General features: G+C 44.8%; 100 protein-coding genes, 1 other RNA gene and 7 pseudogenes (2 of these 108 running past the window's edge). 66 read left to right on the top strand and 42 right to left on the bottom strand.

Annotated elements, in window-relative coordinates:
• From FM037_RS23515 to FM037_RS23510, 3 genes are all read left to right on the top strand, one after another.
• Nucleotides 1–564: the final stretch of a winged helix-turn-helix domain-containing protein gene (locus FM037_RS23515; RefSeq protein ID WP_229380996.1), read on the top strand. 1,173 nt of this gene lie to the left of the window's left edge; 564 of the gene's 1,737 nt are visible here — the last part of the coding sequence; its start codon lies beyond the left edge, outside the window; the stop codon is at nucleotides 562–564.
• Nucleotides 565–787: 223 nt separating this feature from the next.
• Nucleotides 788–1,021 carry an SBBP repeat-containing protein gene (locus FM037_RS29780; protein ID WP_229380995.1) on the top strand — a complete coding sequence of 78 codons (234 nt, stop codon included), beginning with the start codon at nucleotides 788–790 and terminating at the stop codon, nucleotides 1,019–1,021.
• Nucleotides 1,022–1,334: 313 nt separating this feature from the next.
• Complete coding sequence (locus FM037_RS23510) at nucleotides 1,335–1,610, top strand: hypothetical protein (RefSeq protein WP_144048004.1); 276 nt, start codon at nucleotides 1,335–1,337, stop codon at nucleotides 1,608–1,610.
• A gap of 290 nt (nucleotides 1,611–1,900) precedes the next feature.
• On the opposite strand, the gene FM037_RS23505 is transcribed toward FM037_RS23510, so the two are convergent.
• The 3 genes from FM037_RS23505 to FM037_RS23495 form a co-directional block, all read right to left on the bottom strand.
• A complete protein-coding gene (locus FM037_RS23505; protein WP_144048003.1) occupies nucleotides 1,901–2,206 on the bottom strand; it encodes a hypothetical protein in 306 nt (101 codons plus the stop codon).
• A 145-nt stretch (nucleotides 2,207–2,351) separates the two neighbouring features.
• A complete protein-coding gene (locus tag FM037_RS23500; RefSeq protein ID WP_144048002.1) occupies nucleotides 2,352–2,909 on the bottom strand; it encodes a class I SAM-dependent methyltransferase in 558 nt (185 codons plus the stop codon).
• Nucleotides 2,884–3,294, bottom strand: a complete 411-nt coding sequence (locus tag FM037_RS23495; RefSeq protein ID WP_144048001.1) for a hypothetical protein — start codon at nucleotides 3,292–3,294, stop codon at nucleotides 2,884–2,886. The genes FM037_RS23500 and FM037_RS23495 overlap by 26 nt, the downstream gene beginning before the upstream one ends.
• 207 nt (nucleotides 3,295–3,501) lie before the next feature.
• Here FM037_RS23495 and FM037_RS23490 point away from each other — a divergent pair, with 207 nt between their 5' ends.
• The 9 genes from FM037_RS23490 (at nucleotide 3,502) to FM037_RS23450 (ending at nucleotide 13,440) form a co-directional block, all read left to right on the top strand.
• Nucleotides 3,502–4,491, top strand: a complete 990-nt coding sequence (locus FM037_RS23490; protein WP_144048000.1) for a 2-hydroxyacid dehydrogenase — start codon at nucleotides 3,502–3,504, stop codon at nucleotides 4,489–4,491.
• A 100-nt stretch (nucleotides 4,492–4,591) separates the two neighbouring features.
• Nucleotides 4,592–5,329: a dienelactone hydrolase family protein gene (locus tag FM037_RS23485; RefSeq protein ID WP_144047999.1), complete on the top strand. Its 738-nt coding sequence runs from the start codon at nucleotides 4,592–4,594 to the stop codon at nucleotides 5,327–5,329.
• A gap of 160 nt (nucleotides 5,330–5,489) precedes the next feature.
• Entirely contained in the window at nucleotides 5,490–6,233 is a 744-nt protein-coding gene (locus FM037_RS23480; protein ID WP_144047998.1) for a spermidine synthase, read from the top strand.
• Nucleotides 6,234–6,425: 192 nt separating this feature from the next.
• Nucleotides 6,426–6,995 (top strand): alkyl hydroperoxide reductase subunit C, encoded by a 570-nt coding sequence (ahpC, locus tag FM037_RS23475; protein WP_144047997.1) that lies wholly within the window; start codon nucleotides 6,426–6,428, stop codon nucleotides 6,993–6,995.
• 183 nt (nucleotides 6,996–7,178) lie between these two features.
• Complete coding sequence (ahpF, locus tag FM037_RS23470; protein WP_144047996.1) at nucleotides 7,179–8,756, top strand: alkyl hydroperoxide reductase subunit F; 1,578 nt, start codon at nucleotides 7,179–7,181, stop codon at nucleotides 8,754–8,756.
• 153 nt (nucleotides 8,757–8,909) lie between these two features.
• The gene (locus FM037_RS23465; protein ID WP_227992760.1) at nucleotides 8,910–10,037 is read left to right on the top strand and encodes a GGDEF domain-containing protein; all 1,128 of its coding nucleotides are present in this window, start codon (nucleotides 8,910–8,912) and stop codon (nucleotides 10,035–10,037) included.
• A gap of 220 nt (nucleotides 10,038–10,257) precedes the next feature.
• Nucleotides 10,258–11,334, top strand: coding sequence for a porin (locus tag FM037_RS23460; protein WP_144047995.1), 1,077 nt, complete (start codon nucleotides 10,258–10,260; stop codon nucleotides 11,332–11,334).
• A 10-nt stretch (nucleotides 11,335–11,344) separates the two neighbouring features.
• Nucleotides 11,345–11,755, top strand: coding sequence for a type 2 periplasmic-binding domain-containing protein (locus tag FM037_RS23455; RefSeq protein WP_144047994.1), 411 nt, complete (start codon nucleotides 11,345–11,347; stop codon nucleotides 11,753–11,755).
• 65 nt (nucleotides 11,756–11,820) lie between these two features.
• The gene (locus FM037_RS23450) at nucleotides 11,821–13,440 is read left to right on the top strand and encodes a methyl-accepting chemotaxis protein (protein WP_144047993.1); all 1,620 of its coding nucleotides are present in this window, start codon (nucleotides 11,821–11,823) and stop codon (nucleotides 13,438–13,440) included.
• A 129-nt stretch (nucleotides 13,441–13,569) separates the two neighbouring features.
• On the opposite strand, the gene FM037_RS23445 is transcribed toward FM037_RS23450, so the two are convergent.
• The 3 genes from FM037_RS23445 to FM037_RS23435 all read right to left on the bottom strand — a co-directional run bounded on the left by FM037_RS23445 (nucleotide 13,570) and on the right by FM037_RS23435 (nucleotide 16,477).
• Nucleotides 13,570–13,755, bottom strand: a complete 186-nt coding sequence (locus tag FM037_RS23445; protein ID WP_144047992.1) for a cytoplasmic protein — start codon at nucleotides 13,753–13,755, stop codon at nucleotides 13,570–13,572.
• A 131-nt stretch (nucleotides 13,756–13,886) separates the two neighbouring features.
• The gene (locus FM037_RS23440) at nucleotides 13,887–15,293 is read right to left on the bottom strand and encodes a cytochrome C biosynthesis protein (RefSeq protein ID WP_144047991.1); all 1,407 of its coding nucleotides are present in this window, start codon (nucleotides 15,291–15,293) and stop codon (nucleotides 13,887–13,889) included.
• A 677-nt stretch (nucleotides 15,294–15,970) separates the two neighbouring features.
• Nucleotides 15,971–16,477: an OmpA family protein gene (locus tag FM037_RS23435; RefSeq protein ID WP_144047990.1), complete on the bottom strand. Its 507-nt coding sequence runs from the start codon at nucleotides 16,475–16,477 to the stop codon at nucleotides 15,971–15,973.
• 391 nt (nucleotides 16,478–16,868) lie between these two features.
• On the opposite strand from FM037_RS23435, the pseudogene FM037_RS23430 reads away from it, so the two are divergent.
• The 3 genes and pseudogenes from FM037_RS23430 (at nucleotide 16,869) to chrA (ending at nucleotide 19,875) form a co-directional block, all read left to right on the top strand.
• Nucleotides 16,869–17,317 (top strand): annotated as a pseudogene (locus FM037_RS23430) (MarR family winged helix-turn-helix transcriptional regulator).
• 100 nt (nucleotides 17,318–17,417) lie between these two features.
• Nucleotides 17,418–18,593 (top strand): glycerol-3-phosphate dehydrogenase/oxidase, encoded by a 1,176-nt coding sequence (locus FM037_RS23425; RefSeq protein ID WP_144047989.1) that lies wholly within the window; start codon nucleotides 17,418–17,420, stop codon nucleotides 18,591–18,593.
• A gap of 112 nt (nucleotides 18,594–18,705) precedes the next feature.
• Entirely contained in the window at nucleotides 18,706–19,875 is a 1,170-nt protein-coding gene (gene chrA / locus FM037_RS23420; RefSeq protein ID WP_144047988.1) for a chromate efflux transporter, read from the top strand.
• Nucleotides 19,876–20,064: 189 nt separating this feature from the next.
• On the opposite strand, the gene FM037_RS23415 is transcribed toward chrA, so the two are convergent.
• Nucleotides 20,065–21,048, bottom strand: a complete 984-nt coding sequence (locus FM037_RS23415) for an ion channel (protein WP_144047987.1) — start codon at nucleotides 21,046–21,048, stop codon at nucleotides 20,065–20,067.
• A 276-nt stretch (nucleotides 21,049–21,324) separates the two neighbouring features.
• On the opposite strand from FM037_RS23415, the gene prfB reads away from it, so the two are divergent.
• The 5 genes from prfB to amt all read left to right on the top strand — a co-directional run bounded on the left by prfB (nucleotide 21,325) and on the right by amt (nucleotide 30,121).
• A protein-coding gene (gene prfB, locus FM037_RS23410) for a peptide chain release factor 2 (RefSeq protein WP_185976889.1) occupies nucleotides 21,325–22,423 on the top strand; the annotation gives its coding sequence in 2 pieces (ribosomal slippage) (nucleotides 21,325–21,399 and nucleotides 21,401–22,423; 1,098 coding nt in all).
• Nucleotides 22,424–22,528: 105 nt separating this feature from the next.
• Nucleotides 22,529–24,037, top strand: coding sequence for a lysine--tRNA ligase (gene lysS, locus FM037_RS23405; RefSeq protein WP_144047985.1), 1,509 nt, complete (start codon nucleotides 22,529–22,531; stop codon nucleotides 24,035–24,037).
• A gap of 887 nt (nucleotides 24,038–24,924) precedes the next feature.
• Nucleotides 24,925–27,126 (top strand): sensor domain-containing protein, encoded by a 2,202-nt coding sequence (locus FM037_RS23400; RefSeq protein WP_407695614.1) that lies wholly within the window; start codon nucleotides 24,925–24,927, stop codon nucleotides 27,124–27,126.
• Nucleotides 27,127–27,756 (top strand): SGNH/GDSL hydrolase family protein, encoded by a 630-nt coding sequence (locus FM037_RS23395; RefSeq protein ID WP_144047983.1) that lies wholly within the window; start codon nucleotides 27,127–27,129, stop codon nucleotides 27,754–27,756.
• 187 nt (nucleotides 27,757–27,943) lie between these two features.
• Nucleotides 27,944–30,121 carry an ammonium transporter gene (gene amt, locus FM037_RS23390; RefSeq protein ID WP_144047982.1) on the top strand — a complete coding sequence of 726 codons (2,178 nt, stop codon included), beginning with the start codon at nucleotides 27,944–27,946 and terminating at the stop codon, nucleotides 30,119–30,121.
• 39 nt (nucleotides 30,122–30,160) lie between these two features.
• Here the strand turns inward: amt and FM037_RS29775 are convergent.
• The 3 genes and pseudogenes from FM037_RS29775 to FM037_RS23375 form a co-directional block, all read right to left on the bottom strand.
• Nucleotides 30,161–30,379 (bottom strand): annotated as a pseudogene (locus tag FM037_RS29775) (pseudouridine synthase); the annotation flags it as partial.
• Nucleotides 30,380–30,407: 28 nt separating this feature from the next.
• A pseudogene (locus FM037_RS29770) lies at nucleotides 30,408–30,626 on the bottom strand (pseudouridine synthase); the annotation flags it as partial.
• Nucleotides 30,627–30,654: 28 nt separating this feature from the next.
• The gene (locus FM037_RS23375; RefSeq protein WP_144047981.1) at nucleotides 30,655–31,287 is read right to left on the bottom strand and encodes a pseudouridine synthase; all 633 of its coding nucleotides are present in this window, start codon (nucleotides 31,285–31,287) and stop codon (nucleotides 30,655–30,657) included.
• Nucleotides 31,288–31,587: 300 nt separating this feature from the next.
• Here FM037_RS23375 and nagB point away from each other — a divergent pair, with 300 nt between their 5' ends.
• From nagB to FM037_RS23355, 4 genes are all read left to right on the top strand, one after another.
• Complete coding sequence (gene nagB / locus FM037_RS23370; protein WP_144047980.1) at nucleotides 31,588–32,379, top strand: glucosamine-6-phosphate deaminase; 792 nt, start codon at nucleotides 31,588–31,590, stop codon at nucleotides 32,377–32,379.
• A 192-nt stretch (nucleotides 32,380–32,571) separates the two neighbouring features.
• A complete protein-coding gene (locus tag FM037_RS23365) occupies nucleotides 32,572–33,159 on the top strand; it encodes an SRPBCC family protein (protein ID WP_144047979.1) in 588 nt (195 codons plus the stop codon).
• A gap of 115 nt (nucleotides 33,160–33,274) precedes the next feature.
• Nucleotides 33,275–33,955, top strand: a complete 681-nt coding sequence (locus tag FM037_RS23360) for a nitroreductase family protein (protein WP_144047978.1) — start codon at nucleotides 33,275–33,277, stop codon at nucleotides 33,953–33,955.
• 310 nt (nucleotides 33,956–34,265) lie between these two features.
• Nucleotides 34,266–35,159, top strand: coding sequence for an ion transporter (locus tag FM037_RS23355; RefSeq protein WP_144047977.1), 894 nt, complete (start codon nucleotides 34,266–34,268; stop codon nucleotides 35,157–35,159).
• A gap of 50 nt (nucleotides 35,160–35,209) precedes the next feature.
• Here the strand turns inward: FM037_RS23355 and FM037_RS23350 are convergent, their stop codons facing one another.
• From FM037_RS23350 to FM037_RS23315, 8 genes and pseudogenes are all read right to left on the bottom strand, one after another.
• Entirely contained in the window at nucleotides 35,210–35,542 is a 333-nt protein-coding gene (locus FM037_RS23350; protein WP_144047976.1) for a DUF2956 domain-containing protein, read from the bottom strand.
• A gap of 46 nt (nucleotides 35,543–35,588) precedes the next feature.
• Nucleotides 35,589–36,830 carry a heme anaerobic degradation radical SAM methyltransferase ChuW/HutW gene (hutW, locus tag FM037_RS23345; RefSeq protein ID WP_229381248.1) on the bottom strand — a complete coding sequence of 414 codons (1,242 nt, stop codon included), beginning with the start codon at nucleotides 36,828–36,830 and terminating at the stop codon, nucleotides 35,589–35,591.
• Nucleotides 36,831–37,135: 305 nt separating this feature from the next.
• Nucleotides 37,136–37,898: pseudogene (locus FM037_RS23340) on the bottom strand (heme ABC transporter ATP-binding protein).
• A gap of 11 nt (nucleotides 37,899–37,909) precedes the next feature.
• A complete protein-coding gene (locus FM037_RS23335) occupies nucleotides 37,910–38,926 on the bottom strand; it encodes a FecCD family ABC transporter permease (protein ID WP_144047975.1) in 1,017 nt (338 codons plus the stop codon).
• Between the two features lie 27 nt (nucleotides 38,927–38,953).
• Complete coding sequence (locus tag FM037_RS23330; protein ID WP_144047974.1) at nucleotides 38,954–39,907, bottom strand: heme/hemin ABC transporter substrate-binding protein; 954 nt, start codon at nucleotides 39,905–39,907, stop codon at nucleotides 38,954–38,956.
• A 52-nt stretch (nucleotides 39,908–39,959) separates the two neighbouring features.
• Nucleotides 39,960–40,376 carry an ExbD/TolR family protein gene (locus FM037_RS23325; RefSeq protein WP_144047973.1) on the bottom strand — a complete coding sequence of 139 codons (417 nt, stop codon included), beginning with the start codon at nucleotides 40,374–40,376 and terminating at the stop codon, nucleotides 39,960–39,962.
• Nucleotides 40,373–41,155 (bottom strand): MotA/TolQ/ExbB proton channel family protein, encoded by a 783-nt coding sequence (locus FM037_RS23320; protein WP_144047972.1) that lies wholly within the window; start codon nucleotides 41,153–41,155, stop codon nucleotides 40,373–40,375. The genes FM037_RS23325 and FM037_RS23320 overlap by 4 nt, the downstream gene beginning before the upstream one ends.
• Before the next feature lie 104 nt (nucleotides 41,156–41,259).
• Entirely contained in the window at nucleotides 41,260–42,030 is a 771-nt protein-coding gene (locus FM037_RS23315; RefSeq protein WP_144047971.1) for an energy transducer TonB, read from the bottom strand.
• Nucleotides 42,031–42,353: 323 nt separating this feature from the next.
• Between FM037_RS23315 and FM037_RS23310 the strand changes: the two genes are divergently transcribed.
• From FM037_RS23310 to FM037_RS23295, 4 genes are all read left to right on the top strand, one after another.
• A complete protein-coding gene (locus FM037_RS23310) occupies nucleotides 42,354–44,384 on the top strand; it encodes a TonB-dependent hemoglobin/transferrin/lactoferrin family receptor (protein WP_144047970.1) in 2,031 nt (676 codons plus the stop codon).
• A gap of 318 nt (nucleotides 44,385–44,702) precedes the next feature.
• A complete protein-coding gene (gene hutX / locus FM037_RS23305) occupies nucleotides 44,703–45,176 on the top strand; it encodes a heme utilization cystosolic carrier protein HutX (RefSeq protein ID WP_227992776.1) in 474 nt (157 codons plus the stop codon).
• A 91-nt stretch (nucleotides 45,177–45,267) separates the two neighbouring features.
• Nucleotides 45,268–45,867, top strand: coding sequence for a heme utilization protein HutZ (hutZ, locus tag FM037_RS23300; protein ID WP_144047968.1), 600 nt, complete (start codon nucleotides 45,268–45,270; stop codon nucleotides 45,865–45,867).
• Nucleotides 45,868–46,050: 183 nt separating this feature from the next.
• Complete coding sequence (locus FM037_RS23295) at nucleotides 46,051–47,949, top strand: ABC transporter transmembrane domain-containing protein (protein WP_152829630.1); 1,899 nt, start codon at nucleotides 46,051–46,053, stop codon at nucleotides 47,947–47,949.
• Nucleotides 47,950–48,383: 434 nt separating this feature from the next.
• Here the strand turns inward: FM037_RS23295 and FM037_RS23290 are convergent, their stop codons facing one another.
• Complete coding sequence (locus FM037_RS23290; protein WP_144047967.1) at nucleotides 48,384–48,827, bottom strand: Lrp/AsnC family transcriptional regulator; 444 nt, start codon at nucleotides 48,825–48,827, stop codon at nucleotides 48,384–48,386.
• A gap of 124 nt (nucleotides 48,828–48,951) precedes the next feature.
• On the opposite strand from FM037_RS23290, the gene FM037_RS23285 reads away from it, so the two are divergent.
• Both FM037_RS23285 and FM037_RS23280 read left to right on the top strand, forming a co-directional pair.
• Nucleotides 48,952–49,383: a DUF2000 domain-containing protein gene (locus FM037_RS23285; RefSeq protein ID WP_144047966.1), complete on the top strand. Its 432-nt coding sequence runs from the start codon at nucleotides 48,952–48,954 to the stop codon at nucleotides 49,381–49,383.
• 201 nt (nucleotides 49,384–49,584) lie between these two features.
• Nucleotides 49,585–50,601 carry an IS110 family RNA-guided transposase gene (locus FM037_RS23280; RefSeq protein ID WP_144049100.1) on the top strand — a complete coding sequence of 339 codons (1,017 nt, stop codon included), beginning with the start codon at nucleotides 49,585–49,587 and terminating at the stop codon, nucleotides 50,599–50,601.
• A 469-nt stretch (nucleotides 50,602–51,070) separates the two neighbouring features.
• Here FM037_RS23280 and FM037_RS23275 read toward each other — a convergent pair whose 3' ends face one another.
• The gene (locus FM037_RS23275; RefSeq protein ID WP_227992757.1) at nucleotides 51,071–51,316 is read right to left on the bottom strand and encodes a hypothetical protein; all 246 of its coding nucleotides are present in this window, start codon (nucleotides 51,314–51,316) and stop codon (nucleotides 51,071–51,073) included.
• Nucleotides 51,317–51,612: 296 nt separating this feature from the next.
• Here FM037_RS23275 and FM037_RS23270 point away from each other — a divergent pair, with 296 nt between their 5' ends.
• Nucleotides 51,613–52,680, top strand: coding sequence for an alpha/beta hydrolase (locus FM037_RS23270; protein WP_227992755.1), 1,068 nt, complete (start codon nucleotides 51,613–51,615; stop codon nucleotides 52,678–52,680).
• 48 nt (nucleotides 52,681–52,728) lie between these two features.
• Here the strand turns inward: FM037_RS23270 and FM037_RS23265 are convergent, their stop codons facing one another.
• The 3 genes and pseudogenes from FM037_RS23265 to FM037_RS23255 form a co-directional block, all read right to left on the bottom strand.
• Complete coding sequence (locus tag FM037_RS23265; protein WP_144047964.1) at nucleotides 52,729–54,327, bottom strand: AMP-binding protein; 1,599 nt, start codon at nucleotides 54,325–54,327, stop codon at nucleotides 52,729–52,731.
• Between the two features lie 280 nt (nucleotides 54,328–54,607).
• Complete coding sequence (gene ccoG, locus FM037_RS23260; protein WP_407695675.1) at nucleotides 54,608–56,092, bottom strand: cytochrome c oxidase accessory protein CcoG; 1,485 nt, start codon at nucleotides 56,090–56,092, stop codon at nucleotides 54,608–54,610.
• A 270-nt stretch (nucleotides 56,093–56,362) separates the two neighbouring features.
• Nucleotides 56,363–57,830: pseudogene (locus tag FM037_RS23255) on the bottom strand (sigma-54 interaction domain-containing protein).
• 467 nt (nucleotides 57,831–58,297) lie between these two features.
• On the opposite strand from FM037_RS23255, the gene FM037_RS23250 reads away from it, so the two are divergent.
• Both FM037_RS23250 and FM037_RS23245 read left to right on the top strand, forming a co-directional pair.
• Nucleotides 58,298–60,799 carry a TonB-dependent receptor plug domain-containing protein gene (locus tag FM037_RS23250; protein WP_407695613.1) on the top strand — a complete coding sequence of 834 codons (2,502 nt, stop codon included), beginning with the start codon at nucleotides 58,298–58,300 and terminating at the stop codon, nucleotides 60,797–60,799.
• Nucleotides 60,800–61,046: 247 nt separating this feature from the next.
• Complete coding sequence (locus FM037_RS23245; RefSeq protein ID WP_144047961.1) at nucleotides 61,047–61,661, top strand: LysE family translocator; 615 nt, start codon at nucleotides 61,047–61,049, stop codon at nucleotides 61,659–61,661.
• Between the two features lie 52 nt (nucleotides 61,662–61,713).
• Here the strand turns inward: FM037_RS23245 and FM037_RS23240 are convergent, their stop codons facing one another.
• The 3 genes from FM037_RS23240 to FM037_RS23230 form a co-directional block, all read right to left on the bottom strand.
• Complete coding sequence (locus tag FM037_RS23240; RefSeq protein WP_144047960.1) at nucleotides 61,714–62,049, bottom strand: DUF3144 domain-containing protein; 336 nt, start codon at nucleotides 62,047–62,049, stop codon at nucleotides 61,714–61,716.
• Between the two features lie 242 nt (nucleotides 62,050–62,291).
• Nucleotides 62,292–62,816 (bottom strand): prepilin-type N-terminal cleavage/methylation domain-containing protein, encoded by a 525-nt coding sequence (locus FM037_RS23235; protein ID WP_144047959.1) that lies wholly within the window; start codon nucleotides 62,814–62,816, stop codon nucleotides 62,292–62,294.
• A gap of 105 nt (nucleotides 62,817–62,921) precedes the next feature.
• On the bottom strand, nucleotides 62,922–63,500 hold the full coding sequence (locus tag FM037_RS23230; protein WP_144047958.1) for a pilus assembly FimT family protein: 579 nt from the start codon (nucleotides 63,498–63,500) through the stop codon (nucleotides 62,922–62,924).
• 135 nt (nucleotides 63,501–63,635) lie between these two features.
• Here FM037_RS23230 and ung point away from each other — a divergent pair, with 135 nt between their 5' ends.
• Both ung and FM037_RS23220 read left to right on the top strand, forming a co-directional pair.
• Nucleotides 63,636–64,304, top strand: a complete 669-nt coding sequence (gene ung / locus FM037_RS23225; protein WP_144047957.1) for a uracil-DNA glycosylase — start codon at nucleotides 63,636–63,638, stop codon at nucleotides 64,302–64,304.
• 367 nt (nucleotides 64,305–64,671) lie between these two features.
• Nucleotides 64,672–67,476 carry a M9 family metallopeptidase gene (locus FM037_RS23220; protein WP_144047956.1) on the top strand — a complete coding sequence of 935 codons (2,805 nt, stop codon included), beginning with the start codon at nucleotides 64,672–64,674 and terminating at the stop codon, nucleotides 67,474–67,476.
• A gap of 111 nt (nucleotides 67,477–67,587) precedes the next feature.
• On the opposite strand, the gene FM037_RS23215 is transcribed toward FM037_RS23220, so the two are convergent.
• A complete protein-coding gene (locus FM037_RS23215) occupies nucleotides 67,588–68,079 on the bottom strand; it encodes a copper resistance protein NlpE (RefSeq protein WP_144047955.1) in 492 nt (163 codons plus the stop codon).
• A 286-nt stretch (nucleotides 68,080–68,365) separates the two neighbouring features.
• Here FM037_RS23215 and FM037_RS23210 point away from each other — a divergent pair, with 286 nt between their 5' ends.
• Entirely contained in the window at nucleotides 68,366–69,187 is an 822-nt protein-coding gene (locus tag FM037_RS23210) for a substrate-binding periplasmic protein (RefSeq protein ID WP_144047954.1), read from the top strand.
• 16 nt (nucleotides 69,188–69,203) lie between these two features.
• On the opposite strand, the gene FM037_RS23205 is transcribed toward FM037_RS23210, so the two are convergent.
• Nucleotides 69,204–69,845, bottom strand: a complete 642-nt coding sequence (locus FM037_RS23205) for a 5-formyltetrahydrofolate cyclo-ligase (protein WP_407695612.1) — start codon at nucleotides 69,843–69,845, stop codon at nucleotides 69,204–69,206.
• Between the two features lie 178 nt (nucleotides 69,846–70,023).
• Here FM037_RS23205 and FM037_RS23200 point away from each other — a divergent pair, with 178 nt between their 5' ends.
• The 3 genes from FM037_RS23200 (at nucleotide 70,024) to FM037_RS23190 (ending at nucleotide 71,942) form a co-directional block, all read left to right on the top strand.
• Nucleotides 70,024–70,620: a YceI family protein gene (locus FM037_RS23200; RefSeq protein ID WP_144047952.1), complete on the top strand. Its 597-nt coding sequence runs from the start codon at nucleotides 70,024–70,026 to the stop codon at nucleotides 70,618–70,620.
• 72 nt (nucleotides 70,621–70,692) lie between these two features.
• Nucleotides 70,693–71,226 carry an RNA polymerase sigma factor gene (locus FM037_RS23195; protein WP_144047951.1) on the top strand — a complete coding sequence of 178 codons (534 nt, stop codon included), beginning with the start codon at nucleotides 70,693–70,695 and terminating at the stop codon, nucleotides 71,224–71,226.
• Nucleotides 71,211–71,942: a hypothetical protein gene (locus tag FM037_RS23190; protein ID WP_144047950.1), complete on the top strand. Its 732-nt coding sequence runs from the start codon at nucleotides 71,211–71,213 to the stop codon at nucleotides 71,940–71,942. The genes FM037_RS23195 and FM037_RS23190 overlap by 16 nt, the downstream gene beginning before the upstream one ends.
• Nucleotides 71,943–72,720: 778 nt before the next feature.
• On the opposite strand, the gene ssrS is transcribed toward FM037_RS23190, so the two are convergent.
• Together ssrS and FM037_RS23180 are read right to left on the bottom strand one after the other, a co-directional pair.
• A non-coding RNA gene (gene ssrS, locus FM037_RS23185) (6S RNA) lies at nucleotides 72,721–72,901 on the bottom strand.
• 158 nt (nucleotides 72,902–73,059) lie between these two features.
• Entirely contained in the window at nucleotides 73,060–73,368 is a 309-nt protein-coding gene (locus FM037_RS23180) for a cell division protein ZapA (protein WP_144047949.1), read from the bottom strand.
• 271 nt (nucleotides 73,369–73,639) lie between these two features.
• Between FM037_RS23180 and FM037_RS23175 the strand changes: the two genes are divergently transcribed.
• The 6 genes and pseudogenes from FM037_RS23175 to gcvP all read left to right on the top strand — a co-directional run bounded on the left by FM037_RS23175 (nucleotide 73,640) and on the right by gcvP (nucleotide 82,020).
• Nucleotides 73,640–74,215, top strand: coding sequence for a UPF0149 family protein (locus tag FM037_RS23175; RefSeq protein WP_144047948.1), 576 nt, complete (start codon nucleotides 73,640–73,642; stop codon nucleotides 74,213–74,215).
• Nucleotides 74,216–74,387: 172 nt separating this feature from the next.
• Nucleotides 74,388–75,574, top strand: a pseudogene (gene ubiH, locus FM037_RS23170) (2-octaprenyl-6-methoxyphenyl hydroxylase).
• Nucleotides 75,575–75,697: 123 nt separating this feature from the next.
• Nucleotides 75,698–76,903, top strand: a complete 1,206-nt coding sequence (locus FM037_RS23165; protein ID WP_185977089.1) for an FAD-dependent oxidoreductase — start codon at nucleotides 75,698–75,700, stop codon at nucleotides 76,901–76,903.
• 446 nt (nucleotides 76,904–77,349) lie between these two features.
• Nucleotides 77,350–78,444, top strand: a complete 1,095-nt coding sequence (gcvT, locus tag FM037_RS23160; protein ID WP_144047946.1) for a glycine cleavage system aminomethyltransferase GcvT — start codon at nucleotides 77,350–77,352, stop codon at nucleotides 78,442–78,444.
• A 37-nt stretch (nucleotides 78,445–78,481) separates the two neighbouring features.
• On the top strand, nucleotides 78,482–78,871 hold the full coding sequence (gene gcvH / locus FM037_RS23155; RefSeq protein ID WP_144047945.1) for a glycine cleavage system protein GcvH: 390 nt from the start codon (nucleotides 78,482–78,484) through the stop codon (nucleotides 78,869–78,871).
• A gap of 260 nt (nucleotides 78,872–79,131) precedes the next feature.
• Entirely contained in the window at nucleotides 79,132–82,020 is a 2,889-nt protein-coding gene (gcvP, locus tag FM037_RS23150; protein ID WP_144047944.1) for an aminomethyl-transferring glycine dehydrogenase, read from the top strand.
• Between the two features lie 730 nt (nucleotides 82,021–82,750).
• Here gcvP and FM037_RS23145 read toward each other — a convergent pair.
• The gene (locus FM037_RS23145; RefSeq protein ID WP_144047943.1) at nucleotides 82,751–83,209 is read right to left on the bottom strand and encodes a PACE efflux transporter; all 459 of its coding nucleotides are present in this window, start codon (nucleotides 83,207–83,209) and stop codon (nucleotides 82,751–82,753) included.
• 94 nt (nucleotides 83,210–83,303) lie between these two features.
• Here FM037_RS23145 and FM037_RS23140 point away from each other — a divergent pair, with 94 nt between their 5' ends.
• Together FM037_RS23140 and FM037_RS23135 are read left to right on the top strand one after the other, a co-directional pair.
• Nucleotides 83,304–84,182, top strand: a complete 879-nt coding sequence (locus FM037_RS23140) for a LysR family transcriptional regulator (RefSeq protein WP_144047942.1) — start codon at nucleotides 83,304–83,306, stop codon at nucleotides 84,180–84,182.
• Nucleotides 84,183–84,388: 206 nt separating this feature from the next.
• Nucleotides 84,389–84,814, top strand: coding sequence for a hypothetical protein (locus FM037_RS23135; RefSeq protein WP_144047941.1), 426 nt, complete (start codon nucleotides 84,389–84,391; stop codon nucleotides 84,812–84,814).
• Between the two features lie 87 nt (nucleotides 84,815–84,901).
• On the opposite strand, the pseudogene FM037_RS23130 reads toward FM037_RS23135, so the two are convergent.
• Nucleotides 84,902–85,183, bottom strand: a pseudogene (locus FM037_RS23130) (alpha-amylase family glycosyl hydrolase); the annotation flags it as partial.
• A gap of 482 nt (nucleotides 85,184–85,665) precedes the next feature.
• Here FM037_RS23130 and FM037_RS23125 point away from each other — a divergent pair.
• Complete coding sequence (locus FM037_RS23125; RefSeq protein WP_144047940.1) at nucleotides 85,666–86,949, top strand: anthrax toxin-like adenylyl cyclase domain-containing protein; 1,284 nt, start codon at nucleotides 85,666–85,668, stop codon at nucleotides 86,947–86,949.
• Between the two features lie 235 nt (nucleotides 86,950–87,184).
• On the opposite strand, the gene FM037_RS23120 is transcribed toward FM037_RS23125, so the two are convergent.
• Nucleotides 87,185–87,622 (bottom strand): dCMP deaminase family protein, encoded by a 438-nt coding sequence (locus FM037_RS23120; protein ID WP_144047939.1) that lies wholly within the window; start codon nucleotides 87,620–87,622, stop codon nucleotides 87,185–87,187.
• A gap of 428 nt (nucleotides 87,623–88,050) precedes the next feature.
• On the opposite strand from FM037_RS23120, the gene FM037_RS23115 reads away from it, so the two are divergent.
• On the top strand, nucleotides 88,051–88,299 hold the full coding sequence (locus FM037_RS23115) for a DUF3297 family protein (RefSeq protein ID WP_144049098.1): 249 nt from the start codon (nucleotides 88,051–88,053) through the stop codon (nucleotides 88,297–88,299).
• A gap of 374 nt (nucleotides 88,300–88,673) precedes the next feature.
• Here FM037_RS23115 and FM037_RS23110 read toward each other — a convergent pair whose 3' ends face one another.
• The gene (locus tag FM037_RS23110) at nucleotides 88,674–89,912 is read right to left on the bottom strand and encodes a RidA family protein (protein ID WP_144047938.1); all 1,239 of its coding nucleotides are present in this window, start codon (nucleotides 89,910–89,912) and stop codon (nucleotides 88,674–88,676) included.
• Nucleotides 89,913–90,359: 447 nt separating this feature from the next.
• On the bottom strand, nucleotides 90,360–92,399 hold the full coding sequence (locus tag FM037_RS23105) for an alpha/beta fold hydrolase (protein ID WP_144047937.1): 2,040 nt from the start codon (nucleotides 92,397–92,399) through the stop codon (nucleotides 90,360–90,362).
• Between the two features lie 266 nt (nucleotides 92,400–92,665).
• On the opposite strand from FM037_RS23105, the gene FM037_RS23100 reads away from it, so the two are divergent.
• The 6 genes from FM037_RS23100 to FM037_RS23075 all read left to right on the top strand — a co-directional run bounded on the left by FM037_RS23100 (nucleotide 92,666) and on the right by FM037_RS23075 (nucleotide 98,162).
• Complete coding sequence (locus FM037_RS23100) at nucleotides 92,666–93,514, top strand: HDOD domain-containing protein (RefSeq protein WP_144047936.1); 849 nt, start codon at nucleotides 92,666–92,668, stop codon at nucleotides 93,512–93,514.
• Nucleotides 93,515–93,762: 248 nt separating this feature from the next.
• Nucleotides 93,763–94,848, top strand: a complete 1,086-nt coding sequence (locus FM037_RS23095) for a DUF3083 family protein (RefSeq protein WP_144047935.1) — start codon at nucleotides 93,763–93,765, stop codon at nucleotides 94,846–94,848.
• Nucleotides 94,849–95,251: 403 nt separating this feature from the next.
• A complete protein-coding gene (locus FM037_RS23090) occupies nucleotides 95,252–96,043 on the top strand; it encodes a TerC family protein (protein ID WP_144047934.1) in 792 nt (263 codons plus the stop codon).
• Nucleotides 96,044–96,287: 244 nt separating this feature from the next.
• Nucleotides 96,288–96,677: a ribosome recycling factor family protein gene (locus FM037_RS23085; protein WP_144047933.1), complete on the top strand. Its 390-nt coding sequence runs from the start codon at nucleotides 96,288–96,290 to the stop codon at nucleotides 96,675–96,677.
• Between the two features lie 160 nt (nucleotides 96,678–96,837).
• On the top strand, nucleotides 96,838–97,068 hold the full coding sequence (locus FM037_RS23080) for a hypothetical protein (RefSeq protein ID WP_144047932.1): 231 nt from the start codon (nucleotides 96,838–96,840) through the stop codon (nucleotides 97,066–97,068).
• A gap of 212 nt (nucleotides 97,069–97,280) precedes the next feature.
• Nucleotides 97,281–98,162, top strand: a complete 882-nt coding sequence (locus FM037_RS23075) for a DMT family transporter (RefSeq protein ID WP_227992751.1) — start codon at nucleotides 97,281–97,283, stop codon at nucleotides 98,160–98,162.
• 89 nt (nucleotides 98,163–98,251) lie between these two features.
• Here FM037_RS23075 and FM037_RS23070 read toward each other — a convergent pair whose 3' ends face one another.
• A complete protein-coding gene (locus FM037_RS23070) occupies nucleotides 98,252–98,515 on the bottom strand; it encodes a hypothetical protein (protein ID WP_144047931.1) in 264 nt (87 codons plus the stop codon).
• Nucleotides 98,516–98,797: 282 nt separating this feature from the next.
• On the opposite strand from FM037_RS23070, the gene FM037_RS23065 reads away from it, so the two are divergent.
• A complete protein-coding gene (locus tag FM037_RS23065) occupies nucleotides 98,798–99,721 on the top strand; it encodes a hypothetical protein (protein WP_221937442.1) in 924 nt (307 codons plus the stop codon).
• 1,033 nt (nucleotides 99,722–100,754) lie between these two features.
• Here FM037_RS23065 and cspE read toward each other — a convergent pair.
• Nucleotides 100,755–100,967: a transcription antiterminator/RNA stability regulator CspE gene (gene cspE, locus FM037_RS23055; RefSeq protein WP_005497134.1), complete on the bottom strand. Its 213-nt coding sequence runs from the start codon at nucleotides 100,965–100,967 to the stop codon at nucleotides 100,755–100,757.
• Nucleotides 100,968–101,576: 609 nt separating this feature from the next.
• Between cspE and FM037_RS23050 the strand changes: the two genes are divergently transcribed.
• The gene (locus FM037_RS23050) at nucleotides 101,577–102,416 is read left to right on the top strand and encodes a DUF4382 domain-containing protein (RefSeq protein WP_227992750.1); all 840 of its coding nucleotides are present in this window, start codon (nucleotides 101,577–101,579) and stop codon (nucleotides 102,414–102,416) included.
• A 58-nt stretch (nucleotides 102,417–102,474) separates the two neighbouring features.
• Nucleotides 102,475–102,675: a hypothetical protein gene (locus tag FM037_RS29765; protein WP_229380992.1), complete on the top strand. Its 201-nt coding sequence runs from the start codon at nucleotides 102,475–102,477 to the stop codon at nucleotides 102,673–102,675.
• An 18-nt stretch (nucleotides 102,676–102,693) separates the two neighbouring features.
• Here the strand turns inward: FM037_RS29765 and FM037_RS23045 are convergent, their stop codons facing one another.
• The 3 genes from FM037_RS23045 to argR form a co-directional block, all read right to left on the bottom strand.
• The gene (locus tag FM037_RS23045) at nucleotides 102,694–104,367 is read right to left on the bottom strand and encodes a methyl-accepting chemotaxis protein (protein ID WP_185976888.1); all 1,674 of its coding nucleotides are present in this window, start codon (nucleotides 104,365–104,367) and stop codon (nucleotides 102,694–102,696) included.
• A gap of 488 nt (nucleotides 104,368–104,855) precedes the next feature.
• The gene (locus FM037_RS23040; RefSeq protein ID WP_227992748.1) at nucleotides 104,856–105,323 is read right to left on the bottom strand and encodes a cupin domain-containing protein; all 468 of its coding nucleotides are present in this window, start codon (nucleotides 105,321–105,323) and stop codon (nucleotides 104,856–104,858) included.
• Between the two features lie 295 nt (nucleotides 105,324–105,618).
• Nucleotides 105,619–106,089: a transcriptional regulator ArgR gene (gene argR, locus FM037_RS23035; RefSeq protein ID WP_144047929.1), complete on the bottom strand. Its 471-nt coding sequence runs from the start codon at nucleotides 106,087–106,089 to the stop codon at nucleotides 105,619–105,621.
• A 359-nt stretch (nucleotides 106,090–106,448) separates the two neighbouring features.
• On the opposite strand from argR, the gene mdh reads away from it, so the two are divergent.
• Nucleotides 106,449–107,384, top strand: coding sequence for a malate dehydrogenase (mdh, locus tag FM037_RS23030; RefSeq protein ID WP_144047928.1), 936 nt, complete (start codon nucleotides 106,449–106,451; stop codon nucleotides 107,382–107,384).
• A 178-nt stretch (nucleotides 107,385–107,562) separates the two neighbouring features.
• Here the strand turns inward: mdh and ispB are convergent, their stop codons facing one another.
• Entirely contained in the window at nucleotides 107,563–108,534 is a 972-nt protein-coding gene (ispB, locus tag FM037_RS23025) for an octaprenyl diphosphate synthase (protein WP_144047927.1), read from the bottom strand.
• A gap of 276 nt (nucleotides 108,535–108,810) precedes the next feature.
• Here ispB and rplU point away from each other — a divergent pair, with 276 nt between their 5' ends.
• The 7 genes from rplU to FM037_RS22990 all read left to right on the top strand — a co-directional run bounded on the left by rplU (nucleotide 108,811) and on the right by FM037_RS22990 (nucleotide 113,003).
• Complete coding sequence (rplU, locus tag FM037_RS23020; RefSeq protein ID WP_005497144.1) at nucleotides 108,811–109,122, top strand: 50S ribosomal protein L21; 312 nt, start codon at nucleotides 108,811–108,813, stop codon at nucleotides 109,120–109,122.
• Between the two features lie 15 nt (nucleotides 109,123–109,137).
• Nucleotides 109,138–109,392, top strand: coding sequence for a 50S ribosomal protein L27 (rpmA, locus tag FM037_RS23015; protein WP_077752966.1), 255 nt, complete (start codon nucleotides 109,138–109,140; stop codon nucleotides 109,390–109,392).
• 138 nt (nucleotides 109,393–109,530) lie between these two features.
• The gene (gene cgtA, locus FM037_RS23010; protein ID WP_144047926.1) at nucleotides 109,531–110,694 is read left to right on the top strand and encodes an Obg family GTPase CgtA; all 1,164 of its coding nucleotides are present in this window, start codon (nucleotides 109,531–109,533) and stop codon (nucleotides 110,692–110,694) included.
• A 62-nt stretch (nucleotides 110,695–110,756) separates the two neighbouring features.
• Entirely contained in the window at nucleotides 110,757–111,518 is a 762-nt protein-coding gene (locus tag FM037_RS23005; RefSeq protein WP_144047925.1) for a threonine/serine exporter family protein, read from the top strand.
• Nucleotides 111,518–111,997, top strand: coding sequence for a threonine/serine exporter family protein (locus tag FM037_RS23000; protein WP_152829616.1), 480 nt, complete (start codon nucleotides 111,518–111,520; stop codon nucleotides 111,995–111,997). The genes FM037_RS23005 and FM037_RS23000 overlap by 1 nt, the downstream gene beginning before the upstream one ends.
• A gap of 32 nt (nucleotides 111,998–112,029) precedes the next feature.
• The gene (gene folA / locus FM037_RS22995; RefSeq protein WP_144047924.1) at nucleotides 112,030–112,512 is read left to right on the top strand and encodes a type 3 dihydrofolate reductase; all 483 of its coding nucleotides are present in this window, start codon (nucleotides 112,030–112,032) and stop codon (nucleotides 112,510–112,512) included.
• 101 nt (nucleotides 112,513–112,613) lie between these two features.
• Nucleotides 112,614–113,003 carry a DUF3718 domain-containing protein gene (locus tag FM037_RS22990; protein ID WP_144047923.1) on the top strand — a complete coding sequence of 130 codons (390 nt, stop codon included), beginning with the start codon at nucleotides 112,614–112,616 and terminating at the stop codon, nucleotides 113,001–113,003.
• Nucleotides 113,004–113,338: 335 nt separating this feature from the next.
• Here FM037_RS22990 and FM037_RS22985 read toward each other — a convergent pair whose 3' ends face one another.
• Nucleotides 113,339–115,343, bottom strand: the 3' portion of a protein-coding gene (locus FM037_RS22985) for a methyl-accepting chemotaxis protein (RefSeq protein ID WP_144047922.1). It continues 23 nt past the right edge of the window; only the last 2,005 of its 2,028 coding nucleotides appear in the window; the start codon falls outside the window, past its right edge — the gene reads right to left on this strand; it ends in the stop codon at nucleotides 113,339–113,341.

The following is a 115,343-nucleotide window of genomic DNA, read 5'->3' as shown; positions in this document are numbered from 1 at the left end:
GTAGGCTGGTCCGGTGATAGTGGTTCTATTATTTATAAAACAAATGATGGGAACCTTGCGAGTTATAACATAGACAAAAGCAGCCATGAGCAATTTACAAATATAATGCAACCTATCATGTCACCTGTTTCAAACTCTTCTGGTGATGTTGTTGCTGTACTAGGAACATTTGTTAAAACAGAAATTTTGCGTTTTAAAACCCCCTTTGATGCAGACGAATCTACCAATGGTGTCTTCGCAGTAACTAAAGATAAAAGTGTCTTTATTTCATCCAATAGTTCAAATATTAGGGGGGTAATAAGTCCTGATGGCAAAAAAATGGTGTTTGAATCTGATAGAACTGGAATGGCTAAACTTTGGTTTAAATCTGAAAGTGGCAGTGAAGTTCAATTAGATGCATTCGAAGATATTCAATTTATTAGAGATATTAGTTTTTCATTTGATAGTGAGTTTTTATTAGGGCGTCAGGGGAATAAACCATTTACTTATAATATACAAACTCAAGTTCTAGAATACATAGATGTGGATGAGAATGTTGAGGTTTACAATGTATCTTGGGGGTAGATAAAGCGCATTTTGTTGCATCAGTCGACATGCTTGGTAAATCATCCATAGATTTAATAGATGTACTAACGGGAAAGTCAATACGAACATTAGCCGATGGAGGAGAATTTGGACGCTATTCTTCTACGGGAAGGTTTTATTTTACTCGGCACAGCCAAGGTTTGTGGGTATTAGAAGGGGGGAAGAAAAGTTACTGATTGATGACTTTACCGTAAGGACAAACATGTCTTGGATGATAGTTAAAAATTACCTGTACAATTTAGTTTATGTTGAAGGTGTTAACTATATCGAACGAATAAACCTAGTTGATTATAGTAAACAAACTGTAAAGTTGGATAATAATAATATTATTGGTAATTCTATCTCTGTAGATGAGCATGGGAATGTTTTCTTAGTCGCTTCAGAGCAATCTAATGTCGATATTGTTAAGATTGTCTTTAGTAAGGCCGACCTGTAACTCATTGTTTTTTAGGTTAATCATGTTTTCATCACTTTATTATTATGACTTGATTATTGTGAGGCTGTAATTTTGTTAGTGCAGGTTAACCCAGTAAATTGTTAAAAGACTGTTTTACAAAAACTTTACCCTGGGTTTTACCACAGTTAATATTTTTAATATGTTTTTTGATATCTGGTCCATATCAAATGCCTATCATTATTAGTAATTGTACTATGGTTATTATTAGTCTTTTATTGTTCTGGGTTAATCTGCAAATTATAAGTAAAATTATAAGTAATTGTTATTAAATATTCTTAATTAAGGGTTGAAAATGAAAAATTTAAAAGAAGATAAATTGTTATCTAACCTGTCTAATGCGGCTAAGGCATGCTCCTTGTTTTTAGTTTGCTTTTCTGTTTTTGCTACACCGGGTTCGGATAGCGACAATTTAAAAGATAAACAAATTGAAATAAAAAAAGAACAAGAGAGAATGCAAGAATACCAACGTAGTTTACTTAATGAAAAGTCAGGTCTTGATTCCGGTTCAATTGTTATTTCTCCTATGTCAGGTTGTGAACCATTTCCTTGCAGTGGTATCCAGTTGTAAAAAAAATATATACTATTTTGTTTGATTAGATTTGAAGTGAAATTTGTCGAATTAGATGTAATATAAATATATTTTTATTAGCGTATATCCATTTGCATGCTACTGAGCCTAACTACGTATGTTTGCAAGCCTGGACAATAAGTAGATAAAAATATAGTCATCTCCCCTTTTAGACATAGGTGTTTTCATTTTGATTACACCTTTTTTTTGTCATTTTTATAAAGGGGCTATTTACAAAGAGCACAACAGAGTCAAATCAAGCTAAATAGTTTAACTTTAAGACAATTCCCTTATGAGAAGCTGTTGCCGTTGACGTGCATTAACGAAAAAGTCCAAACCACGAATGAGAGTAGTGAGTGAATCAAGGCGTAGACGGCTTGATCTAGTCGCTCCATTCCGCGAGCCTGCCATATCAAGTGTCCGTGAAGTATCACAACCACTGGAAATAATAGTAAGACGGGGTAGAAGCTGACGGCGTGACTGAGTGAAAAATGGGTGTCGCTGAAAAGGAGTCGGCTTAAGAGAGCCCATAAGACCATGAGTCCGGTAAGCATGGGTGGGGCGATATGCCGAGACTGTTCTGAATTTAGTACCATAGTCTGCCTTCCTTGTAATATTGAGCCTGCTTTACTGGCTGTTTATTCTTCTTGCTGTTCTTTTCTAGCCATATTTAATGGTTTAATTTCAATTCTAGCTTTTAACTAATGTCTTACTTTAATTTTAGCTTAACTTTATTCTAGATTAGCAACTAGGCTTGCGGGCGATCAATTGTGCCTTGTAACTGAGGTTCAAATCACTCATGACTTCTCCCTCAAAATAATGCAGAAGAGTCCATTTTTCAAATTCATTTTTGAGTTCATTGGATTTCAACAGGAACTTTGGGTTTCTCGGTCGTCCTATTTCAGCCTGTTTATCGATGAAGGTTTCATAAACGATCAAGCCGCCAGGTTTTACTGTGGCTGCAATCTGTGGAAAAAGAGGCCTATGTAAATAGTTGAAAACTAAGACTAGGTCATATTTGTTTTGCGCTAGCTCTGGCGCCGAACCATCTTCCAAGTCCCATGCCAGATAGGTGTGCTCTGTTGGCATCGAATCTGCCTGAGGCTCTGAAGGCATACAGAGATTAGCCAATGACTTGTCAATAAAGGTGACTCTATGGCCTTTATCGGCAAACCAGAGCCCATTACGGCCACTACCACAGGCGAGATCTAAGACCTCACTCTTATCTAGCAGGTTTAACTCTTGGTTTTCGGTGATTAGCCTAGAGGAAAATTCAACCTTTAACTTCTTTTCTTGCATCGATTCTTCGCCCATGAATTATTGAAAAGTGCCTTAAGCTTGCCGGGCCATGTGAGACGACAACAGAGAGTAGTAACACTGTGATTAACAGCTCAGGCTTGTAGCTGGCGAAAGGAATGAAAAGGGTCAATAACCCTAATTTTACTAAGGTTAGTACGCCTTTCAACTGGATTAGCCAGCGCCAATCTCTGACTATTTCCCATAACATGAGCAGTGAGCCAGTTGTCATGGCCATGCACCAATAGACGAGCCACTCTTCTTGGGCCACGCCCAACAAAATACCACCACCGGCTCCTGTTATCCCCAAAATGTGTATCGCTCTAAGTGAGGTTTTTCCAAGTCTTTGCAACCAAAATTGCCTTTCAGATAACTTAGTATTTTTCATATGAGAGCGGATACTGGCTAGGTGTTGAAGAGCTACTAGTTTATCAGGAAATGACAGGCTGTGAAGCAATATGGGGCTAATTTTAAAATTCCTTGCCTGCATGTGGGGGCATAGTTAAATAACTTACACAGCTTAATTAAACCAGATGTACCTTAATGTGAAAACAAGAGGTAAACTTTCATGACTGAATATTTGTAGGCGAATGGAATGAAGATAGGATTTTTTAGTGCCAAGCACTATGACATGGAACACTTCGATCGTACTAACCAGGCATTTGGTGCATCCATCGAGTATTTTGATTATCGGCTATGTATGAAGTCAGTTAAGTTGGCCCATGGTTTCGAAGCTATCTGCGCTTTTGTAAATGATTCTCTCTGTGAGGAGGTGCTAGTCGAGCTGGCTAAAAATGGCACTAAGATAATCGCCATGCGTTGTGCTGGCTTTAATAATGTGGATTTGGTCGCGGCAGAAAGATTGGGGCTCAAAGTCGTTAATGTACCAGCTTATTCTCCCGAGTCAGTGGCCGAACACACCATAGCCTTGATGCTGACGTTGAACCGTAAGGTGCATAAGGCTTATCAACGCACCCGAGATGCCAATTTCTCCTTAGAGGGCTTGGTTGGCTTCAACATGAATGGCTGCACTGTCGGTGTGATAGGCACAGGTAAGATAGGTTTAGCGACAATTAAAATCTTGCTGGGGTTTGGCTGTACGGTTATCGCTTATGACCCTTACCCAAATCAGTCTGTGCAGGATCTCGGTGTCGACTATGTGTCCCTCGATGAGATGTACCCTGTCTGTGACATCATCACACTGCATTGTCCTCTCACGAATGATAACCATCATCTATTATCTAAATCTAGCTTCAATAAGATGAAAACGGGGGTCATGGTGATCAATACTAGTCGAGGTGGTTTACTCGATGCCTTAGATGCTATGGAGGCATTAAAAACGGGACAGCTTGGTGCGTTAGGCTTAGATGTATATGAAAATGAGAAAGAGCTATTTTTTGAAGATAAGTCGAATGAGATCATTCAGGACGATATTTTCAGGAGACTATCGGCTTGTCACAATGTCATCTTTACCGGGCATCAGGCTTTCTTAACCGCTGAAGCCCTCGGCGCTATCGCATTGACCAGTCTCACCAATGTTCGCCAGTTACTCGATGGCAAGCATTGCCCCAACGAGCTATTTTAAGCCCGGATAATAATTTTAAGCTTCAATAGCATTAATGTCATATGAAACATGTTTATTGGCCGATAAGTTTTGCCAATGATAGTAAAAGGAAACTAACACCATGATGGTAAAACAAGAAGTTCATGATATTCCAACCAGTACAGGTTTGATGCGGACTTACCTTTATCGCCCGAAAGCGGAAGGGGTGTTTGCTACTATTATTTTTTATTCAGAAATTTTTCAGCAAACGGCTCCCATAGCAAGGGCCGCGGCTATCTTGGCTGGTCATGGCTTCGTGGTATTGGTGCCTGAGGTCTTTCATGAGTTGAATCCTATCGGTACTGTGCTGGCTTATGATGATGCCGGTAAAGATAAAGGTAATGAAGACAAGTTTGCTAAGCCGCTTGAGGCTCATGATTCAGATGTCGATGCTCTGGTTACCTTTGCCAGAAGCCAGGAATTCTGTACCAGTCAGGTTGGAAGTATGGGGGTTTGTATCGGTGGACATTTGGCCTACCGCGCCGCACTTAACCCTGATGTCTCGGCCGCATTCTGCCTCTATGCTACAGATATTCACTCCAACACGCTTCCTTGTAAGCCTGGAAATGACTCTCTGAGCCGCACTCAAGACATTCAAGGTGAGATGGTTATGGTGTGGGGCAAACAAGACCCCCATGTATCCGGCGAAGGACGCAAGTTGATCTACGCTAAACTGGAAGAGACAGAGCGAAATTTCACCTGGTTAGAAGTCAATGCCGAACACGCCTTCATGCGCGATGGTGCAGATAGACACGACCCGGCGCTTGCGATGCAGATGTATGGTCAAGCAGTCGACTTCTTTCATTGTTTATTAAGGTAATCTACTTCACGTCTCCCTTATTATCTCAAAAAAGCGTTAACGGGCACTTCATCTCCTGTATATGGGCGAAGTGCCGGCTTGACTTGGAGCTTTTAAGATTTCCTTTCATGACCCGCTATTCGTATAATGCTCGGCCAATTCCCCTCCAAATCATAAATAGATGCAAGACGAACATGTTCTCCACGAAAGCCAAGACGAGATCGGTCCACTCATTGTCTTAGATGATAAATATATGCGAGTACTTTCATTCGGCGATAATGATGAGCAGAGTAAGTTACTCAAGTCTGAGCCACATATTCCTCAGCATACCTATATCCAAGCCATGCTGTTAGTTCTGCTCTTTATAAAGCCCAAACGAGTCATCATCTTAGGTCTGGGCGGTGGTGGACTGATCCATGCACTGCGTAGGTACGATACCGGCATTAAAGTCACTGCGGTTGAGCTAAGAGCTCAAGTCATTGAGTTAGCTAGACGTTACTTTCAACTGCCGATTGGTAAAAAACTGTCGATTATCCATCAAGATGCCAACTTGTTTCTCGAGCAAGGCGATCATAAAAAGGCTGATGTTATTTTTGCCGATATCTATGGTGCAGACGGTGTCGATGAGAATCAGTTATCTGAGACCTTTATTGCCAATGCCGCGGCCTTGATTAAAGCCGATGGCTATCTGGTATTGAACTGCTGGAAGGAGCATAGCCAAAATCGAGTGCTATTGAGTCATCTGCAACAACATTTTAGCGAGGTTAGGGCTTGCTTGACCGGAGGCGGTAACTGGGTGGTGTTCGCCGGAAAAATAAAGCGAGAAATTACAAGCGCCGGTTTAAAGTCCAAGGCTCACTCCTTGTCGCAACAGCTCGACTTTACCCTAGGGCGTTCCCTGACACGATTTGCCTTGTGGGAATAGACCTAATGGAGTCGTAGGGTTTGCTCTTGTTATCTGCTCATAAGTCCATAGTTCTTAAAAAGCGATTAGGATGATAGTTTTTATCCGTTATATTTAATTTGTCTGCTTGGTTAATATCTTCACATCGAAAACGAACTGATGATTCATTTGAACGTCAGGACAAAGATTTTATTACCATTTACGGAGCATTCAATGAACCAATCTATCATCAACACTGAAATCAAGCCTTTCTCTGCAACCGCTTTCCATAAGGGTGAGTTTGTACCCGTTACTGAGAAAGACCTATTGGGCAAGTGGTCAGTAGTATTCTTTTACCCAGCCGATTTCACTTTCGTCTGTCCAACTGAGCTTGGCGACATGGCAGACCATTACGCTAAGCTGCAAGAGATGGGCGTTGAAATCTACTCAGTATCTACCGATACTCACTTCACTCACAAAGCATGGCACGATACTTCAGATACTATCAACAAGATCCAGTACCCGATGATCGGTGACCCAACTGGCGCCATCACACGTAACTTTGGTGTGATGATTGAAGAAGATGGCCTGGCACTACGTGGCACATTCGTTATCAACCCTGAAGGTCAAATCAAGGTTAGCGAAGTTCATGACCTGGGAATAGGCCGTAGCGCTGCTGAGCTGGTTCGTAAGATTCAAGCCGCTCAATATGTAGCGACTCACGACGGTGAAGTATGTCCAGCTGCATGGCAGCCTGGTGCCGATACGCTTGCACCATCTCTAGACTTAGTCGGTAAAATCTAAACTGACTTAAATCCGCTGGTCTAGATTTTTCTCTAGGCTAGCTGGACTTAAGTGAAAGCTCGCTTAAGCCGAATTTTATTTTTTGCTGGTTCGAGCCGCCCCCTTTCAGGTTCGGGTTAGCAAACTCTCAATTTTTATAAACCAATTATTTATAAAACTTATTCTATTTTTCTAGGAGTCATCATGCTGGATACGAATCTTAAAAATCAACTGAAAACCTATCTGCAAAACCTCAAGCGTCCAGTTGAACTTGTCGTGTCTGCAGATGATAGCCCTAAGGCACTCGAACTTAAGTCATTGGCGCAAGATATCGATAGTTTATCTGAATTAGTCTCAGTGTTAGAAGTTCAAGGTGAGCGTATGCCATCGATGAAAGTGACAAGTGCAGAAACTGATACAAGCATTACGTTCGCTGGTTTGCCCATGGGTCATGAATTTACCTCGTTAGTATTGGCATTGTTGCATACTGGCGGGCACCCACTGAAGCTAGATGATGCTGTTATCGCGCAGATCAAAGCGCTACCAGGCGAATATCATTTCGAGACTTATGTTTCTCTAAGCTGTCAAAATTGTCCCGATGTGGTTCAGGCATTGAATATGATGGCTGCAGTCAATCCCAAAATCACCAACGTGATGATAGACGGTGCGCTGTTCCAGACAGAAGTGTTTGATCGAGACATTCTGGCGGTTCCTTCCGTGTACCTTAATGGAGAACTCTTCTCCCAGGGACGCATCAGTTTAGCTGAGATCTTAAATAAGTTAGACACAGGTGCGGCGAGTCGTCAGGCCGAGCAATTAGCTCAGAAAGACGTGTTCGACATGTTGGTGGTTGGCGGCGGCCCTGCTGGTGCATCTGCCGCTATTTACTCGGCGAGAAAAGGCCTCAATACCGGCGTCGTTGCCGATAAGTTTGGTGGCCAAGTGGCTGAAACCCTGGCTATTGAGAATTTTATCTCAGTCAAGGCGACCGAAGGGCCCAAGCTGGTTACTAACCTTGAGTCCCATGTACGTGAGTACGACGTTGATGTGATGGACAATCAACTTGGCGTTAAGTTGACACCAAGCCAAGGGCCAAACCCTTATCACGAATTAACCCTTGAAAATGGTGCAACACTAAAAAGCCAAACCTTGCTGCTCGCCACTGGCGCGAGATGGCGTGAAATGAATGTTCCCGGCGAGCAAGCGTATCGTGGTAAAGGTGTGGCTTACTGTCCACACTGTGATGGTCCCTTGTTTAAAGGAAAGCGAGTTGCTGTCATAGGTGGTGGTAATTCGGGTATCGAAGCGGCAATTGATTTAGCTAATATTGTTGAGCATGTGACTGTGCTGGAATTTGATATTAAGCTTAGAGCTGACGATGTGCTGCAGAGAAAGGCTGCATCTATGGACAATATCACCATAATTACTCAAGCCATGACGACTGAGGTTCTTGGTGATGGGTCACGAGTTAACGGACTTAACTACACAGATAGAGCCACGGATGAGCAGCACAGTATAGAGCTGGCTGGTATCTTTGTTCAGATAGGTTTAATTCCTAACACCGAATGGCTTAAAGGTGTGGTAGATCTAACACCGAGAGGCGAAATAATTGTAGATGAGCGTGGTCAAACATCTATACCTGGCATATTTGCAGCGGGGGATGTGACTAATACTCCTTATAAGCAGATCATCATCGCCATGGGCAGTGGCGCTACAGCATCATTAGGGGCCTTCGATTACTTGATTCGACATAGTGCACCCGAGCAAGCGAATGCCGCCTAATTCTTTAATTTACACTTAGTTTAAATGAAAACAGTCAACGTTAATCGTTGGCTGTTTTTTTATGTCCATTTATAATCTTATTTTTAAAGCTTGTAAGTGGAAAAGTTGTAAGCTTATAACTGAGCCCAATTTTAAACAAGGCAAGGTTTCTACATGGATTTAAAGATGCCCTCATCGGAAACGCAACTAAAAAAAGAGTGTCACCTTTATCTCATTAATGGGGGGAGGTGGGCGGCGTCGATGTCTATTTTTATTTTGATTGCTATGCTAGCAAACATTGCCTTGCAAACTTCTAAAGTATTGCTCGCATCGAATATCGTCTTATACATGATGCCTGTTTTTCTCACTATTTTGCTGGCAGCAGTAGTGATACGAATTTATTCAACCGATGAAATATCCAACAATGCATTATTAACCTATCTCTGTTCTTTAGAGTTCAGTTGGTTATTTTTGATTTGGATGATTTTTGATAGTTCAGAAGAGATCTTTGCAGGCAATGCGGCTCTGGCTGGCGTCGAATCAATCGTAGATGTACTGGTATTTACTTTTGCTATTGCATTATTTGTCGATAGAAAAATAATGTTAATGGGGGTGCTGCCTTTAATGTTATTGAGTTTTTTTCTGCGGGTAACAGAGATCCCAGATAATTACTTTTTTCCATTAACTAAGTTTATTTGTTTTTTTGCCATCGTAATTACGGGTCAGAAGATACTTTACACTTGGTTTAAGACTGCGGTAGTCAGAGATATCGAGAAGCAATATTTGTTAAAGCATTTCAGGCGAATGGCGTTAATCGATGGGTTGACAAATATCAGTAATCGCCGTCATTTTGATGAGATTTTATCTCAAGAGATTAGGGCGTCAGAACGAAATAATCACCCACTTTGTATGCTCTTAATTGATGTCGATTATTTTAAAAAACTAAATGATAGTTTAGGTCATCAAGTTGGTGATGATTGCTTAGTTGCCTTAGCTAAAGTGCTCACTGATGTTGCTAACCGCCCAAGAGATCTAGCGGCTCGTTATGGCGGCGAAGAGTTTGTTATGTTACTTCCGGATACCGATAAAAGTGGTGCCTGTCGTATTGCGGAAAAACTGAGAACCGCCTTATCTGCGGTAAAGATTCCTCATCCAGATTCAGATATAAGTGAATACATAACCGTTTCTCAGGGAGTGTGCCAGTGGCAAGAGGGGATGCAGCCAGATGAGTTAGTCGCTGAGGCCGATAAGCAACTTTACCTGGCAAAGAAAAGTGGCAGAGATTGTTTCAAAGCAGTATGAATTCAATATGAAAAGTTAATTCAGCTTAAAATTTAATCACTTCAGGTGTTTTTTTTATATCGTCTATAATTCAATAGATTAACTGTCTTTAGCTCAATCCATATGGGCATTCTTAGACAATACCTTTCTAGTTTGGTTCCCTAAAATGTTGCAAATAAGTTGCAGGCTAAGGCATCTGTTCTAGTCTTAAAGCGGATATGCCTAACTTAAAGGTTTTTTTATGAAACATAAACTAGCAGTCAGTCTTGGTGTTCTGCTACTTGCTTCTCCAGCGCTAGCAGAAGTTCGTATCTCTGGTTTTGCTTCAATTGTAGGGGGGAAAGTGATTGATGGTACTGGGGTTGATGAATTTGATCTCCCTCCCACATTTCTAGCCGATTACCCTCTTGTTGGAGCCTATGAAGAGGAAATTAGTTTTGAACCTGATAGTCTTTTCGGTTTGCAATTTTCAGCAGACTTACTGGATGGTTTATCTGCAACGGCTCAGTTAGTTTCTCGTGGAGCTAATGATTTCGATGTTGATTTTGAATGGGCTTACATCTCCTATGAACTCAATGATAATTGGACTGTTCAAGGTGGTAAAAAGAGGCTTCCATTATATTATTATAGTGATTTCTTCGATGTCGGTTATGCCTATCCATGGGTTCGTCCACCAGCTGATAACTACACGTGGCAAATTTTTAATTATACCGGTTTGAGTGCTTTGTATAACTACTTAATAGGTGATTGGACTATGTCTGGTCAACTCTATTACGGTAGTGAAGATGATGAGCCAAATAAGCTGTTGTCAGAGTTTTTCTTTGGTGAGGCGACTCGTGAAATTTGGAAAGATATCGGCGGGTTAGTGGTTCAGCTTAATTACGACTGGTTAGATATACGTCTGACTCATATGCAGTATACCAATGAGCGATATATTGGTGGAGAGCAACAAATGTGGGATGGAAGTACTGAGCGTAAAGGGAAGTTCTATGGTCTTTCAGTAAATGTTGAATATGAAAATTGGATGTTATTGACTGAAATTAATCGCTTAGATCTTTCTGGTACTGATCTTGACACTTATATGGTGACCTTCGGTTATAGGTTTGGTGATTTCTTGCCTTATGCGAGTTATTCGGACTTTGATGACGGAGAAGGAGGGGAAGTACACAATACGACTTCTGTCGGTGTCCGCTGGGATTTCCACCCTTCAGCAGCATTTAAAGTTCAATATGATGAAGTGAAAGATAATGGTGGTCCTGGCCTGAAAGTTGCTGGTGATTCAGAATCATTCAGTTTTGGTGTAGACCTCGTATTCTAGGAGAGAGAAGATGAAAAAATTATTTTGCTCAATCCTATTGAGTTTGTTCTCGTTACAAGCTTTAGCGGGTATCGCTGTGATAGTCCATCCGAACAATAGTGATTCCTTAGATAAGAAAAGTATTTCAAATCTATATCTGGGTAAGACTAAGAGGTTTCCGGGAGGAGCTCAAGCAGTTCCTATTAACTTGGAAGAAGGACAAGCGAGCCGAGGTGATTTTGACTCCAATGTGTTAGGTAAATCATCGAGTCAATTGAAGTCTTATTGGTCTAAAAAAGTGTTTACCGGTAAAGGTACTCCACCGAAAGAGTTTGCAACCGATGATGAAGTGATAAAATTGGTTTCATCTAACCCTAATATTATTGGCTATATTGATAGTAGTAAGGTTAATGATTCAGTGAAGGTGGTTGCTGAATTTTAATCTGTTTACTTTGATTGATAGCAACCTAGGATCGAGGGCTTCCTCGATCCGATATGGGGTAGCGAATGAAATGGTTTAATAATGTGTCAATTTTTAAGAAGATCGGTGCGATCTTTGTCTTATCTGTAATTATTTTTGCTGTGACATTAGGGATAAGTATCGTCTCTATCAATAAGAATCGCGCCACGCTCTCGTTTATGGAAGACAAAGTTTACCAGCGTGTTCAGCTTGCGAATGAAAATGTCATTTTCATTCAACGTCTCGATGAACTCTACACTCAATCAGTTTCATTTGCCGATGAAGATTTACTTGCCAGTGCCAGTGAGATGTACGTTTCCCTCGAAGAAAATATTACTCGTCTAATCGCTCTGGATAAGCCGCATGAGAAGAGGCTTAGATCTCTCAATAAGGTAATTGAGATATTTAATCGGATCACCTTAGATCTGGCTAAAGGCATGCTCGAAGGCACGATTGATATGGGTAAGATTGGTCAGATTATTCAAGAAAAAACCAAGGCGTATGATGACTCATTGGCTCTGGTTCAGGGGTATCAGCAAGATAAGGTTATCGAGTTTAAAGACACAATCAAGGAGGCTAGGGATCGCTCTGAGCAAAGTTTGTGGTTAACCCTCTCCATAGGCATAGCCTTGTTGATTATCATGGCCATCGTGACTATAGCCATCGCTCGGGCTATCAGCCTCTCAGCTAAGAGTGTCGCGGCATCTTTGGCCGAACTCGCCGATGGTAAGGGAGACCTTTCCCATCAACTCGACGTCATGGGTGATGATGAATTAGGTCAGGTATCGGCTAATTTCAACCGTTTCTTGAGGCTGCTGGCTGAATCAATTCAGCGGGTGGTGAATGTGACAGACCCCTTGCTCAATAGTGCACACTCCCTGGAGAGTCAGATGGAAATAGCCTCGAGTGCGACTCAGAAACAGAGTCGTGATGCCGAGACTGTGCAGCAATCTATGGAGGAGATGAAGCATTCTGTTACCGATATTTCCCATAGCGCTAATCAAGCCGCCGAAGCCGCACAAATTGCCGAGCGAGAGGCCACAGAGGGGATGGCTGTAGTGCAAAGAACCATAGATATCTCACAGGAGTTGAACAGTGAGATAGAGCTGGCATCTACGGCAATTAATGAACTGGCCAAAGATACCGAAAGTGTTAACTCCATTCTCAATGTGATCACTTCTATCGCAGAGCAGACGAATCTATTAGCACTCAATGCCGCCATCGAGGCCGCAAGGGCTGGAGAGCAGGGGCGTGGTTTTGCTGTTGTTGCCGATGAAGTTCGGGCGTTAGCGTCGAAAACAGCCGATGCAACCAAAGAGATCCGCGAAGTCTTGTCTCGCTTAAAATCGGCTGCCGAATCATCGGTTAGTACCATGGGGACCGCATTGAGTAAGTCCAGTGAAAATGAGAAAAATGCGCAAAATACCGGTCAGGCGTTGAACTCTATTCAGCAACAGATAGTGAGTATCAATGGCATGAATACACAGATAGCCGCAGCGACAGACCAACAGTCAGCGGTGGCCTCTCAAGTGGTTGATAATGTGGTGGATATGAATGCATCTTTTGAGCAGACTTTGAGTATTCTATCTGAGGCAAGAGATGTGTCCGTAGGTATGTCTGGGTTTGCCGATGACCTTAAGAATGCCACTTCTCAATTCAAGTTATAAGCGGGCTAGTTAGCTTGTTTTTAATACCAATTGGTATAAATAAAGAAAACCCTCGATATCGATTGCCGATATGAGGGCGTTCCGTTTCAATATTCCAGTCTAAAAGCCGAAGCCTTGGCTCAAATGGTATTAAGCCTTAACATTGATATTTTGGCCACTATTGCCTACAGGAGCAGGATTAGTTGCCTCAATCAATTGAAGTGCAATTTCTCCTTCAGCTTCTTGCTGTTCCTTCGCGAGTTGAGCCACTTTAACTATCATGCCGCCGCTACTTAATTGCGGTTCGAGATTCGTCGTACCTAAAGAAATTGCCATCGATATGCCTCGTCTTTGTTTTAGTTACTAATAAAGAACTATCGGCTCGACTAACCAAATATTGAGCATTATTTTTGACTAATTTCAGATAAAACCTTGAGTGTTGGCCGCTTACATAACGGCCAATTCATTTACTTTAAAGACTTGCGCGCCATGGTTATGGCAAAGCTCAATAGAATAGAGCTTGCAATCAGCATGATAGCGACAAGGGGACTCTGCAGTGAAACGGGATCTATAGCTAGCATAGTGCCCATACCTATCATCATAATTCCGGACATCAACTTAAGTGTCTGACCCTCTTTCTCTGTGAGTTTACGTTTCCCCATTGTGGCACTAAAGACGATGACAATAATGGCCAAAGGAATAACATAGACCAGGTTATAGAACACGAGATACAGATAGCGCTCTAAGTCAGATAGATCATGCATAGAAAGTACACTGGTATAGATCATCGGGAAGCCTGCGGTACAGAGCAACTCATAGGCGTTAGCTACAATCGCTAGGATAACGGTACCGCCAATCATCGCAGCCATAGAGCTGGCATTAGTCAATTTCCCCATACGTTTTATTAAGCCTGTGCGGTTTTTAGCCGACATGGACAGTGTCACTTCCCCCTTGGTGAAGAAGTAATCCTTGATATTAATGACTCCTGCAATGAGCGCTAGAATACCCGCGCCTAAGATGATCAAACTACCATCACTGCCTGCGCCAAGAAGCGTAAAGATATTGAGCCAAGCTATCATAAACAGGAAGTAGATAAAGCCAGAGAAGAAGACAAATATACCGCCAACGATCAGCATGCGTGTTTTACTCTTAGCATTTACCATGATTGATAGCAGGAAGAGTAAAACAAAGAATGCACAGGGATTAAAGGCGTCGACACCCGCAAGTACTATGGTTAGTAGAGGTAGGGAGAGCTTTTCAGGTGCTACGACTCCTATTAAAGGGAGCTCTATGGGTTGAACCTGGCTTTGTTTCGCAACTTCACCAGTAGAAGCTAAATCGCAAGTTCCTTCATTTCCCGGATTTTCGCTGGTATCGCTGCATGTACCAAAGAGAGACGAATGCCCCTGCTCATCTGTAGCTTGGAGCGGATCGTTATCGATAACTGTGCCACCTAAGCTGCGGTAGCAAGCTTTCAAGTTATCGAGTAGATACTTACCTGTGACAGCTTCACTGCTATAGCCAACGGTTGCCAGATCGCAAGCCGCGATATAGGGAACTGAGCGAGCTGCAACTTGAGTCTTATTAGCAATACCTTGCCAAATATCCATGGTGTCAGGATCTGACACTAGGTGGGTTTCAAGATCGATCCAAGGATAACGTTTAGGCAGTGAATCTATGAAAGGGTGGGCTTCTGCGCAGTGAGGGCATGTCTTGGACCAGAAGAAATAGAGTTTAATCTTTAGCTCGCCATCTTGATTAACGTAATGCCAGCTCGAATCTTGACTGCTCTCTTGTGGTGTTATTGATGTGTTCGCTAACGTTGAAAATGAGCCGAGGCAGAAAATCATAAGTACGAATAATGCTTTAGCCATGTACCCTCCTGTGGGATGTGCTAGATGTTATCGCTGATACTGGTATCACAATAAATATCTTACTTATCTTTTTTTGGGGGGATACATTCGCATGCAAGACTTGCAACAGAAATCTCGAATCATAAGAAAATGGGAACTGAGGCCGATTCGCTATATAAGGTTTAAACCTATGGTCACAGGGAGACCATAGAGTGGGAATTTATACCATTCCGAGTAAGTATCTGATCATTCAGCGGGAGTTCAAAGCACTGTAGGCAAGGCGAATGTTTGAAGCTAATAGTTATTCTCGGCAACAAGCTCCTGCGTTGCTCTACCTCCTGCATCCATGCAGTCGTATATCGAGAACATCCAACGTAGCATAAAGGGCTTTGAAACCCGCACTGCGTGAAGCTCTCAGTGTTTCCACTTCTGTGTTACATTGACTTAAAAGGGAATAACCATTTCCTCATCAATGTGCCTTGAATTGAAAAAACTGAGAGCCTCTGAACTGACCAGATACTTATATGGAATGGTATTACATCGCTTAGTGCTTTATTGGTATTTGCTAGATGATATAAGCCTTAACGGTGCTAAGGCTTATTCGTTGATTTGATCTTGAAATTAGCTCATTAATTTCATTTACTCAGTTTGTTCGAGAAGTCAGTTCATCAAGGTAACTGGATAGTAACCCTTAAATTCTAGCGAGAACCAGAGATAGTCCCTTCATGAGGATCACTAGTGTTTGAAGCATCATCTTCTGAGTTTATGGACAGCAAGCTGGTATCTTTTTGAGCCGCTATAGCAAGGGCTGCGGCAGAATTCGATTGAGCATCATGACACCAAGTTATACTGACATCTCTGAGATCTTCGTTACTGGCGGTTAAGATACGGCTGATGACAGGTGCCGGGTAATGTGAATTGGTCAGGTATTGTTTTATTCTATCTATACGTCGATTTGCCAGCCACATATTGTACTTGCGGTTATCATCGCTGGCTTGATGTTTTAATATCTGAAACTCGAGTAGTAAATAGCCCGGTTTACTTGATGTACTTTCAATTAATTCATCCAACTGCTTGGCATACTTACTGGGGAAGTAAGAGCTGTTTTTAGCATAGGGGATTTCAGTGAGGTGTATATATTGTTTACACTCTGCTATAGCGCTTCCTGCAAACAGTAAACAGATGATAGATATGATTGCTTTCATTTATAACTCCTTCGAAGCAATGCCCTGTTGGCCTTCTGTGACAACAAGATTTACGGTCTAGATAGATAATTTTAGGTGCAAATCTATGCCAATGCAGGATAAAAATCAATCCATTGAATCTTGAGGTTTTTTTAAAAGAGCTGTTTTTCAAACACAGATCTAAAGTGCCATTATACAGACAGGCGCCGAAAGCCTTGCCGCTCCTAGCATACTGGTTTAAAGACATATTTTTGACATGAATAGTCAAGAATACTCAGCATGAAAAAAAAATTAAAATTTACAGTCTTGGTCGTATATTTTTGCCCTGTTTCGGTTCTTTTTATGAAAAAAGTCGATTTATTTTTCATATGTAAGTATATTGTGCACAATATAACACTGTGGTTTTGCTAACATGCCTAACGTAAAAGATATCAATCCTCTCTCGCTCGATAATCAAGTTTGTTTTTCCCTATATAGTGCCACCAACGCCATGGTGAGAGCATATCGCCCGTTATTGAATGAACTGGACCTGACTTATCCCCAGTATTTAGCCATGTTGGTATTGTGGCAGCACCAAGGCATCAGTGTGAAAACCTTAGGGGAGAAACTGCATCTGGATTCGGGCACCTTGACACCTCTGCTTAAGCGTTTGGAGGTGAAAGGATTGGTCAGCCGTGGTCGCAGTGAGCAAGATGAGAGAGTTAGAGTGCTACATATTACTCAATCAGGGAAGAAATTAGAGGCGCAGGCTGCAAAAATCCCCGATCAGATGCGCTGTAAACTTGGGGGGATCCGCAAGTATTTACTGAATTAAAACGCCTATGTGATCAAGCTTACCAATTACTCAGTTCTGCCAAGTGAAGCGAGTCTCATTTATAGGAAAATTTATAGGGAAGTCAGGTCTAAACTTTGGTTAAATAATTGTGCTATCTTGGTTTTATTCGAGTGAATAGAGAAAACCATGGATACAATAGATGTGGTCATCATAGGAGGTGGGATCAATGGGGCTGGCATTGCGCAATGTGCATCGGCAGCAGGTTACAGCGTCTTACTACTCGAGAAAGGTGCTATCGGTGGGCAAACCTCCGCAAACTCAAGCAAACTCATTCATGGTGGTCTACGTTACTTAGAGACCGGACAGATATCTCTGGTTAGAAACTCCTTATCTGAGCGCCGAGCCTTGCTTCGTTTAGCGCCCCATCTAGTGAAAGCCGTGCCTTTCTACATCCCTGTCTATGACACGAGCCAGCGCAGCCAATGGGCGATACGTGCCGGGTTAACGGCATACTCAGTACTGAGCGAATTCGATCCTCTAGGGCGTTTCACCAGCTTGCCTGCGGTGGAGTGGTCGAAAATTACCGGGTTAAAGCTGCAGGGACTAAAAGCTGTGTTCAGGTATTGGGACGCCCAGACCGATGATAAAGCGCTGACCCAAGCTGTGATGAGAAGTGCCCAAGACCTTGGGGCGCAAGTCCTCAGCCATGCTGAGTGTGGCGCGATGGTCCATAAGCCAGACTACTGTGAAGTGAGTTACCTTTATCAGGATGCTCTCGTGGTACAAAGAACATCTTGTGTCATCAATGCTGCTGGTCCTTGGGTCAACGATGTGATAGATAGCTTGGTCCCTCCCATGGCTAAAGAGAGTGTCGACTTGGTACAAGGCTCTCATCTCCTATTGGACATTCCTGCGCCCGATGGGATCTTGTATCTGGAATCTTGCTTCGATAATAGGGTGGTGTTTGTGATGCCCTGGAAAGGCAAAACCTTACTCGGGACCACAGAAAAAATTCTGGAAGAGCTAGATGGCAAACCTGAGTCTACGCGAGAAGAGATCTATTACCTGCTTGGGATATATAAACATTACTTCCCGGCTCAGGGGAGCGTTGAACAGCTGGAAGGCTTAATCACAGACACTTTTTGCGGGGTAAGAGTACTGCCTAAGCTCAATGGCAGTTCATTCGATCGCCCCAGAGAGATATTACTCAAAACCAGTGTTACTCACCCCAGGCTGATGACGCTCTATGGTGGTAAATTAACGACCTTCAGAACAACTTCTAAAGAAGTGGTTCGCTGGATGGAGTCTAGGTTGGGAAAACGAGTCGCCCTCGCAGATTTAGATACTATGCCTATCTTATGAGCCATGACACCGATAGTTGAAAAACATTTTCAACTATCGGTGTCATGTTAGTGTCATATTGGTGTCATATAATTGCCGATAATTATTATTCCATTACCTAGTCAATTACTCTATGTGGCATATTTTTGTTCGTTTTCTCTCCTTGGGACTCGTCAGTTTCGGTGGTCCCGCCGCGCATATTGGCTATTTCAGGCAGACTTTTGTTAGCGATCTGAAATGGCTCGATGATAAACATTACGCGAGTCTGGTTGCATTGAGCCAGTTTATGCCTGGGCCGGGTTCGAGTCAGGTAGGTTTTGCCATAGGCTATCACAGAGGCGGTTTACTCGGTGGCATAGCCGCCTTTGTCGGCTTCACTCTGCCCTCATTTTGTTTACTCTTTCTACTGGCGGTGACCAGTGCTCAATGGTTGGATAATGGCCTGTTTCAGGGGGCCATATATGGTCTGAAATTACTCGCCGTGGTCGTGGTTGCCGATGCTGTGTGGATCATGTTCAACCAGTTTTGTCGCAAACATGTGGCTAAAGTTCTGATGTTAATCTCTAGTGTCCTATTGATTTTATATGGATCTCTGCTGACTCAGGTGCTGATCTTGTTGGTGGCAGCTCTGGTGGGGGTTAAATATCTTGCTCCCAATGACGCTAGTGATGAGCTTACCCAGGCAGAAACTAAACCTATTACTCTGGGTTATGCCTGGTTAGCCGTCTTTGCCATTTTGTTCATCGCTTCCCTGGCGTTAATAAAGATGGATGCTCAGTTGGGTCAAATCTTTGGTCAGTTTTTCCAGACCGGTAGCCTGGTATTTGGGGGCGGTCATGTGGTGTTGCCGTTATTGGAGACCATAGTCGGTGATGCCATGACCAGCGATAGATTCATTACCGGTTATGCTTTAGCGCAAGCGGTCCCTGGCCCCATGTTCGCTTTGGCTGCTTTCTTAGGTGCCGAGCTTTGGAGTCAATCGCCTTTAGTTGGGGCCTTAGTGGCAACCCTTGCGATCTTTCTTCCTGGCTTCCTATTGATGTTAGTGGCATTGAAGACTTGGGCAGCCCTGAGTGCTCGTCCTAAGGTTGTCGGAGCCTTAGCTGGTATCAATGCATGTGTGGTTGGTTTTCTGGTTTCGGCGCTCTATATGCCGGTGTTTACCAGTGCGGTGAAAGTGCCTCTGGACATGGCATTGGTACTCTTAGGCTTTGGTTGTTTGAAGCTGTTTAAGCCGAATATTTTATTCTTGGTGGTGAGCTTCGCATCGGCAGGGGTATTGGTTAAACTGCTCGTTATCTAGCTAAAATAGGATTAGCTAAATAGTAGGGGGGGAAAGTCATTCCCTCTTTATATTTGACATCATTTGCTGATTATCTTTTCCTAGATTCCTAGATTCCTAGATTCCTAGATTCCTAGATTCCTAGATTCCTAGATTCCTAGATTCCTAGATTCCTAGATTCCTAGATTCCTAGATTCCTAGATTCCTTGCTTACCGAGTCATCTTTTTTACAAACACCACCACGAACAGGGCTATGGTGAAACTGCCGGTGAAGGCTTCTATTGCCGCAATGGCTTTTGAAAAACCTATGGGGGTAAAGTCGCCATAACCTAAGGTAGTAAAGGTCACCACCGAATAATAGATACAGTTAAAAAATAGAAATAGGTTGGTGATGAAGTCGTTGTCCGTGTTGAACACGTGCACATGACTGTCGTAACTCAGACCGGTGAAAAGGTACAAGATGGCGCAGACTAAGATCAGTCCCATAGAGAAGCCGATAACGCGCATTGGTGCCTCTCCGTAGCCGCAAAAGATATCGATTGTCTTAGAGACGAAGCGTTTGAAGCTATGTTTGGGCATCTGATGACGGCGCATGGTGAGCTCTTTACGGATATACTCACCCGACATAGCAAATAAACCCTCACGTTCGGCGGCTTTTCTCAGGTCTCGGTAGATCTCTTCGGCTTGTTCGAAGTAATCTCTGGCCATCTCCTTTTCGCCAACTTTGACCGCTTCTAATGCGAGCTTCTCTTGTTTTATTTTCTTGCCAATTGAGATGTTCTCAATCTTGGCACCATTCCACTTGATACCAAGCAGGTTAGTGCCGACTAAATTGGCGCAGTGTACGTTGGACTCCCTCAGATCCGCCTTCATCAGGCTGGCATTGTGCAGGTTTAGATTGAATAGATGAGCCTCTTGCAGATCGGCACGGTAGAGTTCGGCATTGGTCATATCGAAGCCAGTCTTTTGATGGTGACGAACCAGATCGATGCCATGGAGCTTGGCACGTTTGAGGCATATTCCTCTGAGCATGCCACCACTGCGAGCAAATTGCTCTAGATTGGCTATGTCTTCAGGTTTATCTTTGATGATTTTAGGATCATGCCAGTAACACAATCCTGAAGGCTGTGCTGGTTCTGAGCAGGAGTAACCTTCATCTTCGTGGTAGCAACATGTTGGGGTTTTATCGGTCATGATGCAAGTATAGACAGGAGACTTCTGCTTTGTGTGAAGCGGAGACATTAAATATTTGATACGTCATCAGTTTAGGTAAGTTTTCCATTTTTCTGCAATTCTGGTTTTAATTCCTGGGTGTTTAGCTGACGGTTGAAAGACTTAGTCTTCAAACCTAAGCGTATTAAGCTCGAAATAAGCGCAATTCATCTCTTCGAACCACTAGTGGTATTCTTTCGATTAAGTTAAAATAACGGGTTCGCAGTTACTGCCTAATCTATTTTGAGTTGAAGAGATATGTTTGAAGTAAATCCGGTAAAATTTAAAATCAAAGATCTTGCAGAACGTACCCTTAGCCTTCGGGGGTTTCTTTGACTACGATGTTAAGAAAGAGCGTCTGGAAGAAGTTAGCCGAGAGTTAGAGAGTAGCGATGTTTGGAATGACCCGGATAATGCCCAAGCCTTAGGTAAAGAGCGTGCAGCATTAGAATTAATCGTTAAGACCATCGACGATATGGATACGGGTCTCGAAGATGTCGAAGGCCTGCTTGAACTCGCTATCGAAGAGGGTGATGAAGAGACCTTTAATGATGCAAGTGCCGAGCTCGATGCGTTAGAGAAACGCCTTGAAGACCTTGAGTTTCGCCGCATGTTCTCGGGTCCCCATGATATCGCCAATAGTTATCTGGATATCCAGTCTGGATCTGGTGGAACCGAGGCTCAGGATTGGGCCAATATGGTGCTACGTATGTATCTGCGTTGGGGCGAGGCACACGATTATAAACCTGAACTTATCGAAGTGACTGCGGGTGATGTTGCCGGTATTAAAGGCGCAACTATTAAGTTTAACGGTGAGTATGCATTTGGTTCCCTGAGAACCGAAACTGGTGTTCATCGTCTGGTACGTAAATCACCTTTCGATTCATCGGGTAAGCGCCATACCTCTTTCTGTTCGGTATTTGTCTATCCTGAAATAGATGATTCCATCGAGATTGATATTAATCCATCGGATCTGCGTATCGATACTTATCGCGCTTCCGGTGCTGGTGGTCAGCACATCAACAAGACTGAATCTGCGATCCGTATTACTCATCTGCCGACCAATACTGTGGTGCAGTGTCAGAATGATAGATCTCAGCATAAGAACCGTGATGCAGCGATGAAACAGCTGAAGGCTAAGTTGTTTGAGCTTGAGATGCTCAAACAAAATCAAGAGAAGCAGGCGGCGGAAGATGCCAAGTCTGATATCGGTTGGGGCAGTCAGATCCGCTCATACGTGCTCGATGATGCGCGTATTAAAGATCTGCGCACCGGGGTTGAGAGTCGAAATACCCAGACCGTCTTAGATGGCGGACTCGACATGTTTATCGAAGCCAGCCTTAAATCTGGTTTGTAATACTTACAAATTTTTACCCACTTTATGTGTATCGGCTCAGTAGAACTGAACCGATTGAACTAATTTATTTTAACGTGTGATCTGTAACATTTACGAGAGAAGAAGATGACTGAACAAGTACAAGACGAAAACAAGTTAATTGCAGAGCGTCGTGCCAAGCTTGAGCACATACGCGCTAACTGCCCTGCAAATGGTCACCCAAACAACTTCGATCGTAAACATAAAGCGGCAGACATTCAGGCTGAATATGGTCAATACACCAAGGAAGACTTGGAAGGTATGGCCATTCAGCGCTCGATCGCAGGTCGTGTCATGGCCAAGCGTGGTCCATTCCTGGTTATCCAGGACGTCAGCGGTCGCATCCAGGCATACGCGGGTAAAGACGTTCAGAAAGATCTTAAAGCCACATTCCAGGGCTTAGATATCGGTGACATTATCGGTGTTACTGGTCAGTTGCACTTGTCTGGCAAGGGCGATCTCTATGTGAACATGGAAGAGTATCAGCTGCTGACTAAGGCGCTGCGTCCACTTCCTGAGAAGTTTCATGGCCTGACGGATCAAGAGACACGTTATCGCCAGCGTTATGTCGATCTTATCGTTAACGAAGAGTCTCGTAATGCCTTTATCATGCGCTCTAAGGTGGTTGCTGCTATTCGTAACTTCATGATCAAGAAAGAGTTCATGGAAGTTGAAACGCCTATGATGCACACCATCCCAGGTGGTGCTACGGCGCGTCCGTTTATCACTCATCACAACGCACTGGATATCGAGATGTATCTACGTGTGGCTCCTGAGCTTTATCTTAAGCGTCTGGTTGTCGGTGGCTTCGAGCGTGTGTTCGAGATCAACCGTAACTTCCGTAACGAAGGTCTATCTCCTCGCCATAACCCTGAATTCACTATGATGGAATTCTATATGGCCTATGCTGATTATAAAGATCTGATGGACTTGACCGAAGAGATGCTCAACTCTATCGCCACCGAGCTTTGCGGCTCTCCAAAGCTTCCATACGGGGAGCACACGGTTGACTTTGGCGGTCCATATGCGCGTCTTAGCATGTTAGATGCTATTAAGAAGTACAATCCTGACAATGAGACTATTCAGTCTATGACCTATGAAGAGGTTAAAGACGTCGAGTTTATGCGTAATTTGGCTAAGAGTATTGGCATGACAATCGAGAAGTTCTGGACCTGTGGTCAGCTACTCGAAGAGATCTTCGGTGAAACAGCTGAGCCTCAGTTGATGCAGCCTACCTTTATCACAGGTTATCCAGCGGATATCTCGCCATTGGCACGTCGTAACGATGAAAACCATTTCATCACCGACCGTTTCGAATTCTTCATCGGCGGCCGTGAAGTCGCTAACGGCTTCTCTGAGCTTAACGATGCTGAAGATCAAGATCAGCGTTTCAAGGCCCAGGTTGCCGCGAAAGATGCTGGTGATGACGAAGCCATGTTCTATGATGCAGATTATATCAGGGCTCTCGAGCACGGCTTACCGCCTACGGCCGGTCAAGGTATCGGCATCGATCGTTTGGTGATGTTGTTTACCAACACGCATACGATCCGTGACGTGATCTTGTTCCCTGCTATGCGTCCTCAAGCTCAAGGCTAAAATTTGAACTAGAAACGTTAAACTTGGCTTTGGATTGACTTGACTTGGGTGTTGCTTGCCAATACCCAGCCCATATCAATCCGTGACGTGATTTTGTTCTCGATTATACGTCCTCAAGATCAAGGCTAAACTTTCATCAAGAAAGTCAAAAAAGTGATAAAGGCAGCTGAGCTAAATACTCAGCTGCTTTTTTTATGATTAAAGCCGGATAAGCACCTACGCCCAGCTCATATCAATCTGTGACGCAATCTTGTTCCCTGCCAAAAATCACTCAGAGTAGACCACTTGTTCATACTGATTGGTATAATATAGGCTCGATGATATCAAGCTGCAGGGATGATTCCGTTTACGTTACTAGCATCATAATTTTAATATCCCTATGCGTGATTAATCCCTGGGTTAGTCGACTAGCAGAATATAATCAATGTTTAAGATGTTCCTGTGGCTGGTACATTTATATATCGACAGATACACTATTTTTAATATCATTTTAATTATTGATTGAAGTTTTTCTCTGATTTTTATAGCTTAAGCGGTAGGTTGTAAAATGATGATTAAAGGTAACCTTGTTAGATGTATAGGCGGAGTAAGCTAATGTTTGAGTTTATGGCACTATGATAGATATCCCTATTTCATTGAAGTATTGGCAAAATTGGCAAAATTCTGTCGATTTACTTTCGAGCTATGCTCAATGTGATGTCGTACTAAGGGTCATAAACGCTTCGGAGCAATACTGTCCCCAATTAAGTTCTGCTTCTCTCGGTAATCATCAGGTTTTAGATGAAAACTGCATTTCAGATTTAGCCAATTATTCTCATATTATAAAGTGGCCATCAAGGGCACTGTTTGGTTGCTTATCTTTATGTATTGAGTCTGAAAAAACAGAGATGAATCCACTCAAAAACTCTGAAAATAGAGATGTTGAACTGGTCAAGTTTGAGTCTTTAATCACATTATGTATTAAAAATATTGAGCTGGAATTAAGCGAAATTTATCGTGAGCATCAACAAAAAAATAAACTAGAACGTGGACCAATAACGTCATTAGAAAATGTAAATCTGCAACTTTTTATAGACAGTTTAAAAGAGCATATTTGGATAAAAGATACATCTGGTCGTTACATGGTGTGTAACCAAAGTGTTGAGAGGGCATGGGGGAAAACTCGCGAAGAAATTATCAGCAAAACTGATGAAGAACTTTTCATTGCCGATTTAGCCAGCGAATTTATTCAAGCTGATTTTGATGCCGTTGATAAAGGCATCCAGATAGTAACAGGGGAATGCAAGGGACAAGATGAAGATGTTGATAAATATTGGTTAGAAACGTCTAAAGTACCACTGGTGGCGGAAGGCGGTGAACTTTTAGGTGTCATTGGTGTTTCCAGAAATATCTCTCAGCATAAAGCGGTCCAGGAAGAATTAGAATTAACTGGAAGGGTATTTGAAAACTCTGTTGAAGGTGTGATGATCACCGATAGAAAAGGTGAAATTATTGAGACTTATGGGGCTTTTTCTGAAATCACGGGCTACTCAAAAGAGGAAGTTGTGGGAAAGAATCCTCGTATGTTTAGCTCGGGGCGCCATGATAACGCTTTCTTTGCCGAGTTATGGAGTGGATTAATCCATAAAGGCAAGTGGCATGGTGAGATATGGAACAGGCGTAAAAATGGCGCGGTATTTCCGCAAATGCTAACCGTCAGTTCGGTATTTGGTGAGGACGGTGAAGTGCGTTACTTTGTCGCCGTGTTTGCTGATATCACGCTTCAAAAGAGAAGTGAAGCTGAACTTGCACATCAGGCCTACCACGATCCTTTAACTAAGCTACCCAATAGGATGGCGTTGATCTCACTGATTGAACAGGACATTCGCCACGCAGAAGTTCAACAGGGACAATTGGCGACGGTATTTATCGATGTTGATCTATTCAAACATATCAATGATAGCTTTGGTCATCTGGCTGGCGATAAAATTTTAGTGGAGTTAGCAGGCCGTTTAACTCGCCAGAAAGGATCTGAAGACACCTTGGCTCGAATAGGTGGCGATGAGTTTGTTGTTTTACTACCACAGGTAGAGGGAAATGAAGAGCTGACATTAGCCTTGAGCAAACTCAGAAAGGCATTTGAGCAACCATTTTTTATTGATGACAAGGAGCCGATAAGACTGACTGCTAGCATGGGAGTGTCGGTGTACCCTCATGATGGCAAGGACAGTTATACCTTGCTGAGAAATGCAGACTCTGCAAAGCATAGAGCTAAACAGGATGGTCGTAATAGCTACGCTTTTTATACAGAATCTTTAACCAAAGAGTCTATCGAGCATTTGAAGTTACAGAGCGCTTTACATGATGCGTTAGACAAGCAAAATTTTCATCTGGTTTATCAACCTAAGCTTGATTTTGTGACCATGCAAACGACTGGCTTTGAAGCATTATTGCGTTGGTGCGACCCCGTACTTGGCAATGTCTCTCCTGATAAGTTTATTCCAATCGCAGAGAAAATTGGCTTAATTAATGAGATAGGTTCATGGGTATTGAAAGAGGCGTGTCAGCAAGGCGTTAAATGGATCTCTCAAGGAAAAACATTCGGTCGCATTGCGGTTAATGTAGCGGGCCAACAATTACAGCGAACGTCTTTTGTTGATGAGGTTAAGTTGGTGCTAGAAGAGACTGGTTTGCCAGCGAGTGCATTAGAGCTTGAAGTGACAGAGAGCTTTATGATGTCAGACCCTGAGGTTGTGATACGTGACTTGCAACGATTAGGTGAGATGGGGATTGAACTCTCAATAGATGACTTTGGCACCGGCTATTCATCGTTAAGTTACTTAAAAAAATTGCCTATACATAAACTGAAATTAGATCAGTCATTCGTTAAGGATCTTCCTCTAGATCTAAACAATAGCGCGATAGCGAAAGCTGTGATCGCTTTAGGGCAAGCTTTGAACCTTAAGGTGATAGCCGAGGGGGTCGAGAATGAAGCCCAAGCGGCATTTTTAAGAGATAATGGATGCCATGAAGCACAAGGATACCTTTATAGTAAACCCATGTTACCCGAAGCCCTAAATGACTTTTTAATAGATAGAGTACACTACTAGATGAAAAACATATTGTGTTTCGGTGATTCAAATACTTGGGGTTATGAACCTGTAGTATGTAAGCGTTATCCCTATGATGTTAGGTGGACAGGTGCGCTTCAAAAGAGGCTTGGCAGTCAATATCGCGTCATTGAGGAAGGGCTAAACGGGCGAACATCAGGGGTTGATGAACCAGGGCGCGACTTTAGAAATGCTGCTCGTTACTTCCCTATGCTGCTTGAGTGCCATAGACCATTGGACCTTATTGTGATCATGCTAGGTACCAATGATCTTAAGTCTCAATTTAAGCTTACGTCATCGGCTATTGCCCTAAGTGTGAAAGGACTCTGTGAGATGGTACTCAATTGCGAATATATTGAGAATGCTAATACTCAACTACTGCTCATTGCACCGCCTCATGTGGCTAATCTCCCCGAAGAAGATATCCAGGTTTTTGCTGGTGCCAGAGATAAGTCTCTGCAATTGGCTACAGAGTATAAGAAGGTCGCGGATGAGCTAGGTATCTTGTTTCTGGACGCGAGTGAGATTGTTGAAACAAGCGATGCCGATGGATTGCATTGGATTGCGCAGCAGCATCAGGATTTCGCTGCAGTATTAAGTGACAAGGTATGCAGCATTTTTGCCCATTGATGTCCTTTTCTTGGCTCTCTTAATTAGCTGAGGCTACAGTTTTGTGTCCAAGTGCTCCATCATTATCTCCATCATTATCTCCATATTTTCCCATATAATGTCTTCAAGTAAGCCTCGACTTTGAGCGCTATTGATTAAGCTATAATTACTGTCACTAGCATTGGGGTTTGAGTGTTAAGGCATAATATTGGACGTTGAACTGGCAAAAATAGTAGAACTGCAAAATATCATGTGGATATTGATTGCCACAGGTAGCGTGTTGTTTATGCAAGCTGGATTCTGTTTTTTGGAAGCGGGATCGGTTCGGTCTAAGAATAGTATCAATGTCGCGGTAAAAAACTTCTGTGATTTTTGTTTGACCTCTGGCGTTTTTTGGATCGCTGGTTTTGGCATCATGTATAGCAGTGCCGGACACATGTTCAATCTTGATTACTTCTTTATTGCGATTACCGATTCACCTAAATTACTCGCCTTCTTCGTATTCCAGCTGGTTTTTTGCGGCACAGCTTCGACAATCATGTCGGGAGCAGTCGCCGAGCGCACGACCTTTTCCGGCTATCTGATTATGGCCTTTTTCGTCTCAGGTGTGCTATATCCGATTTTTGGCCGATGGGCGTGGAATGGAAATTTTGAGGGACTCAACTTAGGTTGGCTCAATCAATTAGGCTTTGTCGATTTTGCCGGTTCGAGTGTGGTGCACTCTATCGGCGGTTGGGCCTCCCTAGCGGCTGTGATGGTGATAGGCCCGCGCATCGGCAGGTTTTGTGAAGCTAGTACTCCTATTCAGGGGCATAACATCCCCATGGCAACGGTGGGCACCATCATTCTCTGGTTCGGTTGGTTTGGCTTCAACGGCGGGAGTAGCCTCAAGTTTGATGACACAATTCCCATGATTATCCTAAACACTAATTTGGCCGCAAGCTTTGGCGCCATCTCTGTACTCTTGCTTACCTGGTATAAGCGCCAGAAACCCGATGTGCCTCATGTGCTCAATGGGGCATTAGCCGGCTTAGTGAGCATCACAGCCAGTTGTAATGCCGTGTCACCTCAACAGGCTGTGTTGATAGGTTTATCTGGTGGTGCTATTTATCTTGCTAGCACTAAGGTTTTGGAACATTTTAAGATAGATGACGTGGTGAAAGCGGCTCCGGTTCATGGTGTCTGCGGCGCATGGGGAACTTTATGTGTTGCGCTATTTGGTAGTGCCGAGGTACTCGACACTGGCTTGAGTTTCACTGGCCAAGTCGGTGTTCAACTCCTGGGCATACTCGTTTGTTTTATTTGGGCATTTGTCCCTACCTACCTTTTTTTAACCTTGATCCAAAGGTTCATCCCCTTAAGGGTCAAAGCCGAGGATGAGATAAGAGGGCTTAATACCTCAGAGCATAATGCCAACACCGAAGTATTGGATCTACTTCACGCGATGGAGAAGCAGAAAAACGAAAGTAACTTCGGCATGAGTGTCCATGAAGAGCCCCATACCGAAGTCGGCCAGATAGCCAGAGAATATAACCGGGTACTCGCGGTGGCCCACAGTGAAATGGAGAATACCAATAAAGCTAATGCCGAGTTGATGGCCTCGTTTAGAGAATTACAGCGGGCTCAGACCCAACTGGTTGAGTCTGAGAAAATGGCATCTCTAGGGGGACTCGTGGCAGGGATCGCTCATGAGATCAATACCCCACTGGGCGTCAGTGTGACCGCAACGTCTTATTTGGAAAGAGAGCTTAGGATCTTAGAGTCTCAGTATAAGGCGGGAGACCTGACGACCGAAGATGTAGAGAAATTTCTCCAGGGAGCGAACGAGGGCACAGGTATCATATTGATCAATTTAACTCGGGCTACCGAGTTAATTAAAAGCTTCAAGATGGTTGCGGTGGATCAATCATCAGATAAGTGCCGTGAGTTTGACTTGAGGGAATATATCGATGAAGTACTCTTTAGTCTTCAACCTAAGTTTCGAACTAATCAACACAGTATTGAGGTTTCTTGCCCCGAAGGGATAGTTATTTTCAGTCATCCCGGAGCTTTAGCACAGATCTTAACCTGTTTTTTAATGAATAGCCTGCATCATGGATTTGAGCAAGGAAACATAGGTGAAGTTCACATCGAGGCGAAATTAACAGCTGGAGATGTTGAGTTGGTTTATCGGGACAATGGCCAAGGGATTGATGCAGATAGCTTACAGCGAATTTTTGAACCATTTTACACCACTAAGCGAGGTAAAGGCGGCAGTGGACTCGGACTGCATATCGTCTTTAATCTGGTGACTCAGACCTTAGGTGGCACTATCACCTGTCGTAGTGAGCGGGGTGAGGGGGCTGAGTTCACTATCAAGTTCCCCGTCAAGCTTGAAGAAGCCTAGATCTAGCCCTAGAAAGAGTCAAGATGCAGAACTAGGTAGCTATAAAACTCTGGTGATTTCAGTCAGCTCAATGACTTCTCTTGGCTGCATGTCATCTAGTTTGATATTGCCAATACGTACTCGAACTAGCCTCATGGTAGGAAAGCCTGCGGCTGCGGTCATCTTACGAATTTGGCGGTTCTTGCCTTCGCTGATGGTGATAGATATCCAGGTTTCATTGAGGACTCCGTGCCTTGGGTCTCTGGCTCTAAATCCATTACCCAGGAAATTATCACTCTGATTTTAGCTATAAAATATTCGTTATTTCAGTCAGTTCAATGACTTCTCTTGGCTGCATGTCATCTAGTTTGATATTGCCAATACGTACTCGAACTAACCTCATGGTAGGAAAGCCTGCGGCTGCGGTCATCTTACGAATTTGGCGGTTCTTGCCTTCGCTGATGGTGATAGATATCCAGGTTTCATTGAGGACTCCGTACCTTGGGTCTCTGGCTCTAAATCCATTACCCAGGAAATTATCACTCTGATTTTAGCTATAAAATATTCGTTATTTCAGTCAGCTCAATGACTTCTCTTGGCTGCATGTCATCTAGTTTGATATTGCCAATACGTACTCGAACTAGCCTCATGGTAGGAAAGCCTGCGGCTGCGGTCATCTTACGGATTTGGCGGTTCTTGCCTTCGCTGATGGTGATAGATATCCAACTCATGGGACCATGCCTAGGGTCTCTTATTTTTCTGCCATTACTCGGAAGTTCAGGCTCTCCATCTAGCTTGAAAACCTTGCAAGGGAGCGTGAGGTACTTTTCCCCCTTGATGCCTATCTCGACTCCCTGCCGAAGACGGATTATCGTCTCATCATGAATATTACCGTCGATCTGGACATAGTATTCCTTCTCCACCTTCTTACTGCGGACTCGATGACTGACCATGCCATCGGTTGTCAGTAACAAGAGGCCTTCTGAGTCATGATCTAAACGCCCAATCGCCATGATCCCTGCAGGGAAGTGGGCCAGGTCACCGAGCAACTTCTTGCTCTTTCTGGTTTCGGGGACAAATTGACTCAGAAATCCATGTGGCTTAAATATCTTGTAGTGGCGATGGGGCTCACTTTGGTCTGAGTTAGAGGATGAGGTGGAGTCAGCTTGAGAAGAGGTATCAGGCATTGGTGAGTGTCATAAATGGGTCAAAGAGATGTGTCATTATATCCTTTAAGCCCTGATGATGAGTAGTCTAGTGGATGTTGCTGATAATATTCCTCTTACAATAATAAATGACAGCGTTGTCATTCGGCGTTATAGTAATGTTAAAATTGCCAGGTAAGAGTATAAATAAGACGAGTGAGCCACATTGAGTAAGTAAAGTGGTTTGGCGGCGGCATCTATACTTAATGTTAATTTAACTGGCTACAAACCAATTATTTCATAGTCTTGAGCTTAGCTCTAAGTCAAAGTGAGTCGAACATCATGCAAATAGTCATCTTAAAAAACAGTGCTGAAGTTGCCAAATATGGCGCTAATATCTTTATCAAGCAGCTGCAAAGTAAAGCGGACTCAGTGTTAGGCCTTGCTACTGGCTCTACACCTGTCTCTCTATATCAGAGCTTGATCAGAGCCAATAAAGAGCAACAGATCTCATTTAAAGATGTGACCACCTTTAATCTGGATGAATATCTTGGCTTAGAAGGCACTCACCCTCAGAGTTATCGACACTTTATGAACCAGCAGTTGTTCGATCATCTAGATATCGATAAGGCTCAGACTCATGTACCGCCGGGTGATGCCGAAAACCCTATAGAAGCTTGCGTCGGTTATGAGCAGCTGATTGAGGCCGCCGGAGGCATAGATATCCAACTTTTAGGCATAGGCCGAAACGGTCATATTGGTTTTAACGAGCCTTCATCTGGTTTGATGTCACGCACTAGAGTTAAGACCTTAACTAAGGCGACTATCGACGATAATGCCCGCTTCTTCGCAGAAGGTGAATATCAGCCTCATCTGTCGATCACCATGGGCATTGGCACTATCCTGGATGCAAGAAAAGTCGTGCTACTGGCTACTGGCGAGAGCAAGGCCGAGGCGATCCTCGCGACGGTGGAGGGCGCGTTGACTGCTGCATGCCCGGCATCGGCATTACAGTTACACAAGAATGCAGTGCTTGTGATTGATGAAGCGGCAGCCTCTAAGCTGTCAGATCGCGACTTTTATAAGCATATTGAAGCTGAAAATCAAAAGTTATTGGCGCGGCTAGCCAAGTAAGCAGCCAATCTTGTACTCATCCCGCACACGATTAAGGACAGCTAAGCTGTCTTTAATCGTTTCATATTACTCGCTACCAAGTTCTGAGCCATACTTTTAAGGGATTACAGCTGGCTTTGAACAAGTAGTAAGCAAGTTGTATGTTATAACGATTAGTATTAACTTTTAAGTCAGCTGGTTAAGGAGAACATCATGCTGCGGAAAATGACTATTCTAGTCGCTGTCATCATAGCGATTCCTTTCGTCTTGGCACTATTTGTTCAGAAAGATTATTCGGTGATCACCAGTGTCACCATAGACAGGCCAGTCGCCGAAGTCTTTGACTATGTGAAGCATCTTAAAAATCAGGATAATTTCAGTGTCTGGGCGCAAATGGATCCAACAATGGAGAAAACCTATAAAGGTGTCGATGGCACTGTGGGTTTTGTCTCGGCATGGAAGAGTAATAACGAAGAGGTGGGTGTAGGTGAGCAGGAGATCATTAAGATTGATGAAGGTAAGCGAGTCGATTTTGAACTGAGATTTATCTCCCCCTTCGAAGCCACCGAACCTGCATACATGACCACAGAAGCGCTTGGTAGTGATAAAACTAAGGTGAGCTGGGGATTTCGTGGACACATGAGCTACCCAATGAATCTGATGTTCCTATTTATCGATTTTGAAACACTGATTGAGAATGACCTCAGTCAGGGATTGGACAAGCTTAAACTATTACTTGAATCGGATAAGACTATACCTGAGAAGACGATAAATACAGACGTTATTGAGTCTCTTGATTAGGCTTCCGGCTAGCTTTGATCGAGTGTACTTCTATTTTAGCATTTGCTGTCACTGGTGTTTTCTGTCTGGTTTGCTAGGTTAGACAAAGAATAAAAACAAGGAGTTTATTGAAGCTATGAAACAGACTGAAGACCATCTGCCCCTGACTGACTTTATCGAGTACAGCGAAGAGGAGATGCTCGAACGAGCACAGAGTAATTACCAGGAGGTCAAGAGGCGTCATAGCATTCGCCAATTTTCAGACCGAGCCGTGCCCCAAGCTATTATCGAGCAGTGTATTCGAGCCGCTGCAACGGCGCCCAGTGGCGCAAATCATCAGCCTTGGCATTTTGTCGCCATCAGCGACCCTGAAGTGAAGGCGCAGATCCGCCATGAAGCAGAGGCACTGGAACGTTCTTTCTATGAAGGACGAGCGGGCGAGGAGTGGCTCGATGCACTGAAACCATTAGGTACCGATGCCAACAAGTCTTATCTTGAGCGTGCTCCCTGGCTTATTGCTGTATTTTCGCAGAAGCGTGGTGGCATAGATAATGATGGCAGTAAGATCAATTATTATGTTCACGAATCGGTCGGCATAGCCACAGGTTTCCTATTACATGCGTTACACCATGCAGGATTGGGCACATTGACACATACCCCTAAACCCATGTCTTTCTTGAGTAAGGTGTGTGGCCGGGATAACGATGTGGACCGTCCCTATATGCTTATCGTCGTGGGCTATCCAGACCAAGATGCGACGATTCCCGAGCATGCTACCAAGAAGAAGGCGTTAGCAGAGATAGCTACATTTAACTAATTTAGCTTCTAGCTCTAGTTAGGATCAGGCTTCGACAAAGGGCACCTCAAGTGTCCTTTTTTAATGCGATTAGCGATTTTTTCGTATTTCCAATGTTAGCGACTCATTAATAAATGCTTAAGCTTGTGCTGTTATACTCCGTCGGCTGCGACTGTGGCTAAACTCCCCCTTATTCCTTGTTCCCCAGAACACTCGAGTGTTAATCCACATTTTAGAACCGCACTGTTAGTTATTTTATCAAGTAACTATTACATCTGACTACTCAATATAGCGAGTAGCTAGAATCTGAGCATATTTATAGGAGAAAGCCGTGCTGGCGAATGTGTCTGTTTTACAGAGCAAACTTAAACTTATCGATAACAGTAAAGCGTTTCAGGGCTTTGTAATTTTCGTCATCATAGTCTCAGCGCTTTCTATAGGCGCGCACACTTATCATCTACCATCTTGGATGGAGAAGAGCTTGCTTGCGCTCGATGTGGGTATTACCGTCTTCTTCGCCGTCGAAATTGTCATACGTTTCCTTGCCAGCGATGGACCAAAGAAGTTTTTCAGTAATGGCTGGAATATTTTCGATACCTTGATCGTGATAGGCAGTCTGATCCCAGCTGGGGGAGCTGGAATTCTCATCGCCCGTTTGCTACGGATCTTCAGGGTGTTGCGACTGGTGTCCATGATCCCCGAGCTTCGCATGCTGGTGAATGCGTTATTCAAAGCGATTCCCCGTATGGGCTATATCGCACTGCTGATGTTTGTCATTTTCTATATCTATGGTGCCATCGGCAGCATGCTATTCGCTCATATCAATGACTTCCTCTGGGGCGATGTCTCGGTCGCTATGTTGACCTTATTTAGAGTATCGACCTTCGAATCCTGGACCTCTGTGATGTATGAAACCATGGCTGTCTATCCGCTCAGCTGGATCTATTATCTGAGTTTTATCTTCCTGACAGCTTTCGTGTTTCTCAACATGATGGTAGGCGCGGTTTTGGATGTTATGACTCAGGAAACTGCTGCTATGCGGGCCGAAGAAGAAGCCGAAGAGGTTAAGAAACTCGCGCCATTGGCTGAATCAACGGATGATGACAAACCTGCCAGTGCAGCCGATGTAGCGGAGCTGAAGGCTCAGATTTCCGAGCTTAAAGGCATGTTGATGAATAGTGTGCAAGGGGCACAAAGTACTCAAATGACGCAGAAGGTGGGTTAAAGCTTAAGGTTTCAGTTCCTAGAACCTAGGTTTTAGGAACTAATGACTTTCTACTTCATCAAGCTGAAACCAATAAATCCAATCCAGCTGATAACGAGCAAGCCCCAAGGTAGCAAGTGTACATTGGACTGAGCTGTTACTTCAGAAGTCTCACTCTCTGTTGTCGGAGCGGTTTTAGCCTTGGCCTTGATATCTTGCTTGCGGGCTCTATCTCGGTCGCGGGCCTTGTTTTTGTGTTGCTTCTTATATTCGGCGATACCTTTCTCAATACCTGCGGCAATCAGTTTAGTCCGCTCTTTGGTTTGTCCTGGCTTTTGAGTGGCTTTGGCCACCTTCATCGCTTCATTTTTTGTTTCGTCGGAGACATTTTTCGCCGCAGCCATCTATAGAATCTCAAGATTTTTTATTGGCTGCGACTATATCACATGACTAGAAGGGATTCTGTTTCAGGTAGGCAAACAGGCCTGTTTGCAGATTCACATTCCAGAAGCGTCCCGCCAGAGTTTGGGTCATGATTTTGCCGCTAAGCTTGACCAGGCCATTCGTTTGCCAGGCGGAAAAAAGGGGCATTAAGTGACTGACCAGTTCAGTATCAAAGTCAGATAAGGCCAGCACTCCACTGTCTAATCCAGCTTTAAACTGGCTATCCAGAGCGGCCGACGGGTTAGGTGACATCACCATGCCTGGTACTTGCGACGGCAGCGTGTCTGTAGCTTGCGACTGAGCTTGGTGCCACTGTGACAGGTCACGAGCATTCATCATGCCGTGACCATGAATATTTCCCCCTGCGCCAGCGCCAAAGGGAAGAATCTCTATGCCACTCTTAGCTAAGGAGTTATAGATGCTACGTTCCCGGTTATCTCGGCGCCAATGGCAACTGGACAGGCGTTGCCAGTTTGAGGATTCTAATAGGCTGGCTCCTGCGGCGTACATACTTGCACGAGTCTGGCTGTCGACGGCGGGGGCGAGTGTTTGCTGCTTTTGTTTGCTCGTTGCCTTCTTTTCGGCCTGATGACTCAACTTTGTGCCCTGTAGCCCGATAAGCTGATAGAGATCCACTCCGTGGACGCCGGATTGGATGACATCTTGCAGATCTTGTTGCCATATCTCCATGGTTTGACCCGGTAGGCCAAAAATAAGATCGGCAACGATCGAGGCACTCGGGTGCTCGCTTAATTCTTGTAAGCGCTCGATCAGGGTTTCTCTGTTATCGAAGCGGCCAGCGGCGAGTCGAACCTGAGTGTCGAAGCTCTGTACTCCGAAGGAGAAGCGGTTAAAGCCTGAGGATAGTGCCGCATCGAACTTAGCATGGGTGAAGCCATTGATGCGTCCCTCCAAGGTGATTTCAGCGTCTTTAGCCAAGGGAAAGGTTTGAATAGTCTTGCCTATGATGGCTATTTCGCTGGCTTGCATGTCCGTCGGCGTGCCACCTCCCACATAGACGGTATCGAATGTACCGCTTTGGACGAATGGGGTTTTAGAGGCGATATAAAGTTGTTTAGATAGTTCATCGACATAGTGGCTAATGCGGGCCGGGTTGGAGCCATTTTCGAAGAAATTACAGAAGCTGCAGCGTTTGCGGCAGAAGGGAAGGTGTATATATAAGGCTCGTTGTGTTGCCGATGTCGGGCTTGTCCACCAGGTTTGCCATTGCTGTGGAGTTAAATTCAGCGGATGACTCCCACCTCGCCCCGCATGGGGGCACTCTTGACTGTGAAGGCAAATTTAAGGGGGCGGGACTGGATATCCCAGTCATCGAGGGGGTTAAAACAGGGCTGTTTACGTCATTGTTTAGAGAGTTATGGATGTTATTCACTGGACATTCGCTGAGAGCGACTCGACAAGGATTACTTGTTGATAATGATAATCACTATCATGTTTAGGTTTGTTGCTTTCGATCAAAATATGATGAAGTGAATTGTAAAGATTGCCTGGCAGAGTCGATGACTGCCAGGCAGTAAATACCTAGATAAGCGTTAAAAAAGCAGGGGGATATCACTGTCCGGCGCCTTGACGACGAGAGGGTCGTATTTCCACACCTGACGGATAGTCTCGGGGACAGAGCCACTCTGGGAGGCCCTTGGCTGACAATCTGTCCTTGCTCCAAAACCACTAAGTTGTCGGCATAGCGTGACGCTTGGTTGAGATCGTGCAGCACCACAATGACGACATAGTTTTGCTCGTGAGCCAAGGCTTTGGCTAAGGCTAACACCCTGTGTTGCTGAGCGAGATCCAGTGCCGAAGTGGGCTCATCCAGGAGTAAGATAGGTGGACGACTCGCCTGCTGTAGCTGGGTCAATACTCTTGCAAGTTGCACTCGCTGTTTCTCTCCGCCGGACAGGGTTGGGTAACTGCGATGTTTAAGTGACAGCAGATCTAGCCTGTGTAACTGTTGATCTACAATTTCTGCTCCCTGGCTGCGGCTAACACTCAAGGGATATAACCCCATGGCGACGACCTCACTCACCTTGAAGGGAAGGTGAGGCTGGCGTGCTGGGGCAGAACGGCCAGCGTCTTGGCCAACTCTATTCTATCCCATTCATGTATCGGCCGATTATCGAGTAAAATCTTACCGGCATCGATTTCCGTTTCCTGACAGAGGCTCTTGAGCAGTGTCGACTTACCCGCACCATTGGGGCCAAGCAGGGCGGTTACCTTACCAGCTGTGATGGTGAGGTTAATGTCAGTCAATACCGGCTTATTATCTATGCGGACCGACAGATGTTTAATTTCAATCATATGCCAGTCACCTATAGAAATTTCGACCGCTGTTTTAACAGCAGGAAGATAAAGAATGGGGCACCAAGCAGCGCCGTCACTAAGCCAACGGGTAACTCAGATGGCGCGACCAGAGAGCGGGCGCCTATGTCGGCCAGAGCCAATATTACCGCACCTAGCAGGGCGCTCAGTGGCAATAGTTGTTTGTGGTCAGGGCCGATGAGAATACGAACCAGATGGGGAATAACCAGGCCGATAAAACCTATGATGCCGGTTGCTGCCACTGAGATCCCAACACCTAACGCACAGAGTATGATGAGTTTAAATTTAAGCTTATTTACGTCTATACCCAAGTGACGGGCTTCAGACTCCCCAAGCAGTAGCGCATTGAGTGCCCTGGCGCTGCGATTGAAGTGCCAGCTGAGCAACACCAGAGCGACTAAGGCGAGAATGACATATTGCCATTGAGCACCGGCAATAGAGCCCATCTGCCACAGGGTGAGATCTCTCAGGGCCATATCGTTGGCCATGTAAGTCAGCACACCTATCCCGGCCCCCGTTAAGGCTGCGACCGCAACGCCGGAAAGCAGCAGTAACACCACAGAGGTTCCTGTCGGACTGCTGGCTAAGCGGTACACAAGCAAGGTGGTGATTAACCCTGCGAGGAAGGCACTGAAGGCTATCCAATATTGGGCAGCCGCCGGAAACATGACTATGCATATTGCCGCGCCTAGAGCGGCGCCGGAAGAGACACCTATGATGCCGGGATCGGCCAAGGGATTACGAAATAGTCCCTGCATCACGGCGCCACATTGTGCCAAAATTGCGCCTACGGCCATGGCCAGAAGCGTCCTTGGCAGGCGGACATTGTTGATCACCAGTTGCTCATGGGGAGCGACATCGGCGACTTCATAATGAGTCGCCCAGGAGATCACCGCGCTGAGACTGGTAGACGGGCTGATATTCAGCGGTCCCGTGCTTATCGACAATAAACTGGTGATGACCAGCAAGGCGATAAGCCCAGGCCAAAGCCAACGTTGGCTATTCATAAAGTTATCCAAGGTATGGGTATGTGGCTAATATCGATTAATTTCAATCAGATCGCTTGCGAGTTTATCGGCCGCTTCGATGGCACTCAGGCCTAACCCGCCTAACAAGGCTTGGGGTTTGATTGACCGTATTTTGTTGTTTTTCCCTGCCGGAGTGTGGGCAAGCAGTGGCATGGCGTTAAGCACTTTTGCGGCGTCGCTAGCAGCCTTGTCCGCATCACTCATTGATGCTTCGGCTTGATCGTGTGAGCGATTAGAGATCAGGATAAGATCCGGTTGCAGGGATAAAATGCCCTCCTGAGACAGGCTCTTGTAACCGGAGAAGTCGGCAATGTTGTTGCCGCCGGCTAGCTTGATGATGATATCGGCTGCAGTGCCCTCACCGCCGACCCGTGCTGGCCTGTCGGCTTGCAATAACATAAACAAGATTTTAGGTGCCTTTTCAGCACTGCCAACTTGCTTCTTCTTTGCCGCTATACCATCTAAAGAGGCTTGAAGCTTTAGCTTCAACTGTTTGGCTTGAGCTTGACGGCCCAGTAGCTTGCCCATCGTATCAATATTGCTTAGCAGTTGAGGACGATCGTTAGCAGTAGGTAATTGGATGACTTCGACATCGGCGCTTCTGAGTACCTCCAAGGTCGTTTCCGGGCCCATGGCATCGGTGCCCAGAACCAGCGTCGGGGTTAAGGCTAAAATACCTTCTGCAGACAGCATTCTGTGATAGCCCAACTTGTCTATTTTTGTCATCGATGGAGGCAGTATGCTGGTGGAGTCCACCGCCACTAACTCGTCACCGGCCTCCAGTGCCAGCACCAACTCGGTCACCCCAGCGCCCGCACTCACAAGACGCGCTTCTTGTGTGTCTACATCGGCATGAACGCCTTCATGGGCTGATACATTGAATGTCAGTAACAGGCTGGCAGATAACAGCAGGCACTTCGAGCTAACTTGTCTATTAAAAACGTGTGATGGGTTGAACATATGTGACTCCGAAAATAGGCTAATGGTTAATTATTCTTGTATCAATAAATGTCTATGGTTCCATCAGTATCTGAGTATTGCTGATCTGCTGCCTCTGCATGAGCGCAAGTAAGGTCATCAAGGGCTGAACTTGTGCCTCTTTATCGGCTGCAATAATTACTTTGGCGTCTGGTTTGTCCTTAAAGCTGCTGACGAAGGCCTGTTCAAATTGTTCGAAATCCTGATATTCCTCGCCATCCAGAGCCCAAAAAGGCTGTGAAGCCATCACATTGATGGTGAGGTGCTTATCCTGAGATAGCGCCTGCAACTCAGATGTCGATTCCGTCGGGACTTCGATGGCTAGACTCAGTAGTTGGGTATTAGCGGTCAGCAAGAGAAACACTAAGACGATGAAGATGATGTCGATCAAAGGCGTCAGGTCTAGCCCAGGTATGCTTGAGCTGGCATCATCTTGCTCCAGACCAATCATATTCCCACCTGAGCTTCATCAGTCTGGGTTTCATTAGTCAGAGAATTAGTGGCTTGAGATTTTTTCGACTGAGTATTACTGGCTCGGGCGTTATTGGCCTGAGTGCAAAAGGCGCTGGCTTGTGGATCACAGCCTAAGGTCATGGCCTGCTCCAATCCTTCGAGCCATAAGTTGATCTGATTGAGGACATAGGCAATTTTGCTGCAGCGCTGATCCGCCCATATACCAAACAGATGGGCCATAGTGATGGCAGGGACGGCTATGATGAGACCTGCTGCTGTGGTATTCATCGCCAGACCTAAGCCTGATGCCAACTGGGAAGGAGTCACAGGACCATCGGAAGCGCCGAGTTGATTAAACATCTCGATTAGGCCAAGTACAGTTCCCAATAGGCCTAATAGCGGGGTGATAATGCCGATCACTTGCAACACCTTGAGGCCAGATCGCAATACTTGTTTCTGCTTAGTTAACCAGAGATTGATGATCTCCTCTCGCATGGTTCGATTTTGTTCTGCATGGGTTAGCAGCAGGTGCGTGCCTTTAGACAGCATGCTTCGTCCCGTGCTTAATTGAGCTATCAAGGCTTTGACTTGCTCCGGATCAGACGTTCTGCTCTGTTTGCGCAGGCCTCTTAACCAGGTATCGCGTTTAGGCAACTCGAATATCACCAGCGCGAGTCGCTCTAAGATGATCATCAAAGCGATAAAGGCACAGATGAACATGGGCCAGGTGAGGGGGCCGAGTTGCTCGCTCAGAGAGGTAAACAAATTAACAGACATCTGGGGTCCTTATTGTTGAAAACTCATTGATAAAAACCTGTCACTCAACGGGTCTAATGGCTTGTAGGTGTTGTACTCATCTTGTTCTCAGGGAAAATTAAACGCTAATTAAGGGCAAACTTAACCGGCACTTTGACTGTGTAAGCGAAGGCCGTTTGTGGTGAAGGCGGAGAAAATTGCCACTGTTCAACCGCTGTGATTGCCGCCCTGTCGAGTAATGAAAACCCTGAGCTATTAATGAGCGTGAGTGACAGTTGCTCGCCAATATGATTAAACATCACCTCTATCATTGCCGTGCCCTCGAAGCCTCGCTTACGGGCAAGCTTAGGGTATCTAGGTTGGGCTGGTGGAGATGAAAATGTTGGTCTACTCAGCGTTATGGCTTCTTGACTGACGCCTTGCTTGGCCGTTACTTCGGCTTGATTCTGCGACTGTACAAGGACATCGGCTGATGCTGTGAGCATCGGCTCCTTGTCAGCATCTTTAATCGGTTGTTGAATAAGCTCTTCAACCTGCTGCTTAGGCTCTGTTTTGGCAAGTTTGGTTGGCTTTGCCTGGGTGCTTGGTTTAATTATCGGTTTAGCCACTGCTTTAGCGACAGCAGTAGGTGTCTCGATGGGCTCTGCAATGGGGGCTGGCTTTTGAACTTTCACTATCTCTTGCTTAGGCTCGAGCTCTTTCTGAGGTGTTTTCTTCGCTTCGACGCTGGATCGCATCGCGATCGACAGATTGATCGCCTGGGCTTGGCCCATGGCACTGCCCGAGTTCATTTGGAACTTTTCGACATTAACCGGGATCATATCTTGAGCAGCAATAAGCCCACCCTGGATTAATAGGGTGATACAGCCGAATGCTAAATATCGTTTAGGTGTCATTGTCTTTACGCTTCTCTTTCTCTAAAGGGGCAATGAGCCTTGCTCCGTTGCCACCCTGTTAGCAGTATGTAACCATCTGTTTATAATAGGTTTTAAATCCTGAGTTCTTAACGTAAATCCATATTGCCTATATAAGATATACGAACACTAATGAGATCGCAAATGATAATGATTTCTATTTGATCTAAGTCTTTTACTCATGTAGAGTGCCAAAAATACCCATTGAACCTGTTGAAACTTTAATCAGCTAACGATCGCTATTTTGATCTTGTTGGTGATTCTGGCTGTAAACAGATTAATAATAAGACCCGAGGAAATGATCGATGACAAAGAAGCCGTTAGTGATAGCTATGGCGATAGCACTGAGTTCTACGGCCATATCAGCTAAGACTTTTGCTCAACAAACAGAGTCTGTGGCTGAGTTTGACGAAGTGTTGGTTACCGCTACCCGTATCAGTGAAAAGGCATCGGAAACCAGCCGAAGTGTTGCCGTTATTGATGAAGAGGAGCTGCAGGAGCGACAACCAGCATCTGTTGCCCAAGCGCTGAAAAACGAAGCCAACATTAATGTCTCGAATGGCCCTCGTGCCTCATCTCAAGGTGTTGAGATCCGTGGCATGAGCGGCCAACGTGTGCTACAGACCATAGATGGTGCGCGTCAAAACACCACCTCAGGTCACCGTGGTACTTACTTTATGGATCCGGAACTGCTTAAATCTGTTGAGGTGATACGTGGACCTGCGAGCAGTCTGTGGGGAAGTGGCGCGATTGGCGGTGTAGTGGCACAGAATACTAAGTCGGCAAGAGATATGCTTGATGAGGGAGAGACCTTCGGTGGTTACCTTAAGCAAGGCTTCGAGACTAACGGTGATAAAATTAAGACCAGTGGTGCGATTTACGGTGTCGCCGATAAATTTGATTGGTTGATCAACGGCAGCTACAACGACAGCAATAATATCAAGATAGGTAACGACCAAACTCTGGAGAACAGTGGCTCCGAGAGAACCAGTGGCTTGATGAAATTTGGCTGGGAGCCAAGCGAAGGTCAGCGCCTGCAATTATCAGGACGTTTCTCCAATACCGATGAGTTGGTACCGAGTAATCCTGCTGAAGAGGTAGGCAATTCAGTGCCTCTGATTAAACGTAAGACAGAAGACAAAAACCTTACCTTGGCTTACAGCCTGAATCCAACTCAGAATGCCTATCTGGATCTCCATTCCACACTTTACTGGAACGGCACAGATTACGATGAAGACAGGGTCACAATGGGTCAGGTGGATAGCACCGAATATGAAACCTTAGGTTTTAGTGTTAATAACAGCTCTATTTTCGGCGGCACAACCTTGACATACGGCATCGATGGCTATCAGGACAAGATCAAGACAGTACGTGATGACCCGGAGCAAACGGGGGAACGCCCCGATGATATCGATGGCAAGACCACAGTTTGGGGCGCTTTCGCTAAGGCTGATATAGGGCTTACCGAGACTTTAGCATTAGAAGTCGCGGCGCGTTACGACACCTTCGAAAATGAGAGTAACAACTTAGGTGAGTCATCAGACGATAATGCATTATCGCCTTCGCTGGGTCTCGTTTGGAAAACCACCGACTGGCTGACTCTGAGTGCCAGATACGATGAAGCCTTTAGAGCGCCAAGCATAGAGGAAATGTATTCGACCGGTACCCACTTCTGTATTCCTGGCTTTGTGTGTAACACCTTCGAGCCTAATCCAGATCTGAAAGCGGAAAGCGCAAAAAATAAAGAGATTAAGGCGGACATGCGTTTCAGTAACTTGGCGGGTGACGATGAGTTAGCTATTACCTTGAACGTGTTCCGTAACGATGTGGATGACTTCATCGAACAGTACGTATCGGACATAACGTTTGAGAATGGTTCTCCTAAGATGACAACCTCTTGGGACAACGTTGATGAAGCCAAGCTGACAGGTTTCGAGTTCAGTACCCGTTATCGCTATGAGCAGACCCGCTTAACGCTCAACTATGGTCAGACAGAAGGTAAGAACAAAAACAGCGGCGAGTATCTGACTAACATTCCGGCTAAGAAGTTGGTTGCCGATCTGTCTCAATCTGTGATGGAAGGGGATGTTAAGTTCGGTACCCGTATCACCTATGTGGCAGAGCAAAATCAGAAGCCTGACTCGTATACAGCTCAGTATGAAGACTACAAACTTTGGGATGTGTATGTGGCATGGGAACCAGCCATGGGCACATTAGAGGGCTTACGTGTCGATTTCGCCATTGAAAATATTGGTGATGAAGAGTATCGCCAAGCGTGGCAGAACTTGTATGAGCAGGGGCGTAACTTCAAGCTGTCGGCCAGATACAATTTCTAATTTTGATAGCTTATAAAAATAACTAGCAGTTATCGCTAGCAGTAAAAGGTAACAGACTATTTTTAAATGGATTTAAACGTTTGCAGCTCATAGGGGAAGCGTGTCGGGGGTCTACTAAGTACTCGAGCTAAAGTGCTTGAGTAAGTGACCTCGTTCGACACATTCCTCTTTGAGCCGGTTAAAAGCGCACTTCGGATACGCTTTAGCATTCTAGCCTAAGCATCCGAAACTAAGAGAACACATTTATTGATGGGAAGCCCAATGGAAAAAGTAATCGAAGAGAAACTTACCGACGAGATAAAACTCGCAATCCGCTCCATGCTTAACGACAGACCCGAATTGATGGCAGGTCAAATCGCAGCCGAGCTTGCAGTCACGGAATTAGAAGTTGTATCTCAGCTTCCCGAGGGGCAGTTTGCCCTTTTGTCATTGAGTGAAAAAGACAGTTTATTGGAAGAGCTGCCGACTTGGGGGCCGATGACCACGATAATCTCGGTTTCGGGCAGTATCTTCGAGTTTAAAGGCTCATTTCCTAAAGGAAAGTATGCCCACGGTTACTACAATCTGATCACTAAGGGCGATGGTCTGCATGGTCACCTTAAGCTGGATGATATCAGTGCTATAGCCTTACTTAGCCGACCGTTCAGAGGTCAGGAGAGTCATGCGATCAACTTCTTCGGCGCCAAGGGCGAAGTGGTATTCAAGATTTATCTGGGCAGAGACAAGAAGCGAGTACTGATCCCTGAGCAGGTCAGTCGATTTAAACAATTAAAAGAACAGAGTCAGGCGTAGTAAGTGTTTGCCGCCTGAGTTGAAAGTTTCAGGCGTAATAAATTAAACCGCTAAGCCTTTTCCCCCTAGTTTGAGTGTAGAGATAATCATTATGTCAGAGCAAAAAGTATCAGAACAAACAGCAGTACAAGAGAAAGTATCAGCAGACAAAGAGCAGAGATTACGCGAAAAATTACTGCCAGAAATCGAAGAGTTTAAGACGAGTCGCAGTTCATTACAGCTGGCAACTAAAAGCGCAGCGGGTGTGCCAAATGCCAGTTATGCTCCATTCGCACTCGCCGATGATGGCTTCTATATCTTAGTCAGCGAGCTTGCGAGACATGGCACTAACCTGAAAGAGTCATCAGAAGTATCAGTCATGCTGGTTGAAGATGAGTCGGAAGCGAAAACCATCTTCGCCCGTAAACGTCTGACCTTCGATGCCCATGCGAGTATCGTAGACAGAGAGACTGAGGTTTTTACCAAAGGGGTTGCGGCCCTGTCGGCTCGTTTCGGTGAGATGATAGACAATCTGTCGGTATTGAAAGATTTTAACCTGTTTAAGCTGACACCTCATCATGGCCTCTATGTGAAAGGCTTCGGCCAGGCATTTAGCCTGACGGGTTCTGAACTGCTGGATGTGGACTGGAAGCGCGATGGCCATCATGGCGGCGCGCCAAAAGTCGAAGCTGAGATTGCCGAGCCAGCCTAGCGCATAGTAAATGGCTAAGGTGAAAAAATTAGCAAGCTCGAGCTAGACTAAAACCTCCTGATACAAACAAAGCCCGCGTTTTAACGCGGGTTTTGTTATTCTCTCTTTTATTAAGTCAACAAAAGACGTTAATCTTTCGTTATTGCTTCTCCATTAAGACTACTTCTCCATTAAGGATGCCCCTTGAGTCAAGATGCTTCTTCAGCCTCAACTATAAATACTGATACGAACAAATCGGTTACATCAGCCTCGGCGTCAAAGAGTCCCAAGCCCCAAGTTCACCGAAAGTCGGTGCTGCCCTGGATCGCCAGCTTTCTCAAACCCTATAAGGCTAGAGTTATCGCGGCCATCGTCTTCTTGTTTATCGGCTCTCTGGCCTGGTTGTCTTTAGGCCAAGGTGTTCGCCTTATGGTGGACGAAGGCTTTTTACAGGAAAATGGCAATCGTCTCAACGAGATCATCATGCTGGTGATCGGTATTACAGCCTTGAGCAGTTCAGCCATCTTCTGCCGCTTCTATCTGATGACCTGGCTTGGCGAGCGGGTTAGCGCCGATATTCGTCTAAAAGTGTATGACCATCTGCTCAAGTTGTCGCCGGGCTTCTATGCCAAGCTGCGCACGGGGGAGGTGATCTCTCGTTTTACCGCAGATTCGACGCTGCTTCAGTCTGTCGTGGGCTCTAGCCTCTCCATGGCGCTGCGTGCCAGCGTGACTGTGATTGGTGGCATCGTGATGATGGGGATCACCAGCATCAAGATGACGGGCTTGGTCTTGTTAGCCGTACCTCTGGTATTGGTTCCTATTTTCTTCTTTGGCCGTAAGGTCAGAGAGTTATCCCGCAAGAGCCAGGATAGAGTTGGCGATCTGGGTGCCTATGTCGATGAGACGTTACACGAGATCCACACGGTGCAAGCCTATTCCCATGAGGATCAGGACAGAGCCTTGTTCAGCAACAGGGTTGAAGCCGTCATGGATGCGGCAAGGGGCCGTATCTGGTATCGCTCGATTCTCATCGCTCTGGTGATGTTTCTCAGTATTTTTGCCATCGCCTTAGTGACTTGGGTCGGTGCTCATGATGTGATGTCCGGTGGCATGACGGGCGGTGAGTTATCGGCATTTATGTTCTATGCCGTGATGGTTGCAGGTTCTGTAGCCACCATCAGTGAAGTGATAGGTGATATACAGAGGGCCGCCGGTGCTTCCGAGCGTTTGATCGAGCTTGTCGAGGCCCCCATAGATATTCCCACCGTCGATAATCCGGCCGAACTGCCGGCAAAGGTCGAAGGTGACCTCAAGCTCACAGGTGTGCGTTTCAGTTATCAAGATATTCAGGATTCTCAACTTAAGCAAACAGAGAAGACAGAGGTTTCTGGCAAGTCAGCCCCATCTATCGATGAAGAGGTGATCAGAGGCCTGGATATTCATATCCATCCGGGTGAGAGGGTCGCCCTGGTCGGTGCCAGTGGTGCGGGCAAGAGCACCTTGTTTGAGCTGTTACAACGTTTTTACTGTTTAAACGCAGGCACCATAGAGCTAGATGGTATCGATATCGCGCAGCTTAAGCCTCAGACATTACGCCAACAGTATGCACTGGTGCCGCAGGAGTCGGTTATCTTCGCTACCAGTGTGCTAGAAAACGTGCGTTACGGTAGGTTAGAAGCCAGCGAGGAGGAGGTCTTTAAAGCCTGTGAGGCCGCTCGCGCCCATGAGTTTATCTCTGAGTTTAGGGATGGTTACCACACTTATTTGGGTGAGCGTGGAGTGAGGTTATCCGGCGGTCAGAAACAGAGAATCGCCATCGCCAGGGCTATATTGGCCGACAGGCCGATACTCTTACTCGATGAAGCCACCAGTGCGCTCGATGCCATCAGTGAGCACAAGGTTAAACAGGCGCTGGACAGCTTAATGGTGGGTAAGACCACACTGATCATCGCCCATAGATTAGCGACCGTGCTCAATGCCGATCGTATTCTGGTGATGGAAAGAGGCCTGTTAGTGGCGAGCGGCACCCATCAAGAATTGATGCAGAGCAGTGAGCTTTATCGCGAGTTTGCTAGTTTGCAACTGATCACAGAAACTTAAAACTTGCCTGCTAACAAGTAGCAAGTATCTTTTTAGAGTGGGTTCATTGGACTGGTTTGGTGTTTGCTTGTTATTTGGTAAGCATGGCTTCAATGGTATCTATCACCTGCCGTGGGTGCTGTACAGGATGTACTAATGTCGTGATCACATGGATGTGAATGAACGACCTTAAGTGTAAACACTTCTGCGACACGGCGCCCTCTCTATTGACGAAAAGGGTCCCTATAGCCTCTGCGACATCAAACAACGTCCATGTTTAACGGCCAGTTCGGCATCCCAGCCTCTCGTTCGGAGAGTATCACTTCGTGATACCTCACCCTGAAACCGAAGGTCACAGCCGCGTTCACACCTGTTCTGGTTTCGAGAAAGTTGCTTCTTCGATTTGAATTTTATTGGTTAGTAATGAACTGAGCGTTGAGCTGCTCTTTGTCCGATTATGCTCGTTCATCCTTAGTAGACTCCATAACCACATGAGTTGTAATCATGGCAACGTGAGGAAGCATCCCAAGGGTATTAGAATGAAATGCTTTGTAGCTTTTTAAATCTGTAGTTTCTACACGTAATAAGTATTCAAATCCGCCTGTCACGTTATGACACTCCACGACTTCGTGTGATAGAGAAATGGCATCTTCGAAACTTTTCTGTGCTTCACTTGTATGCGTAGAAAGTCCAACTGTAACGTATGTGACAAAGCCGCGACCAAGCGCTTTGTAATTAAGTACTACACGATAGCCTTTAATGATCTCTTTACTTTCTAATTCTTGAACACGGCGTAAGCAAGCGGATGCAGACAGGCCTATCTTTTGTGCCAGTTCAGCATTTGTGATCCTTCCATTCGCAGTCAACTCTTGCAAGATTCTTTCGTTATATCTATCCACACATCACTTTTATTGTGTAATTAGCTCGTTCATCAACGATATACGCAAGCTCATTTCGTGTAAAGCTATATATAGTATATTAAACAATCACATGAGCCATGCTCTAGCTAATAAAGGTCAATCAATGAATAATCTACCAGATGAAACGAAAAAACGATTTGTGGCTATTCTGAATAAAAAAATGGATGCCGGGCGTACAGTCAATGTACTTGGTCACATTAGCGTTGGCTTATCAAATTTGCTGACGTCTGATGACGCGGTTTATATTGACTATACAGATCAGGACAGCAATCTACACAGTAGCGTGTCTCATTTCCCATTTATCGTTTTGAAAGCAGACAACTCAAATAAAATTAGAAAGGTGAGAGAAGAATCTATTGCCCGAGGAATTAAATTCACAGTTTTTACCCATACCATGATTGAAGGGGGGTCAATAGCGCAGCTGTTCATGACAAAGGAAACGCCAGAATTAGAACTGAATTACTTAGGGATATGCCTGTTTGGCGAAACAGAAGTAATTCGAGAGGTGACAAAGAAATTTAGCTTGTACAGCTAACGCTTCCAGCAAGCAACAAAGGGGGCGTAGCGAATTAGGTAGGTCTCATTATTCAAAATTGTGTACAGATAAGGTTAAATAAATAACCTTATTTTGAATAACCCAGTGTAGATAATGGAATGGACCCATCCCCTTTTAATCGGCCTCACAATGGGCCACGATGAAGTTGCTACAACTCATCAGAAAGAGGACGGGTCCACCATGAAGATTACTACAATTGGTTTAGATATCGCAAAGTCTGTTTTCCATTTTGTTGGCGTGAATAAAGCAGGAAAACTTGTCAAAAAGAAGATGATTAAGCGTAAAGATTTAATTCATTTTTTTGCACAAGTAGAACCTAGCCTTGTTGTCATGGAGGCTTGTGGTGGAGCGAATTACTGGGCTAGAGAGTTTCAAAAGGTAGGCCATGAAGTCAAATTGATAGCCCCTCAATACGTCATTCCATACAGGCCTGGTAATAAAAATGATTATAACGATGCGCTTACAATAGCAGAGGCAGCTCAAAGACCAAATATGCGCTTCGTACAGCCAAAGCCTGTCGAGCAGCAGGATGTACAGATGCTTCACCGAATGAGGGAACGTCTAAACAAACAGTCTACCGCCTTAGTCAACCAGGTTAGAGGCATGCTGGCAGAATACGGCATCGTAATAGCAAAAAGCACAGCGGCCTTTAGGACAGCTTTTCCTGACATTTTATCTGATGAGAACAATGAACTGACAGTGAAAGGACGATACATATTCAATCAGTTGCATGAAGAGTTTACCGACATCGAGAAACGCCTAAAAAGCTGTGATACGCAGATAGTAGAAGAGAGAAATACAAACCCTGTTTGCTTGCGTATAGAGACATCTCCAGGTATTGGTCCTGTCACTTCGACAGCTTTTTACGCAGCGGTAGGGGAAGGAAAAGACTTCTCCAATGGCAGGCACTTCTCAGCTTGGTGTGGCTTAGTGCCAAGACAACATAGCAGTGGCGGCAAAGATAACCTGCTAGGGATAAGCAAAAGAGGCAATGCCTATTTACGAACTTTGTTTATACATGGAGCAAGAGCGGTCTTGCAGGACTGCGGGGGCAAACAAGATAGGTTGAGCCGCTGGGCATACGCTTTGGCAGAAAGAAAGGGGTTTAATAAGGCCTGTGTTGCAGTGGCTAACAAGCTTGCAAGAATAACCTGGGCTATCGCCGCTAGGGAAGATGAATATAGGACATTTGCGTAGCAGTTAGTCCTAGAGTAAGACGAAACGAGTTAGCGTAAAACATACCAGCAAGTTGCTATGACACTTGATTTGATGATGAGACAGTCAGACTGCTCTACTTAAAACCTAACAGCCGCAAGGGCTCTAAAGAAGCCGTGTAGATGATCAGGAAAGTAGAGGGCACATATCCATCAGGGCCAGAGGTTAACCTCATAAATAGGCCGAATATATGGGTGCAATGAACTCTTCTCAAAATTGATATCAAATGTCTTGCAAACGGGATGGGTCCATATAGGCTGCGAGCTTCCAAAACAAGGATGTTTTGGCAGAGCCTACAGGGACTACTCGCGGCGTCTCGCAGAAGTATCTGCACATACCCCGCTGGGAAGCGGTAGGTTATCAAGAAGGTACGACCTTCAACAACCTACCTGACACCAAATATACGAATTGAAAATGTAATAAGCCTTCATTCGAAGGCTAGCTAACTTTGTTAATCGTCTAACCAGTCCATATTAGGTAATTCATCCAAATGTTGGTCATAACGCTTTGCGTTAAAAGAGGCTTCATGTTTCATGACATCGAAGATTTCGACAGCCAGCGCGCAGGCTATCCATTGAATCGCTTCTTCACGCGGTGTTCCTGTCATGACTAAACGCATCAAGGTTTCTTTTACCTTTTTTGGTTCACCGTCGACGATCTGATTCTCGACAGTTTCAATTAATGTTTCTTTAGTCATGTAGCTTTCTTGCTGGTTGTACATTATCACTACTCTGTTATCTAGTTATCTAGTTATCTACTGAATGCCATTATGCCACAGGCATAAGAAAAGATTGGACTGTCATACCTTCGAGGATAACAAAGGCTATTCACCACGGAGAACACAGAGGACCACGGGGAGAAGCTAAACCAAAAAATGTCATTAAGCTTCATTTGAAGCGAACCAAACTTGTGATTGAACTTGTCAGGCTATGGCGACATTATGTATCTGTATACAGTCACTCTTAATTTCAGTTAATTCAAAGATAAAAAATTATGTCGAAAATATTAAAACGGATTTTTATTTCGGTGAGTATCTCTATTCTCATCTACTTGGGTATAGCCTTCGGGCTTGTCTACTTTGGTGGGCCCGATGCTGCCGAAGATACGGCTGGTGTGAATGGGACTGTTATGAGTAAAGCTGGCTCGATAGAGCAAGGGGATATTGTGGACCAAGGTATCGATTTTTCCGAGATGAAGCTCGACTATAGCGACATGCCTGAACTCGAGGCATATACCGCCCGTGATGGTACGTCTCTGGATTATCGCTATTATCCCAGCGATTCCAACAAGGTGCTGATTCTGCTTCATGGCTCTGGTTGGCACAGTCAGCAGTTTTTCCCTCTGGCTAAATATATCAGCGAGCAGGGGCAGGCACAGGTGGTGACGCCGGATCTGCGGGGCCATGGCGTGAGTCCCGTGAGGCGAGGGGATATCGATTACATAGGTCAGTTCGAAGATGATCTGGCGGATCTGATTGGCCAGCTGAAACAAGATGCTGAATTAAAAGATGTTAAGAAGAGTTCAATTATCATGGGGGGGCATTCTTCCGGCGGCGGCTTAGCCATACGCTTCGCCGGAGGCGAGTACGGAAATCAGGCCGATGCCTACCTGCTGCTGGCACCTTTCATCTTCTACAATGCCCCGACGACCAGGCCAAATGCCGGTGGCTGGGCCAAGCCTTATACCGCTAGGATCATAGGCTTGAGTATGCTCAATAATATTGGCATTCATCGTTTAGATTATCTCACCAGCATCGAGTTCAATATGCCCGCAGCCGTTCGCAACGGCACAGAGACACTGGCTTATTCTTATCGGCTCAATGCCTCATTTTCACCACGGGATTATACAAAAGATCTCGGTGCGATCACTCAGCCACTACTCTTGTTGGCAGGGAGTGCTGACGAAACCATGTTCGCCGATAAATACCAAGCGCTTATCTCGAGCACATTGCCGGATAATGATAAAGCTGAGGTGAAGCTATTACCCGGGTTGAGTCATATGGGCATAGTGGTTAACCCGGATGTCAGGCCGGTTATCAAGCAGTGGCTAGAAGGGATTTGAGTTCCTCGTTCCTAGGTTCTAGAACCTAGGAACTCGAACCTATGCTGCTTACTTCCTTAACTCTCTTCTTAAAATCTTACCTACCGTCGACTTTGGTAGGGCAGACATAAACACTATCTGTTTAGGTACCTTATAGGCGGTTAATTGCTCTTTGCAGTAGGAGATGATGGCGGCTTTTGCGGCTTCTGGGTCACTGTGTTGATCCGCCAGTACAATCACGGCTTTTACCGCTTCGCCGGCTCGCTCATCGGCTACGCCTATGACGGCACATTCGAGCACAGCTTCATGGTTGGCCAGTACATCTTCCACTTCGTTCGGGTAGACGTTGAAACCTGACACGATAATCATATCTTTCTTACGGTCGACTATCTTGTGCAGACCATCTGGGGTGGCAAGGGCTATGTCGCCAGTCTTAAAGTAACCGTCATCTGTCATCACCTGGGCGGTTTCCTCTGGCTTGTTCCAGTAGCCACTCATCACCTGAGGGCCCTTCACTGCCAGTTCGCCAGTCTCGCCCTGAGGTACTTCATTATCATCATTATCGAGAATCTTGACCTTAGTGCCTATGACTGGTTTACCGATAGTCCCCAGTTGTTCGAGGCCCGGTGCATTGAGTGAGACAACGGGAGACGTTTCAGATAGGCCGTAACCTTCGGATATGGTGCAGTTCGTTGTCTCTTTCCACATGCCAGCAGCGGCTTGGGTTAGGGCGGTGCCACCCGAGATGGTGACCTTGAGGTGACTAAAATCTAACGCCTTAAATTCGGGTTGATGACATAGGCCGACAAACAGGGTGTTGAGCCCGGCGAAACCGGTAAATTTATAGTCTGAGAGTGTCTTGATAAGAGAGGCGATATCTCTGGGGTTAGGCACCAATACCGAACAACAGCCGCGCTCGAAATAGAGCACCAGGTTTATCATGAAGGCGTAGATATGATAGACGGGAAGCGGGGCGACAAATATCTCTTCGCCTTCCACGAGTTTATCGCTTAAGCGTGACTTAATCTGCATGGCATTGGCGATGAGATTGCTGTGGCTGAGCATGGCACCCTTCGACAGGCCTGTAGTGCCTCCTGTGTATTGCAGAGCGGCTAAGGTGTCTAAATTGGTGCTGAATCGCTCGAATGGCAGGCTCTCGCCCTGGGCCAGAACATCTAAGAATTTATGGGCCGTATATGAGACTTGCGGTTGGGCCTGAGGTGCCAGTAGATCCGCCGCATGGGTCGAAATTACCGTGTCTATTCCTGTGTTGGCAACCACATTCACCAGGCTTGGCAGTAGATCCGACAGCACCACTAACACCTTAGCGCCTGAATCATTATATTGATGGGTCAGCTCGCGCTCGGTATACAAGGGGTTAGTGTTTACTAACACCATGCCAGCGCGAATGGCACCGTAAGCGGCGATAACATATTGGATAATGTTGGGCAGCTGTATGGCAATACGATCACCGGGCTTAAGACCCGAAATACTCTGCAGGTAGGCGGCAAAATAGCGAGAGTCACGTTCAATTTCACTGAAACTTGCGTGATGGCCTAAACAGGCATAAGCCGTTTTATCTGCATATTTCTCACTCGCCGTTTCTATCAGCTCTATGAGTGATGGGTATTGAGTGAGGTCGAGTGTTGAATCTGAATCGTATGCCATAGGTTGAGCCCTTATGAATTAAGCGAATGCTGGTGGGTATGATTGGCTAACCCCGGCAGCTTCAAAAATCAAACAGGCGTTTAGATTAGTGCTAAAAATGGCATCAGGTCAACAAAAAACGTGAAACCGGTCACATTTCTAACTTAGCCTAACAGTATGTTAAATTTAGAGTTGTAGCTCTAGTGTGGTTTGCTGACGTAGGATCTAGACGGGATAATACCCGCCAGCCAATTCGGCTAGCGGGTGATTTGTTGTGTTTAAGTTGGGGTTTGGTTGGTTTTTATGGGGTGAAGAAATTAGAGTCCTGAGATATCTGGTTGCTGGGATCTTGGGTATCTATGAGTTGAAATACTATTCTGGTCATTCCAGAGCTCATCTGACGCGCATCAGGTGTGCCCTGGTCTATGACTTGGCTAGTCTGGCTATACACAGTGAGAGGATAGGTAAGTTGTTCACCCGCCTTGACCTTGAGCTCTACGCTTCGCTGCAGACTGTAGGACCTGTCACCTGACAGAGACAAACGATAGTGTTTCTCACTTTGGGTCTTGTTACGTACCTTGAGGGTGTAACTGTTTTCAATTTTATCATCCAGAGTCTCACGGTAGAGGCTCTGCCTGTCTCTTATCACGTTGAGCTGAATATCTTTCTTCAGGTAAATATCCAAAAAAACCACCGAGAGCATCACCATGGCAGCGATACCGTAGCCTAAGAACTTAAGTGAAGTCAGAGGCTTGTTGTTCTGGCCCCTCAGATGATTCTCGCTGCGATAGCCGATGAGATTGCGTGCATAGCCAAATTTGTCCATGGTCTGATCACAGGCATCGATACAGGCGCCGCAGTTGATGCATTCGTATTGGAGGCCGTTACGTATGTCTATTCCTGTGGGACACACATCGACACACAAGTTACAGTCGACACAGTCACCCAGCTCGGTGGCTTGTTTGCGCTTTCTTGGTCCACGGGACTCTCCACGATTGGGGTCATAAGCTACTGTGATCGTATTGGCGTCAAACATGGCAGATTGAAATCTGGCATAGGGGCATAAGTGCAGGCATACCATCTCTCGCATCCAAGCGGCATTGATGTAGGTACAGATAGCAAAAAACCATACCCAGGCAGCGAGCATAGGGCTGGCACTGAAGCTGAATATTTGTGGGTAGACGCTGGTGGCCGGAACAAAGTAAGCGATAAAACCACAGCCTGTCAGCAGGGCTATCAGCCCCCAAAGAAGATGTTTGCTGGTGCGTTTGATTATCTTGTCTCGATTCCATCGACTTTTATCCAGCACTCGGCGCTTATTGTGACCGCCCTCGATACGGTTCTCTATCCAGACATAGATGAATGTCCAGGCGGTTTGTGGGCAGAGGTATCCACACCAGACTCGCCCAAGAAAGGCGGTGATAAAAAACAACAGAAATGCCGCCGTGATAAATATCCAGGCCAGAAGGGTAAAGTCCTGTGGCCAGAGTGTGGTACCGAAAAAATAAAACTGTTGTTCATTGAGATCGAATAAGACGGCTTGTCGGCCTTGGTATTGAATCAAGGGCAGCAGAAAGAATGCGGCGATAAGCAGGCTATTTAGGCTGGTTCTCAGTCGTTGGAAATATCCTTTCTGTTCCCTGATATGGATCTTACTATTTACTGGTTTCGATATGGATGGGATCTGTTTTATAGCAATAGTTTGACTGGTGTTATCCACAGCAGGAGATATTTGTACTTCGGCCCCAGCCTTTAGAGATATAGGGTTTATAGATGATGAATGGATCTTGTTTTTCATGTTTGGTTCCGACAACTTACTCTCACATAAAGTACTTCAGCTATAGCAAGAGTAAGGCCAGAATTAGACGCGTTTAACTAGTTGATAATTAGTTGTTTAAATTCTTAGGTTAATTTGTGGGTCACGATATATCACGTTATCGTGATATATCGTGCAAAATGGCGGTTTATTTTTTGAGCTAGTTCTATACCGCACGTATTATGTTTAGTTTCTTTTCATACAAGATCTTAGTGTACTCGGGGGCTGAGTGAGTTAATTCTATACCGCACGTATTATCATGAGTTTTTTCATGCGGGATCTCAAGGTACTCGGTGGCAAGCCCAGTATGGCCGCTGCGCCTTTGGGGCCGGAGATGCGCCAGTTAAGCTGTTGCAGTGTCTGTCTGATATGCTCGGCTTCGACTTGATCTAAGGTTTTGCCATATTTGACAAGATTTTCGGGCTCTTGGGTGTTTATCTTGGGGATCTGAAGTATGGGACTATGGCTCAGAATACTGAATCGCTCGAGTACGTTCTGTAACTCCCTGACATTACCCGGCCAGGAGTAGGCCAGCAGGTTTTTGAGGCCTTGTTTACTGACGCCTTTGATTTTTTTGCCGAGTTTTCTATTCAAGTCCGTGACAATATCGCTGATTAACTGGGGAATGTCGTCCGGGCGCTCTCTAAGAGGGGGACCTTGATGGGAAAGACATTGAGACGATAATAGAGATCCATCCTGAATAAGCCTGACTCAACACGCTTGAGTAGATCATGGTGTGTGGCTGCGACCAGCCTGATGTCGACCTTGATGCTTGTACTGCTGCCGACCCGCTCAAATTCATGCTCTTGTATGACTCTGAGTAACTTAGACTGAGCCTCCAGACTCAATTCGGCGACTTCATCGAGAAACAGGGTGCCATTATTCGCGAGTTCGAAACGGCCCTTGCGACGGCTGGTGGCACCAGTGAAAGCCCCCTTCTCATGACCAAACAGCTCACTCTCAAGCAGTGACGTTGAAAATGCGGCGCAATTAACACTCACCATGGGCTTATCGCTGCGATCACTGAGTCTATGCAGGTTGCGTGCTACCAGCTCCTTACCCGTGCCGTTTTCACCACAGATAAGTACGGTACTCTTGGTATTGGCGACCAGTTTTATCTGCCGGATCATTTGTTGAATGATCTGGCTCTCTCCGGATATACCCACATCTCCGGTTCTGTCGGCCAGCTCGGCTAGCAGATAGTGATTCTCATTGGTGAGTTTCTCCGATAGGGCCTGAACTTGCTCTAAGGCTTGCCTCAAAGAGTCTTCGGTTTGCTTCTGAATACTAATATCACGAAATATCGCGACCACACCGACGAGCTCGCCATCTTTATAGACAGGGGTAGAGGTGTAGTGAACCGGAAAGCTGCTGCCGTCTTTTCGCCAGAACACATCCTGACTCGTCTCTCGGGCAATACCATCATGTAAGGTATTGTAAATAGGGCAATCTTCTTGGGGGTAGTGACTGCCATCGGCATGACTATGGTGATGGCAGTCATGAATATTACGTCCCAATAATTCCACATTCATCCAGCCGGTCATTCTCTCGGCGGCAGGGTTAATGAACACGGCATTACCCTTAAGATCGAATCCGTAGATGCCTTCCCCACCGCATTGAGCAGGAGTTTATTTTCCGGTAAGAAATCCGCATGACTATCGATACTGAGCTGAGTAGAACTGGATATTTCATCGCCATATTTAGTCATATTTAAACCATTGTATTATAAAAATTAAAATGCGCGATATATCGCCAGTCTCATTATAGAACAATTAGCATGATGATGGCTATGTGGAAGGTTTATACCGATTGGTATTATTCTTTATCTGGAAAAATTTTCGGCTCTAGCCCTAGGTTGAATTAAGCGTGGATTGTTGATTAATTGTTTCTATTTTTGTTGTTTTAAATTCAGACCAAAAATTAAGGTTAGATTTTTTATTCAGTTAGGTGCGGATAATAACGTTTAATCTACGGTTTTTTTGCATAAGTATTAAAATCAACTTTATATTTTAATAAATTAACAATGGAAATTGTTTCTCATTTGTTATAGAAAAGTAGTGGGGATGATTATCGTTTCTGACTGTGGATGTCTTTTTCACTTCATATTTGAGTGATATTTCTATTGAGATATGAAGTAAGGACTCACAGTGAAAATATAATAATTAAATGAGAATAATGACCATGAGTAATAATAAATTCGGGATAAGCTCACTGAGCTTAGCTATCTCGATAGCGCTAGCGGGGTCCTTTGCCAGCACACAAGCTTTAGCAGCAGAGGATCAAGATATATTAGTAAAAGTAGAAAATGTAGAAAGGATGGCTGTCGTTGGCTCAAGAGCTGCACCGCGTTCTGTTGGTGAGTCTCCGGTACCTATCGATATCATAGATGGTGATGAGTTAACCAAGAATGGCGCAACCGACATGAATGACCTGCTGAGTAAGGTCGTTCCTTCCTATAATGTCGGTGTACAGCCAATCAGCGATGCCTCGACCTTAGTTCGTCCTGCCAACATGCGCGGCCTAGCTCCGGATCACACACTAGTACTGGTTAACGGCAAACGTCGTCACCGTGCATCTGTGATCGCATTCCAGGGGGCGGGCATATCAGATGGTGCACAGGGACCTGATATCTCTGTTATCCCAGCCATCGCACTCAAACAAATCGAAGTCTTAAGAGATGGCGCTGCGGCGCAATATGGCTCGGATGCTATTGCAGGTGTGATCAACTTTCAGCTAAAAGATGCGTCTGAAGGGGGCTCAATTGAGGCCCGTTATGGTCAGTATTACGAAGGCGACGGTTCCACACCTATGATAGCCGGTAATATAGGCCTGCCATTGACCGATGATGGCTTCGTTAACCTAAGCTTCGAATATAAAGAGGCTGATGCGACTTCCCGCAGCGTACAGCGTGATGATGCCGCGGCCTTGATTGCCGCAGGTAACACAGCTGTCGCCAATCCGGCTCAAATTTGGGGGGCTCCAGAAACTAAGGAAGACTTTAAGTTCTTCTTTAATATGGGGTTAGAACTCAACGACGATCAGCATGCCTATATGTTCGGTAACTGGGCTCGCCGTGATGTCGAAGGCGGTTTCTATTTTCGTAATCCGGAAACTCGTGAAGGTGTGTATGCTGACGGTGATGGCAACCCATTAATCGGCGATCTTACCGATGATATGTCGGGTAACTGTACCACTCATGAAGCGGCAATGACCCAAGATCAGTGTTGGTCTTTTCAGGAGATGTTCCCCGGTGGCTTCACGCCTAATTTTGGCGGTGTCGTAGAAGACTCGTCTCTGGTGGCGGGTCTGCGCGGTGAGCTTAAAAATGGCATAGGCTATGACGGGACCTTCTCCTATGGTGAAAATACCGCTGATTTCTATATTAAGAACACAGTCAATGCCTCATTGGGGCCGGATACGCCGACCAGTTTCTCACCGGGTAAATACGTGCAACAGGAAACGGGCGCAAGCCTGGACTTTACTTACTTCGAAGTCGATACCTGGAGTTTCGCATGGGGCGCCGAGTATCGCCGCGAGACGTTCGAGATCTATAACGGCGATGTGCCATCATTTGAAATTGGTCCTCTGGCGGCTCAGGGCTTTGGTATCGGCTCCAACGGTTTCCCGGGTTTTAAACCGGAAGATGCCGGATCTTGGACTCGTAGTAATATCGGTATCTACGCCGATGTTGAGAAAGAGTTAACCGATGATTTCTTGATGACTGCGGCTATTCGTTATGAGAATTATGATGATTTTGGAGGCACGACCAATGGTAAGTTGAGCGCCATCTGGAATGCGACTGAGTATTTCTCCCTTCGCGGCGCGGCGAGTACGGGTTTTCGTGCGCCGACTGTGGGTCAGAACAATGTGCGTAACGTGACTACAGCCTTTGGTCCTAACGGATTGCAAGATCAGGCGACTCTGCCGCCGACTAATCCTATTTCAGTACAGAAAGGTGGTAAGCCGTTAGAGCCTGAAACCTCGGTGAATTTGTCAGTCGGTGGTGTGTTAACGGCGGGTGATTTCTTCTTAACTGTGGATTACTACCACATTACTTTGGAAGACCGTATTTCTCAGACTTCACCCATTGAACTGACAGATCAGGATAAGCAAGATCTGGTTGAACAAGGCATCTTAGATGCGGGTAGCTTCTCGGCGGTGCGTTACTTTACCAATGATTTTGATACCACGACTCAAGGTGTGGATCTGGTTGCTAACTACACGCCTGAGTGGTTCGAAGGGTCGAGTTTCTCACTGGCCTATAACTGGACTGAGACTAAGGTCGATTCTTACAATCCAGAGAACATAGGTGAGTCTAAGGTTAAATCTTTGGAGGAAGCCTTGCCGCATCACAAGGGTACCTTGACCTGGAATCAAGATTTGACCGATGAATTCCGCTCTCTGGTTCGTATGAACTATTACGGTGCTTATTGGGAAGATCACTTAGATTCAAATGGTGATCTGCCCATCGATGTGAGCTCGGCTGTGACCTTCGATGTTGAGCTTGGTTACGATGTGAATGAAAATTGGAGCCTGGCACTCGGTGCACAGAATATCTTAGATACTTACCCGGACGATAATCCATGGGCCGGAGAGGCGGGTGCTGCATATCCTGTGACTTCACCTTATGGTTTTAATGGTGGCTTCTACTATGGACGTGTTAACTACACCTTCTAATATTCGATCTTATACCGATAGGTATTAATAAACGTTTGATAAAATGGCTGCTTTGCAGCCATTTTTTATGCTTGCTTCTCTTCAAGGGAGAGCGTAGAAAGAGGTGTTGGTCATTGAATTTTTGCAGCCACTGAGTAATCTAATAGCAATTGGTATCAGTAAGTTGGTTTACTGCTCATTAGTGTAGTGTTTGTGGAAGCCATTAACGGTATCCGCGGGCACAGATAATAAAGTAATAGGAAGTGATATGAGTTTTACTGCTTGGCTGAGTTTAGTGGCCATTTGTTGTTTAGGCGCCATGTCGCCGGGCCCGAGTCTGGCCATGGTGGTCAGGCACACCTTAGGTGGCGGCAGAGGCAAGGGCATTATCTGCGCCTGGGCTCACTCTATCGGCATAGGTGTTTATGCCTTGGTGACCCTGTTAGGTCTGGCGGTTGTGCTTAAGAAAGCGCCCATGGTGTTTAACGGTATTGCCATCACAGGCGCATTATATCTTGCCTGGATGGGTGTTCAGGCACTGCGTTCCAAGGGGGGGATGTCAGATAAACTCGCGGCGGGGAAATCGACCGATTCATTCACGGCCGCCAGAGATGGCCTGGCTATCTCCTTGTTTAACCCCAAAATTTTACTCTTCTTTCTGGCGTTATTCAGTCAATTCGTTATGGCTGCCGATAGCCTGTGGGGCAAGTCATTGATCGTATTTACGCCGCTAATTATCGACGGCCTCTGGTATACGATTATCGCCATGGTGATTTCCCATAAGTCAGTGCTGCCCAAGCTCAGAGAGAAGGCGGCACTGATAGATAAGCTATCGGGAGTCGTACTAATCCTATTAGCCGTGCGGGTGCTAGTGACGATTTAGGTTTTTCTACTTGAAAGGGATTAGTTCCTAGGTTCTAGGAACTAGGCACTTCTTATTTAGTAAATATCTGCACAGCATCATCTTTAGCCGGCGCTTGTGCTTTAGGCTCTTGCTCCTTAGAAAGTGGAGGATTGTTAATATGATCATCCAGGTTATCGTTGAGCATCTCTTTATATTCTTTAGTGAACCACTCGATAGCATTGGCTTTTTCTGCTGCTAAATCGGCTGATTTTAATGCCGCTTCGAACGCATTGAAGCGAGACGCTGCGAAACGTAATGCGGTACCAACCTTACTTACATCTTGTTCTGCAGTGTTTATCTCGTTGGCAAGGGCAATGAATTGATCGGCTAATTGAAAGATTGTGGTCTCTTTTTTTGCTTCTGACATGGTGCTCTCACTCTCGAATAAGAAGTTAATATGAATTTAATAAGCATAAAATCGTAATTTTAGTGGCCGAATACTAACGTAAATTAGCCATTAATAAAGCTCTCTTATCATCTATATGAGATCTGGGTCAGGATCAGCTAAATGCTTTTATGTAGGAGCTGCTTTAGCTGCGATGTTTTATTGGTGCCAGCTCTCCTAGTTAAAAAGCCGGTCCTACAGCTCTTTCTTAGTCCTAAGCCTTCCTAAGTTGTTGGATCTGAATCTGTAATGACTGTGCCATCACGAGAGTCGTAATAGATAGACAGAGTCGGTAACTCATTGAAGAAGAGCTGACATTGATCCGGTGCAATATAGGTGGCACGATAATCCGAATCGGCTACATCGTTTGAGGTCGAAACACTGGGTGCATCTTGCAGTACGGTGCGCCAGACAGACATGCAATCATTGGTGTTATTCAATCTCGGGCTAGCTTCGAATGGTGGGTAGTTTTGTGCGGGCCAGCCCCAGAGATTGATATCGAGTTGTCCAGCTTGCCCGTTATCGTAAACTTGTAAGTTATCCACGGGACCAGAATGCCCCTTGGAAGCCCATTTAAGATTGGCCAGTTTAATTCCCGCAGAAAAGGCGCCGCCAGTGGCTCGAACTGTGGAGACTTGAGCATCTTGCTTGATATTGATAAATTTCGGCAGTGCAATGACAGCCAAAATAGCCAGGATGATGATCACCACGACAAGTTCGATCAGAGTAAAGCCTGCAACTCTTTTCATTGTGTTTACTAGTCCTGTTTATTTATTTGACTGAGTTTATTTTTAGCTACGAGCAGTGACTCGCAATTTTCTCAGCTCTTTTTTGCTCGAAGCTTTCTTTGACTTCTAGCTTTGTGGATCCGAATCGATAACTACGCTGCCGTCTAGTGAGTCATAGGTAATGCTGAGATTGGTATTGGCTGAATACGTATAGGTGCATGAGTTATCAAAATTATAGGTCGCCACATAATCAGTTTCATTACTGATGTCATTTGAAATACTGGGTTGATCGCCTGCAAAAATAGTCACCCAAACTGAGATACAGTCATCTGTGTTATCGAGTTTAGGTGAGTCACCCTCAGAGTCTGCTGTCCCCCAATGCTGCGCCGGCCACCCATTATCGTTAAAATCCATCTCTCCCGACTCAGCGTCGCCGAAGGTGGGCAGGTCATCGGCGGGGCCAGAGCCTACCCGTACGGCCCATACACTTCTTGCCAGATTAATTCCCGATTTAAATGCGCCACCAGTTCCCTTTACCGTAGATACATGGGCATCTACAGAGAGATTGAGAAACTTAGGCAGGGCGACCACAGCGAGTATTCCGAGTATGATGATCACCACCACGAGCTCAATTAAGGTAAAACCTGCGGCTTTGTTATTGAGTGAGGGAGATCTGGTACGGATCTTGTGGGGGAAGAGGTGCATCTTTTAATATAAACCGTATCTTGTTCGATATTCTTATTGTAACACTTTTATCTATCTTGAATTGCAACTTAAGACTGACCCTTAAAGTGGAAGGGCGCTATTGAGTAGCATACGCACTACTGTGATGAGGAAACTATGACTGTACACTCCAATTGGAACACCTTTATTGAAGCCGAGAGGCGTTTAGCGTATTACCAGGAACTTCAAGAGTTTGTTCTGGGTGAACGTAATACTGTTAAGGCCATATTTCCCTCTCAGGAAGAAGTGTTCACCGCGTTCGAGAAGACACCTTTAGACAAGGTGAGAGTGGTTATTATTGGGCAAGACCCTTACCACGGACCGAACCAAGCCCACGGCCTGTGTTTTTCAGTTAAGCATGGGGTGAAATCCCCGCCTTCTCTGGTTAACATGTATAAGGAACTGGTGACTGATATTGCTGGTTTTACAACACCCGATCATGGGCATCTCTCCAGTTGGGCCGAACAAGGAGTATTGATGCTCAACACAGTATTGACCGTCGAACAGGGCAAGGCGCACTCACATGCCAAATCGGGTTGGGAAACTTTTACCACCAATGCGCTCAAGCTGTTAAACGAGCAAGATACGCCCATCGTATTCATTCTCTGGGGAGCCCATGCGATCAAGAAGGGCAAGGTGATCACATCACTGCATCACCATATTCTATCTGGCCCACATCCTTCACCACTATCAGCATACCGTGGCTTTTTCGGCTGCCAACATTTCTCCAAAACCAATGCGTTGCTAGTATCACTCGGCACCAAGCCGATCGATTGGCAGGTATAAATACGAGTTCCTAGGTTCTAGCACCTAGGAACTAGGCTCTCCCTTCCTCTAATTTACTACTTTCCTACTTTCCTACTAGTCTCTTAGTCTGTAAAAACAGGCTTTTATACCAGTTTTCCTGTTGAAATAAATTGTATATGAGCAAAATTAACTTGATCTTGCATATTGTATAAAATATAACTGTATCGTAACAAGTTTATAACAAGGGCTTATTCAGCGGCGCTGCTTTTAGTACAAGCCGGTACTAGGCAAGCAGAATGAAGGCTCTTAAATTACAACAAACAAATTAGTTAACTTGTTAATACATAAAATTTTATGTCAGATGTTTAGCCAGTTTGCTGTCGGCTAACACAAATTGGAGAGACACATGTTCAAGAAGAACCTCATTATATTGGCTTGCTCGTTAGCAATAGCGCCAGCGTATGCCAGCGCTCAGCAGCAAGACTTGCCAGTCGAAGGGCTCACTTCGACCGTCGCAGCTACTAGCTTAAGTGCTAATAGCTTCAATGCCAGTGATTTAAGCGCTGGTGTTTTAGGTACACATGCTCTAAGTGCTAGTGCGAAAACGGCTAACAAGCCGAGTGCAAGCCAGCCAGGAAAGACACCAGGCTCATTCCTTTCTATGAGCCTGAGTCAGATTAAACAAGGCAATACGAGCAAGAGTGCAATTCAAGGTGCAACCGGTATGGTCGGCCCCGAAGGCAACCAAGGTCCAGCTGCAGCGGCATGTGTTGAATACGCTGAGTTCGCCTCTTTAACAGGCCAAGACCTGTTTGATTTTGTTCGTACTACCGACTTTAACTGTATCTCAGATCTCTATCGCGAAAATGATGCGACAGCAGTGGCCGCTTATCAGGCGACAAATGTTGCCGAAGTAGCAAACCTTGCCAAGGCGATGGCGGCTAGCTACGACAGCACTACAGGCTCAGAGATGCTGAACTTGTTCTACTTTCTTCGCGGCGCCTTTTATATCGAATACTACAATGACGATCTGACCTATGGCGATGATACGGCCAGGCATGCGGTTCGTGACTTATTAGTTGAGTACACCAAGAACCCTAACTTTGCCGATACCTCATCGTCTCAGGGCAATACACTCGCCGAGTTCTTTATCGCCTGGGATAGCTCAGGCAGCTATTACGAAGGCGCTGAGGCCATCACTAACTATCTTGAAGCTTTTAGCCCTGAGCATCTTGCCAATGCCGACCATAGATACGCACTAACAAAGGCACTGACTACGCTTTATTACGGCAGCTGGGATGCGACTTATACGGGTGCTGCAGAAGATCATACCGCTCTGATTAACGGCTTACTTAAGATCGCGACTTCTGAATATATCTATAACTCAGATTATAGTTATGAGTCGACCGATGCCTTCCATGAGTTTGGCCGCTTCTATGAGTATCAGGAGTATTGGGGACTTTCCGATGCCCTAAAGACTCGTCTCAATGAAGGCGTTGTCGAATACATGAATAACTTCGAGCGTATGTCCAGTGAGTGGGCCGACGCCGCAGGTTACTTAGATTGGTATAACCCGGGTGAGTGTGATCAATTTGGGATTTGTGGCTGGGCCGATGAGCTAGAGGCGACCATTCTTTCGATAAACTATTCATGTAGTGACACCATCGATATTCGTGCGCAGCAGTTAACGAACGAAGAGCTTCAAGCCTCATGTGATCTCATGGGCGGCGAAGAAGTCCTGTTCCATCAAGTGCTCGCTACCGCTCATCAACCAGTTGCCGATGATAACAACACTAACTTAGAAGTTAATATCTTCGACAGCTACGATGACTACAACCAGTATGCCGGCATCATCTTCGGCATAGGTACCGATAACGGTGGTATGTACTTAGAAGGTACGCCATCGGATGTGGATAATCAGGCGAGATTTATCGCCCACGAAGCGACCTGGACAGATGAGATTCTGGTATGGAATCTACGCCATGAGTATGTTCACTATCTGGATGGCCGCTTTAACCAGTATGGCGCCTTTAATTATTTCGATATCGACACGGGTAAGTCTGTGTGGTGGTCGGAAGGTTTAGCCGAGTATATCTCCCATCAGAATCGCTACGATGAAGCCGTCGAGATTGGCCGTAGTCAGAGTTTCTCACTCAGTGAGATCTTGTCCAACACTTATGACAGCGGTAGCGAGCGTGTTTATCGTTGGGGTTACTTAGGTGTGCGCTTCTTGTTTGAAAACCACAGAGACGATGTGGATCAACTATTGGTATTAGCCCGTGGTGGTGACGCCAATGGCTGGCTTGGTTATATCGATAATCAGATTGGCACTCATTATGATGCCGAGTGGAATACCTGGTTGTCGACGGTTACCAGTAATGATGAGCCGTTAGCGGGCTGTGAAGGTGATGAGTGTCTGCCACCACCCTGTGAGGAGACAAATACCTGTCCGCCAGTTCCATGTGAAGAAACCAATACTTGCCCGGTAGAGCCCTGTGAAGAAACCAACTCTTGCCCTCCTGAGGAGTGTACTGATGAAGCTTGTGATCCGGCGAACGCTAATCTAGTCGATGGCGTGGCTAAGATAGGCGTTTCCGGCGGTACGGCTTACTACTACATCTGGGTACCAGAAGGAACCGAGAATATACAGTTCAGCTCTACGGCAGGAACTGGTGATGCGAACCTGTATGTTAAGGCCAGCGCTTGGGCGACTAGCAGTGATTATGATCAGGCATCAGAAAATGCGGGTAATGACGAGTCAGTGCTAGTCACTGAGGTCGTTGGCGGCGATTACTATTATGTGACACTCGATAGTATGGATGCTTTCGATGGCTTGAACTTGCTCGCCGAGTTTAATGTGGAAACCGATCCTGTTGACCCGGTAGAGCCTATCGAGGTTACTGAGTTGCAGTCAGGCGTTCGCGTTAAGCAACTTGCCAGCGATGATGCACTCTACTTCAAGATTTTTGTCCCCGGTGATATGAAGAAGGTTAAATTCATCATGTCTCGCGGTAAAGGTGAAGCGGATATGTATATACGTTTTGGGGCGATTCCAACGACTCAAGAGTATGACTTTGCCGATACCAAAGATCTGGGCCGTGAGCGAGTGATCATCAAGCAGCCTGAAGGCGAAGACTTCTACTACGTCATGCTTAAAGCCAGAGATGGTGACTTTAGCAAGATAAGACTGAAGGCAAAGATTAAAGACTAAAGGTTAAGCGAGATTCATGCTTAAAAGTAACATAAGGCAATGAGTCTAAATCATAAAAAAATGGAGCCATTTGGCTCCATTTTTTTATGCTGAGTATTTCGGCTCTAAAGCTTAATCTTGCTGCTGTTCTGAATGTGAGCCTTGCTTAGCTAAACGATAGAGTTCGGCTAATGAACCTGTGATGCGATTGCCTTGCATATCCAGCATGAACAGCTGGTTTTCACCTACCCGATATTGCTTGGGGTCATCTTTTCTACTGGCATCGCCCATCAGGCTAATCTTGTTGCCTTCGCTGTTCCACTCGAATGAACCAGCTTCGGTAAATACTTTTTTAGCTTCATTCTCGTCGCCTAGATAGCGAGTCTCTAACACATAGGTATTATCCAGCTTCAGAGTGAGAGTCGTGTCTATACCTGAGCAACTGGCGCAGGGGGTCACACCTGAATAGGTACCGTTCCAGTCCAATGAAGTTCGGCTAGTATCACCTAGTGGTAAAGCTTCCTTAGTTTGCTGAGCTTTATCTTGTGTTGGGATTTCTTGCTCTGAGCAAGCGCTAAGGGTAAGAGCGAGTAGAGATACGGCGATGATTTGTAGTTTCATCATAATCCTTATGAGTCTTTGAAAAAGTGCAGCCGCCAAGGTTAGCATAATAATCCGCCAAATTAGCTGCTTGCATTAGGCTTTGCCATTATTATGTGAGCTAGCTCTTTTTAGCTGAACCCTCAAATAAACAAAGGGTAAATGGCCTGTTGCCAGCTAATCACGACTCGTTTATGTTGGTAACATAGACTCGCCAGACTTAGTACATCAATGTAGAAAAGTGAGTGCATAAGTTTTAAAAAATAGTTAGCTATACTTTTACCTGAGAACATCTTTAAGGAGGGGTGAGATGGCAAAAATGTTCTGCATAGCCAGCACTTTCCTCTTGAGCGTGCTTATTCTCTTGGCCTGCGTCATTGCTATTCCGCTTGAAGCCAAGCCCGATAAATTGAAAATAGTCTCCAATGAATATCCGCCTTTTTATTCGAAATTATCCCCTGAATTTGGTGTTGTTTCCCATCTGACCCGCGAGGCACTCCAGCGGGCAAATTTGGCTTTTACTCATGATTTTTTTCCATTTTCGCGCGCCGTTCTACTGACTAAAGGGGGCTATGCTGATGGTATTATCGGCATCTGGTATAGGGAGTCCAGAGTCACTTGGGTTGAATATTCTGAGCCTATGTTGTCGGTAAATGTCGTGTTGTATAAGCGAGTACAGCACGACATTAGCTATACCCAACTGAGTGACCTGTCAGACTTCACCATAGGAGTCGGCCGCGGTTATGCTAATCCTCAGGCCTTTATGGAGGCGGGCTTAAAAACGGAGGAGGGTAGCTCTGATGGTGAAAACCTGAAGAAGTTATTGCTTGGGCGAACGGATCTGGTGCTGATCAGCCAAGAGGTCGCCGAGTATCTGATGACTGAAGGACCGAAAGAGTATGATCATGCATTTGAGGTGATAGGAGATCCATTGAGTATCGAGCTATTTCACTTTGGCATCTCTAAAACACGAGGGGATCACAAGGACCTTATTGTGCGTTTCAATCAGGGATTAAATGAGATGAAACTCGACGGTAGTGTTCAGCGTATCTTGAAACAACACGGCTTCGAGGCTAACGCATACTGGCTGCAGGAGTTGCAACAAGAGTTAAAAGAAGTTCCTAGGAACTAGTATCTAGGCTCAAGAATCAAGAATCAAAAAGCAATACACGTGTCGGTGTCACCAGCATAGGCAGAGGCACATCCCAGTGTTCACAGGGTAGGCTTTCGACTTGCTGGCAATCATGAGCAAAACCGATAGGAAAGGGCTTTCCTCGAGTCGTCCAGTTAGCTAAGGTCCGGTCGTAAAAACCGCCGCCCATGCCCATACGATTACCCGTTAAATCGAAGGCTACCAGAGGCGTCACCACCACATCTAATCGATGCGGTAAGATCATTTGAGTGATATCCAGTTTAGGCTCCCAGATTTTTAGTGAGTTCTGCACCAGAGGTGTCGAGGGTGTGTAAGCGAGAAAGACTAGATTGCCTTTACTGAATGGATGCAGCCGTGGTAGATAGACCTGAATATCTAGCTTCCACAAGGCTTCGATTAGGACTCGAGTATCCAGTTCACCGTCATTTGTGAGATAAATAGCCAGATGCTTGACCCTAAGAAATTTAAGTTTAGCGAGCATAAGTGTGCAAGCTTGTTTACCTAGGCTTGACTGCTGATCCGGGGACAAACTACGTCTTGCAGCGCGTATGTTAGCTCTGATCTCTTTGCGATTTAGTTTATCTTGGGGGAGACTAGATAGGTTCAGCAATTTGTTGTTGGTAGGAGATTGATTCAAAGCGGTCGCATTTAGAGTCGAGTGGTATAAATAGCTTACCATTATGAGCGGAGTTGGATAAGCAGTCTTAATGCTTTTTTCTTGAACGATAATAGGCGAGATAAAATATTTTATATCTCTGCATCCACTGAGAACTCTCATGCGTATAAGTAGTAGTTATTAATTAAAAGAGCTATTTATGAAATCAATTCTTCCACTCCTACTATTGTCTATCGTCTCATTTACCTCCATGAACGCTTCGGCCCAGTGGTCATTAGCTCCTTCGTCGGCAGAACTGAAATTCTTATCGACTAAGGTGCTGATGAATAAGCAAAGTATTACCGAGATATCGAGCTTCCAAACCTTATCCGGTACCGTTTCAGATGATGGAGAGTTGGAGCTAAAGGTTAAGCTGGGGAGTGTTAATACTCAAATTTCAATTCGGGATCAGCGTCTACGAGACTGGGTTTTTGAGGTGTCTAAATTTCAAGATGCTGAGATTTCCGGAAAGATAGCTAAAGTAAATTTAACTGCTTTGGCAGTTGGTGCGCCTTTACGAATTAAGCTAGCTTTGGTATTAAAAGCACACGGTAAGGAGATCCCTTTAGAGGCTGATCTACAATTAGTTAAAGACCTTGGTGGCTCGATTTATGTTTCCAGCATTTCACCTATTTTGTTCGATGTTAAGCAACTGGGTTTAAATATAAGTATTGAGAAGTTGATTGAAGTAATGGGCTTAGCCTCAATTAATCAACAAGTTCCAATAACTTTCTATGGAAAGTTTATTGAGAGTTAATGGGTCTGATGAAAGCGGTATAGGCTTCATCTAATTGATCTTCTAAAAACAATTAACATTGAGTATATTTCATTGAGTGAGACAGATGAGATCCTATTAGCACGAACGGCGATGGGGGATAAAGAGGCATTTCAGCGTTTGTACTTTAGCCTTTCTCCGCGTATTTTTCCTGTTTTGATGCAGCTAATACATGATTATCAGTTAACTGAAGACCTCCTTCAGGAGACTTTTGTTCGTATCTGGAATCAAGCATCTAGATATGATATTAATAAAAGTGGTGCTTATACATGGAGTTACACAATAGCACGTCATCTGGCTCTGGATCATCTTCGTCGTTTATCCCTACGTCGTACTCAAAAACTTACAGAATTAGAGATAGAGCTTGAGCTTGAGGTAGGGGAGACGTTATTGAGTCAGCATAGTAAAAGGAAACTTGATACATGCTTGTCTCAACTGAAGAGTGATCAACGTCAGGCGTTTATATTGAGCTATTGCTATGGTTATGAGCAGCGGGAGTTAGTGAGGATCTTAGAGCATCCATTAGGAACTATTAAATCCTGGTTAAGGCGCGGAATGGAGTTTATGCAAAAATGTGTATCCCGTTAAGGTATTACGATACAGAACTGCAAAAACAGCTAATCAATAGTTATGTCAGTGGTTTGATGAGTTACCGAGCGCGTAAAAGAATGAGAAACTTACTCCAACAGCTCCCTGACTTTGAAGCTCGACTTCTTCAGGTGGAGGCTGAGTTTCAGGCGTTACATATGGATCTGTTGCCGAATAAACCTAAGTTTGAACTCTGGGGGAAGATTCAGGAAAGATTAGGTTGGCAAACAGTTCGTTGGTGGCAAAAAATCAACTTTTGGAGGGCTGGGACTGGCGCGCTTGCTTTCTCCTTAATGCTGTCGGTTGGAGTGCAGTTGCAGGATTTGGAAAACGTTGAATCAGAATATGTGCCAATCAGTTACGTAGGAATTTTAAATGCTGATAATACCCAAGCCAGTTTGGCTGTGGCTGTTCATAGGGCGACTGATGCGGGAGATGCTCCGTGGATGATGACCTTACATCTTACCCAACCTTGGTCTCAATTAGAGGAGGTTGCTAGTTTGTGGATCACCGATAACAAGGGACATAAATTGTCCATGGGGCAAATTCAAGTAAAAGACACGCAAGAGTTTGTGCTCACAGCTTCGCAGTGGCAGTTCATTCAAGGTGCCGTCTGGATGGAGTTGATTGCTGATAATAGCGGGGGATTATTTTGCAAGGCCGCTGTCTTTCTTTGGCGCAGTGGAGTAGCTAATAAAACCGTTTGTACAGCTTGAAGATCCAAAGAAGCTGGAATGCTTGAGGGTTTATAACCTTTCTATCTTATAGCCTTCTTAGCCCTGTCTTGAGCCTTCTAATTATAAGCTGGTCGATTATGCCCATAAATGATTCGACATTTCCTCCTTTCATGGAGGTTAGATACCAGCTAAGAAACATACCGGAATGACGGGACACCCAGACACTGATTAGCCACTACTAGATAGGTAGTGACGAATCTGTTGCTCATATAAGACGGATCCAGTGTGCCGGTGAGGCTTGCTCTTATTCAAGTACAGGGGTTTAGAACCAGGAATTATACCGATTGGTATTGGGATCGTTAATCTCGTCTTTATGTAGGAGCTGCTTTAGCTGCGATTTTACAGCTTCTATCTATCCCGGCTAAAGCCGGTCCTACAATTAGAAGCTAACCTTGTCTCGTACCTGCCCGCTATAAGCTAGATTCCGGCCACAAGCATGCCGGAATGACGGGAGACTCAGACACAAGAAGCCATCACTTTTCAGTGATGGTTTTTTTATTGCTCGAATCTCGCGACTCGTAGCTAGGTCCTAGAACCTTCTTTATTAAATTGCTCCCCAAAATACCCTTGCCGCCATGATTTTTATAAAGAGTCCCTTGAACCATAGGTTTGTTATGAGAGAAGAGGTCTGGATGGATTTGCAGGTATTCATCATCTTTAGGCACAAAAAAACCACAACCCTTGAGTTGTGGTTTCTTGTTGCTCGAATCTCGCGACTCGTAGCTAGATCCTAGTTCCTAGAATCTTCTTTATTAAATTGCTCCCCAAAATACCGTTGCCGGCGTAGCCCTTGAACCGTAGGTTCAAGGCGGAAAAATGATTAACTCCTAAGGCTTCTCGGTACGAGCCGAGCTTGCTCAATGTCATCAAAGCATTCATCCTAGGTATGTAAATATCGGCACAGGGACATTGCCGACTGACGCGTATACCAGGGAGCAAAACTGGTTATCTGAAACACTTACTTTCATCTGCTATTGCGATGAGAAGCCTTTCGGATTTAAATCTGGGTACTGACTAATTCTGACTAGCGAGTACTGGCTAACAAGTGATAGTAAAAAGACTCGTTTGAACATGTATCGTACGATCTTCGTACAGTTTAATCTTCTTTTACCGAACGCTCAACGAGTGCGTTCTCTAAAGTTGCCTGCAGCAGACCGATTTTTTCATCCATCTGCTTATTATAATCTTGATTTTTTTGCTGTTCTTCCAGCAATTCATAACCAGTATTTAATGCAGCCATGATGGCTATCTCTTCGCGACTCAGACTGTTAGTCCGTGTTTTAAGCGAAATCAACTGCATTTCGAGCTGCTGCGCCACGTGCTGCAATGCTTTCTCTTGTCCTTTCGGGCAAGCGATGGAGTATGTACGGCCTAGCAAGCTAATTTCAATAGCATGGCTGCTCATGTGGCGATGGGTCCTGATTATTGGCTCTTGATCGGACTATATCGGTCTAAATCGCAAAGTGCAACATGAGTAAGCGCTAAGGTGAGCCATATTAGATTAAATGTTGTTTAGATAGACAGACTTGGGCAATTTATAAACATTTAGTTGGATTTTTGGAAGGAGGGTACTAGGCCCAGCAACATAAGCCATATCTAAACAAACTTGTTTAATTTGGCCGAGCGTCCCACTTCTGCTAGCATGGACTGAGTATTTTCAGCCTGTGGAAACAGTTATGGCAACCCCTCCTTCTCTACGTATAGATAATTTATTAGCAGCCTTAGATGCAGCCGAAATTGGCCAGACACCGGTAGAAGTTCATGGTGCCTTAGTGGGGATTATTTGTGGTGGTGTTGAGCTGTCGAAAGATACCTGGTGTAAACCTCTGCTTGAGCTGATGAATGATGGTCATCCTCTGCCAGATCCGCTCCACTTGCTGATCGAAGAGCTTTATCAAGACACCTTGACCAGAGTCTCGGATATCGAATTTGGCTTCTCGCCCATGTTGCCGGAAGAGGAAGAGCCTCTTACTAAGCGCGTCGAAGCCCTGTCGCTATGGGTACAAAGTTTCTTAACCGGTATTGCCATGGTGCAGCCTAAGATCGATAAGGCTTCCGCCGACTTACAAGAAGTCATCAAAGATCTGGCGGATATTGCCCTGGTCGAGTTCGATGTGGCCGAAGATGAAGAGTCAGAATCGGCCTATATGGAGCTGATGGAGTTTGCCAAGATGGCGGCGCTGCTCTGCTATTCTGAGTTTGGCCCAGATTTGACTGATCCAAATCAAAAAGAAGTCAACGTATTCCATTAAACTCGTCCCTATCTCATTATTGTATCTAGACTTGCCGTGACTCATATAGGTTACGGCAAATTAGAGAAGACCGATGACAGCTGATATAGAAACAAACAGCAATACAACAAACTCCCATGCGCCGCAAATTCAGGACGCTACACTGGTCGATGTCGCCATTGTTGGCGGCGCTATGGCCGGTGCTACCTTAGCCCTAGGCTTAAAAAAGTTGAGTGAGGAGTTAAACAGGCCCCTCAAGATAGCCCTTATAGAGGCACACAAGCCAGGGAGTGAACACCCAGGTTTCGATGCGCGCTCCATCGCCATCGCCCACGGCTCTATTTTCGAGCTTAAACGTCTGGGACTCTGGTCTAAGCTTGCCCATCTTGGCACGCCCATTGAGAACATACATATCTCAGACCGCGGACACTTTGGCATGACAGAGCTCAACGCCGAAGACTTTCATCTGCAGAACTTGGGTCAGGTTGTGGAGCTCGAGCGGGTAGGTCAAGTGCTGTTTAAGCAGCTCGAAGCCAGTGATATCCAGCTCCATTGCCCCGGAACACTGGCCAATGTAGAGGCGCAAACCGATTGCCAGCTGCTCACGCTCAATGATGGCACTCAGATCAAAACGGCCTTGCTGGTGGCCGCCGACGGAGTAAACTCCAAAGTCAGGCAAGCCTTCAATTTAGATATAGAACAGGTAGACTTCGAACAGGTAGCGCTAGTCGCTAACGTCGAGACCGATAAGCTCCACGATAATTGGGCCTTCGAGCGCTTCACCAATACCGGTCCCTTAGCCGTGTTACCTATGGCGCCGCTCAAGGGGAATCCGCGGGTGTCCTTGGTGTGGGCACTTCCCCCAGTGAAGCTAAGCGTTTACAGTCGGCTCCCCAAGACGAGTTCTTAGCTGAGTTGCAGCAGGCCTTTGGTTTTCGCGCCGGACGATTTACCCAAGTGGGTGAGCGTTTCTCCTACCCCTTGTTAATGTCACACATGCCCAGACCCATCTATCACAGAACCGTGTTTATCGGTAACGCGGCGCAGACTCTGCACCCCATTGCCGGTCAGGGCTTTAACTTAGGCCTGCGGGACTTGGTCTGCTTGCTTGACGTGATTAAGCAGCGCTTACTCGATGAAGGCTCGAGCGAAGAGACGGCGGATCTTGGCTCAGCCAAGTTGACCCACGCTTATCTTAAGAGTCGCGAAAAAGACCGCAACAGTACCATGACCAATATCGAATTTTTGGTGCGCGGCTTTTCTAATGATCACTGGCCTCTGGTTGTCGGGCGTAGCCTGGGCTTAAGGTTACTATCTTGGTTGCCGCCATTAAAAACGCCGGTAGCCAGAACCGCTATGGGCTGGAAGTCGGTAAGCTAGAAGGCTTTTATAAAAGATGGCTCTTGCTCTAAGGGAAGGGCTATTTAAAAGATTCAAACACATTGACATATAACGCTCTAGATCTTAAGTGAAGGAAGTGAGATGCACACAAACTCAAGTGCAATGCAAACCTATGATGTAGCAATTATCGGCGGCGGTATGGTGGGATTAGCAACCGCTATCGGACTGGCGATGGATGAACTGCGCGTGGTGGTTATCGACGCGGGAGAGGCACAAGCCGTCTCGGGCGTAGCCAAACTCAGAGTCAGCGCAATCAATAAGGCGAGTCAGCGCTTACTGCAAAACTTAGGTGCCTGGAGTTATCTGGATGATGAGCGCGTCAGCCCCTACCAGAAGATGGAAGTCTGGGACAAGGACAGCCTGGGCAAGATAGGTTTCGACGCTCATTCTCTCAGTGAAGAGTATCTCGGCAGCATCATCGAAAATGACAACATACGTTTCGCCCTGTCTAAGCGGGCGGCGGAGTTCGACGAGATAACCTATCTTGAGAACCATAGACTCGATAAAATTGCTTTCGGTGAACGTGAAGCCTGGTTGACCTTAGACAATGGCGATAACATCAGCGCCGCCTTAGTTATCGGCGCCGATGGTGCCAATTCTTGGGTGCGTGAGCAGTGTAAGATCCCCATGACTTTTTGGGATTATGGCCATCATGCTGTGGTGGCCAGCATTCGCACCGAAATCCCACACCAAGATACCGCCCGTCAGGTGTTTCTTAAAGATGGCCCCTTGGCCTTCTTGCCCCTGTATGAAAATAATTTATGTTCCATCGTCTGGTCGGTGCCACCGGCCAAGGCCCAGCAGTTATTGGCTGCGAGCAAGCAGGAGTTTGAACGCACCCTCACCGCCGAGTTCGATGGCCGCATGGGCATGTGTCAGCTCGAGTGTGAGCCCCAGGCGTTCCCCTTGCGTATGCGTTACGCCCGTCACTTTGCCCGCCATCGCATGTTACTGGCCGGCGACGCAGCGCACACCATACACCCGCTAGCGGGGCAGGGAGTCAACCTTGGCTTCTTAGACGCGGCGGCGGTTATCGAGACCATAACCGAGCTCAAGTTAGACGGTAAAGATATTGGTGATTACAGTAACTTACGTGCGCTTGAACGCTGGCGTAAGGCCGATGCGCTGGAGATGATTGCCGCGATGGAAGGTTTCAAGCGTTTATTCGAAGGTAGCAATCCTGTTAAGAAAGTATTACGGGATTTTGGCTTAAATTTAGTCGATAACCTTTCTCCTGTGAAAACACTGTTTATACAGCAGGCCATGGGTAACAAAAACAGCCTGCCAAAGCTATGTAAACAAGACTAGACACTTGAGTCAACTAAGACTATTAAGTCAAGCATTTCAGTGGGTTATCCTCGATGGGTGTGTAAGCAATACTTATGTGTTAAAAAACAACATGTTCAACATGAGAAAAAGTAATGGCAAAAGGATTCGGATTAGAAAATTCTTTTGTATACAAAACGGTGTTGCGAGGTATAATTTCGCCGCATTTTAGTACCGATGAGATTTTGTTTCTTAAAGGAAACTCATCGCTGCAATTTTATCTAACGCAATTGATGCACGTATTACGACCGACTATTTAAACAGTAAATAGTGACAGGAGTAATATGTTTGCAGACACACTTTGGCCGTATGTACCCTACGCTAGGTGTTTCTGTTCTGTATTTCTTCTTATGCAGAAGCTAAGCCGAACAGATAGCTGTGTAGTTACGCCAGGTTAGACCCGAAAAGGGCATAATAACGAGATAATAATGGCTAATAAAACTGTACTCTTTAACAAGCACTTAGAATCAGACGCTAAGATGGTAGATTTCCACGGTTGGGATATGCCACTGAACTATGGTTCTCAAATCGAAGAACATCATGCGGTTCGTCAAGACGCTGGCATGTTCGATGTGTCTCACATGACAGTTGTCGATGTGACTGGCACAGACGCCTGTGCTTTCCTGCGTAAATTATTAGCGAACGATGTCGCTAAGCTTAAAGTACCTGGTAAGGCGCTTTACGGCGGCATGCTAGATCATAACGCTGGTGTGATCGACGACCTCATCACCTATTATCTTACCGATACTCACTATCGCATCGTGGTTAACTCTGCGACCCGTGAAAAAGATCTGGCTTGGATTGCACAAGAAGTCAAAGGCTTCGACGTGGTGATCACCGAGCGTCCAGAACTGGCGATGATCGCCGTTCAGGGACCTAACGCTAAAGCCAAAGCCGCTAGTGTATTCAATGCGGATCAAAATGCAGCGGTTGAAGGCATGAAGCCTTTCTTCGGTGTGCAGTCTGGCTCACTGTTTATCGCCACTACCGGTTACACCGGTGAAACTGGTTACGAAATCATAGTGCCAGAAGATGAAGCCGAAACATTGTGGCAGGCACTGCTCGAAGCAGGCGTTAAGCCTTGTGGCCTAGGTGCACGTGACACGCTACGTCTCGAAGCTGGCATGAACCTCTACGGCCTGGATATGGACGAAACGGTTAACCCGTTAGCGGCTAACATGGGCTGGACTATCGCTTGGGAGCCGGAAGATCGTAATTTCAACGGTCGTGAAGCTCTGGCAGCAATCAAGGCTGCCGGTACCGAGAAGATGGTTGGCCTTATTATGGAAGCCAAAGGTGTTATCCGTCCGGGTATGTCTATCTTCTTCAGCGATAGCGATGGTAATGAACAGCAAGGCACTATTACCAGTGGTACATTTTCGCCAACATTAGGCTATTCTATTGCCATGGCGCGCGTCCCAAGAAGTATTGGTGACACTGCTGAAGTCGAAATGCGTAAGAAGCGCGTCGCTGTTAAAGTGATCAAACCTTCGTTTGTGCGCAATGGTAAACAAGCCTTTTAATACAGAATTAGAACAATAGAAATAAGGATCAAGAACAATGAGCAATATCCCGACTGAATTGAAATACGCTTCTTCACACGAGTGGATCCGTAAAGAAGAAGACGGTAGCTATACCGTTGGTATCAGTGAGCACGCCCAGGAGCTTTTGGGTGATATGGTATTCGTTGAGCTTCCAGACGTTGGCGATACAGTAACTGCTGGTGAAGATTGTGCCGTTGCTGAATCTGTAAAGGCTGCTTCTGACATCTATGCACCAATCTCAGGTGAAGTACTGGCAATTAACGAAGCCCTTGAAGATTCTCCTGAGCTGGTAAACAGCGATGCATTTGGTGACGGTTGGTTCTTCCGCGTGATGCCTTCTGATACAGCAGACATTGAAAACTTGCTTGATGCCGAAGGCTATCAAGCAGTTATCGACGAAGAGTAAAACCTAGTCGAAAACAAAGCCTCATTTCTTAAAAAATGAGGCTTTGTTCGTTATATCGGTTTTCACCTATTACCGAGATTAATTTATAGCTAAGTGACTTTCGTTACTCTTTGGCAAAACAGCAAGAGCCTGAAGCTGTAAGCAAGCCAAAGCTTGAAGTTCTTTAGCTATTAAAAACCACTCTATTATTAAACAATACAATTAGACCGGTACCTTAGCCCCCTACAGGCGGATACTGGCAAATATGGAATCAGGTTATCATGACCACTGAAACGCTTACTAAGCTTGAGCAGCACGATCTCTTCCTCAGCCGTCATATCGGCCCGGATAGCGCACAGCAGCAAGAGATGCTGAATTTTGTCGGTGCAGAATCTTTAGAAGATCTCACCGCGCAGATAGTGCCTGAGTCGATTCGTCTTAATCGTGACTTAGCCGTTGGCGATCACGTCAGCGAAGCCGAAGGCATGGCCTATATCCGCGCTATTGCAGATAAGAACAAGGTCTATAAGAGCTACATAGGCATGGGATACTACGGTACTCAAGTTCCTAGTGTTATCCAGCGTAACGTGCTCGAAAATCCAGGTTGGTACACGGCCTACACGCCATACCAGCCAGAGATCGCTCAGGGTCGTTTAGAAGCTATCCTTAACTTCCAGCAGCTGTCTATGGACCTTACCGGTCTGGACTTAGCGTCTTCATCACTACTGGATGAAGCGACTGCAGCGGCCGAAGCCATGGCACTGGCTAAGCGTGTATCGAAAGCCAAGAAAGCCAACATCTTCTTCGTTGCCGATGACGTGTTCCCCCAGACGCTGGATGTGATCAAGACTCGCGCCGAGTGTTTCGGTTTCGACATTATAGTGGGCCCGGCAGCTGATGCCGCTAACCACGACATCTTCGGTGCCTTGTTCCAGTACACCAACCGTTATGGTCAAATCACAGATTTCACCGAGCTATTCGAAGCACTACACGCTAAGAAGGCCGTGGTTGCTGTTGCCGCCGACATCATGTCTCTGGTTATGCTTAAATCGCCGGGCTCTATGGGCGCCGACGTGGTATTGGGTAACTCACAGCGTTTCGGTGTCCCTATGGGATTCGGTGGTCCACACGCTGCCTTCTTCGTCACTCGTGACGCATACAAGCGTTCACTGCCAGGCCGTATTATCGGTGTATCACAAGATACTCGCGGTAACCGTGCCCTACGTATGGCGATGCAGACTCGTGAGCAACATATCCGCCGCGAAAAAGCTAACTCAAACATCTGTACCGCTCAGGTATTGCTAGCGAACATGGCGTCTTTCTACGCAGTATTCCACGGCCCACAAGGTCTTAAGACTATCGCCGAGCGTATTCATCGTCTGACCGATATTCTTGCCACAGGCCTTACTGCCAAGGGCGTAACTCTGGTTAACAATACCTGGTTCGATACATTATCGATTAAAGGCTTAGACGCCGCGGCTATCAAGACGCGCTCTGAATCCCAAGGCGTTAACCTACGCATAGATAGTGACGGCCTCTTAGGTGTCAGCTTAGCCGAGACCACCACTCGTGAAGACGTGGCTCAGCTGTTCGACATCCTACTTGGCGAAGGTCATGGTCTGGACGTTGCCGCGCTCGATAGCGACATCCTTGCCAATGGCAGCACATCGGTACCGGCAGCGCTTATCCGTGAAGATGCGATTCTGACTCACCCGACATTCAATCGCTATCACAGCGAAACCGAGATGATGCGTTACATCAAGCGTCTCGAGAACAAGGATCTAGCCCTTAACCACTCAATGATCTCATTGGGCTCATGTACCATGAAGCTTAACGCAGCCACCGAGATGATGCCTATCACTTGGCCTGAGTTCGGTAACATGCACCCATTCTGCCCACAAGATCAGGCGCAAGGTTACGCACAGCTTGTAAACGAGCTTTCTGACTGGTTAGTGGACATCACAGGCTACGACACGGTATCACTACAGCCTAACTCAGGTGCACAGGGCGAGTACGCCGGTCTGCTTGCGATTAAGCAATACCACGAGTCTCGCGGCGATGCACACAGAAATATCTGTCTAATTCCTCAATCTGCACACGGTACTAACCCGGCTTCTGCTCAGCTTGCTGGCATGAAAATAGTGGTTACCGCCTGTGATAAAGACGGCAACATAGACATGGAAGACCTCAAGGCGAAAGCGGCTGAAGTTGCCGATAACCTGTCTTGTATCATGGTCACCTACCCATCGACTCACGGCGTGTACGAAGAGACGATTGGCGAGATCTGTGAAGTGATTCATCAATACGGCGGTCAGGTTTACCTCGATGGCGCCAACATGAACGCTCAAGTGGGTCTAACATCGCCAGGTTCAATCGGTGCCGATGTATCTCACCTTAACCTGCACAAGACCTTCGCTATTCCACACGGCGGCGGCGGACCGGGTATGGGCCCTATCGGTGTTAAGAAACATCTGGCGCCATTCTTGTCTGGTCATGCTGTGGTTAAGCACGGTCTCGAGTCTGATAACAACGGCGCAGTATCAGCGGCGCCATACGGTAGCGCAGGAATTCTGCCTATCACTTGGATGTACATCAAGTTACTCGGTAAGCAAGGCCTGAGACAATCGACTCAGATGGCACTGCTTAACGCTAACTACATGATGAAGAAGCTGTCTGAGCATTATCCAGTGCTTTACACTGGTCGTAACGACCGCGTAGCTCACGAATGCATCATCGATTTACGTCCGCTTAAAGAGGCGTCTGGCGTCACTGAGATGGATATCGCCAAGCGCCTTAACGATTACGGTTTCCACGCGCCAACCATGAGCTTCCCGGTTGCGGGCACGCTTATGATTGAGCCGACTGAATCTGAGTCTAAGGTTGAGCTGGATAGATTCATCGAAGCTATGATCTCTATTCGCGGCGAAGCAGCTCGAGTTGAGTCTGGCGAGTGGCCTGTAGACAACAACCCGCTGAGCAATGCACCGCATACATTGGCTGATATCATGGACCCTGAGTTTGACTCACGTCCATATAGCCGTGAAGTGGCCGTGTTCCCGACAGCAGCAGTTAAGTTAAACAAGTTCTGGCCTACGGTTAACCGTATCGATGACGTGTTTGGTGACAGAAATCTTTTCTGTGCTTGTGTACCAATCGCTGACTATGAATAAATGACTACTTGGCCTAGATAATACGGCTTCAGCCTCCGGTTTTCGCTGCTCATTGACACCAGTCAACTCCGCGGCGAAAACCATCGGCTTCCTTGTCTTATCGTCGGCAGTTACGTCATTTGGCTGCTTGGGCTTGATAATACTTCTGTTACTAAGAGTTTCGCCAGCGACGTAATTCTGGAGTCGTTGGCTTCATTTGATGTAGGAGCGGCTTCAGCCGCGAAGTGATTAAAGCGAACCCTTTGTGGTTCGCTTTTTTGTACATGGAAGTACTTATCCGCGGTCGCCATGGATGGTGAATGAGGGGATTTGTACATGGGACTATTTATCCCCGGTCGCAGGGAAAGCGATGGAGTGGAATTTGTGTTTTTAATTCGTCATTCCGGCTAGATATTACAGTCTTTCCGGCATGCTTGTTGGCCGGAATCTGATCTCCACGGACGGAGGGAATGTCGAATCATGTATGGAACGTTATTGACCAGCTTTAGGTTTTTTTGTTACTGGGTAATAAATTAGTAAGTTAAGCCTTCTTGCTACCTAACACCTGCGGTGGGCGATGTGCAGACACTTCTATGACACGCGCGAGTACATCTGACCTCCAAGGAGGGAGGAAATGCCAAATTTTGTATGGAACAAAGTTGGCCATGTTTTTTCTGCGAAACATCCTTGTTTTCGAAGGTCATAGCAGAGTCTACACTTGAGGTTTAAAAGCAGGTTTTATCGCCGTTAGCTAATTTATTGATGGGGCTGAGCTCTCATTAACCCTGTCGTTCTCTGCTTTGTGACTAAACAGGCGTGCACGGATCACGTCATAACACCAGTTGTAGACAATCGCGTAGATCAAGAAGAAAATGACCACGCCGATGTCCATGATAAATACTGTCCAGAAATCTAGCTGCAGTATCCACATCATCAAGGGTAATGTCGCAAAAATCATGCCCAACTCAAAACCAAGCCCATGGCCTAAACGCATTTTAATGGAACGTTCAATGCGGTTAGTTCCATAGAGACGGTCAAAACCTAGGTTATAAATATAATTCCAGCACATGGCAATTAAAGACAGGCCGACAGCCAAACCTGTCGCCGATTTTGCCCCTGCGTCGGTAAATAGTGTGGCGGCGGTGATGACGAATACTAAGGCAATAGCTTCAAATAGTACGCTGTGAATAATACGTTCTTTTGTTTTCATGATAGATCTCTTCTGTGTTGTTCAGTCGTTCTTGGTTGCTATAATCATCATTAAATAAGCAAGAAGATAGTTAGTTACTATCAGGAAAAGTGATATGTATAATCTAGAACAGCTGAGAATGTTCGTTGAAGCGGCACAATCTGGCTCATTTTCGGCATGTGCTCGTCAGTTAGGAAAGGTGCAGTCGGCAGTCAGTCAGGGAATTGCCAATCTTGAAATCGATCTCGACACCACCTTGTTTGATCGTACTACACGCAAACCTTCATTAACCCCACAAGGTGAAAGACTGTTGCCGTTTGCGCAAGCTATCTTGCAACAAACCCGCGAGCTTGACTCTGTTGCTGGCGCATTTAACTTATCCCATGAAACACAGATAAAAATAGCGGTGGACGACGCATTATTTCCCATGCTAACGAGTATGCTAAATACCTTTGCATCACAGTTCCCTGCAACCATCTTAGAGCTTTATGCCGTTGCAACGCCGGATGTATTAGCCTTGGTGCATAGTGGACGAGCGGACTTAGGACTGATGTTTGCTAATAGTGGTTTTCCGCAAGAGGTGGATCTGTGCTATGTAGGGAGTTTGCCGTTCAATGGTGTTGTGAGCCCAATGCATCCTCTGGCCAGTGTCGATATCGTCACTGCCGCAGATTTAATCCCACATCGTCAACTTTTGATCCGTGGTCTAGAAGATCAGCCCCTACCGCATTTTCCGAGCATATCTTCACATATCTGGTGGGGCAATAGCTTCAATGCCGTTAATCATATGGTAAAAGAGGGGCTAGGCTGGGGCTATATTCCCAACCATATGGCGAAGCAATATGAGCGTCAGGGTGACATGGTGCTAATGAACTTAAGCTTTGACCATAAGCCATGGCGAGTACCGATTGATCGCGTGATGGCAAAACAAAAGGCTCGGGGTCCAGCGCTAATGTGGCTGGCCGATGCTGTCACAGATCTGTTAGAGGAGTAATGCATTTTTGGATTATCGCGTATGCTAGTGCTATGGGTACATAATATATGGCTGACAGCTGCGATGAATGAGTTTACTCTGACTTCACTGGTCTTTGTTGTGGTTGCATCTGGGATCGTTAGATAGCAAAATCTAAAGTTATCAGCAGAGTTACCATCTGAGTTATCACAACTATTAGCACTAGAGTGCTCAATGAGCCATTACCTATGCCAACAGAAAAAGAACAAACAATAGAAGAGTTGCAGCAAGGACTTCCCATTACGATAGTGGCCGATGGCCAATTTTCGAATTCGCTTAAGCCGTTGTTGACCCAGCTGGAGATGTGGATCAATTTTCAGGCGCTAAAAGCGGATTGGTATGGTAATGAAGATCTTATCCTCTCTTTTGATTTTACCTTAGTCAGGTCATTGGAAGAAAAAATACAACAAATCACAGAAGTGAGTGTAGAGAGCTGGGTGGTAGAATCGGGTTATGCTTATCATTATGAAAGCAGCTGCCTGACGACTATTGCTTTTATTGCGGTTGATGATTTGGCTCAGGGCGGCGTTGGTATTGAACAGGCGATAAAGGACAGATTGACAGCAGTAGCTAATGCTATTGGGGTAGAGCATGGGTTGTTGGCTTTGTCGTAGAGAAGTTGACCCATTTATTATGGATGCCATATTCACCTTCCTACGGGAATTGTTGAAGGCAGCGGCGGTGTTTAGGTATGCGTAAGCCTAAGGTGAGGGGTGAAGTGCATTACTACAAGCTTTACCTTTGCACCATTTTCCGCAGTGATGCTGCTTTTTGAATTCACACATAGCATCCCAGCGGCCGCTAATACCACTGTATTGTCGACGAAACTCTTTTGCAGAGGTTATCCAAGCATCGGGTGAGATACCAAGTTCATCAAGTAATTTCGGACGGCTTGAGTCTATGGCCCCTTTTTTGTCTGGCCTAATAGCTCTTCCTGTCCAATCGATAAGTTGTAGATAATCACAGAAATGAAATGGGAACCCTTCAAGAGTTAGATGCCTACTGTGAACACTTAGCTTAGACCGAAAGCGCAGGCAAGGGGCGCTAACTGTCATCGATGGCTTGATATCGCCTAGTTACAGACCTATTTTTACTTCAAATGCTTAACCGAACTAAAGTTCGGTATTTTGTTGCTTGTTTTTCGACGTTTGAACCGATATTTAGGCATCCAGAGGCATTCACTACACACCAGAAGCTTATGGGCAGTTTGTGAAAAAATCGATTTAAGACTAAAAATTACAAATTTAAAACGAAAATTAAAGCACAGCTAAAGTATAAAAAAATATCATGAGTGCAAGTTAATTAAAGGAAGTCATCCTATGCAATTAAATACACTCCAACTTTTTGTTAATAAATAAGTATATTGTCATCCTGGAACCGACACCCCCTACAGATTGAGCAGAGATCCCCTGACGCCTTGCTAGCACTCACCTATCAGCCTCAGCATTAATACCAAGGAGTAGATATGATAAATAATCATTCAGTCAATTCATCCCCACAAATCTTGATAAGCAATACCTCAGACAAAGAGATCAAGCCAAAATCAACCACACCCGAACCATTATCTAAAACAGATATAGAAACGCTGTTTAAAAATAACAACGTAGGAATACCTGTTGATCACGCTATAAAAATGCAATCAGTCGCCACGGACAAGAACATTATCTTTGGCATAAGACCCGTTGAAGCTATGGTTCGCCAATTAATAGATGAGTCTCACCCCACAAAAGGCTTTCTGGTAAAAGGCAAGAGTGCCAATTGGGGCCCACAAGCAGGCTTCATATGTGAAAACCAGCAGCTAAGCAAGAGAGAGAACCGTTCACAGGAAGATATCAGCAAGCTTAATGCCGACGTCCAGAAAGGGAAGGGCATGGACTATTTGGTGTCGGACTTGAGGATTAGTAAAGAAAGAATCGATGAACTGACTTTTGATCTTGGCTTGATAGAAAAAAATGTCGACCAGGAGAGTATAATCATCACTTCTAAGGGGCCGAGTGGGAAGGAGTATCGATTTGACGCCAAACAAGGGAAAGATGGATTGTACACGATATATGAAGAGTACAAGGATAAGCCGATTCAAGTATTATCCCACTCTATATCTCAAAAGCCTCTGACAGCTGATTACGATCTTTTTTTAACCAGCCCCATCATTGAAGAGCATGGCCAGTCAGGTTTAGACGCCCGTCCCAATACCGCCGTAGTATTCGGGAAACCACTATTACAAGGAGACACTAAGAGTGAAGTAGGGCCTAATTCAAAGCCAAGCTCACACAGTGGTGATACCTCAATAGTGAAAGGATTTATCGATAAAGCAGAGAGACAGATACGTCTAGAGCAATCTAAATCAGATACCGAAGAGCAGTTTTTTGCAAGGGAAGACAAGGTGATGGGGAATGTATCTCTAAGGGGGAGAGATCTTATCGATGAACTCAATATACAGCTCAATCGTGGTGAGCATCTGGAGATGTTTCATCATAGCGATGATGCTGGCAGTCCAGTGTCGGATATACGAGACAACTTCCCGGCGACATTTTACCTTCCTAAACCACTCGAATTTAATTCTGGTAAGAATAAGATAGAATTCAAAGAAGTATCCGTTATCCAGAATAGGAAAGAGTTTTCAGATTTTATTCGGTGCATTAAAGATAATGGCTATCACTTCACTAGTAATCCTAATTGGGGAGACATTCCCTCACGGCCCTCATTTGATCATGCCAGAGAATTATTTGAGGCAAAAATTCGGATTTAAGAATAACAGAGGCTTGCTGCTTGTCTCTCGATGTTTGAGCCGATATTTAGGCATCCAGAGGCATTCACTACATACAAGGAGATCATGAGGTGTAAATCATGCTGAGTTAGTGAGGTTGGGGCTGGAATTTTAGCACTTCGGAGTTGGAGAATTTAACAATAGATGGCTTGGTTAACAGTTCCTTGGCGAAGCGCTCCGTGGTTTAAACGGAGCTTTTTAAGACGCTGAGGGCTTTTTATGGCTCTACCTGCATCCAATCGACTTTAACGCCGGCTTGGTCGAGCATATCTTGGCTTATTTTAATCTTCTCTCCCCAGCGAGACAGGAAGTCTTTGCTTGGTTGTGGACTATGCACTGTACTTAAACCCGTTTGGATTATCTTTGCGGCGCAGTTAGGGCAGGGGAAATGGGTAACCCAGATCTCGCAGCCGCTGAGATCACGCTTAGCATAGAGAATGGCATTCTCTTCTGCGTGTAGGGTCTTTAGGAGCTTCATCTCACGGTTATCGGTTTCGGCACTATCGGAGATCCCGTGAGGGTAGCCGTTGAACCCTAAAGAGACAATACGGTTATCTTCGGTGATCACCGCCCCAACTTGAGTGGAGGGATCTTTACTCCAAGATGCAACGAGCTCTGCCATCTGTAGAAAACGTGTTGCCCATTTTGTCATCATCTAATAAGAACTCCAATTCTATGCTACTGAATAAACCAGTCTAACTAAGTGCTATTCTCTATTGAGAACAGTGATAAATCAACCTCTCACCAACTCGACTTAGTTAAACGGCTCAGACTAAAGCGTTTGAGAATAAACATGAGTGTCTTAATTCTCTTCCTCGACATTTGAGCCGATAGTTAGACATCTAGAGGCATTAACTAGATGCCAAGAGCTCATGAGGTGTAAATCATGTTGAATTAGTAAGGTCAGGGCTGGAATTTCAGTGATTCGAGCTGGGGGATTTAACATTGGGTGGTTATAAAATATCTAGCTATTGTCTAGAGAAGAGGGGGGCGTCACTAACATTTATTACTGCGGCTCTTGAGCATAAAGCCTGTATTGCCTACAATGGCGTACGCTTTATTCACTACCATTTAGGCCAGACCATGAACGACACTACATCGCAACCAGCCTTACCAGATCGCCTTTCCGGCAATCCCCGCAGCCCACATCATGTGGCAGCAATTTTTGAGCACGAGATAGGTATTATACTCAACGGCAAAGAGCGTTTTGATGTCGAGGAATATTGCATCAGTGAAGCTTGGGTAAAAGTCCCGTCGCACAAAGCGTTGGACCGTCGCGGCCAACCACTTTTGATGACGATAAAAGGCAAGGTTGAAGTGTTCTATCGTTAAGACGAACTGATAGCTCCCCGCGTTCAACATGCAAGTGCACCATTATTGCTAACTCATTGAAGTGACTGTCATCCTGAAGTTTCTGTTAATGTTTATGTGTGACCAAGCATCTGCAGAAGTATTTAGATGGTTTGATATGGTGCACTTAGATCATGAATTCGGGACCTTTGAAGACGTCATAGGTCTTAAATTCTTGGTCGGTAAGAGGGGGAATCAACGTGCTAGCTATTTTTAAACTGAAGGGCAAAAAAGGGTCAGATTTTTATCATTTGATCGTTATTTAAACTATCAAATAATAAAAAGCTGCCCAATCTTTATAGGCTGAATTCAGCTTATAGCAATTGAAGAACTGCTCAGCTGCAATTGAATGCCTGTTATGCTTGTGGAGGTGTACCTTCACAGTTAGAAACAACGGCATCAATTTGTACCAAAGCATCCATAGGGATAGCTGAAACGCCAACTGTTGTTCTTGCAGGAAGATCGCTTTTGAAGAAGGTGGTGTAAACTTCGTTTACAGCATCAATATCTGCGATACTTTTAAGTTGGATATTTATTTTGACTACATCGTCCATAACGTGGTCGACACTTTCCACAATTGCCTTGATATTTTTTAGGCATTGTCCAGCCTGCTCTTTTACACCACCAGCTACCATTTCACTCGTTTTTGGGTCCAAAGGTAACTGACCTGAAATATGATTGTAGTGAGAAAAAGCTACGGTGTGTGAGTATGGAACTTTTGGTGCATTTTCAGTATTGCTTGCTTCTATGACGAGTAGTCGGGTGTCTTCAGGAAGTTGTGGGGGTGTACCATCTCCGTGTGACACGACTGTATCAATTTGCACCAAAGCATCCATAGGTAAAGCTGAAACGTTAACAGCTGTCCTAGCAGGAACATAGCCTGGGAAAAATTTTGCACAAACTTCGTTTATAACTTCAATATCCGAGATGTTTTTAAGGAATATAGTTGTTTTAACTACATCGTCCATAACGTGGTCGATACTTTCTAAAATTGCTTTAATGTTGTTTAAGCACTGTTCAGTCTGCTCTTTTACACCTCCAGCTACCATTTCACCTGTTTTTGGATCGATAGGTAATTGACCTGAAATATTATTGTAATGAGAAAAAGCTACAGTTTGTGTAGATACAGAACTTTCTGGTGCATTTTTCGTGTTTCTTGCAACTTTTATGAGATCGCAAGGATCTTGTGGCGCTGTCCCTTCACCGTTTGAAATAATCGCTTCAATTTGTACCAAAGCATCATCCATAGGTAAAGCCGCAACTGCGACAGTTGTCCGTGTAGGAACATAGCTTTGGAAGAATGTTGTATAAACTTCGTCTACAGCGTTAATATCTGAGATATTCTTAAGGAATATAGTGATTTTAACAACATCGTCCATAACATGGTCGGTACTTTCTACAATTGCTTTAATATTTTCTAAGCACTGCTTTGTCTGCTCTTTTACACCGCCAGCTACGATTTTACCCGTTTTAGGGGCTAGAGGTAATTGAGCTGAAATATTATTGTAATGAGAAAAAGCTACAGTTTGTGTGGACACAGAACTTTCTGGTGCATCTCCCGTGTTTCTTGAAATCTTTATAATATTGCCACTCATATCTACATTTATCCTTTTATATAGTACATAAATACGTATTTATCTTTAATCGATCTTGTTTTAAATAATGATTAAAGTGGCGTAATGATAAGTGATATTATTTAGGGTGAATGTGATAAGTATCAAGATCTCATTTTATTAGGAATAGCGAATTAATAGAATTGATCGTCATCATTGAATTAATTGTCCGGCTAAACATCTTATTAGTTATCTTTTAATTGTTCGGTTAATTATCCACGGAAACAAGTGGGGTAGAGTGAGATTCATTTAAATCTAAAGGATTGTTTTTGAGGATGCCTTTGCGTCATTAATAAGTGCGGGAATTGATGAAATATCATGGGGGATATGGCTTGGTTTAATATTGTGTCTCTGTCTGTTTTCTTGTTAAATAGCAAGGCTCATTTATACATTATGTTTGTATAGCTATGAATAAATGAGCCTTAATGATTACTCTGTTAGTACTCCATACAGAGCAATTTCTTGCGCTGTCATCCAGTGTATATTTTTGGCTGTTGCAGCTTCTAAGGTATACCAGTAAAACTCTGTATTTATCCCTATCGCTTTATAGTAATCCAGATACAGAGTATGTGCTTGATTATCGCGAGGGTAATCCAATGCTTCTTTGCCACTGTCATCCCCCCAAGAATGTACGCCAAGCTTAGCGCCCGGTTCGATAGTGCGTTTTACACCTGCTAAAAACATATCGGTACCGCCCGATGCCACCATGCCATCAGCGGGTATATGTGTGGCTATACCACGATTTCTAATCTCCATTGAAGCCAATAAGTTGGTGTCATCATCCATAGAACCAGGGACATTTTGCATCACTATTGTTTTGATTTGCGGGTACTTGTTTAACAATGTCTGCATCACATCTAAGGTATCTGAGCCGATAACGCCATTCATATAAACGGTATCTGAACTGGTATCATTGTTTTTAAAACTAAAGTTAGCCGACTCTTCCTCATCACCTCCTTCATAGCTTACTTCGGGGATGGCTGAGACACAGCTGGCATCAACAGCCTGATTTGGCTTAGCTAAAAACTCATCTGCTAGGGTATCAAAACAGCTAAAACCAGCAAACAACTGGCCGTGGCCACCTTGGGGGTTAGTCATGTTCTGTGCATTGGGCATATTCTTAGCGACCAGGGCGCCCCAGGCTGCTGGTGTTTGTGTATCATTTTGGCCATTGAGTATTAATACTGGCAGGTTGCTAGTAATCGCCTTAGTTTCGATATCATTCGCTGGGGTAACATTCCACACTTGGCAAGACGCTTTATCGAAGCCCATATGGAACATGCCATTTACCGCTAGTTGTGTGCTCGCTGACCAGCCCTGACTATTAGCACCGGTCAAAGCTGTGATATTAAGAAATGGATATTCCTCAGCACAAACAGTCGATAACCCCATGGCGTTATAAAGCATATCTTCTGCACCGAAAGTTTCATCATTGGCAGCTTCTTCATTGTCAGCTTGTTCATTATCTTGTTCGGTTATTAATCTTTCAAAAGCTGATGAATATTTACTGATATCTTCATTAACAGCCATTAGATAGTTAATGATTACCGGCTCTGTGGCCAGTTCGAGTAAGTTCTGGATGAATACTCGGCTCTCAGCCACCATGCCCTCATTATGCATACGGGCAATAATGTCTTCGATAGCGTCTTTAAAATCATCAGCAGGGCAAGTATCAGTGTTAGCACAATTTTTGACTATCTGATTCAAGGATTCATAGGTTGCCCACGGTGTGTCAGACATGCCGTTCACTTCTATCGGGAACATACCATCTAAAATAACACTGCGAATGCCTTCGCTATTTTCTCGCATTATGGTTGTTGCAAGGCGAGTTCCATAAGAGATGCCATACACATTCCACTCTGGTATTTGTAAGGCTTCTCTTAACTGAATAAAGTCCAAAGCATTATGCACGCTATGGTAAGCATTTAAATCCACGCCTGACTTTTCAAGCCTCGCTTTACACGCTTGTATTTGCGCAGGCGTACCAGCTTCACCATTGTACTCAGTACAAAATAATGCGGGTTTTGAATAGCCGGTACCGCGCTGGTCTACTAAGTAAACATCTCTGTCTTTGATGAAGGTGTTACTTTCAATCACCTGACCAATACTCGCGCTGGCATTCCCCCCAGGACCTCCTTGCAAATAAACAATCGGATCGGCTTTTTTATCTGATGAGATTGAGGCCAGTTTTATCACGGCTATTTCAATCTTTTTTTCTGACGCAGGTTGACCATATATTGCATGCTTTTCCGGTACGCTAAGATAGCCGCAGCTAGAGCCAGTCGTTAAGAGTGTTAACTGGCTAGCCGATAGCATGTCCTTACATTCAATCGACTTATAAGTGTTAACGGCCTCGGTAACACCATTTCCATTATTAGCCTCTGTTTTCGAACTTGAACCTCCACAAGCACTTAGCATACTAGTAGCAATTATTGTCGATGCAATAAGGGGGTATTTAACCTTTATCATTGCTAGCTTCCTTTGTTTTAAATTAAAGAGTTATGGTTTTCACAGTTTCATAAATTATTTCTAAGTGCTGTGATAATCCGTGTGTTGATAAGCGATTATCGGGTATTTGAAACGTGTTTAGGGTAAGCGTATGTAAGGCCTTATATGTAGGAAGCGACAAGTGACAATTAAAGACAAATTTAATGGTGCCAATTATGTTATTGGCATTGAACAAATCAACTCGTTAACTATTATTAGTACTACCCTATCCGTACCAGTTGAATCTAATGTCAAAGTCACCTCTTGATTACGCCAAGCAAGCGCAAGAATTATGTGTGCTATCTGATGTTTATATGACATTGAACCGAATGTTATCGAGTGATAGTTGTAGCATGGAGGAGTTGGCAGGTGCCATTGCCTATGAGCCAGCTATTGCCGCATCGATTTTAAAAATAGCCAATAGTGCTATGTTCAGTATGCCAAGAAAGATAGACAACCTTTCTAAAGCATTAGTCTTACTTGGTATAGGGGAGGTAAAAAAGCTGGTGAATGCTTATGGTGTTACCGCGGCATTTTCTAGCATTGATCCTAAAGTCGCAGATATGGATAAATTTTGGGAGATAAGCGTAGATTGCGCCTTGATTTGCCAGTACTTTTCAAAAAATAAGCAAATCCTCAATACTGACAGCATCTTTTTGTCCGGGCTATTTCATAATTTGGGGATGTTAGCCATTGTCCACAGTGAGCCAGATAGAGTCAGATATTGTGAGGGCTATGATAGCGATGAAACACCTTGGCTTCGCCAGAGAGAGTTATTTGGTTTTACCTTCGCCGATTGCACCACCGAGTTGTTAAAGCTGTGGAACTTACCGGACACCATCATACAGCCCATTGCAGAGTTCAATCGCGTAGAGCTTGCCCCACTCGCTGCCAATAGCAAATTGCTTTATATGGCTTCGCGTTTAGCGGTAATTAATGCCGAACCTGGGGTATATACCAAGGAGGCGTTAATCAACCAGCTTGTTTTGGATGATCTGGATATTAGCTTAGATGAAATAAATCAATCTCTTGAGTATTGTAATTTGCAAGCAATGGAGCTTTTAGCTACTTTTCCAATACAAGGACGTATGAGATAAAAATCGAGACCTAGTTAAGTATTTTCTAATTCATGATATAAGTGTACTTATAATTTTAAGAGGGGCTTGTTTATTAACTTGATTTTTTTGCATATTGATTTTAATAAACAAATCATAATCGAAGGATATAATATTGCAGCTGGTAAAAGCATGTTTTATCGCAGGGCTCTCTTAACAAATTTTCGTAACAGCTTATTGCTAGCATTAGCACCAAGCTGCACATGGTTCACTTATCACAAGGAATATATATGTCCCTTAGCCATCAGCAAAAAGTGTACATCCCCAAGGACGTTAGAAGTAATCAATACATCACTGCAGAAATCAAAGTAACGGATGCGTTGTTGGCCCATTACCCCGATCACAACACGTGTTATCAGACGTTTAGTCAGGCTATTTTCAATCTTGCCGAGCAAGAAGAGTTATATAACGTGCATGTGATCACTAACGATAAGTTACCCGTAGTGCGTTTTCACACTGAAGCGTATTGCTTCCCAACTGCAGAACAGATCATATTTTTCTATAATCCTGAGTATCATGTAGCGCAAAGTCTCCATAGTAAGGATGATTACCGAGCACGCAAAATAAGGATTGTATTCTTAGCGACGGGTGAAGACATTCGCATTAACTCAGCTAATTTTCATATAAAAGTGCAGTCTTTCCTCGCGAAACTGATGCCTCAATTGCCAGAAAAAGATCTCACAATCAAAATCCGTGATCATCAACATCTTTCTTATGATCTGTTCGCCAAAGCTAAAGGCAACAAAGAGAGTTATGGATACAAACTAAGAACAATCAGTGACAGATATAAAGCAAGAAAATGTCCGCTCCCAGAAGGACATGGTTCATTATGCTATGTTACGGTAAAACTACCTCTCAGTCGTAAGCTCAAACAAGCGATATTGTCAGAACATACCAATGACTTTACGCCACTGTATCAGAAGCTAGAGGATGCATTTATCCAAGCTACATCAGCCAAACAACTTAAGCGGATTGCTATGGTGGCGAATGGGCTAACACCACTTGTACGCAACAGTAAATACGATCAAGTTGAGGGTACAGACGAAGTACAAATGCTCGGCTTTGACCCCAATTTAGAAGAGCAACAATTTATTCGTCATTGGGACGGTAACCACTTAGTCGAAACGGTGAGTTTTACTATAGCCGCAGGAGTAAAAGACTGTAAGGATGGCGGTCTTGGCCGTTATTTGAATCGAGTTGAAGATGCGTTAAAGAGCCTTACGTCTGAATTAGGCTTAGATAAATCACGCGAAGAACTCATTGTGCGGTTCCATCAACATATTAGCTATCAAACCCCTGAACAGTTAGTCAATTAACACTCATATCATGGGTGGTACCGTTAAGAAGAGTGATTAACGGTACCATCCATGTTATTGGAAGTGTATTGCTACGCTACTATTTTTTCTTGTCTTAAATGTATAAATTTATATGTAAACTTATCCTAAACGTAAGTTAATCTGCTAGTTATCTAAATTTAATGATGCTGTATCTTATTGTAAATAAAGTTTATTTGTTTGGTTTTTTGGGTCGTGAGCTGCGATTTGTGTATAAGATGCTATAAAGCGTATAACTGAATGGATTTGCTCTATTGTCAGGTGCGAATATTGATGTTCTAATTTCAGCACATCAATTACTTATAGGTTTTAAAATTAAAATGGATGACCCACGAAGTCGACTGACACTGTTATTAAGCTGTCTTTACATGGAGCTTAAATCATAATGTTAGAACTCTTCTTATTGCCTGAAACTTGGATTATATTTGCAACATTATTTGCGTTGGAAATAGTCTTAGGCGTCGATAATCTGGTATTTATTTCGGTGCTTTGTGAGCGCCTACCGCACGAAAAGCGCAAGTTGGCGCGAAACTTAGGTATCTCTTTAGCCGTTATTTCTCGTATCGGCCTGGTTTTCTCAATTTCCTGGATAATGACACTCACTAAGCCGCTATTTTCAATTGCTGACATGGCTTTTACCGGTAGCGATTTAATTCTGATATTTGGTGGTCTATTTTTACTACTCAAAAGCTTAAAGGAGCTTTGGTCTTGGTTAATTAGTCATACTGAAGTGAATCAATCTAATTATGCTAAAACAGGCTTAGTCGTCATTTTATTGCAGATTATCGCAGTCGATGCGGTGTTTTCGATGGATTCAGTGATCACTGCTGTGGGGCTAACAAGTGAAGTGCCTATTATGGTTGCGGCCATCTTATCTTCTGCGGTAGTGATGGTTTTGATTGCCGGTAAGATCACTCAGCTGATTTTAGTTTATCCAGGCCTTAAAACCTTGGCATTACTGTTCTTGGTGTTATTAGGTGGGCTCTTGATAGTGGAAGGTTTTGGTTTGCATGTTAATAAAGGTTATGTCTATTTTGCGATGGCATTTGGTTTAATCACTGAGCTTTGCCATGTTCTATTAAAGAAGAAGCAGAGAAAGCCATTGCTGATTAAGAGCAAGCTTAAGGCTAGGTTTAAACGTAAAGCTATGAATGTGAATAATATAATAGAAGCCTAATTACAGGCGATGCTATTGTAGAAGGAGTGGTTAAGACCACTCCTTTTTATTGTCATTACTTAAACATTAACAGGTAGCAGTATCATCACAGTGAAATTAGGGGGGACTTTTCGTCAGAAAGAGTGTGATAATAGTATGTAAGCTTGATATTAGTCAATTGCTTAAGTCGTGCTCCACTCTATGGTGTGAGAATGTTTTGGCTCAAAGTTAACCTCCTCAAATAAACCATGAACAAAGTGCACCTATGAATGAAGACATCCTCATCTCACTTCCCTCCCTTATTCATCGAATAGGAAGGGAAGAAGTTAAACAAGCCAAAGACATTGCATTGCAATATCACTGCGAGCTTAAGCGTGTGCGTCGTTCTAGAAATTGGGCTGTCTCTGGTGAAGCTATCAAGATTCAATCGTATTCAGCAGGATTGAAAACGGAAAATGGTGGTGGTTTTCGTTATCTTATTCAAAAGATTGAAACAGCTTTACTTGATCATACAGACAAGCTAGAACCTTTAGAGACAAAGCTCGCTCGTATGATTACTTTCAACCCCAACATCACCTTGGCAGAATTGATACACATAACCGATTGCACCACGGCTGAAGCCAGAACAGCACGCTTCCATGCCGACTCTTGGTAATTCCATACTTCAACTTTATAACTTAACGTTGCCACCCACGCTCGTTAGCGGGCTAGTTCCCATTTAGCTGCGACTCTTCTTTTGATCTTAATCAAAGCGAAATAAGGCTGATTGGTTCAATATATTAGTCGAACATGGTGCTGATAAAGGTGGGTCAATAGTGACAGATGATAAGCTGATTTTAATCCTAAAAAGCAGTATCACTGTTGGTATTTGTTTAATTTTGCTTGGAATATACTTGCATAATTTCAACGAGATGATCGAAACTATGGGCGTAACAGGCATCATGATTAGTGCTATGTGTGTGGCCTTCGGCATGGCGTTGTCTTTACCAACCAAAATGTACCTGACCTTTATTCTGGTTACAGGGGAAACTGAAAAGCATCAGTAGTAAATCAATTCTAGTTTTTATTGTGAACCTGCCTGTAGTTATACCAGCAAAGGTAGGCTAAGATCGGCTCGATATTAGAGAGAGCGACCTCGCAATCGCGTGTGGTTGCTTTTTGTTTTTCAGTACAGAACTTGAGCCTGATCTGAGTCTGTATTATTTCGCTTGATGCATGCTGGGAGGTTCACCCTGCAGTGTGATTATAAGCTGGAACAATGAGAAGAGAGTCGTTGATGCGTGCAGAGTTGTACCTATTTATAGCCACCTTACTGGCTGCACTAGGTTGGATTGCGTCTAAGTTAGTGGTTTTGGAGATGCCTGGTGAGGCGTTTATTGCGATAAGGTTCCTGCTTGCCAGTCTGGTTTTACTACCGTTCTGCTATAAGCATGTCGTGAAGTTAAGACTTAAGCAGGTTCTCTTGGCCTGTGGTGTCGGTGTCTTTCTTGGGCTTGCATTGCAAGTTTGGGTCTATGCCGTGTCCATTAGCAGCAGCCTGTCTGAAGGGGCGTTTATCATGAGCTTAGCTATGATCATTGCCCCAGTGACCTCATGGATGCTTTTCCAAGTAAAACCGAACAAAGCATTTTGGTTAGCCTTACCTGTAAGTATGATGGGGATGATGTTGCTGACGTTAGGCAATGGCTGGCAAGTCGATACCAGCCAACTCTATTTTCTGCTTGCAGCGGTACTTCTTTCTATTCACTTTGTGCTGAATAAGAAAATTAGCAACCAAATCACTCCGTTAGTTTCAATATGCTTGCAGCTATTTACGGTAGGTATTGTGGGTGTAGGTTATGTTGGCTTTACTCAAGATTATGCTTTTGAATTTAGTAGTAACTTAATATTCTGGTTTGTTATTTCTACTATTTTGGCGACTTCAATACGTTATTTGCTACAAACTATGGGGCAATATTCTGTAAAGATGGAAACTGCAGCTTTAATCATGATTTTAGAGCCAATATGGACCATGATGCTGAGTGTCACTATGTTGGATGAGACGCTGGAATTACAAAAGGCGCTGGGTGGCAGTGTGATTTTCCTGTCACTGTTTCTCTATATTAAGCTCTCCAGGCGATATGCTTTAATGGCGAAGTGACAAAAGTACATCATTTTAGGTTTATAAGGCGTCAGCACTCAGTTGATGGCGCCTATTTTATATTTAACCTACTGACTCTATCGTTAGTATTACTGCTGGGTTTGGCCTGTCGCCGTGCAGTAAAGGGTTCCTGAATACTGATCAAAGCTGATTCTGGTTTTGATAGCAGTTATATCTGAATATTGTGCTCTAAGTTGATTAGAGGCATTAGCGCAGACTTGATTATGGTCTGCAGGCACACCTTGGGATGCCGTTACAGATACAGTGCGCCACCAATCACTGGCTGTTGCAACACCTGCAACTAGTGTCGATGCGCACAAAATGCTTGCTGCGATTAATGTTGATGTTTTCATTTTGTTATTCCTTTAAATTACCGAGTTCTATAGTTTTTATAAATAGTTACTCCTAAAGGTACTCCATTATCCTCTAGCGCCAATTAACTTACCCGTTGAATGACAGCGTTGTCAATAGTGTGTGTGAATAATAAGTGACGAACAATGAGAAGGGGCTTTATAAGTTAATAATGCTCTGAAATTTTATTTAATTTTTTATTAAATGCTTTTTCGTCATTAAGTGTAATACTTATCCGTGAACTAATCTGATAGGTTAATCATTCACAAAGGAAGGAACATTAAATGGAATTAAAAAAATATACTGACGGCGTAGCTGGATGGCAGGGTGGCTTCGCCGAATCAAACCCAGATTTTGCTTACCCAACACCTAATCTCACTTCATTGCCTATGCTAGATAACATGGCAAATATCGATCTTCTTCAGCGTCAGCAAGCAGTACAATGGCCTGAATTTAGTTGGGAGACAGACAAGGGCGCTGCCGATCCTAAGCGCTGTTTTCAAATGTTCGCTCCCGATATTTCCAGATTGGGTTATACGGATGCAGGAAGAGTTTACTCTATCATCTGTCCTCAGCAAGGTATCAGCTCACCATCTCTAGGCACTTTGAATGTCGAAGTCACGGTTACTGGACAAAGAGGCTGGGTCGATGAGACAAATCGGGAGCTAGCAGCCGATTTGAGTGTTGTAGGCAAGATCTGGTTTAGTCCCAGTGCGATGCAAAACCCAATCGTTAAGTTGTTATGGGACCACTTTGAAAAGAGTAAGCAGCCCTTTCCCTCTGATAAATCTAAGGCGATAGTTGTTTACACCCACAAGGTCGATGAGCATGAACAGCCGGTTTTTCCTCTAATGAAGGGTGAAAGTACTGGTTTTGATATTCCGGATTTTGCCAAGCACCCACAAGCCTGGTCTGTTGGAAGTCTGGGAGTGCAAATTGGCTCTAATATAAAGACCGGATATCCGGTTGTCGATGCGTTCAATAGCTTGATCATGGATGTGTTTAACTTGGGAGCCGGTAACATGTTACAACTCGGTAATGTGCTGACCTGGAATGTCTGGTTTACCCAGCCTGAGTTAGTTAATACCGAAGAATGGCGAACTCATGCACAGAGGTGGCGCGAATCCATAGATGCGGACCATGGCTCCCCGATGGAGCGGGCACAGAAGCTAAGTACTTTGATGGCACGCCTTTCAAAGCCGATTTAGACTTTATTAAAGAACAGGAGAAGATAAAAGTTGATGAGTTCTTGAGTCATATCGATGGTGATATCAAGGATGGAATTATCGAATTAATGAAAGATATTTAAATTGAAACTAAATGGATGGCATTGTTATTTTTCTCGTACTGAAAGGCAGCATAAAGCGTGTTTAAAGTGTCATAGTTTAATCACTATGGCGAGATAACTGTAGCGTAAATGATTATGCCATCCACAGATGATTTTACCTAGACGGATTACCTAGGACATTAATTAAAAATATAAAATTAAATACAGTAGGTTTATCACCTAAGGTCTAACAGCATAGAAGCTATCGCAGTGATTCGGATTGAGATACTGTGATAGCCACTGCTCTCGATTGGTTCTAACACTCATAATGTGGGCGGAACTGTTAGTCTGGTCGGTTAATCGAAGTGATAGCTGTTCACAGGCGTGAATCGTTTTCAATAAAACAGATTCATGGTGCTAGAAGGAAATCCAAAAGTTACCGATAAGCTGATTTTCACTATTAATGATCTTACCCTGGCAGGTTTCATCACAATAGGACAAGTCTATATTTCTGTTGTCTATATTACCTTTCATTAAAATATGACGTAGTAATACATCACTATTTAACTGATGGATTAGTGCGTTCCAAGAAATTTTACCTTTAAAAATATTGAAGTTTACTGTCATTGATTACCTTTTTGTTTATTGGGGAGGGAGCCGCTGGCTTGCTTGGTGTTGAACCAATATTGATACCTAAATCGTGTCTGAGCTACTGCGCATGATATTTTTTGGCTTGCTTTTTTATAAGCAGGATCAATGCACTAGAAGTACAAACTTAAAATTAGCCTTAAGCTTTAAATATTTATAGTTATGTAACGAACTGAATGATAAACGTAACGACATATACAAAGAAGCAGATGATTGGAATGTTAATGTTTTCGCAGATACGGTATAAACTTGTATTAAAATAGAATTGAAAATTGCTTTAAATATGACGTAAATGGTCATAAAACCATTTACGTCAACTTACAAAGTTAAAGCGCAACTACGTTAGCTGCTTGAAGGCCTTTTTGACCTTGCTCTACTTCGAAAGATACTTTCTGGCCTTCAGCTAAAGTCTTGAAGCCGTCAGAAGTGATTGAACGGAAGTGAACGAATACGTCAGCGCCGCCATTGTCTTGAGTAATGAAACCAAAACCTTTCTCTTCGTTAAACCATTTTACTAGACCAGTTGTTGAATTAGACATGATGTGTCCCTTATAGTTAAATTCATAAAAAATATCGCAGTATGCGATGTGCTGAAATTGAATTATTGAATGTGACGATGAAGATAAGGGAAACTGAGGATAACAACAATAACGAAGAAATCTAAGGTTAACTTTTTACTTATTTTATCACTAATAACTCTAAACAGCTGAGCGAGGCAAATACTACCTTATAATCAAAAATTGTACAGAGTTATTTTTAATTTTTTCATTTGGAGTACCGAAAAAGTAATTAGCAGTGCTGGCCAAGATTGCATCTAAATGATGGGGTGAGTTTTAGAATATATTCTCATCACAAAGAATGAGAAAAGATCGATTAATTATAATATTGATTTAAATCAATTTCTTACTGTTTAATTTGTTCTTTATGCAATATCGAGGCTGTGCCACTCATATTCGATATCGGTCACTATTTGCTTATGAGCTAGTTTACGCTTAGCCACAAGTTTAATGAAACCGTTGTTTTTATGTTCAACCTGTGATCTCGGTCTACTTTTCATATTGTTTGTTTTGAACTTGGACGACCCTTATGATCGATGGTACCTATATAGCAGTGTTATTAGGGAAAGCGCGATGGATGGTGGGGACCCTATGAAAGCATACAAAACTGCAATACTCTTATTTGCATCGCTGTTGATTACGGCATGTGGAGATGACAATCTTGATACTGCCTCATCACTTGAGCCCGTCCCTGAATCATCTAATGGTCAGTTTTCGTTAGCTGTTTCTGACTCTCCAATGGCTGGGATTTCTCATGTTGTCATGGTAATGAGTGAACTTGTTATGACTGGCTCGTCTGGTGATGTTCATAGGTACGACTTAGGGGGAATGACATTCAACCTTCTTGACTATCAGGGGGCAAACAGCCACATGGTCGTTTCAGATATTGAATTACCAGAGGGGCACTACCAGGATGTTCATATCAATGTCGTTGAGGGTGACGGTAACCCAGGTTGCTATGTGGAAAACGGCCAAGGTCGCCATGGTTTACATATTACCTATGGTCACTTACCTGTCGAAGACTTTGAAATTGTCGCTGGTCAACATCACTCTATGACGTTAGAGATCGATCTATATCGTGGCCTCTCACATGAGCAAGGTGAGTATCAGCTTCATCATGACGGCATGTGGTCGGTAGACAACCGTTATATGGGACATCTGCTTGGAGAGATCGACGCTCAGTGGATTGCTGATTGTGAAGCGGCTCATGCAGATGAAGCACCTATCGGCGGCCAATTCAGCCATTTAGCTTACCTATATCTAAATAATGTCACCCGTTTGGAACATATGGCAGATATGGCAGATATGGGGGCAACCCCGCCAGATAACATGACAGCTCCGTTAGCGGTTACTCGTATGATGCAAGACAGTGATGGTAATTGGTTTTTCAATGGGCTAGCTGCCAGAAGGAGATTACCGAATTGGCTATAGCTGCTTAGGCCATGTTGATGACCCTATATCTGATAACTTCAGCAGTGGTGATTTTCAAATGTTTAAGGACGCTGGCTCTATCAGTGTCGAATCTGCTAGTGCCGGAGGACAGAAAATGTTCACGTGTGTGGTAACGGTAATGGCGGACATCATGGCGGAGGGAGTGGAGGGACATAACGATAAGCTCTATATAGCTGAACTATTATGGCTCCTTGAATCTGTTTTACAAAAGGCTGTCGTTTGGGCCATGATGCACTAGCGCCTAACTGCACACTGTTCAGCGTCCCTGTTGAAACTGCTTCACCATCTCTTCTAGTTCGCCACTCATCTTCGATAAGCTTAGACCCGCTTGGGAATGTTTTTCGGCGCCCGTAGCTAACTCGATAGACATAGTGTGGATCTTGGTAATATTCTGATCTACATCCTGAGAAACCGCACTCTGCTCATCGGCGGCAGAGGCTATTTGAACATTCATTTGGTGAATGGAGTCTATGGCCTCGGCTATCTTGGTCAGTGCGACCCCCGAGCGGGTGGAGTATTCCACCGCTGCCTGAGACTGCTCACGGCTTTGCTCCATGACTGCTACAGCTTTACTCGATCCTGTTTGAAGTTTATCTATTATGGCATTGATTTCTTGGGTAGATTGCTGAGTTCGACCGGCCAAGGTGCGTACTTCGTCGGCCACAACGGCAAAACCTCGTCCTTGCTCTCCAGCCCGAGCGGCCTCGATAGCGGCATTTAATGCCAGTAAATTAGTCTGCTCGGCAATACCCTTGATCACATCCAGAACTGTGGTGATGGCTGAACTCTGTTGATCGACCTCTGCAATTGCCTGCACCGAAAGATCTATCTGTTTAGCTAACTCATCTATCTGTATCACAGCCTGTTGCACGATCTGAGCACCATCATTGGTCTGCTTATTGGCCTCGGTGGTGGAGTCGGCCGTATGAGCCAGATTCGAGGCGACCTCTTGAGATGTCACGGTTAATTGATTCATGGCGGTGGCGACGATCTCGGTCTCTTTGCGTTGCTCATTGATAACTCGACTGGTTTGTTGAGAGACATCGGCGAGCTGCTCCGATGCGGCCGAAAGCTGTGCCGTAGTATCTGAAATGTGATTGATCATATTGACCAGACGAAGGCGCATCTCATTCATGGCTGTTAACAGCTCTCCTATTTCATCCTTGCTGGTGACTTCAATTTGGTGGTTGATGTCTCCCTCTGCCATATTGGTTGCTTGCTTGATCCCGTTAATGACCATGTTGGTAGTGATCCAACTGGTTATTAGACCTATGATAATACTGGCGCCAGCCAGTAAGCTTAACACCCAGATAGCCTGGTGTTCATAGTCCTCAGCATGTCGGGCGCTGGCTTCGGTAAACCTACCCAGTTCATGTAATAATGTTTTCAGTTCCTCATCGAGTTGATCTTCTTCGTGTTCAACTTTTTGGGCCATTATCTCTGCTTCATGTAGCTTGCCCGTCTGTAGTAGTACAAATACCTGATGCACATGTTCGACAAAACCTTTGTGCTCGACCTCAATTTGCTTTAACGCCGTGAGCACCGACTTAAACTCGGTGTAAACGGCCGGTGTTGCTCCTTCCATGGCCGTGCTCGCCATGGCCTCGGCTTCGAGGATTTCGGCTTCTATTTTAGGTGTGATGGCATCGAAATGATGAATTGCCGTGTTAAAATGCCCTCGGTTATCTGGCTCCTGCTTCATAGTGGTGCCGAAATGCAGGCTTCGTTCGAATTGAATAGCCTGTTCAAGCTGATGGGTGGTGATGGCGGCGAGCTTCTGCGTGAGCGGAATATCTATTTCGGCCACACTCTCTAATTCTCTGCCTATCTGGTTCATGCTGTAGATTGCGTAGCCGGAGCTGAGAATTAACAGGCCAATAACTATGGCAGTATTGCCAAGCAATCTTGCCTTGAGGGATAGATTGAGCATGACAATATCCTTTTATATGATGTGGCCGAGGTAGCTCGCTTGTACCTGTTAGCCTGTGAGAGTCGGTGTTAAACCAAGATAGGCTTGGACTATTTTTCCTTGAGTATAGACACATACTAAATAAAGCTCACTTATTGACCCTGCTGAAGGTGTGAATTTGATACTCAATTTTCGTTGGGGCTAGGAAACCATATTTACTGTTAATCAACTTGAGAGTGGGATAGTGCAATTAAGACTGCTGCGAAAGGTATGACTCAAGCGTGCTGATTTTCTTTATGTTTGGGGGCTGTAATACTGCAGTTCGTCGACAAGCGGATCTCGGCCATGGCCAAGGCAAGTTTGCCTGTGGTGTCTTGTTTAAATTCCGGGGTTGAGCACTTAGGGGGATAGTCACCAGAGCCAAAGGTGACAGAGGTTTAAAACCGAAACACATTAAGTGATCGGCATTAAACTCTTAGATGTGTTTTTTATAGTGTGGATGAACCCGATCACTCTTGGGTATCTGCATCCCAGTAATTGGTTGGACGTTTGGCATAGATCTCATCGACTGCCCGGACCAAGACCTTGTTATTTTCCGGATAGACCACCACGTCGTGCTTATCCCGGTTGCCTATGACCAGAAATACAAACTCCTTGTCTGAATCATTTCTGAGGGTGTGAGCTATGGCTGTATCGGCATTGAAGCAGATATAGTCGCCTTTTTTAAAGGGATGAGGCTCGCCATCTATGAGCAAAGTGGCTTCGCCTTCTAAGGCGTAAAGGTGCTCCTCTTCCTTGGTGTGATAGTGAGCTACGGTTGATAATTTCCCTGGGGCGAGGCGCTCCATGGTCACACCTATTTTTTCGCATCCTGCAGCATCGCCGATATGTTTCTGTTGGCTGGTATATTGTTCTGAATGTTGCCAGGACTCCCAACAAACATCATCGACTTTAATTATTTTATTTATTGTCATCATACATCCTTAGCCCGAAGCTGCCACTCTACTATAGTCTGACTAACTCTCGCACGAATTAAAGTGTGATTCAATATATTGAATATCTTCTGCGGTTAATTATATTTACTGTGAGCAAAAGACAGGTATTCGAGCATTGAGGGATCTGTCAATCTGGGGGAGGGTGAGTTAGTTGTGCACGGGGTGTGTTTATTTTTAATAATGAAATGAAAAGAGACGCCATAAGCGTCTCTTTTTCTATGATGGAATTCATGGTCTTCCGAGGCCTGGAATCTCACATTTTCCTTCGGGAACTTGCTTAATCCGTGTAGTTAAACAGAGATTTAACCGTATTCAAGGTCCTGCTTATCTCGTCTATATCAGCTGGTGTAATGAAGATGGTATCATCGCCGGCAATGGTGCCCAAAATGCCCTCTGGCTTACCTATAGAGTCCAGCAAGCGTGCAATTAGCTGGGCCGCTCCGGGACTTGTTCTGACGACTATCATGGCTTGGTTATGATCAACATCCAGTACCAGGTTCTTTAGCGGGCTCCCGGCTGTGGGAACACCCAGTTCAGCGGGTAAGCAGTAGACCATCTCCTGCTTGGCATTTCGGGTTCGCACCGCACCAAACTTGCTCAGCATTCTGGAGACTTTCGACTGATTGATGTTGCTGTAGCCTTCGGCTTGAAGGGCGATAACAATTTCACTTTGGGAGCCAAAACGCTCCTCTTTCAAAATCGACTTAAAGGTCTTAACAAGTTCGTCTTGATTTTTATTTGCTTGCATAGTTTTTGTGTTCTTTTATTCAAAAATCTTCTCTATTTTGAATATTTCAGGCTTTTTTGTCAACAAATACCCGAGTAAATTGAATAAAAATGCAAGTTATCAAGGGGGAGATTTGTTATCTAGTATAATATAGCCGGAGTTGGGCTAAGCTGTAGAGCGGAAGTCGATCGGTTTAGCTCGGATCGTGCAGGTTAATGCCTGTATAGCTCACCATTTTAGACGTTTTCTTGATGGCAATTAGAAATTAAATCTAATCAAGACTAAGGGATAATTGAAATTTATTCATTATTCCAGTAATGTTGCGCCATCTGGAAAGATAGATCTATATCACAAATATCCAAGAATTGACGGAGATAACTATGAAAGTTGCTGTACTTGGTGCCGCTGGTGGTATTGGCCAGGCTCTTGCCTTATTACTAAAAACGCAATTGCCAGCCGGTTCAAAAATATCCCTTTATGATATTGCTCCTGTAACACCTGGTGTTGCGGTCGATTTAAGCCATATCCCGACAGCAGTCGAAGTTAAAGGCTTTGCCGGTCAAGATCCATCTGCTGCACTGGAAGGTGCCGATGTGGTGCTTATTTCTGCTGGTGTTGCACGTAAGCCGGGCATGGATCGTTCAGATCTGTTTAACATCAACGCAGGTATCGTGAGAAACCTGATGGAGAAATGTGCCGTAACTTGTCCAAAAGCCTTGATTGGTATTATCACTAACCCAGTCAACACGACAGTCGCCATCGCCGCTGAGGTGTTAAAAGCTGCCGGTGTTTATGACAAGAATCGTTTATTCGGTATAACTACACTGGACGTTATTCGTTCTGAGACCTTTATCGCCGAAGCGAAAGGACTAGACGTTGCCGATGTTAAAGTAAGTGTTATCGGTGGCCACAGTGGTGTGACGATTCTTCCACTACTGTCTCAGGTAGAAGGCGTAAGCTTTACAGATGAAGAAGTTGCCGCAATGACGACTCGTATCCAGAATGCGGGTACCGAAGTGGTTGAAGCTAAAGCCGGTGGCGGCAGCGCGACACTCTCTATGGGCCAGGCTGCATGTCGCTTCGGTCTATCTTTGGTTCGTGGTCTTCAGGGTGAAGAGAATGTTGTTGAGTGTGCCTATGTCGATGGTGGCAGTGAGCATGCAGCATTCTTCGCTCAGCCAATTCTATTGGGTAAGAACGGCGTAGAAAAAGTACTGGCTTACGGTGACGTGAGTGAGTTCGAAGCTAATGCTCGTGATGCTATGCTAGATACATTAAAAGCAGATATCACTTTAGGTGTCGAATTTGTTAAGTAAGCTTATTTGGCGTTAAACCTAATAAAAAAGGAGCTCTAGGGCTCCTTTTTTGATCGCTCATTTTAGCTAAGATGATTCAGGTTCTGATTGTCTAAAACCGTGTTCTATAGTAAACAGAATCTTATATCAAACTGCACTAGGGCCTATCGTATTAAAGATAACTTCCCGCTAATCGATTCTAGTGGCTTCTCTCAACCGCAATTTTAGCCAGAGAGATGAGGGCTTGCTTGTAATTGCTATCAGGAATGCAAGCTAACGCTTCTATGGCCTTATCAGACTCTTCTAAGGCTCTATTTAAGGTATATTCCAATGCACCACAGTTTTTTAGGGCTGTGAGGATCTCTTCGATGTTCTGAGTTCCATCACCGAGTTCGACGGCCTTACGAATTAATGCTTGTTCTTTCTCGGTACCATTAGCTATCGCATAAATAAGCGGTAGGGTAGGTTTTCCCTCTGCAAGGTCATCGCCTATGTTCTTACCTAACTCTTCGGTATCGGCCGTATAGTCGAGTAGATCATCGGTTAACTGGAATGCGGTGCCTAAGTACTTACCGTAATTCGCCAGTGCAGTCTGTATTTCTATAGGGCTGTCTGCCAGCACGCCAGCGAGTCGAGTCGCGGCTTCAAACAGTTTGGCAGTCTTACAATAGATAACCCGCATATAGCTTGCTTCACTGGTGTCAGGATCGTTACAGTTCATTAACTGCAGCACTTCCCCTTCAGCCAGTACGTTGGTTGCGTCGGCAAGCATCTCTAATACCTTCATGCTGCCTAATTCAGTCATCATCTGGAATGAACGAGTGTAAAGGAAGTCACCGACTAACACGCTGGCACTGTTACCAAACAGGGCATTGGCCGTCTCTCTTCCTCTACGTAGCATGGACTCGTCTACTACATCATCATGTAGAAGCGATGCGGTATGAATAAACTCAATGATAGCGGCTAGCTTAAGATGAGCCTCTCCTTGGTAGTCAATCGCACGAGCTGCCAAAATGGAGAGTAATGGACGCATGCGTTTACCGCCACCATTAATAATGTAGAAGCCTAACTGATTGATCAGGGCAACATCAGATTCCAGTTGTGCATATATAAGCTTGTTGACGTCTTGCATGTCGCTATCAGCTAACTGACGGATGGCGTTCAAATCCATAAATAGGCTCTGGTTTCGTGGGGTCGAAAAGTATCTGCCGACCCAAAATTAATGCTTAATGTTATAATCATGGGATTCTACCTAAAAAAGCGCCATAAGACAGCACTTGAGGTAAATTGTGTGGGTAATTCCGATCTTTTTTTATTCTTTAGTGATTAGGGCTTGTCAGCTTACGCTTCTTAGCGTAAAATCCGCCACCATTGTCATTAAAGCTTTTATAACACCCCCGTCTCAACAAATTGAGCAGGCGTGTTAGAATACCGGAGTAAAATAGCTATGTACGCTGTTTTTCAAAGTGGTGGTAAGCAGCATCGTGTTGCTGAAGGCCATACATTACGTCTAGAAAAATTAGAAGTCGCTACAGGCGATACTGTTGAATTTGACCAAGTTCTTTTGGTTGCCGACGGTGAGACTGTACACATTGGTGCACCTTTAGTCGAAGGTGGAAAGGTTGTTGCTGAAGTTATCAGCCACGGTCGTCACGATAAAGTTACTATCGTTAAGTTCCGTCGTCGTAAGCATCACGACAAAAAAATGGGCCACCGTCAGTGGTTCACCGAAGTTAAAATTACAGCTATCAACGCTTAATTAGGAGTCTAACTCATGGCACATAAAAAAGCTGGCGGTTCTACTCGTAACGGCCGCGATTCAGAAAGTAAACGTCTTGGTGTAAAGCGTTTTGGTGGTGAATCAGTTCTTGCTGGTAACATCATCGTTCGTCAACGTGGTACTAAATTCCACGCTGGTGTTAACGTAGGTATTGGTCGTGACCATACTCTATTCGCTTTGACTGACGGTAAAGTTAAGTTCGAAGTTAAAGGTCCTAAGAGCCGTAAGTTCATTAGCATCGAAGGCTAATCTTTAGCTTCGGCTAAGATTGCTTATGAAAGCCCCGCCTTTGGTGGGGCTTTATTGTTTTAGATATTTAAGAATTGTTTTGGCGACCCCAAGCAGAAACGAGTATAATTCGTTTAATCTGTGGTGCCAGGAGTAGATATGAAGTTTGTCGATGAAGCTGTGATCAGAGTTGAAGCTGGTGATGGTGGTAGTGGTTGCGTTAGTTTCAGACGCGAAAAATATGTACCCGATGGTGGCCCAGATGGCGGCGATGGTGGTGATGGTGGTGATGTTTATCTGCAAGCAGATGAAAGCTTCAACACATTAATCGATTTCCAGTTTGAGCGCTTTCATCGCGCTGAGCGTGGAAAAAATGGTCGTGGACGTGATTGTACTGGTCATGGTGGTGAAGACTTGGTGCTTAAAGTACCTGTTGGAACTCGAGCTATCGATGAAGAGACTCAAGAGTCTCTCGGTGATCTGACTGCTCACGGCAAGAAAATGTTAGTTGCCAAAGGTGGTTTCCACGGTCTGGGTAATACTCGCTTCAAGAGTAGTACTAACCGAGCGCCAAGGCAGAAAACTTTGGGCACACCAGGCGAAGTACGTAGTCTTAAACTTGAGCTTATGTTGTTAGCCGATGTGGGTCTGTTAGGCATGCCTAATGCGGGTAAGTCGACCTTTATTCGTTCTGTCTCCAAAGCTAGACCTAAGGTGGCCGACTATCCGTTTACCACGCTTGTGCCTAACTTAGGGGTTGTTAATCCCAGACATGGTCAGAGTTTCGTGATTGCCGATATTCCTGGTCTGATCGAAGGTGCTGCCGATGGTGCCGGACTTGGTGTTCGTTTCTTGAAACACTTAGAACGTTGTCGTGTGCTGCTTCACCTTATTGACATTGAGCCTATCGATGGCAGCGACCCTGTTGAGTCGGCGCGTGCAATTGTTGGTGAACTCGAGAAGCACTCTCCCGAGCTTGCCGGCAAGCCTAGATGGTTGGTGATCAATAAGATAGATCTGCTGCTTGAAGAAGAGCTAAAAGAACGTGTTGCCCACATAGTGAAAGAGCTTAAGTGGGAGGGTGAAGTCTTCACCATCTCGGCTTATAATCGTGAAGGTACAGAAGCTTTAAGCCTCAAGCTTATCGATTTCATTGACGCCCTTCCTGCAGAAGAGGTGGTCGATAAAGATCAAGAAGTTGAATTTAAGTGGGATAACTATCATAAAGATAGTGATGAGCTAAATGAAAACTTCGTTAGTGATGACTTAGATGACGATTTCGATGACGACGATTACGATGTCAAAGTGATCTATCAAAGGTAAGTCTTTACTGCTTTTAGTGTAAATCGGAGCACCATTTTGAGTTTATATTCTTCGGGATTGATGTGTACGCAGATACTCAAAATGAAATAACCCGGCAAGTTGTCCGGGTTGCTCAACTCCTACTAGCCTATGGCGCTGATTCTGAACTGGTTGAAGAGATCAGTCAGCGCTTGGGCTATGCATTGGGTCTCGCCAGTGTCGAAATATCGATCTCTTCAAACTCCCTAGTATTAACCAGCCTAGTCCATGGTCGCTGTATCACTACCACGCGACGCACCCGTGAGCATGGTATTAATATGACCATTATCTGTGAACTGCAGAGAATCTGTTTACTCACTGAGAAAGGCATATATGGCCTTAATGAAGTCAGGAAACGGGTTTCCCGTATTCAGCCTCGAACCTACCCCAAACGTTACCTAGTGCCTATGATTGGCTTGTCATGCGCAAGCTTCTGTCATCTGTTCGGTGGTGATCTTGCCGCATCGATACTGACATTTTGTGCGTCTTCGGTGGGCATGTTTGTCAGGCTTTCTATTGCTAAACATCATTACAATTTATTGATAAACTTTGCCGTAACGGCTTTCGTGATAACGTTAATTGCCCAGCTTGGCTATCAAATCCCCTTTACTGAAACCCCAAAACTGCCAATGGCTGCGAGTGTGCTTATGTTAGTACCAGGATTTCCCATGATCAATTCGATTTCCGATATGGTTAAGGGTCATCTTAATGTCGGTATTTCAAGATGGGGGCACGCGACACTATTGACCGTCTCGTCAGTGATAGGTATCACGATGGCGATGCAACTCGGTGGGTTATTTCTCTGATGGAACAAATCATTGAACTCGTTTTGTCTTTGCTTAATGATGCGCTGTTTTCGGCGATACCAGCTATAGGTTTCGCCATGGTATTTAATGTCCCCAAACGATTCCTTCCCTATTGTGCGTTAGCGGGAGCTATAGGCCACAGTAGCAGAACCTTATTACTTCATATCGGTTTGCCCATAGAGTGGGCGACATTTGCGGCAGCGGGTCTTGTGGGACTTATCACGATAGGCTTTGCCAAACGTCATCAGGCACCGCCTCTCATGTACGCGGTCGCAGCGATTATTCCTATGATACCTGGAACCTATGCGTTCAATACCGTTATCGCTCTGGTTCAGCTGACGGCACAATCTGAGATCAGTCCAGAACTCACATCTCAGGTGATCAGTAATGGCTTAAAAACTGTGTTTATTCTTGGTGCCTTATCGGTAGGCTTAGCCATGCCTGGTTTGCTCTACTTTAGAAGTCGACCCATCATTTAATTTTACTGGGTCACAGATCCCTGGAGAGATATATGAAAATCGCCATGATAGCTGCGATGGCTAATAATCGTGTCATTGGAAAAGATAATAAGATGCCTTGGCACCTTCCTGAAGACCTCAAGCACTTCAAGGCCATAACCTTAGGTAAGCCAATTGTCATGGGGCGTAAGACCTATGAATCCATAGGTCGCGCGCTTCCTGGAAGGCTAAATATAGTCATTAGCCGTCAAGAAGGATTGAGCATAGCAGGAGTGACCTGTGTGACCTCGTTTGAAAGCGCAGTTGCAGCGGCTGGAGGATGTGAAGAACTGGTGGTGATAGGTGGTGGACAGCTTTATGCCTCTCTTTTAAGCCAAGCCGATAAACTCTATCTCACAGAGATCAATCTAGATGTCGATGGTGATACTCATTTTCCCCGATGGGATGATGGTTCCTGGGAGCGGATCAGCCAAGAAACATCAATAAATGATAAAGGTTTAGAATATAGCTTTATCAACTTGGTAAAAAAATGTTAAATTACCGTCAGCGTTATGTTTCAGGTTTAGGGTGGGGCATATAAAATTTTGATTGTTTGATGCTCTACAGTATAAAAATAAATAATAAGAGGGAGTATCAGATGCGTCTGTTACCTACAAGCATTGCTGCAATTATCGCCGCATCAGCATTTTCTATGCCAGTACAAGCCAATTCAGATCAACTTGCTGCGAATATCTGTAATTATGTCCAAACAAATGATAAGAACCGTTTACGCAAAAAGTTAAAAGAAAATCGCGTAAAGCTGCGTAATATCTATTCGGGTGTGACATGTGATGGAAGCAGTTTACTGCGAACTGCAATGAACAGTGGTTCGGATAAAGTGGGCACTTTTATCGCTAAACGCCTTTCTGTATCAGATCTTACGGCTGCGGAAGCGGATGGTAAGACAATTACAGATTGGGCCGAGGCTAATGGCCACGGTGCTAGTGCCATCACGGCAGCGATAAAAGAGAGAGCTTCAGGCGGTTAATCAGTTTTCATTATAAAGCTTCTACAAAAATGCCGGATACTCAAGTATCCGGCATTTTTTTAGTTCTAGAACCTAGAATCTAGAATCTAGGAACTAGGAACTAGCTTTTAGACTTTAAAGTCTCTTACCGATGCTTGCAGTTCTTCGGCAAGCTGAGCCACTTGATGACTTGGTTATAGTCGCCCGGCTGTTCTAGCCCCGACTGTTCTAGCCTTTAAAACCTAAACTTTGAACTCTCTTACCGATGCTTGCAGTTCTTCGGCCAGTTGAGCCACTTGATGACTTGGTTATAGTCGCCCAGCTGTTCTAGCCCCGGCTGTTCTAGCCTTTAAATCCTAAACTTTGAACTCTCTTACCGATGCTTGCAGTTCTTCGGCCAGTTGAGCCACTTGATGACTGGATTGAGCCGTCTGTTCGGCCCCCGTCGACGTCTCTTCTGAGATGGCGGCGATATGTTCGAGTTTCTCTGACACCTGTTGGCTGACTAAGTTCTGCTCTTGTGCTGCATTGGCAATATGAGTACCTGAGTCATGTGCCTTGTGAACGGCTTCACTGATACTTTCTAATGCCATGTTAGCCTGCTCAGTTTTCTCTACACAGGAGTTTGCCTGAGTGCGTCCCTGCTCCATTACGGCAACAGCTTCTTGAGCGCCTTCTTGCAGGACTTGAATCATTTGCTGGATCTCTTGGGTCGAGTCCTGCGTTCTCGATGCCAGGCTGCGTACTTCATCGGCAACGACGGCAAAGCCTCGTCCCTGCTCACCTGCACGCGCAGCCTCAATGGCGGCATTGAGTGCTAATAGGTTGGTCTGCTCGGCGATGCCACGAATCACATCGAGAATCGAACCAATAGAAGCACTATCGGAATGCAACTTATTGATGACAACGCCCGCTTTGGCGACATCATCGGCCAAAGCCAAGATAGTCTCTTTATTCTCGTCGGCAATGGCGCGCATATGTTGCGCTTCGTCATCGGCTTGCTTAATTTGAATTAGGGCATCATCGGCGCTTCTATTGACCTGCTCAGCACTCGAGCTCAACTGAGTCGTCGCCGTGGCAACTTGATCTACTTGGCTCTTCTGCTCCTGGATTCCCGCGGTGGTTTGGGCCGTAATTGCTGAGGTTTCTTCTGCTGCGGCTGCAAGTTGATTCGAGCGGTCCAGTATCCCTTGGATAAGGTCTCTTAAGCTATCCACCAGGCGATTACAGTTGCGAGATAGTTCGGCAAACTCATCATGGCCCGAATCATCTAATTTGTGAGTCAGATCACCGGAAGCTAAAATCTTGAGTGCGTTGTTGACTTTATCCAGTGAGCGTTTTAAAGGTGTGATCACTGCGATACTGATAACGATGGCAACGACTATCGCGAAGATGATCAGTATTAAGGTGTTTAAGCTCGCTGCATCGATATCATCGATAGCACTCTGGCTCACGCTACTCGAGACGGATTCAACTTTATCGGTTAAGCCCTTCATGCTCTCATTGACGCCTTGAGCATCTTTTTCTACTTGAGCTAACATCTGAGCTGCAGAAGCATGGAAATTAAGCTGGCGTCCCTTCATGGCTTGTATAGAGCCACTGCCTTCGAGCAAGTTAAATACTTTACTCGCTTCTTCATTGATGTCGTTTAACAGAGTGTCGTCGATAACGCCCTCCCAGTGACGGGTGACATATTCGAGTTTGCTTCTGGCCTCACTGACGATGTAATCCAGTTCTTTGGAGATGGTTTGGTGCTCTTGCTTAGTTTCACTATTAATCAGATCGTAGCTAGTGCTGACTATGCCGCTGAAGCTGTTATCTATATTGCCCGCAGTGGCTGCAATCTCTTGTTCAGTAGGATCTTCGCTCATCTCAAGATCGATGAGATCGAGCAGCAATGAAGCTGTGTCATCAGCCGCAACTTCCAGATCTTCTAACTTAATGATTAGCTTTTCCTGAGTCACTAAGGAGTTCTCACGGGTCTTAATCATTTTTTCGCCATTGGAAATGAAGTTTTGATAACTTTGGCGTAAATTTGAAATCGTACCCGAAAAGTCTGCGCGATCTTGTTGGCCGACAATTCTGGATAGTTGAGCTAATTCGGAACTAAACTCTTCATCTAATGCCGAGAATTGATTGGATATTTGGGGAAGAGCTTGGGATTGCTTAGTATGATATGCAACTAAGATCTGTTTCTCTTGTTGAGCAATGCTATGTAAGAGACTACCGCTAGATTCCAGTGCCGGAATGCTGACCTCTTGTAAAACTTGGGTGCTGGTTTTCAATTTACTATTAGTCAATAGTGAGGCTGTGCCTAATCCAACTAACAGTAAGGTAACGATACTAAACCCGCCGATGACT

Source organism: Shewanella psychropiezotolerans (genome assembly GCF_007197555.1).
Lineage (GTDB): Bacteria > Pseudomonadota > Gammaproteobacteria > Enterobacterales > Shewanellaceae > Shewanella > Shewanella psychropiezotolerans.
The sequence above is the reverse complement of the archived record's forward strand: the minus strand, read 5'-3'. Positions and strand labels throughout refer to the sequence as shown.

Excerpts from the sequence above, each read along its gene's own strand:
- FM037_RS23455 (WP_144047994.1), top strand. The coding sequence starts at position 11,345 with ATGAAAAAATTATTTTGCTCAATCCTATTGAGTTTGTTCTCGTTACAA.
- FM037_RS23045 (WP_185976888.1), bottom strand. The coding sequence starts at position 104,367 with ATGCTCAATCTATCCCTCAAGGCAAGATTGCTTGGCAATACTGCCATA.
- FM037_RS23050 (WP_227992750.1), top strand. The coding sequence starts at position 101,577 with ATGAAAGCATACAAAACTGCAATACTCTTATTTGCATCGCTGTTGATT.
- FM037_RS23365 (WP_144047979.1), top strand. The coding sequence starts at position 32,572 with ATGCTGCGGAAAATGACTATTCTAGTCGCTGTCATCATAGCGATTCCT.
- FM037_RS23465 (WP_227992760.1), top strand. The coding sequence starts at position 8,910 with ATGGATTTAAAGATGCCCTCATCGGAAACGCAACTAAAAAAAGAGTGT.
- FM037_RS23075 (WP_227992751.1), top strand. The coding sequence starts at position 97,281 with ATGAGAAGAGAGTCGTTGATGCGTGCAGAGTTGTACCTATTTATAGCC.
- rpmA (WP_077752966.1), top strand. The coding sequence starts at position 109,138 with ATGGCACATAAAAAAGCTGGCGGTTCTACTCGTAACGGCCGCGATTCA.
- FM037_RS23450 (WP_144047993.1), top strand. The coding sequence starts at position 11,821 with ATGAAATGGTTTAATAATGTGTCAATTTTTAAGAAGATCGGTGCGATC.
- FM037_RS23215 (WP_144047955.1), bottom strand. The coding sequence starts at position 68,079 with ATGATGAAACTACAAATCATCGCCGTATCTCTACTCGCTCTTACCCTT.
- ung (WP_144047957.1), top strand. The coding sequence starts at position 63,636 with ATGACTGTACACTCCAATTGGAACACCTTTATTGAAGCCGAGAGGCGT.
- FM037_RS23270 (WP_227992755.1), top strand. The coding sequence starts at position 51,613 with ATGTCGAAAATATTAAAACGGATTTTTATTTCGGTGAGTATCTCTATT.
- FM037_RS23425 (WP_144047989.1), top strand. The coding sequence starts at position 17,418 with ATGGATACAATAGATGTGGTCATCATAGGAGGTGGGATCAATGGGGCT.
- ahpC (WP_144047997.1), top strand. The coding sequence starts at position 6,426 with ATGAACCAATCTATCATCAACACTGAAATCAAGCCTTTCTCTGCAACC.
- FM037_RS23335 (WP_144047975.1), bottom strand. The coding sequence starts at position 38,926 with ATGAATAGCCAACGTTGGCTTTGGCCTGGGCTTATCGCCTTGCTGGTC.
- gcvP (WP_144047944.1), top strand. The coding sequence starts at position 79,132 with ATGACCACTGAAACGCTTACTAAGCTTGAGCAGCACGATCTCTTCCTC.
- FM037_RS23065 (WP_221937442.1), top strand. The coding sequence starts at position 98,798 with ATGGAATTAAAAAAATATACTGACGGCGTAGCTGGATGGCAGGGTGGC.
- FM037_RS23510 (WP_144048004.1), top strand. The coding sequence starts at position 1,335 with ATGAAAAATTTAAAAGAAGATAAATTGTTATCTAACCTGTCTAATGCG.
- FM037_RS23085 (WP_144047933.1), top strand. The coding sequence starts at position 96,288 with ATGAATGAAGACATCCTCATCTCACTTCCCTCCCTTATTCATCGAATA.
- FM037_RS23095 (WP_144047935.1), top strand. The coding sequence starts at position 93,763 with ATGTCCCTTAGCCATCAGCAAAAAGTGTACATCCCCAAGGACGTTAGA.
- FM037_RS23200 (WP_144047952.1), top strand. The coding sequence starts at position 70,024 with ATGAAATCAATTCTTCCACTCCTACTATTGTCTATCGTCTCATTTACC.
- FM037_RS23165 (WP_185977089.1), top strand. The coding sequence starts at position 75,698 with ATGCAAACCTATGATGTAGCAATTATCGGCGGCGGTATGGTGGGATTA.
- FM037_RS23315 (WP_144047971.1), bottom strand. The coding sequence starts at position 42,030 with ATGACACCTAAACGATATTTAGCATTCGGCTGTATCACCCTATTAATC.
- FM037_RS23500 (WP_144048002.1), bottom strand. The coding sequence starts at position 2,909 with ATGCAAGAAAAGAAGTTAAAGGTTGAATTTTCCTCTAGGCTAATCACC.
- rplU (WP_005497144.1), top strand. The coding sequence starts at position 108,811 with ATGTACGCTGTTTTTCAAAGTGGTGGTAAGCAGCATCGTGTTGCTGAA.
- FM037_RS23120 (WP_144047939.1), bottom strand. The coding sequence starts at position 87,622 with ATGATGACAAAATGGGCAACACGTTTTCTACAGATGGCAGAGCTCGTT.
- hutZ (WP_144047968.1), top strand. The coding sequence starts at position 45,268 with ATGTCAGAGCAAAAAGTATCAGAACAAACAGCAGTACAAGAGAAAGTA.
- FM037_RS23145 (WP_144047943.1), bottom strand. The coding sequence starts at position 83,209 with ATGAAAACAAAAGAACGTATTATTCACAGCGTACTATTTGAAGCTATT.
- FM037_RS23090 (WP_144047934.1), top strand. The coding sequence starts at position 95,252 with ATGTTAGAACTCTTCTTATTGCCTGAAACTTGGATTATATTTGCAACA.
- FM037_RS23220 (WP_144047956.1), top strand. The coding sequence starts at position 64,672 with ATGTTCAAGAAGAACCTCATTATATTGGCTTGCTCGTTAGCAATAGCG.
- FM037_RS23190 (WP_144047950.1), top strand. The coding sequence starts at position 71,211 with ATGTGTATCCCGTTAAGGTATTACGATACAGAACTGCAAAAACAGCTA.
- hutX (WP_227992776.1), top strand. The coding sequence starts at position 44,703 with ATGCTTAACGACAGACCCGAATTGATGGCAGGTCAAATCGCAGCCGAG.
- FM037_RS23395 (WP_144047983.1), top strand. The coding sequence starts at position 27,127 with ATGAAAAACATATTGTGTTTCGGTGATTCAAATACTTGGGGTTATGAA.
- FM037_RS23250 (WP_407695613.1), top strand. The coding sequence starts at position 58,298 with ATGACCATGAGTAATAATAAATTCGGGATAAGCTCACTGAGCTTAGCT.
- FM037_RS23100 (WP_144047936.1), top strand. The coding sequence starts at position 92,666 with ATGTCAAAGTCACCTCTTGATTACGCCAAGCAAGCGCAAGAATTATGT.
- FM037_RS23040 (WP_227992748.1), bottom strand. The coding sequence starts at position 105,323 with ATGATGACAATAAATAAAATAATTAAAGTCGATGATGTTTGTTGGGAG.
- FM037_RS23350 (WP_144047976.1), bottom strand. The coding sequence starts at position 35,542 with ATGGCTGCGGCGAAAAATGTCTCCGACGAAACAAAAAATGAAGCGATG.
- FM037_RS23000 (WP_152829616.1), top strand. The coding sequence starts at position 111,518 with ATGGAACAAATCATTGAACTCGTTTTGTCTTTGCTTAATGATGCGCTG.
- FM037_RS23245 (WP_144047961.1), top strand. The coding sequence starts at position 61,047 with ATGAGTTTTACTGCTTGGCTGAGTTTAGTGGCCATTTGTTGTTTAGGC.
- folA (WP_144047924.1), top strand. The coding sequence starts at position 112,030 with ATGAAAATCGCCATGATAGCTGCGATGGCTAATAATCGTGTCATTGGA.
- ispB (WP_144047927.1), bottom strand. The coding sequence starts at position 108,534 with ATGGATTTGAACGCCATCCGTCAGTTAGCTGATAGCGACATGCAAGAC.
- FM037_RS29765 (WP_229380992.1), top strand. The coding sequence starts at position 102,475 with ATGTTTAAGGACGCTGGCTCTATCAGTGTCGAATCTGCTAGTGCCGGA.
- FM037_RS23115 (WP_144049098.1), top strand. The coding sequence starts at position 88,051 with ATGAACGACACTACATCGCAACCAGCCTTACCAGATCGCCTTTCCGGC.
- FM037_RS23280 (WP_144049100.1), top strand. The coding sequence starts at position 49,585 with ATGAAGATTACTACAATTGGTTTAGATATCGCAAAGTCTGTTTTCCAT.
- mdh (WP_144047928.1), top strand. The coding sequence starts at position 106,449 with ATGAAAGTTGCTGTACTTGGTGCCGCTGGTGGTATTGGCCAGGCTCTT.
- argR (WP_144047929.1), bottom strand. The coding sequence starts at position 106,089 with ATGCAAGCAAATAAAAATCAAGACGAACTTGTTAAGACCTTTAAGTCG.
- FM037_RS23310 (WP_144047970.1), top strand. The coding sequence starts at position 42,354 with ATGACAAAGAAGCCGTTAGTGATAGCTATGGCGATAGCACTGAGTTCT.
- gcvT (WP_144047946.1), top strand. The coding sequence starts at position 77,350 with ATGGCTAATAAAACTGTACTCTTTAACAAGCACTTAGAATCAGACGCT.
- FM037_RS23180 (WP_144047949.1), bottom strand. The coding sequence starts at position 73,368 with ATGAGCAGCCATGCTATTGAAATTAGCTTGCTAGGCCGTACATACTCC.
- FM037_RS23275 (WP_227992757.1), bottom strand. The coding sequence starts at position 51,316 with ATGACTAAAGAAACATTAATTGAAACTGTCGAGAATCAGATCGTCGAC.
- FM037_RS23070 (WP_144047931.1), bottom strand. The coding sequence starts at position 98,515 with ATGAAAACATCAACATTAATCGCAGCAAGCATTTTGTGCGCATCGACA.
- FM037_RS23435 (WP_144047990.1), bottom strand. The coding sequence starts at position 16,477 with ATGAAAGCAATCATATCTATCATCTGTTTACTGTTTGCAGGAAGCGCT.
- FM037_RS23495 (WP_144048001.1), bottom strand. The coding sequence starts at position 3,294 with ATGAAAAATACTAAGTTATCTGAAAGGCAATTTTGGTTGCAAAGACTT.
- FM037_RS23210 (WP_144047954.1), top strand. The coding sequence starts at position 68,366 with ATGGCAAAAATGTTCTGCATAGCCAGCACTTTCCTCTTGAGCGTGCTT.
- FM037_RS23285 (WP_144047966.1), top strand. The coding sequence starts at position 48,952 with ATGAATAATCTACCAGATGAAACGAAAAAACGATTTGTGGCTATTCTG.
- cspE (WP_005497134.1), bottom strand. The coding sequence starts at position 100,967 with ATGTCTAATTCAACAACTGGTCTAGTAAAATGGTTTAACGAAGAGAAA.
- FM037_RS22990 (WP_144047923.1), top strand. The coding sequence starts at position 112,614 with ATGCGTCTGTTACCTACAAGCATTGCTGCAATTATCGCCGCATCAGCA.
- ahpF (WP_144047996.1), top strand. The coding sequence starts at position 7,179 with ATGCTGGATACGAATCTTAAAAATCAACTGAAAACCTATCTGCAAAAC.
- FM037_RS23265 (WP_144047964.1), bottom strand. The coding sequence starts at position 54,327 with ATGGCATACGATTCAGATTCAACACTCGACCTCACTCAATACCCATCA.
- FM037_RS23490 (WP_144048000.1), top strand. The coding sequence starts at position 3,502 with ATGAAGATAGGATTTTTTAGTGCCAAGCACTATGACATGGAACACTTC.
- FM037_RS23175 (WP_144047948.1), top strand. The coding sequence starts at position 73,640 with ATGGCAACCCCTCCTTCTCTACGTATAGATAATTTATTAGCAGCCTTA.
- FM037_RS23480 (WP_144047998.1), top strand. The coding sequence starts at position 5,490 with ATGCAAGACGAACATGTTCTCCACGAAAGCCAAGACGAGATCGGTCCA.
- FM037_RS23135 (WP_144047941.1), top strand. The coding sequence starts at position 84,389 with ATGCCAACAGAAAAAGAACAAACAATAGAAGAGTTGCAGCAAGGACTT.
- lysS (WP_144047985.1), top strand. The coding sequence starts at position 22,529 with ATGACTGAACAAGTACAAGACGAAAACAAGTTAATTGCAGAGCGTCGT.
- FM037_RS23360 (WP_144047978.1), top strand. The coding sequence starts at position 33,275 with ATGAAACAGACTGAAGACCATCTGCCCCTGACTGACTTTATCGAGTAC.
- FM037_RS23330 (WP_144047974.1), bottom strand. The coding sequence starts at position 39,907 with ATGTTCAACCCATCACACGTTTTTAATAGACAAGTTAGCTCGAAGTGC.
- FM037_RS23415 (WP_144047987.1), bottom strand. The coding sequence starts at position 21,048 with ATGACCGATAAAACCCCAACATGTTGCTACCACGAAGATGAAGGTTAC.
- nagB (WP_144047980.1), top strand. The coding sequence starts at position 31,588 with ATGCAAATAGTCATCTTAAAAAACAGTGCTGAAGTTGCCAAATATGGC.
- FM037_RS23230 (WP_144047958.1), bottom strand. The coding sequence starts at position 63,500 with ATGCACCTCTTCCCCCACAAGATCCGTACCAGATCTCCCTCACTCAAT.
- FM037_RS23505 (WP_144048003.1), bottom strand. The coding sequence starts at position 2,206 with ATGGTACTAAATTCAGAACAGTCTCGGCATATCGCCCCACCCATGCTT.
- FM037_RS23375 (WP_144047981.1), bottom strand. The coding sequence starts at position 31,287 with ATGCCTGATACCTCTTCTCAAGCTGACTCCACCTCATCCTCTAACTCA.
- FM037_RS23460 (WP_144047995.1), top strand. The coding sequence starts at position 10,258 with ATGAAACATAAACTAGCAGTCAGTCTTGGTGTTCTGCTACTTGCTTCT.
- FM037_RS23110 (WP_144047938.1), bottom strand. The coding sequence starts at position 89,912 with ATGAGTGGCAATATTATAAAGATTTCAAGAAACACGGGAGATGCACCA.
- FM037_RS23485 (WP_144047999.1), top strand. The coding sequence starts at position 4,592 with ATGATGGTAAAACAAGAAGTTCATGATATTCCAACCAGTACAGGTTTG.
- FM037_RS23125 (WP_144047940.1), top strand. The coding sequence starts at position 85,666 with ATGATAAATAATCATTCAGTCAATTCATCCCCACAAATCTTGATAAGC.
- FM037_RS23325 (WP_144047973.1), bottom strand. The coding sequence starts at position 40,376 with ATGATTGGTCTGGAGCAAGATGATGCCAGCTCAAGCATACCTGGGCTA.
- FM037_RS23445 (WP_144047992.1), bottom strand. The coding sequence starts at position 13,755 with ATGGCAATTTCTTTAGGTACGACGAATCTCGAACCGCAATTAAGTAGC.
- FM037_RS29780 (WP_229380995.1), top strand. The coding sequence starts at position 788 with ATGTCTTGGATGATAGTTAAAAATTACCTGTACAATTTAGTTTATGTT.
- chrA (WP_144047988.1), top strand. The coding sequence starts at position 18,706 with ATGTGGCATATTTTTGTTCGTTTTCTCTCCTTGGGACTCGTCAGTTTC.
- FM037_RS23440 (WP_144047991.1), bottom strand. The coding sequence starts at position 15,293 with ATGGCTAAAGCATTATTCGTACTTATGATTTTCTGCCTCGGCTCATTT.
- gcvH (WP_144047945.1), top strand. The coding sequence starts at position 78,482 with ATGAGCAATATCCCGACTGAATTGAAATACGCTTCTTCACACGAGTGG.
- FM037_RS23320 (WP_144047972.1), bottom strand. The coding sequence starts at position 41,155 with ATGTCTGTTAATTTGTTTACCTCTCTGAGCGAGCAACTCGGCCCCCTC.
- FM037_RS23105 (WP_144047937.1), bottom strand. The coding sequence starts at position 92,399 with ATGATAAAGGTTAAATACCCCCTTATTGCATCGACAATAATTGCTACT.
- FM037_RS23140 (WP_144047942.1), top strand. The coding sequence starts at position 83,304 with ATGTATAATCTAGAACAGCTGAGAATGTTCGTTGAAGCGGCACAATCT.
- FM037_RS23240 (WP_144047960.1), bottom strand. The coding sequence starts at position 62,049 with ATGTCAGAAGCAAAAAAAGAGACCACAATCTTTCAATTAGCCGATCAA.
- FM037_RS23400 (WP_407695614.1), top strand. The coding sequence starts at position 24,925 with ATGAATCCACTCAAAAACTCTGAAAATAGAGATGTTGAACTGGTCAAG.
- FM037_RS23235 (WP_144047959.1), bottom strand. The coding sequence starts at position 62,816 with ATGAAAAGAGTTGCAGGCTTTACTCTGATCGAACTTGTCGTGGTGATC.
- cgtA (WP_144047926.1), top strand. The coding sequence starts at position 109,531 with ATGAAGTTTGTCGATGAAGCTGTGATCAGAGTTGAAGCTGGTGATGGT.